Origin of the sequence: Pseudidiomarina aestuarii (assembly GCF_048263735.1) — a bacterium.
Classification (GTDB): Bacteria; Pseudomonadota; Gammaproteobacteria; order Enterobacterales; family Alteromonadaceae; genus Pseudidiomarina; species Pseudidiomarina aestuarii_B.
On sequence record NZ_JBLXDX010000002.1, the window covers coordinates 115,343 to 227,863 of the forward strand.

The 112,521-nt window shown below is 47.9% G+C and carries 117 protein-coding genes, 1 tRNA gene and 1 pseudogene (2 of these 119 only partly in view); 46 read left to right on the plus strand and 73 right to left on the minus strand.

The features are described 5' to 3' along the window. Nucleotides 1-484, minus strand: the 5' portion of a protein-coding gene (locus ACN0S4_RS05215; protein ID WP_417656658.1) for a Nif3-like dinuclear metal center hexameric protein. It extends 275 nt beyond the left edge of the window; 484 of the gene's 759 nt are visible here — the first part of the coding sequence; the start codon lies at nucleotides 482-484; its stop codon lies beyond the left edge, outside the window. A gap of 142 nt (nucleotides 485-626) precedes the next feature. Between ACN0S4_RS05215 and ACN0S4_RS05220 the strand changes: the two genes are divergently transcribed. Continuing rightward, on the plus strand, nucleotides 627-1,049 hold the full coding sequence (locus ACN0S4_RS05220) for a hypothetical protein (RefSeq protein ID WP_417656659.1): 423 nt from the start codon (nucleotides 627-629) through the stop codon (nucleotides 1,047-1,049). Between the two features lie 76 nt (nucleotides 1,050-1,125). On the opposite strand, the gene ACN0S4_RS05225 is transcribed toward ACN0S4_RS05220, so the two are convergent. Genes ACN0S4_RS05225 through ACN0S4_RS05270 form a run of 10 tightly spaced genes read right to left on the minus strand, consistent with a single transcriptional unit; the run spans nucleotide 1,126 to nucleotide 9,664 of the window. Then, nucleotides 1,126-1,650: a DUF3833 domain-containing protein gene (locus ACN0S4_RS05225; protein ID WP_417656660.1), complete on the minus strand. Its 525-nt coding sequence runs from the start codon at nucleotides 1,648-1,650 to the stop codon at nucleotides 1,126-1,128. Next, the gene (locus tag ACN0S4_RS05230) at nucleotides 1,647-2,183 is read right to left on the minus strand and encodes a chalcone isomerase family protein (RefSeq protein ID WP_417656661.1); all 537 of its coding nucleotides are present in this window, start codon (nucleotides 2,181-2,183) and stop codon (nucleotides 1,647-1,649) included. Before ACN0S4_RS05230 ends, ACN0S4_RS05225 begins: the two co-directional genes overlap by 4 nt. Further along, complete coding sequence (locus ACN0S4_RS05235) at nucleotides 2,161-2,730, minus strand: DUF2878 domain-containing protein (RefSeq protein WP_417656662.1); 570 nt, start codon at nucleotides 2,728-2,730, stop codon at nucleotides 2,161-2,163. Before ACN0S4_RS05235 ends, ACN0S4_RS05230 begins: the two co-directional genes overlap by 23 nt. Nucleotides 2,731-2,732: 2 nt before the next feature. After that, complete coding sequence (locus ACN0S4_RS05240) at nucleotides 2,733-3,971, minus strand: class I SAM-dependent methyltransferase (RefSeq protein WP_417656663.1); 1,239 nt, start codon at nucleotides 3,969-3,971, stop codon at nucleotides 2,733-2,735. Nucleotides 3,972-3,986: 15 nt separating this feature from the next. Further along, entirely contained in the window at nucleotides 3,987-4,739 is a 753-nt protein-coding gene (locus ACN0S4_RS05245; RefSeq protein WP_417656664.1) for a DUF1365 domain-containing protein, read from the minus strand. Beyond that, nucleotides 4,739-6,064 (minus strand): NAD(P)/FAD-dependent oxidoreductase, encoded by a 1,326-nt coding sequence (locus ACN0S4_RS05250; RefSeq protein WP_417656665.1) that lies wholly within the window; start codon nucleotides 6,062-6,064, stop codon nucleotides 4,739-4,741. Before ACN0S4_RS05250 ends, ACN0S4_RS05245 begins: the two co-directional genes overlap by 1 nt. 15 nt (nucleotides 6,065-6,079) lie before the next feature. Continuing rightward, the gene (locus ACN0S4_RS05255) at nucleotides 6,080-6,796 is read right to left on the minus strand and encodes an SDR family NAD(P)-dependent oxidoreductase (protein WP_417656666.1); all 717 of its coding nucleotides are present in this window, start codon (nucleotides 6,794-6,796) and stop codon (nucleotides 6,080-6,082) included. Nucleotides 6,797-6,804: 8 nt separating this feature from the next. Beyond that, the gene (locus ACN0S4_RS05260) at nucleotides 6,805-7,257 is read right to left on the minus strand and encodes a nuclear transport factor 2 family protein (protein ID WP_417656667.1); all 453 of its coding nucleotides are present in this window, start codon (nucleotides 7,255-7,257) and stop codon (nucleotides 6,805-6,807) included. A gap of 53 nt (nucleotides 7,258-7,310) precedes the next feature. Further along, nucleotides 7,311-8,726 carry a cryptochrome/photolyase family protein gene (locus ACN0S4_RS05265; RefSeq protein ID WP_417656668.1) on the minus strand — a complete coding sequence of 472 codons (1,416 nt, stop codon included), beginning with the start codon at nucleotides 8,724-8,726 and terminating at the stop codon, nucleotides 7,311-7,313. Further along, nucleotides 8,726-9,664 (minus strand): YbgA family protein, encoded by a 939-nt coding sequence (locus tag ACN0S4_RS05270; protein WP_417656669.1) that lies wholly within the window; start codon nucleotides 9,662-9,664, stop codon nucleotides 8,726-8,728. Before ACN0S4_RS05270 ends, ACN0S4_RS05265 begins: the two co-directional genes overlap by 1 nt. A gap of 225 nt (nucleotides 9,665-9,889) precedes the next feature. Between ACN0S4_RS05270 and ACN0S4_RS05275 the strand changes: the two genes are divergently transcribed. The 4 genes from ACN0S4_RS05275 to ACN0S4_RS05290 all read left to right on the plus strand — a co-directional run bounded on the left by ACN0S4_RS05275 (nucleotide 9,890) and on the right by ACN0S4_RS05290 (nucleotide 14,171). Then, the gene (locus tag ACN0S4_RS05275; protein WP_417656670.1) at nucleotides 9,890-10,489 is read left to right on the plus strand and encodes an LON peptidase substrate-binding domain-containing protein; all 600 of its coding nucleotides are present in this window, start codon (nucleotides 9,890-9,892) and stop codon (nucleotides 10,487-10,489) included. An 84-nt stretch (nucleotides 10,490-10,573) separates the two neighbouring features. Further along, nucleotides 10,574-11,194: a sigma-70 family RNA polymerase sigma factor gene (locus ACN0S4_RS05280; RefSeq protein ID WP_417656671.1), complete on the plus strand. Its 621-nt coding sequence runs from the start codon at nucleotides 10,574-10,576 to the stop codon at nucleotides 11,192-11,194. After that, nucleotides 11,187-11,858: a ChrR family anti-sigma-E factor gene (locus ACN0S4_RS05285; RefSeq protein WP_417656672.1), complete on the plus strand. Its 672-nt coding sequence runs from the start codon at nucleotides 11,187-11,189 to the stop codon at nucleotides 11,856-11,858. The genes ACN0S4_RS05280 and ACN0S4_RS05285 overlap by 8 nt, the downstream gene beginning before the upstream one ends. Before the next feature lie 153 nt (nucleotides 11,859-12,011). Further along, nucleotides 12,012-14,171 carry a S46 family peptidase gene (locus tag ACN0S4_RS05290; RefSeq protein ID WP_417656673.1) on the plus strand — a complete coding sequence of 720 codons (2,160 nt, stop codon included), beginning with the start codon at nucleotides 12,012-12,014 and terminating at the stop codon, nucleotides 14,169-14,171. A gap of 44 nt (nucleotides 14,172-14,215) precedes the next feature. Here the strand turns inward: ACN0S4_RS05290 and ACN0S4_RS05295 are convergent, their stop codons facing one another. The 7 genes from ACN0S4_RS05295 to thrS all read right to left on the minus strand — a co-directional run bounded on the left by ACN0S4_RS05295 (nucleotide 14,216) and on the right by thrS (nucleotide 21,134). Continuing rightward, nucleotides 14,216-14,509 (minus strand): integration host factor subunit alpha, encoded by a 294-nt coding sequence (locus ACN0S4_RS05295; RefSeq protein WP_417656674.1) that lies wholly within the window; start codon nucleotides 14,507-14,509, stop codon nucleotides 14,216-14,218. 5 nt (nucleotides 14,510-14,514) lie between these two features. Continuing rightward, entirely contained in the window at nucleotides 14,515-16,902 is a 2,388-nt protein-coding gene (gene pheT, locus ACN0S4_RS05300) for a phenylalanine--tRNA ligase subunit beta (protein WP_417656675.1), read from the minus strand. Between the two features lie 14 nt (nucleotides 16,903-16,916). Beyond that, the gene (pheS, locus tag ACN0S4_RS05305) at nucleotides 16,917-17,897 is read right to left on the minus strand and encodes a phenylalanine--tRNA ligase subunit alpha (protein ID WP_417656676.1); all 981 of its coding nucleotides are present in this window, start codon (nucleotides 17,895-17,897) and stop codon (nucleotides 16,917-16,919) included. A 104-nt stretch (nucleotides 17,898-18,001) separates the two neighbouring features. Continuing rightward, nucleotides 18,002-18,355, minus strand: coding sequence for a 50S ribosomal protein L20 (gene rplT / locus ACN0S4_RS05310; RefSeq protein WP_169929688.1), 354 nt, complete (start codon nucleotides 18,353-18,355; stop codon nucleotides 18,002-18,004). A gap of 17 nt (nucleotides 18,356-18,372) precedes the next feature. Continuing rightward, entirely contained in the window at nucleotides 18,373-18,570 is a 198-nt protein-coding gene (rpmI, locus tag ACN0S4_RS05315; protein ID WP_169929687.1) for a 50S ribosomal protein L35, read from the minus strand. Nucleotides 18,571-18,655: 85 nt separating this feature from the next. Then, entirely contained in the window at nucleotides 18,656-19,198 is a 543-nt protein-coding gene (infC, locus tag ACN0S4_RS05320; RefSeq protein WP_417656997.1) for a translation initiation factor IF-3, read from the minus strand. Between the two features lie 19 nt (nucleotides 19,199-19,217). Beyond that, complete coding sequence (gene thrS, locus ACN0S4_RS05325; RefSeq protein WP_417656677.1) at nucleotides 19,218-21,134, minus strand: threonine--tRNA ligase; 1,917 nt, start codon at nucleotides 21,132-21,134, stop codon at nucleotides 19,218-19,220. Nucleotides 21,135-21,277: 143 nt separating this feature from the next. Between thrS and ACN0S4_RS05330 the strand changes: the two genes are divergently transcribed. Continuing rightward, a complete protein-coding gene (locus tag ACN0S4_RS05330; protein ID WP_417656678.1) occupies nucleotides 21,278-22,183 on the plus strand; it encodes a DMT family transporter in 906 nt (301 codons plus the stop codon). Between the two features lie 104 nt (nucleotides 22,184-22,287). Continuing rightward, nucleotides 22,288-22,479 carry a CPXCG motif-containing cysteine-rich protein gene (locus tag ACN0S4_RS05335; protein ID WP_169929684.1) on the plus strand — a complete coding sequence of 64 codons (192 nt, stop codon included), beginning with the start codon at nucleotides 22,288-22,290 and terminating at the stop codon, nucleotides 22,477-22,479. Between the two features lie 90 nt (nucleotides 22,480-22,569). On the opposite strand, the gene ACN0S4_RS05340 is transcribed toward ACN0S4_RS05335, so the two are convergent. Continuing rightward, entirely contained in the window at nucleotides 22,570-23,178 is a 609-nt protein-coding gene (locus tag ACN0S4_RS05340) for a riboflavin synthase subunit alpha (RefSeq protein ID WP_417656679.1), read from the minus strand. Nucleotides 23,179-23,209: 31 nt separating this feature from the next. Between ACN0S4_RS05340 and ACN0S4_RS05345 the strand changes: the two genes are divergently transcribed. The 4 genes from ACN0S4_RS05345 to ACN0S4_RS05360 all read left to right on the plus strand — a co-directional run bounded on the left by ACN0S4_RS05345 (nucleotide 23,210) and on the right by ACN0S4_RS05360 (nucleotide 26,832). Beyond that, nucleotides 23,210-24,265 (plus strand): DUF3080 family protein, encoded by a 1,056-nt coding sequence (locus ACN0S4_RS05345; RefSeq protein WP_417656680.1) that lies wholly within the window; start codon nucleotides 23,210-23,212, stop codon nucleotides 24,263-24,265. 101 nt (nucleotides 24,266-24,366) lie between these two features. Then, nucleotides 24,367-24,750 (plus strand): DUF6746 family protein, encoded by a 384-nt coding sequence (locus ACN0S4_RS05350; protein WP_417656681.1) that lies wholly within the window; start codon nucleotides 24,367-24,369, stop codon nucleotides 24,748-24,750. Between the two features lie 12 nt (nucleotides 24,751-24,762). Continuing rightward, on the plus strand, nucleotides 24,763-25,620 hold the full coding sequence (locus tag ACN0S4_RS05355) for an AAA family ATPase (protein WP_417656682.1): 858 nt from the start codon (nucleotides 24,763-24,765) through the stop codon (nucleotides 25,618-25,620). A 12-nt stretch (nucleotides 25,621-25,632) separates the two neighbouring features. Continuing rightward, nucleotides 25,633-26,832, plus strand: coding sequence for a vWA domain-containing protein (locus tag ACN0S4_RS05360; RefSeq protein ID WP_417656683.1), 1,200 nt, complete (start codon nucleotides 25,633-25,635; stop codon nucleotides 26,830-26,832). Here ACN0S4_RS05360 and ACN0S4_RS05365 read toward each other — a convergent pair. Continuing rightward, entirely contained in the window at nucleotides 26,759-27,232 is a 474-nt protein-coding gene (locus tag ACN0S4_RS05365; protein WP_417656684.1) for an Rrf2 family transcriptional regulator, read from the minus strand. The genes ACN0S4_RS05360 and ACN0S4_RS05365 overlap by 74 nt on opposite strands. 74 nt (nucleotides 27,233-27,306) lie before the next feature. On the opposite strand from ACN0S4_RS05365, the gene ACN0S4_RS05370 reads away from it, so the two are divergent. The 3 genes from ACN0S4_RS05370 (at nucleotide 27,307) to ACN0S4_RS05380 (ending at nucleotide 29,375) form a co-directional block, all read left to right on the plus strand. After that, nucleotides 27,307-27,528 (plus strand): hypothetical protein, encoded by a 222-nt coding sequence (locus ACN0S4_RS05370; RefSeq protein WP_417656685.1) that lies wholly within the window; start codon nucleotides 27,307-27,309, stop codon nucleotides 27,526-27,528. 88 nt (nucleotides 27,529-27,616) lie between these two features. Further along, nucleotides 27,617-29,173, plus strand: a complete 1,557-nt coding sequence (locus ACN0S4_RS05375) for an AbgT family transporter (RefSeq protein ID WP_417656686.1) — start codon at nucleotides 27,617-27,619, stop codon at nucleotides 29,171-29,173. Between the two features lie 125 nt (nucleotides 29,174-29,298). Continuing rightward, a tRNA-Val gene (locus tag ACN0S4_RS05380) sits at nucleotides 29,299-29,375 on the plus strand. Between the two features lie 81 nt (nucleotides 29,376-29,456). Here the strand turns inward: ACN0S4_RS05380 and ACN0S4_RS05385 are convergent. The 16 genes and pseudogenes from ACN0S4_RS05385 to ACN0S4_RS05460 form a co-directional block, all read right to left on the minus strand. Beyond that, complete coding sequence (locus ACN0S4_RS05385) at nucleotides 29,457-30,314, minus strand: hypothetical protein (protein ID WP_417656687.1); 858 nt, start codon at nucleotides 30,312-30,314, stop codon at nucleotides 29,457-29,459. A 52-nt stretch (nucleotides 30,315-30,366) separates the two neighbouring features. Continuing rightward, nucleotides 30,367-30,522, minus strand: a pseudogene (locus ACN0S4_RS05390) (integrase core domain-containing protein); the annotation flags it as partial. 175 nt (nucleotides 30,523-30,697) lie between these two features. Next, nucleotides 30,698-30,868, minus strand: a complete 171-nt coding sequence (locus tag ACN0S4_RS05395) for a hypothetical protein (RefSeq protein WP_417656688.1) — start codon at nucleotides 30,866-30,868, stop codon at nucleotides 30,698-30,700. Nucleotides 30,869-30,956: 88 nt separating this feature from the next. After that, entirely contained in the window at nucleotides 30,957-31,688 is a 732-nt protein-coding gene (locus tag ACN0S4_RS05400) for a M48 family metallopeptidase (RefSeq protein WP_417656689.1), read from the minus strand. A gap of 2 nt (nucleotides 31,689-31,690) precedes the next feature. After that, nucleotides 31,691-34,972, minus strand: coding sequence for a type I restriction endonuclease subunit R (locus tag ACN0S4_RS05405; protein WP_417656690.1), 3,282 nt, complete (start codon nucleotides 34,970-34,972; stop codon nucleotides 31,691-31,693). A 32-nt stretch (nucleotides 34,973-35,004) separates the two neighbouring features. After that, nucleotides 35,005-35,877, minus strand: coding sequence for a GIY-YIG nuclease family protein (locus ACN0S4_RS05410; protein WP_417656691.1), 873 nt, complete (start codon nucleotides 35,875-35,877; stop codon nucleotides 35,005-35,007). Then, nucleotides 35,874-37,094: a restriction endonuclease subunit S gene (locus ACN0S4_RS05415; RefSeq protein ID WP_417656692.1), complete on the minus strand. Its 1,221-nt coding sequence runs from the start codon at nucleotides 37,092-37,094 to the stop codon at nucleotides 35,874-35,876. Before ACN0S4_RS05415 ends, ACN0S4_RS05410 begins: the two co-directional genes overlap by 4 nt. Further along, entirely contained in the window at nucleotides 37,084-38,622 is a 1,539-nt protein-coding gene (locus ACN0S4_RS05420; protein ID WP_417656693.1) for a type I restriction-modification system subunit M, read from the minus strand. Before ACN0S4_RS05420 ends, ACN0S4_RS05415 begins: the two co-directional genes overlap by 11 nt. A gap of 684 nt (nucleotides 38,623-39,306) precedes the next feature. Next, nucleotides 39,307-41,718: a hypothetical protein gene (locus tag ACN0S4_RS05425; RefSeq protein ID WP_417656694.1), complete on the minus strand. Its 2,412-nt coding sequence runs from the start codon at nucleotides 41,716-41,718 to the stop codon at nucleotides 39,307-39,309. Between the two features lie 147 nt (nucleotides 41,719-41,865). Further along, nucleotides 41,866-42,468 carry a zf-TFIIB domain-containing protein gene (locus tag ACN0S4_RS05430; RefSeq protein ID WP_417656695.1) on the minus strand — a complete coding sequence of 201 codons (603 nt, stop codon included), beginning with the start codon at nucleotides 42,466-42,468 and terminating at the stop codon, nucleotides 41,866-41,868. Between the two features lie 321 nt (nucleotides 42,469-42,789). Beyond that, the gene (locus ACN0S4_RS05435) at nucleotides 42,790-43,257 is read right to left on the minus strand and encodes a spore coat U domain-containing protein (protein WP_417656696.1); all 468 of its coding nucleotides are present in this window, start codon (nucleotides 43,255-43,257) and stop codon (nucleotides 42,790-42,792) included. Beyond that, nucleotides 43,254-45,599, minus strand: a complete 2,346-nt coding sequence (locus ACN0S4_RS05440) for a fimbria/pilus outer membrane usher protein (protein WP_417656697.1) — start codon at nucleotides 45,597-45,599, stop codon at nucleotides 43,254-43,256. The genes ACN0S4_RS05435 and ACN0S4_RS05440 overlap by 4 nt, the downstream gene beginning before the upstream one ends. Continuing rightward, nucleotides 45,586-45,726, minus strand: coding sequence for a hypothetical protein (locus tag ACN0S4_RS05445; RefSeq protein ID WP_417656698.1), 141 nt, complete (start codon nucleotides 45,724-45,726; stop codon nucleotides 45,586-45,588). Before ACN0S4_RS05445 ends, ACN0S4_RS05440 begins: the two co-directional genes overlap by 14 nt. Nucleotides 45,727-45,771: 45 nt before the next feature. After that, entirely contained in the window at nucleotides 45,772-46,122 is a 351-nt protein-coding gene (locus ACN0S4_RS05450; protein WP_417656699.1) for a fimbria/pilus periplasmic chaperone, read from the minus strand. After that, the gene (locus ACN0S4_RS05455; RefSeq protein ID WP_417656700.1) at nucleotides 46,106-46,303 is read right to left on the minus strand and encodes a hypothetical protein; all 198 of its coding nucleotides are present in this window, start codon (nucleotides 46,301-46,303) and stop codon (nucleotides 46,106-46,108) included. The genes ACN0S4_RS05450 and ACN0S4_RS05455 overlap by 17 nt, the downstream gene beginning before the upstream one ends. Before the next feature lie 119 nt (nucleotides 46,304-46,422). Then, nucleotides 46,423-46,701: a peptidylprolyl isomerase gene (locus ACN0S4_RS05460; RefSeq protein ID WP_417656701.1), complete on the minus strand. Its 279-nt coding sequence runs from the start codon at nucleotides 46,699-46,701 to the stop codon at nucleotides 46,423-46,425. Nucleotides 46,702-46,827: 126 nt separating this feature from the next. Here ACN0S4_RS05460 and dbpA point away from each other — a divergent pair, with 126 nt between their 5' ends. From dbpA to ACN0S4_RS05485, 5 genes are all read left to right on the plus strand, one after another. Beyond that, nucleotides 46,828-48,219: an ATP-dependent RNA helicase DbpA gene (gene dbpA, locus ACN0S4_RS05465; protein ID WP_417656702.1), complete on the plus strand. Its 1,392-nt coding sequence runs from the start codon at nucleotides 46,828-46,830 to the stop codon at nucleotides 48,217-48,219. A gap of 112 nt (nucleotides 48,220-48,331) precedes the next feature. Beyond that, complete coding sequence (locus ACN0S4_RS05470) at nucleotides 48,332-49,627, plus strand: flavin-containing monooxygenase (protein WP_417656703.1); 1,296 nt, start codon at nucleotides 48,332-48,334, stop codon at nucleotides 49,625-49,627. Continuing rightward, nucleotides 49,628-50,527, plus strand: a complete 900-nt coding sequence (locus ACN0S4_RS05475) for a bile acid:sodium symporter family protein (RefSeq protein WP_417656704.1) — start codon at nucleotides 49,628-49,630, stop codon at nucleotides 50,525-50,527. Continuing rightward, a complete protein-coding gene (locus ACN0S4_RS05480) occupies nucleotides 50,524-51,459 on the plus strand; it encodes an SDR family oxidoreductase (RefSeq protein WP_417656705.1) in 936 nt (311 codons plus the stop codon). The genes ACN0S4_RS05475 and ACN0S4_RS05480 overlap by 4 nt, the downstream gene beginning before the upstream one ends. Further along, nucleotides 51,456-52,256: an SDR family NAD(P)-dependent oxidoreductase gene (locus tag ACN0S4_RS05485; RefSeq protein ID WP_417656706.1), complete on the plus strand. Its 801-nt coding sequence runs from the start codon at nucleotides 51,456-51,458 to the stop codon at nucleotides 52,254-52,256. Before ACN0S4_RS05480 ends, ACN0S4_RS05485 begins: the two co-directional genes overlap by 4 nt. On the opposite strand, the gene ACN0S4_RS05490 is transcribed toward ACN0S4_RS05485, so the two are convergent. Next, nucleotides 52,253-52,699 (minus strand): nucleoside deaminase, encoded by a 447-nt coding sequence (locus ACN0S4_RS05490; RefSeq protein WP_417656707.1) that lies wholly within the window; start codon nucleotides 52,697-52,699, stop codon nucleotides 52,253-52,255. The genes ACN0S4_RS05485 and ACN0S4_RS05490 overlap by 4 nt on opposite strands. A gap of 108 nt (nucleotides 52,700-52,807) precedes the next feature. Here ACN0S4_RS05490 and ACN0S4_RS05495 point away from each other — a divergent pair, with 108 nt between their 5' ends. The 4 genes from ACN0S4_RS05495 to ACN0S4_RS05510 all read left to right on the plus strand — a co-directional run bounded on the left by ACN0S4_RS05495 (nucleotide 52,808) and on the right by ACN0S4_RS05510 (nucleotide 57,146). Beyond that, nucleotides 52,808-54,292: a protein adenylyltransferase SelO gene (locus ACN0S4_RS05495; RefSeq protein ID WP_417656708.1), complete on the plus strand. Its 1,485-nt coding sequence runs from the start codon at nucleotides 52,808-52,810 to the stop codon at nucleotides 54,290-54,292. Nucleotides 54,293-54,509: 217 nt separating this feature from the next. Continuing rightward, complete coding sequence (locus ACN0S4_RS05500; RefSeq protein ID WP_169929664.1) at nucleotides 54,510-54,719, plus strand: cold-shock protein; 210 nt, start codon at nucleotides 54,510-54,512, stop codon at nucleotides 54,717-54,719. A 138-nt stretch (nucleotides 54,720-54,857) separates the two neighbouring features. Continuing rightward, the gene (locus ACN0S4_RS05505) at nucleotides 54,858-55,859 is read left to right on the plus strand and encodes a LacI family DNA-binding transcriptional regulator (RefSeq protein ID WP_417656709.1); all 1,002 of its coding nucleotides are present in this window, start codon (nucleotides 54,858-54,860) and stop codon (nucleotides 55,857-55,859) included. Nucleotides 55,860-55,886: 27 nt separating this feature from the next. Next, nucleotides 55,887-57,146, plus strand: coding sequence for a DUF418 domain-containing protein (locus ACN0S4_RS05510; RefSeq protein ID WP_417656710.1), 1,260 nt, complete (start codon nucleotides 55,887-55,889; stop codon nucleotides 57,144-57,146). On the opposite strand, the gene rluF is transcribed toward ACN0S4_RS05510, so the two are convergent. The 8 genes from rluF to ACN0S4_RS05550 form a co-directional block, all read right to left on the minus strand. After that, nucleotides 57,143-58,063, minus strand: coding sequence for a 23S rRNA pseudouridine(2604) synthase RluF (gene rluF / locus ACN0S4_RS05515; RefSeq protein WP_417656711.1), 921 nt, complete (start codon nucleotides 58,061-58,063; stop codon nucleotides 57,143-57,145). The genes ACN0S4_RS05510 and rluF overlap by 4 nt on opposite strands. Before the next feature lies 1 nt (nucleotide 58,064). Then, nucleotides 58,065-59,249, minus strand: coding sequence for a 2-methylaconitate cis-trans isomerase PrpF (prpF, locus tag ACN0S4_RS05520; RefSeq protein ID WP_417656712.1), 1,185 nt, complete (start codon nucleotides 59,247-59,249; stop codon nucleotides 58,065-58,067). Between the two features lies 1 nt (nucleotide 59,250). Next, the gene (acnD, locus tag ACN0S4_RS05525) at nucleotides 59,251-61,848 is read right to left on the minus strand and encodes a Fe/S-dependent 2-methylisocitrate dehydratase AcnD (protein WP_417656713.1); all 2,598 of its coding nucleotides are present in this window, start codon (nucleotides 61,846-61,848) and stop codon (nucleotides 59,251-59,253) included. 38 nt (nucleotides 61,849-61,886) lie between these two features. Then, complete coding sequence (gene prpC, locus ACN0S4_RS05530) at nucleotides 61,887-63,011, minus strand: bifunctional 2-methylcitrate synthase/citrate synthase (RefSeq protein ID WP_417656714.1); 1,125 nt, start codon at nucleotides 63,009-63,011, stop codon at nucleotides 61,887-61,889. A gap of 124 nt (nucleotides 63,012-63,135) precedes the next feature. Next, nucleotides 63,136-64,014, minus strand: a complete 879-nt coding sequence (gene prpB, locus ACN0S4_RS05535; protein ID WP_417656715.1) for a methylisocitrate lyase — start codon at nucleotides 64,012-64,014, stop codon at nucleotides 63,136-63,138. Nucleotide 64,015: 1 nt separating this feature from the next. Next, on the minus strand, nucleotides 64,016-64,711 hold the full coding sequence (locus tag ACN0S4_RS05540; protein ID WP_417656716.1) for a GntR family transcriptional regulator: 696 nt from the start codon (nucleotides 64,709-64,711) through the stop codon (nucleotides 64,016-64,018). 149 nt (nucleotides 64,712-64,860) lie between these two features. Beyond that, complete coding sequence (locus tag ACN0S4_RS05545) at nucleotides 64,861-65,712, minus strand: universal stress protein (RefSeq protein ID WP_417656717.1); 852 nt, start codon at nucleotides 65,710-65,712, stop codon at nucleotides 64,861-64,863. 14 nt (nucleotides 65,713-65,726) lie between these two features. After that, a complete protein-coding gene (locus tag ACN0S4_RS05550; RefSeq protein ID WP_417656718.1) occupies nucleotides 65,727-67,217 on the minus strand; it encodes a SulP family inorganic anion transporter in 1,491 nt (496 codons plus the stop codon). A gap of 314 nt (nucleotides 67,218-67,531) precedes the next feature. Between ACN0S4_RS05550 and ACN0S4_RS05555 the strand changes: the two genes are divergently transcribed. Next, nucleotides 67,532-67,906 carry a YchJ family protein gene (locus ACN0S4_RS05555; protein ID WP_417656719.1) on the plus strand — a complete coding sequence of 125 codons (375 nt, stop codon included), beginning with the start codon at nucleotides 67,532-67,534 and terminating at the stop codon, nucleotides 67,904-67,906. On the opposite strand, the gene ACN0S4_RS05560 is transcribed toward ACN0S4_RS05555, so the two are convergent. The 4 genes from ACN0S4_RS05560 to ACN0S4_RS05575 all read right to left on the minus strand — a co-directional run bounded on the left by ACN0S4_RS05560 (nucleotide 67,903) and on the right by ACN0S4_RS05575 (nucleotide 71,268). Continuing rightward, nucleotides 67,903-68,781, minus strand: a complete 879-nt coding sequence (locus tag ACN0S4_RS05560; protein ID WP_417656720.1) for a mechanosensitive ion channel domain-containing protein — start codon at nucleotides 68,779-68,781, stop codon at nucleotides 67,903-67,905. The two genes, ACN0S4_RS05555 and ACN0S4_RS05560, sit on opposite strands and share 4 nt — an antisense overlap. Nucleotides 68,782-68,863: 82 nt before the next feature. After that, the gene (locus ACN0S4_RS05565; protein ID WP_417656721.1) at nucleotides 68,864-70,069 is read right to left on the minus strand and encodes a GGDEF domain-containing protein; all 1,206 of its coding nucleotides are present in this window, start codon (nucleotides 70,067-70,069) and stop codon (nucleotides 68,864-68,866) included. A gap of 9 nt (nucleotides 70,070-70,078) precedes the next feature. Next, complete coding sequence (locus ACN0S4_RS05570) at nucleotides 70,079-70,660, minus strand: TetR/AcrR family transcriptional regulator (RefSeq protein ID WP_417656722.1); 582 nt, start codon at nucleotides 70,658-70,660, stop codon at nucleotides 70,079-70,081. Nucleotides 70,661-70,761: 101 nt separating this feature from the next. Next, entirely contained in the window at nucleotides 70,762-71,268 is a 507-nt protein-coding gene (locus ACN0S4_RS05575) for a fasciclin domain-containing protein (RefSeq protein ID WP_417656723.1), read from the minus strand. 188 nt (nucleotides 71,269-71,456) lie between these two features. On the opposite strand from ACN0S4_RS05575, the gene ACN0S4_RS05580 reads away from it, so the two are divergent. The 3 genes from ACN0S4_RS05580 (at nucleotide 71,457) to ACN0S4_RS05590 (ending at nucleotide 76,084) form a co-directional block, all read left to right on the plus strand. Beyond that, a complete protein-coding gene (locus tag ACN0S4_RS05580) occupies nucleotides 71,457-72,044 on the plus strand; it encodes a YceI family protein (RefSeq protein ID WP_417656724.1) in 588 nt (195 codons plus the stop codon). A gap of 5 nt (nucleotides 72,045-72,049) precedes the next feature. After that, the gene (locus tag ACN0S4_RS05585; RefSeq protein WP_417656725.1) at nucleotides 72,050-72,499 is read left to right on the plus strand and encodes a GNAT family N-acetyltransferase; all 450 of its coding nucleotides are present in this window, start codon (nucleotides 72,050-72,052) and stop codon (nucleotides 72,497-72,499) included. 69 nt (nucleotides 72,500-72,568) lie between these two features. Then, nucleotides 72,569-76,084, plus strand: a complete 3,516-nt coding sequence (locus tag ACN0S4_RS05590; RefSeq protein ID WP_417656726.1) for an EAL domain-containing protein — start codon at nucleotides 72,569-72,571, stop codon at nucleotides 76,082-76,084. Here the strand turns inward: ACN0S4_RS05590 and ACN0S4_RS05595 are convergent. Further along, a complete protein-coding gene (locus tag ACN0S4_RS05595; RefSeq protein WP_417656727.1) occupies nucleotides 76,074-78,110 on the minus strand; it encodes a BCCT family transporter in 2,037 nt (678 codons plus the stop codon). The genes ACN0S4_RS05590 and ACN0S4_RS05595 overlap by 11 nt on opposite strands. A gap of 113 nt (nucleotides 78,111-78,223) precedes the next feature. On the opposite strand from ACN0S4_RS05595, the gene ACN0S4_RS05600 reads away from it, so the two are divergent. Further along, entirely contained in the window at nucleotides 78,224-79,615 is a 1,392-nt protein-coding gene (locus tag ACN0S4_RS05600; protein WP_417656728.1) for an SLC13 family permease, read from the plus strand. Nucleotides 79,616-79,619: 4 nt separating this feature from the next. Here ACN0S4_RS05600 and ACN0S4_RS05605 read toward each other — a convergent pair whose 3' ends face one another. The 5 genes from ACN0S4_RS05605 to ACN0S4_RS05625 are packed head-to-tail and all read right to left on the minus strand — an operon-like array spanning nucleotide 79,620 to nucleotide 84,857. After that, entirely contained in the window at nucleotides 79,620-80,975 is a 1,356-nt protein-coding gene (locus ACN0S4_RS05605) for an MBL fold metallo-hydrolase RNA specificity domain-containing protein (RefSeq protein ID WP_417656729.1), read from the minus strand. An 11-nt stretch (nucleotides 80,976-80,986) separates the two neighbouring features. Continuing rightward, entirely contained in the window at nucleotides 80,987-82,462 is a 1,476-nt protein-coding gene (locus ACN0S4_RS05610; protein WP_417656730.1) for a phospholipase D family protein, read from the minus strand. Next, nucleotides 82,455-82,682 carry a hypothetical protein gene (locus ACN0S4_RS05615; protein ID WP_417656731.1) on the minus strand — a complete coding sequence of 76 codons (228 nt, stop codon included), beginning with the start codon at nucleotides 82,680-82,682 and terminating at the stop codon, nucleotides 82,455-82,457. The genes ACN0S4_RS05610 and ACN0S4_RS05615 overlap by 8 nt, the downstream gene beginning before the upstream one ends. Then, on the minus strand, nucleotides 82,654-83,757 hold the full coding sequence (gene hemH / locus ACN0S4_RS05620) for a ferrochelatase (protein ID WP_417656732.1): 1,104 nt from the start codon (nucleotides 83,755-83,757) through the stop codon (nucleotides 82,654-82,656). Before hemH ends, ACN0S4_RS05615 begins: the two co-directional genes overlap by 29 nt. 32 nt (nucleotides 83,758-83,789) lie before the next feature. Beyond that, entirely contained in the window at nucleotides 83,790-84,857 is a 1,068-nt protein-coding gene (locus tag ACN0S4_RS05625; protein ID WP_417656733.1) for an alpha/beta hydrolase, read from the minus strand. Nucleotides 84,858-85,033: 176 nt separating this feature from the next. Between ACN0S4_RS05625 and xthA the strand changes: the two genes are divergently transcribed. Next, on the plus strand, nucleotides 85,034-85,843 hold the full coding sequence (gene xthA / locus ACN0S4_RS05630) for an exodeoxyribonuclease III (protein WP_417656734.1): 810 nt from the start codon (nucleotides 85,034-85,036) through the stop codon (nucleotides 85,841-85,843). Between the two features lie 14 nt (nucleotides 85,844-85,857). Here xthA and yfbV read toward each other — a convergent pair whose 3' ends face one another. Then, nucleotides 85,858-86,259 (minus strand): terminus macrodomain insulation protein YfbV, encoded by a 402-nt coding sequence (gene yfbV / locus ACN0S4_RS05635; RefSeq protein ID WP_417656735.1) that lies wholly within the window; start codon nucleotides 86,257-86,259, stop codon nucleotides 85,858-85,860. Nucleotides 86,260-86,495: 236 nt separating this feature from the next. Here yfbV and ACN0S4_RS05640 point away from each other — a divergent pair, with 236 nt between their 5' ends. Genes ACN0S4_RS05640 through ACN0S4_RS05655 form a run of 4 tightly spaced genes read left to right on the plus strand, consistent with a single transcriptional unit; the run spans nucleotide 86,496 to nucleotide 88,844 of the window. Beyond that, a complete protein-coding gene (locus tag ACN0S4_RS05640) occupies nucleotides 86,496-86,879 on the plus strand; it encodes a Spx/MgsR family RNA polymerase-binding regulatory protein (protein ID WP_417656736.1) in 384 nt (127 codons plus the stop codon). Next, nucleotides 86,876-88,003 carry a succinyl-diaminopimelate desuccinylase gene (gene dapE / locus ACN0S4_RS05645; protein ID WP_417656737.1) on the plus strand — a complete coding sequence of 376 codons (1,128 nt, stop codon included), beginning with the start codon at nucleotides 86,876-86,878 and terminating at the stop codon, nucleotides 88,001-88,003. Before ACN0S4_RS05640 ends, dapE begins: the two co-directional genes overlap by 4 nt. Next, a complete protein-coding gene (locus ACN0S4_RS05650) occupies nucleotides 87,997-88,731 on the plus strand; it encodes a M15 family metallopeptidase (protein WP_417656738.1) in 735 nt (244 codons plus the stop codon). Before dapE ends, ACN0S4_RS05650 begins: the two co-directional genes overlap by 7 nt. Then, entirely contained in the window at nucleotides 88,719-88,844 is a 126-nt protein-coding gene (locus tag ACN0S4_RS05655) for a DUF2897 family protein (RefSeq protein ID WP_417656739.1), read from the plus strand. Before ACN0S4_RS05650 ends, ACN0S4_RS05655 begins: the two co-directional genes overlap by 13 nt. Before the next feature lie 41 nt (nucleotides 88,845-88,885). Here the strand turns inward: ACN0S4_RS05655 and purC are convergent, their stop codons facing one another. From purC to dapA, 3 genes are read right to left on the minus strand one after another with little or no spacing between them, the layout of a single operon-like run. Beyond that, on the minus strand, nucleotides 88,886-89,599 hold the full coding sequence (purC, locus tag ACN0S4_RS05660; protein ID WP_417656740.1) for a phosphoribosylaminoimidazolesuccinocarboxamide synthase: 714 nt from the start codon (nucleotides 89,597-89,599) through the stop codon (nucleotides 88,886-88,888). Nucleotides 89,600-89,626: 27 nt separating this feature from the next. Next, a complete protein-coding gene (gene bamC / locus ACN0S4_RS05665; RefSeq protein WP_417656741.1) occupies nucleotides 89,627-90,694 on the minus strand; it encodes an outer membrane protein assembly factor BamC in 1,068 nt (355 codons plus the stop codon). Between the two features lie 13 nt (nucleotides 90,695-90,707). Further along, nucleotides 90,708-91,583 (minus strand): 4-hydroxy-tetrahydrodipicolinate synthase, encoded by an 876-nt coding sequence (dapA, locus tag ACN0S4_RS05670; RefSeq protein ID WP_417656742.1) that lies wholly within the window; start codon nucleotides 91,581-91,583, stop codon nucleotides 90,708-90,710. A gap of 153 nt (nucleotides 91,584-91,736) precedes the next feature. Between dapA and bcp the strand changes: the two genes are divergently transcribed. After that, nucleotides 91,737-92,201, plus strand: a complete 465-nt coding sequence (bcp, locus tag ACN0S4_RS05675) for a thioredoxin-dependent thiol peroxidase (RefSeq protein ID WP_417656743.1) — start codon at nucleotides 91,737-91,739, stop codon at nucleotides 92,199-92,201. 22 nt (nucleotides 92,202-92,223) lie between these two features. Here the strand turns inward: bcp and ACN0S4_RS05680 are convergent, their stop codons facing one another. Continuing rightward, nucleotides 92,224-93,303 (minus strand): AI-2E family transporter, encoded by a 1,080-nt coding sequence (locus ACN0S4_RS05680; protein ID WP_417656998.1) that lies wholly within the window; start codon nucleotides 93,301-93,303, stop codon nucleotides 92,224-92,226. Between the two features lie 102 nt (nucleotides 93,304-93,405). Here ACN0S4_RS05680 and ACN0S4_RS05685 point away from each other — a divergent pair, with 102 nt between their 5' ends. Then, nucleotides 93,406-94,845: a M48 family metalloprotease gene (locus tag ACN0S4_RS05685; RefSeq protein WP_417656744.1), complete on the plus strand. Its 1,440-nt coding sequence runs from the start codon at nucleotides 93,406-93,408 to the stop codon at nucleotides 94,843-94,845. Here ACN0S4_RS05685 and ACN0S4_RS05690 read toward each other — a convergent pair. Continuing rightward, complete coding sequence (locus ACN0S4_RS05690) at nucleotides 94,842-95,309, minus strand: TlpA family protein disulfide reductase (RefSeq protein ID WP_417656745.1); 468 nt, start codon at nucleotides 95,307-95,309, stop codon at nucleotides 94,842-94,844. The genes ACN0S4_RS05685 and ACN0S4_RS05690 overlap by 4 nt on opposite strands. A 48-nt stretch (nucleotides 95,310-95,357) precedes the next feature. Here ACN0S4_RS05690 and arsC point away from each other — a divergent pair, with 48 nt between their 5' ends. From arsC to ACN0S4_RS05705, 3 genes are read left to right on the plus strand one after another with little or no spacing between them, the layout of a single operon-like run. Next, nucleotides 95,358-95,711, plus strand: coding sequence for an arsenate reductase (glutaredoxin) (arsC, locus tag ACN0S4_RS05695; RefSeq protein ID WP_417656746.1), 354 nt, complete (start codon nucleotides 95,358-95,360; stop codon nucleotides 95,709-95,711). Between the two features lie 5 nt (nucleotides 95,712-95,716). Beyond that, a complete protein-coding gene (gene wrbA / locus ACN0S4_RS05700; RefSeq protein WP_417656747.1) occupies nucleotides 95,717-96,295 on the plus strand; it encodes an NAD(P)H:quinone oxidoreductase in 579 nt (192 codons plus the stop codon). Between the two features lie 20 nt (nucleotides 96,296-96,315). After that, a complete protein-coding gene (locus ACN0S4_RS05705; protein WP_417656748.1) occupies nucleotides 96,316-96,702 on the plus strand; it encodes a DUF2069 domain-containing protein in 387 nt (128 codons plus the stop codon). Nucleotide 96,703: 1 nt separating this feature from the next. Here ACN0S4_RS05705 and hda read toward each other — a convergent pair whose 3' ends face one another. Continuing rightward, nucleotides 96,704-97,393: a DnaA regulatory inactivator Hda gene (gene hda / locus ACN0S4_RS05710; RefSeq protein ID WP_417656749.1), complete on the minus strand. Its 690-nt coding sequence runs from the start codon at nucleotides 97,391-97,393 to the stop codon at nucleotides 96,704-96,706. Further along, on the minus strand, nucleotides 97,393-98,409 hold the full coding sequence (locus ACN0S4_RS05715) for a DUF2066 domain-containing protein (protein WP_417656750.1): 1,017 nt from the start codon (nucleotides 98,407-98,409) through the stop codon (nucleotides 97,393-97,395). Before ACN0S4_RS05715 ends, hda begins: the two co-directional genes overlap by 1 nt. Before the next feature lie 237 nt (nucleotides 98,410-98,646). Between ACN0S4_RS05715 and ACN0S4_RS05720 the strand changes: the two genes are divergently transcribed. Then, nucleotides 98,647-99,915: an MFS transporter gene (locus ACN0S4_RS05720; RefSeq protein WP_417656751.1), complete on the plus strand. Its 1,269-nt coding sequence runs from the start codon at nucleotides 98,647-98,649 to the stop codon at nucleotides 99,913-99,915. A 10-nt stretch (nucleotides 99,916-99,925) separates the two neighbouring features. Here ACN0S4_RS05720 and pgm read toward each other — a convergent pair whose 3' ends face one another. Both pgm and seqA read right to left on the minus strand, forming a co-directional pair. Then, on the minus strand, nucleotides 99,926-101,566 hold the full coding sequence (gene pgm, locus ACN0S4_RS05725; RefSeq protein WP_417656752.1) for a phosphoglucomutase (alpha-D-glucose-1,6-bisphosphate-dependent): 1,641 nt from the start codon (nucleotides 101,564-101,566) through the stop codon (nucleotides 99,926-99,928). Next, nucleotides 101,566-102,078 carry a replication initiation negative regulator SeqA gene (seqA, locus tag ACN0S4_RS05730; RefSeq protein ID WP_417656753.1) on the minus strand — a complete coding sequence of 171 codons (513 nt, stop codon included), beginning with the start codon at nucleotides 102,076-102,078 and terminating at the stop codon, nucleotides 101,566-101,568. Before seqA ends, pgm begins: the two co-directional genes overlap by 1 nt. Before the next feature lie 102 nt (nucleotides 102,079-102,180). Here seqA and ACN0S4_RS05735 point away from each other — a divergent pair, with 102 nt between their 5' ends. From ACN0S4_RS05735 to fur, 4 genes are all read left to right on the plus strand, one after another. Beyond that, a complete protein-coding gene (locus ACN0S4_RS05735) occupies nucleotides 102,181-102,966 on the plus strand; it encodes an alpha/beta fold hydrolase (protein ID WP_417656754.1) in 786 nt (261 codons plus the stop codon). 70 nt (nucleotides 102,967-103,036) lie between these two features. Next, nucleotides 103,037-103,252 carry a DUF2788 domain-containing protein gene (locus ACN0S4_RS05740; RefSeq protein ID WP_417656755.1) on the plus strand — a complete coding sequence of 72 codons (216 nt, stop codon included), beginning with the start codon at nucleotides 103,037-103,039 and terminating at the stop codon, nucleotides 103,250-103,252. 78 nt (nucleotides 103,253-103,330) lie between these two features. Then, a complete protein-coding gene (gene fldA / locus ACN0S4_RS05745) occupies nucleotides 103,331-103,855 on the plus strand; it encodes a flavodoxin FldA (RefSeq protein ID WP_169929607.1) in 525 nt (174 codons plus the stop codon). Nucleotides 103,856-103,900: 45 nt separating this feature from the next. Beyond that, nucleotides 103,901-104,347 carry a ferric iron uptake transcriptional regulator gene (gene fur / locus ACN0S4_RS05750; RefSeq protein ID WP_417656756.1) on the plus strand — a complete coding sequence of 149 codons (447 nt, stop codon included), beginning with the start codon at nucleotides 103,901-103,903 and terminating at the stop codon, nucleotides 104,345-104,347. Here the strand turns inward: fur and ACN0S4_RS05755 are convergent. After that, nucleotides 104,344-104,592, minus strand: a complete 249-nt coding sequence (locus ACN0S4_RS05755; RefSeq protein WP_417656757.1) for a DUF2007 domain-containing protein — start codon at nucleotides 104,590-104,592, stop codon at nucleotides 104,344-104,346. The genes fur and ACN0S4_RS05755 overlap by 4 nt on opposite strands. 98 nt (nucleotides 104,593-104,690) lie before the next feature. Between ACN0S4_RS05755 and ACN0S4_RS05760 the strand changes: the two genes are divergently transcribed. Beyond that, nucleotides 104,691-105,974, plus strand: coding sequence for a DEAD/DEAH box helicase (locus tag ACN0S4_RS05760; protein WP_417656758.1), 1,284 nt, complete (start codon nucleotides 104,691-104,693; stop codon nucleotides 105,972-105,974). A gap of 21 nt (nucleotides 105,975-105,995) precedes the next feature. On the opposite strand, the gene glnS is transcribed toward ACN0S4_RS05760, so the two are convergent. The 7 genes from glnS to ACN0S4_RS05795 form a co-directional block, all read right to left on the minus strand. Continuing rightward, the gene (glnS, locus tag ACN0S4_RS05765; RefSeq protein WP_417656759.1) at nucleotides 105,996-107,663 is read right to left on the minus strand and encodes a glutamine--tRNA ligase; all 1,668 of its coding nucleotides are present in this window, start codon (nucleotides 107,661-107,663) and stop codon (nucleotides 105,996-105,998) included. 124 nt (nucleotides 107,664-107,787) lie between these two features. Next, complete coding sequence (locus ACN0S4_RS05770) at nucleotides 107,788-108,741, minus strand: biotin-dependent carboxyltransferase family protein (RefSeq protein WP_417656760.1); 954 nt, start codon at nucleotides 108,739-108,741, stop codon at nucleotides 107,788-107,790. Then, entirely contained in the window at nucleotides 108,734-109,411 is a 678-nt protein-coding gene (locus tag ACN0S4_RS05775) for a 5-oxoprolinase subunit B family protein (protein WP_417656761.1), read from the minus strand. Before ACN0S4_RS05775 ends, ACN0S4_RS05770 begins: the two co-directional genes overlap by 8 nt. 17 nt (nucleotides 109,412-109,428) lie before the next feature. Next, the gene (locus tag ACN0S4_RS05780) at nucleotides 109,429-110,190 is read right to left on the minus strand and encodes a 5-oxoprolinase subunit PxpA (protein WP_417656762.1); all 762 of its coding nucleotides are present in this window, start codon (nucleotides 110,188-110,190) and stop codon (nucleotides 109,429-109,431) included. 6 nt (nucleotides 110,191-110,196) lie between these two features. Beyond that, on the minus strand, nucleotides 110,197-110,625 hold the full coding sequence (locus ACN0S4_RS05785) for a hypothetical protein (RefSeq protein ID WP_417656763.1): 429 nt from the start codon (nucleotides 110,623-110,625) through the stop codon (nucleotides 110,197-110,199). 25 nt (nucleotides 110,626-110,650) lie between these two features. Further along, nucleotides 110,651-110,935: a hypothetical protein gene (locus tag ACN0S4_RS05790; protein ID WP_417656764.1), complete on the minus strand. Its 285-nt coding sequence runs from the start codon at nucleotides 110,933-110,935 to the stop codon at nucleotides 110,651-110,653. Further along, entirely contained in the window at nucleotides 110,925-111,104 is a 180-nt protein-coding gene (locus ACN0S4_RS05795; protein ID WP_417656765.1) for a hypothetical protein, read from the minus strand. The genes ACN0S4_RS05790 and ACN0S4_RS05795 overlap by 11 nt, the downstream gene beginning before the upstream one ends. 161 nt (nucleotides 111,105-111,265) lie before the next feature. Between ACN0S4_RS05795 and ACN0S4_RS05800 the strand changes: the two genes are divergently transcribed. Beyond that, entirely contained in the window at nucleotides 111,266-112,207 is a 942-nt protein-coding gene (locus tag ACN0S4_RS05800; protein ID WP_417656766.1) for a pirin family protein, read from the plus strand. Beyond that, on the plus strand, nucleotides 112,204-112,521 hold the 5' portion of the coding sequence (locus tag ACN0S4_RS05805; protein WP_417656767.1) for a hypothetical protein. It continues 150 nt past the right edge of the window; the window shows 318 of its 468 coding nt (coding positions 1-318); it begins with the start codon at nucleotides 112,204-112,206; the stop codon falls past the right edge of the window. The genes ACN0S4_RS05800 and ACN0S4_RS05805 overlap by 4 nt, the downstream gene beginning before the upstream one ends.

Sequence of the window (112,521 nt, forward strand, 5' to 3'; positions counted from 1 at the left end):
AGGTCAATGTTCGTCCAAGCACACTTTCAATATGTTGAGCAAAAGTCACGCTACTGTGGTTACCCGGTATGTCACCCATCATCATGACACCCTGCGGATTTGCACTCGCGACAATACGCGGCTCTAAAATCCCCAGTTTTTCTGCTAACTGAATGTTATTTCCCACCCGCGGATGAATATCTAACGGCAAATGATAGGCAAATAAATTGAGGTCATGCTGAAGCAATAATTGTAACCGGCGTTTCTTCATTCCCACTATTTCGCTACGCTCATTTTTCCAAAAATATCCGTGGTGAACCAATATCGCGTCAGCATTTCTGCTGATTGCTGCTTCAATTAACGCTTGGTTTGCTGTGACTCCAGTCACAATGGTTTGAATAGCACTTCGTCCCTCGACTTGCAGACCATTGGGACAATAATCTTGAACCGAGTCGACCTGAAAGAAATCAGCTAAATAGCTGTTTAGTTGTTGGCGCTCTAGCATGGGTATTGCTCCTTCTAAGCTCGTATTTATTTCACTTCAACGAGGTCGTTGGACAAGCTCCGTAAAAAACGGTATAAAAATGAAGCGAACTGTTCATTTATAAAATTTCATCTTTAAAAAGGTAATCCATAGGATATATTGCATGAGCAAACTTGATAAAGACAAAGTTCTTGCTGATTTTACTGAAGCTTATCAGCAAGCCCACGGTAAACAACCGAAAATTGAAGCAAGTGGTGGTTGGTATAGCGTGGACGGTGGCAAAAACATGCGCCTAGCACAATTGGCTGAGCAAGTGGATGAGCTAAAAGGCGGTGCGAAAAAAGCGACTAAAGCAGCGGCTAAGAAGCCTGCTAAAGATGCCGCAAAACCTGCTGCCAAAGCTGCTCCTGCGAAGAAAGCTGCAGCTGCGAAGGCTCCGGCTAAAAAAGCTGCTCCAGCTAAAAAGGCCGCAGCGAAAAAATCTGCTTCCGGCAAATCGGGTGGTTTGACGGCAAAAGAATTGTGGAAGAAGAAACTCGAAGAAGACGCCACATTGTCGCGTCTACCTCGTGGCTATGACAGCTAGGTCATCCACGAACTTCTAACAAAACAAAGCCCCATTTATTTGGGGCTTTTTTCTACACGCAGTACAACTGAAGTGATTAACGTTTACCAATATAGAGAGTCAATTCACCCACCGGTAAACCATATTTGTACATTTTAGTGCGGTTAATCATATTGTCCGCGTCAACGAGATACATCCAATCATCAAGCGTAACTGAAAACGGTTCACCGTCCATTTCAATCACCAAAACATATTCCCAAGTCAACACGTTACCAACCGTCTTCCCTTTAGCAACACCTTCTACATCACTGGCGCGACCTTCATATTCATTCGGCCCAGTCTTCGTGAGATACCAAATACGTTCTTGCTCCCGCCCATCAGTATAATAGAACTGCTCGTCAAGCACGCCTTCGTTACCTTCCCAAGTGCCAACCATCTCCACTCGGAACCGTTGAATGACTTCACCACTGTAATCTTGAACAACACCATAAGCCACTAATTCACCGTTAAAGAACTCTTCTAATTTGAGTTCTGGGGTTTCGCCACGATAATCTTCAATACTCGAAGAACAGGCTGCTAATACCAAAATAAATGCCGCAATAATGCTAAATTTCTTTGTCATGATCCTGCTCCTATTAATTCATTCCGCTCGTCTTTAAAGCGAGAATTTTCATCGAGCCAAATAGCTAAAAAGTCATCTGTAAACGTAGCCGACTGTATTGTTCCTAATTGCCCATCTGCCGAATGAAATTGAGCGAATCCATCGGCGTCCTCAATCATCATCAAACAAGTACCTTTTTTCACGTCAGGCCACATTTGATTCAGTTCTTGAAGCCAAGTCTGATGGTTCTCGGTAATCTCGATTCCCAATCGTTCCCACTCTTCCTGAGTACTCTCAACGAGTTCTGACGCTTTAATTTCACGCAAGTAAGTTAAGCGAAGAGCGCGCTGGTCATAACTGTCGTAATTGCCGCTATCGGTGCGCAATTGCGCATCGTAAACATCCCAAAACAATACCGACAGCCGAGTTTCGCCAACCACTTCTAAATTTTCAAACTGGTCATTCACGCAGGCGGCTTGAGCAGAAAACGTTACCGAGCTCAAACCGATAACACTTGCAGCAATAAACCAACTAAGCCGTTTTTGTCTCTTCATGGGACTCTCCTTGACGCTTCATGAGATAAGCGAAGATCAGCATATAGATACACCATAAGACCCCATAAAGGGCCCAAAGTTGCCACTCAGGACCATGCAAAGTGGCGGCGTCTAAACGAATACCTATGGCATAGGTCAGTGGTCCCGAGGCGATTCCAAAGAAGCCAGCCAACCAATAGCGACCCGCTAACCAATCCAGTGTATTCATCAGCATGGCCACAAAGCCGAACCAAAGGAGCACTAGCCACCACGGGAACGGCCCCTCGGTAAAGCTGATAATGCCCGACAGGATAACTGTGCCTTCAAGTCCTAAGCCAAGTACGAGTAGCAACGCATACAAATAAAATGAGCGCTTACCTATTAACGCCCCACCTTTCCAAGCTAAACCAATTTGAGCAACGACCAGCAAAGCTGTAACAAGTAACCAGTCACCCCGCCCAATTACCGCTGCAAACCAAACTGCATCAAACAGAAACAGTCCGGCTAGCCGGCGCATATTCTGCCAGGAGAAAGTCTTCTTCAATTGAGCTTTGCTAGCAATCGACATATTTAGCGACACATGGGCTTGGTGGCCACCAGTTGCACGGCAGACACCGCACGTTCACGAAATCCACCTTCACAATAGGCTAAATAGTAGTTCCACAACCGACCAAAGCGGTCATCATAACCAGCAGACTTCAGTTCCGGATGCTTGGTATTAAACTGTACGCGCCAGTCTTTCAGTGTTCGCGCATAGTCAAAACCAATATCATCAATATGACGCATGACCATGTCGGTGTGTTTGGTGAACATCTCCGACATCATCGTAATGGATGGTAAAAAGCCGCCCGGGAAGATGTATTTCTGAATAAAATCGACCGAATTTGCGTATGACTTCATTCGCTGGTCAGCAATGGTAATTGCCTGCAAAGCCATCTTACCCTCTGGCTTCAGCAACCGGCTACAGGTTTTGAAGAACGTTGGCATGTAGGAGCGCCCCACGGCTTCGATCATCTCAACGGATACCAACTTGTCGTACGTACCCGTCAGATCACGATAATCTTGCTTCAGCAGGGTGACTTGCTCAGTCAAACCTTCTTGTACTAACAAATCGCGAACGTAGTCATGCTGTTCGGTCGAAATTGTCGTCGTGGTCACACGACAACCGTAATTCTTGGCTGCAAAAACAGCCAAACCACCCCAACCCGTGCCGATTTCAATGAGATGATCATCCGCAGTAAGTTCGAGCGAGTCACACAACCGTTTAAGCTTATGTTCTTGAGCCTCTGCCAGTGTCGACTGAGCACTTGGATACACGGCACTGGAATACTGCAACCGTGGGTCGAGAAATGCCTGATACAAATCATTGCCCAGGTCATAATGCGCTGAGATGTTCTCTTTGGCTTGTTGCTTACTATTACTGCGGCGCCAATGCTGGAACTTCTGAAATGGCAGCAATAACCAACTGAATTTGGCTTCAAGCTCATCCAGTGCACGTAGGTTACGCGCAAACACCTGAATCACAGCAGTTAAGTCGGGGGTTTCCCAGGCTTGGTCAATAAATAGTTCGGCCGCGCCAATACTGCCCTTCAGCAACATCCGACGGTAGAACGAGAAATGAAGTACGTTGACCTCGGCAACGAGCGGACTCGCTGTATCGCCAAAATCACCCAATAGTGTGCCATGCTCTTTGATTACGAATCGGCCCTGCCGAATACGACTCAGTAAATTTAAGACGAGTTTTCGAGCCATCCGGTCGAAGCTTGATTCTTGTTGTTGCTCTGCAAGCACAGTTTCACCCTTGTACATAACGCTTCCTGTGTATTAACTCGCTGGGTGGTCGTAAATTGGTGTGCGTTTGAGCCACAGCTTTAACGCTTGCCAATAAATCGCCGCCACAGTCGTTACTGTGTTGATTGGATATCTAAGAAATACGGAACGAATTGCTCTTGGGTTCAATTCGACTCGTTGAAATGCCAAACTGGCACGAAAATGTTTCTTTTCGCGCACTGCATCTAATTGAATCAGGGAACGCGCTTCAGCTTGATTCAACGGTGGCTTAATACGCCATTGATAGGTCATTTCTAACGGATTAAACGGCGACACATGAAATGCCTTTGGATGCTCAACACGCGTGGTTTCAGTAGCTGCATCAGCCATATCAATCGCATAATAATGACGTTCATTCCACGGAGTATTACTGACCTCGGCAAGCATATAACTGTAATGGCCTGCTTCATCCTCAACGAAATAGCAGTTGATAGGACTGAAATAGAGTCCCCAAGTTCTTAAGTTGCCGAGAAAAAACACTCGCCCAGTCACTGTATTTCCAGTCAGTTCAGTCAGCTTTTGGCGAACGCATGTCGCCAAGTCTCCCACCGAGCCACGTAAATAATCGGCCCGACGAAACCACAATGGCGCGAACCCTTGTGTTGACAACAAACGACTACATTGATGCAAGGTGTCTAACTCATCTAAAGCGAGCCACCATTGCGTGGTCGAGTAGTGAAATTGGTGTTCCGTCGGCCGGTATCGACGGTGAAAGACCTGACCTTTCTGTAAGGCGCTGCTTAACATCAGGTTTTGGTTCCAGACTTCGGTTCCAAACCTGCACTGGTGTCTAAATCAGTGCGCCAATCCGATCCCAACATACGAGCCACGTCCACGGCACTACGAACGCCATCTTCATGGAAGCCGTTGTACCAATAAGCACCCGTAAAATAGGTCTGGCGATGCCCATTGATTTCCTGACGACGTTGGCGAGCAGCCATCGAAGCAACGCTATAAACCGGGTGCGAATAGGCGTAACGACCGATAATTTTGTCCGGTTGAATAGCGGCGGTATTGTTCAACGTTACACAAAACGTGTGTGGTGACTCGATCCCCTGCAGGATGTTCATATTATAAGTGACCGAGCTTGGCCGTGTCCGCGCCTGCTCACCATGGTGCAGTAGATAGTTCCAGCTTGCCCAAGCTCGCTGAGCTCGCGGTAATAAGCGGGTATCGGTGTGCAATACAACATCGTTCATCTGATACGGAATGTTAGTGAGAACATCACGTTCAGCCGCATCCGGATCTGCCAGCAAATCTAAAGCTTCATCACTATGACAAGCAAAAATGACCGCATCAAAAGTTTCTGGTTGACGATCAACAAATTCGATCAAAACCGAGTCTTGCTCTTGATCGCGGCGTTGAACGCGTGAAATCTTGCTGTTTAAACGAATCTGGTCTGCGAATCCAGTGGTTAACTTTGGAATATACGCACTGGAACCACCCACTATCGTTGCCCACTGTGGTCGATCTGAGATATTCAATAACCCATGATTGTTGAAGAAGCGCAAAAAGAACCCAAACGGAAACTGCTCTGCTTCTTGCAAACTGGCGGACCAAATAGCCGCAACCATAGGCAGCAAATAATAATCTGAAACATCTTGAGATAAATTCTGCTCAGCAATGAATTCACCCAACGTGACCGTATCTAGAGCATCGCCGCCCTTTTCATACGCTAGTTTTGCAGCTTTGTTAAACCGGACGATACCCGACAACAGGCGATAAAAAGACGGTTTGAACAAGTTACTGCGTTGAGCAAACAACGTATTCAGATTATGTCCGTTGTATTCGAGACCACTCAGTGGGTCGCGAACACTAAAGCTCATTTCGGTGTCACGCCACTCTACTCCGATTTCCCGCATCAAGGCTCGAAAATACGGATACGTTCTATCATTGAAGACAATAAACCCCGTATCGACGGCGTAAGGCTGACCAGCTTTTTCTAAATCGATGGTGTGGGTATGTCCACCAATGTAATCATTCTTCTCAAAAACAGTTACATCATGCTTGCGGTGTAGTAACCACGCGCTCGTTAATCCGGCTATTCCCGAACCAATAATTGCTATCTTCATTGCGCTCTTTCCGCCTTAGGCAATCCGTTTTGATACTGCAACTTGCCAGCTTTGTGGCAATCTGGAAAGTATTTTAAGAAACCAACCGAACACTCTCGGGAAGGTTATGTCTGTTCGATTCGCTTCGATTCCCTGCCGAATCGCCTTGGATGCAAATTCTACGCTCACACGCATCGGCATTTCGAAGTCATTAGCGTCGGTCATGGGTGTTTCAACAAAACCAGGGGACACAGTTTGCACCCGAATTCCCTTGTCTGCTAGGTCGACTTGCAGACTCCGTGCTATGTATTGCATCGCGGCTTTGGAACTGCCGTAGGCTTCTGCTCTGGTAAATGGGAGTAAGCGTGCCGTGCTGCCGACAAAGACTAACTTGGCACCCCGCCGAAGATTCGGTAACAATGCCTCGACACAGCGCAAAGTACCGAAGATATTCACCTCGTAGACACGCTCGAACATAGCCGTCGAGAACGTATCGATGTCGACATATTCACATACACCTGCCGATAAAATGACAACGTCCAAGTCTAAGTATGTCTTCAACACGTTTTGTGTGGCTTCGACATCGGTCACATCCAACTGTTGGCCGGCTATGTTCTCTGGGTATTGAGCAACCAGTGCGGCTAAGGACTCTTGATTGCGTCCACAGGCTACCACGTGGTGCCCAGCGGCCGCATAATCTAAAGCAACCTGCTTACCGATACCTGAGGTTGCTCCAGTGATTAGAATATTCATAGTGTCCCCTAGTCCTTCAGCACTAATCGTTGTTTCACTTTGTCGATGACAAAGCCGAGTATCGCAATATGTTCATAGAGCATGGCACCGAGGTCATAATAATCTTGTTGCTTGCGAATCTTGTCGTCCCGTATGTGCAATTCACTCACTCCAGGTACAACAATCTCTCGTCCTTTCGCTAGCTTCGGGTGGATGAGGCGCATTTGCCACGTCAAGAACTGTACCTCGTTGTCACCGCGCTGCTCATCAAAGGCGAAATGACATTGAGAAACACCGCCCATGGTATGCTTGAAATACGCTTTCAGATCGTCAAGGCCATTGGTTTGATGAATGGGATCAATGAAGGTGACGTCCTCTGTGTAGATGTCACCTAACTTATCTAAACTACTTTCCGCGAATTCATCATAGAATTGTCGTAGCTTTTCGATGATAGGTGCGGCGTCTTTATTATTTGAACTCATAATCGCCTCCTTTATGTTGCATCAACATGTTGCATCAACGGTTACGTACTGAATCAGAGTGCTTTGAATGCACTCAAAAATGCTTCTCGAGCTTCACTATGGTCGACCATAGGTTTAGGGTAATCTTCATTGCCACTTGCTTGTAACCATAGCAGGGGTGCATGAATCTGCTTGGTTGGACACTTTGCTAGCTCTGGTATCCACTTACGAATGTAAGATCCATCAGGATCAACTTTTTCGCTCTGACGGGTGGGATTAAACACGCGAAAATACGGTACCGCGTCGGTTCCTGTTGAGGCACTCCACTGCCACCCACCGTTGTTGGCTGGAAAGCTGCCATCAATTAAGTTTTGCATGAAGTATTTCTCACCTTTGCGCCAATCAATACGCAGGTCTTTCACCAAAAAGTTAGCGACAATCATACGTACCCGATTATGCATCCAGCCTTCACGTTTCAGTTGGCGCATGCCAGCATCCACAATGGGAAACCCAGTTTGTCCGTCACACCAGCGCTGAAAATCATCGTCCGCGTCACGCCACGGAAAGGCATCGGTGTGTTGCTGAAACGCTTTGCCATAACTCAACCGAGGAATATGACACATCAAGTGCTGATAGAACTCACGCCATGCCAGTTCGGTAAGCCAAGTATCAGCACCCTGCTCTAGACCGTACGGGAACTCTGGACTTAATTTTTGAAGCGCACGCGCCGCTGTGACAGGTCCCAGACAACCTAACTCCCAATAGGGTGATAGCCGAGAGGTCGTATCAAGTGCTGGGAAATCACGCTCCGCATCATAATCTTGGACATGTTCCTCGACATATCGTTGCAATGCACGTCGGCAATTTTCTTCACCCACAACCCATGCAGAAGAATCTCGGCGTGGCGCAGGACAGGTCGGCATGGGTTCTAGAGGCAATGGCTGCGCGATACGATTCCAACTTTTCAGAGGCGCGATGCCTGTGAGCGCCAAATGCTCGCGCCAAGCGCGATTGAATGGTGTGAATTTTTGATAGACATTCCCTTGCTGCGTCTTCACAACCGGTGGCACGAGCAATAAGCCGTGATGTAATTGCAGACTGCACTGATTATCGGCGAGCCATTTGCTCACCGCTCTATCCCGTCGTTGCTCATGCACTGGGTATTCGGCGTTGGCATGCAATTGACTCAGCTGATGGCGTTGACAAAACTGATGGACCACCTTGGGCGCAGCACGCCAGTCATCAGCTATTTCAATATCGAGAAGAATGCCGAACTCAGCGAGTTCCTGACGAAATTGCTCAAGGTGACGCCACAATAAATCGATTTTGATAGGCGCCCAATCATGCAATTCCCACTGTTTCGGACATGCAATATACAATGCATGCACAACAGCTTCAGAATCGTTTGCTCGTGAACTTTCAAGTGCAGCCGTAACAGCCGGATTATCCAACCGCCGTAAGTCGCCTCGAAACCAAATACCTGTTTTCATCAGAGCGCATACCTTAATTTTAAGTCGTTGGGATAAGGGTCAATATATCGCTGTCTCGCCAAATAATCGTTTGGATATTCGCGTAAATAATGACGGATGAGCGTCAGTGGAGCCAACAAGGGTTGTTCACCGTGCCGGTATGCCAGGATCAAGTCGCTTAATTCTTGTTTCTGATCGGCTGATAACTGCGATTTGAAATAGCCTTGGATGTGTTGCAACACATTGGTGTGATTGGCGCGCGATGCGGGCTTACTTAAAGCAGTCATAACCTGCTCAATATAAGCATTTGCGATGTCATCTGTGATTATTTGGCAGTCGGCAACAAAACGTCCCAGAGTACGATATAACGCTTGATCATGAGCCAACAACAGGAGCTTTAAATCGGTGTGAAAGTTGACCAAAGCTGCTTTATCCAATTTCGCTATAACGTGTTGCCAAGCCGCATAGACAAATACGCGTAACACAAAATTTTCACGCAAATGGGCGTCATTTAGTCTGCCGTCTTCCTCAATTGGCAGCGCCGGATGTAATTCGCGCAATCGGCGGACAAAAATCCCCTCACCCTCTTTGCGTGAATACCCTGTCTCAGGGTTATACAATTTGACTCGTTCCATACCACAACTCGGTGACTTAGCGCACAACACATAACCACTGAGTTGACGTAAATGGGGTTGTGCTCGGTCAGCAAACTCTCGCAGTGCGGTGGTCACATCAGCACCGGTTTTGGGAATGACGGCGCGCACCTCTTCACCATGTTGCTCCAATCGAATGGTGGGTCGAGGAACGGGTAGACCTATACCAACCTCAGGACAGAGCTTGATAAATTCGACATGTCGACTCAATTCGTCGGCGCAAAACGCTGACTTTTTGTGACCGCCGTCGTAACGAACTAAATCACCGAGCAAACACGCACTGATCCCAACTTTGATTGCAGCCATATCATTCCTTGCTAACTGACCGTGACTTTCAACTTCAACAAATTTATACAGGTGGTTGTACCGCACCTTTTAATCGCTTTTAGCTTACGCAAAAATACCCGAAAAGTTCAGCTTTTCATTGAACCAAAGCCATTAAATTCGCGTAAGCTGGACAGTAAGTAACCAATTCGTTTAAACAGCTGCTGTATGAGTAGCTGCAACGCAGTACGAGTAGAGGCGTCAACTATGAGTCACGAACCCATGCAGGTTCCACTGTTTCCACTATCTGCGCACGTGCTGCCAGGCGGGCGCTTGCGCCTGCGAATTTTTGAAAGTCGATATCTGCGGATGGTAAAGGAAGCTTGCTCAACCCAGCCCACCGGCTACATCGGCATGTGTATGTTTAACGACGCCGGTAGCGTAGAACAAAATACGCACATTCATCCAATAGGCACATTGGCTCGGGTGATTGACTTCGAGACGCTCCCCGACGGACTGCTAGGTATTACCGTTGAAGGCGAGCAATGCTTCAAGCTAAACGAAGTAACAACGGCGGCAGATGGATTACGCATTGGAACCGTGGAAGCTCAAGACGCTTGGCCGACAATGCCCTTAAATAATGACGACGCACTGCTGGCAGAACAACTCGAGAAAGTGTACGAGAGTTATCCAGAACTCGAGGGCAGTAAGTGTCCCCAACAAATGCAACAGGCGGATTGGATTTGCATGCGCTGGCTAGAATTACTACCCATTTGCGCGAGTACTAAACAAGAACTTTTACAACAGAATGATTGTACGGCAGCATTGAGTTTTTTACGCCAATTGGTTCAAGAAAGTGACCAATAAACTTTTTTTTAAGCTATAGTGATCAAAGTTAGACAAGAAGGCGTAATAGACTTTACTTGAGGAAAATATCAGCAGGTATAGACTATGCAGTCAGTGATTGAATCACCCACAAAACGGAAACCTATGTCCTCTGCGCAGCCAGATAGTGCTGAATACGCTGCTGAGCTTCTTTCTCGCATTGCAGCATCCAGAAGTCGTCAAGCTTTTGCTGAATTGTTTAAGCATTTTGCTCCAAAGCTTCAAGCCTATGCTACCCGTCAGTTTGGCAACGAACAGACGGCCATGGACCTTGTGCAAGAAACAATGACGAACGTCTGGCACAAGGCACATTTATTTAAGCCGGATCGTGGCTCTGCTGCGACCTGGATTTTTACGATCGCAAGAAACATTCGTTTTGATTTCTTACGGAAAAATAAACATCGGCAATATGATTTAAGCGCCGACGATTTGTGGCCGGTATTAGCTGAGACCAATGAATCGCTAGATGACGACTATGCATTAGATGATGACCTGCTCTTGCAGCAGCTCGCTGTATATTGCGAAAGTCTCCCAATCGCCCAAAAAGAGGTGGTTGAACTCATTTATATCGAGGGCAAGTCGCAGCAAGAAGTCGCTGACGCACTCGACATCCCGTTGGGTACAGTGAAGTCTCGTACTCGGCTTGCGCTTCAAAAACTGAAAGAGTTGATTAAGACTGATGATTAAATCACATCCTCACGAACAATTATTGGTGCAGTATGCGACAGGTGAATTGAACCCTGCCATGCTTGTGATGATTGGTACGCACGTTGATATGTGTCCACAGTGTCAGCAGCACGTTGCTGACATTGAAGAACAGGTCGCGTTGAAGGTGCTCGGTGAACGGGTATCTGACGCTGCGTTACCGAATACCGTGGTTGACTCGATGCTCGAGTCGATTATGAACTCTCCTGCTCCCATCCAAGTTCGAGCAGAGGCAGCACGCGATTATATTTCGCTAGAAGGCAAGCGTTTTGCGCTGCCAGCGACGCTAGCACGCAACGAGCATCGCATCGGTCAGTGGCACCACATGGTGAGCAAGTTGTGGCGTGCGCCAGTAGATATTGGCAACGGCGAGATGTTGAATCTGATTTATATGGCGGATGGTGCACAAGTGCCAGAGCACACGCACAAAGGCCGTGAAGCAACGTTAGTGATTAACGGTGTGTTCAATGATGAATTCAACGAATATCGTGACGGTGACTTTATCTTGCTAGATGAGCACCATAAGCATACGCCGCAAACGCAAGGTGAAGATTGCTTAACGTTGGCAACACTCGATGCCCCAATGCACTTTACAACGGGTATCAGTCGTCTGTTGAATCCATTCAGCAGTCTGTTTTTCCGTTAGACGGTTTACATATAAAACAAATGCCGACTCCGCAGCAATGTTGAGTCGGCATTTTTGTTTCCGTATGTTTCGAGACCTGTGCTTTTGCTTTTCACACCCCACGCAAATCGCTATAGTCGAAAGGTATTTACTAACCATCCAGAGATAATAACTATGATGAAACGAACGCTTATAGCACTGGCGATTGTCAGTGCCACTGCTAGTGCCAATGAAGGCATGTGGATGCCTCAGCAATTGCCTGAAATTGCCGCCGAATTAAAAGCTACAGGACTTGAACTTGATCCGAGTGATTTAACCAAACTCACTGAATTTCCGATGGGTGCGATTGTCAGTCTCGGTGGCTGCTCTGCGTCATTTGTATCACCGCAAGGTTTGGTAGCGACCAATCACCACTGTGTTTATAACAGTATTGCGCACAACTCAACGCCCGAGAATGATCTCCTTTCGAATGGCTTTCTTGCCGACACCATTGGTGAAGAGCTACCCGCTGCTCCTGGCAGTCGTATTTATGTCACGAAAGAAGTAACCCAAGTCACTGAGCAAATTATCGATAACGACACTGCTCAGTTGAATGGTAAAGCACGCTTAGATGCCATTGAAGCGAATCAAAAGCGATTAGTCGCCGAGTGTGAAGCTGATGCGGGACACCGTTGTCGCGTTGCGGGTTATTACGGCAGCCTGGAATATTTCCTAATCAAGCAATTAGAAATTAAAGACGTGCGTTTAGTTCACGCTCCAGCTGAAGGCGTTGGTAAATTTGGCGGTGACACGGATAACTGGATGTGGCCGCGCCATACAGGCGATTACAGCTTTCTGCGCGCTTATGTAAGCCCAGAAGGTGAATCGGCCGAATATCACGAAGACAACGTACCTTATGCACCTGACTTTCACTTGGAGCTCGCTTCAAGTCCGTTAAACGAAGGTGACTTTGTTATGGCGCTCGGATATCCAGGCAGCACCAATCGCCATCGCTTGCCGTCTGAAGTGGAATCAACCTTTGAATGGAGTTACCCGAAAACGGTTGAGAATTTCACTACGCAGTTAGCCATTATTGACTCCGTAACCGCAACCAATAAAGATGCGGAACTGAAATACGCGAGCCGTGTTGCAGGTTTGAACAATTACCTGAAAAACCGTCAGGGTATGCTCGACAGTTATGGTGAAGGCGAAATGCTTGAGCGCAAGCGCGCAGAACACGCCGAGTTGACTGATTGGGTCATGAGCTCGGAATCCAATCGCGAAGCTTACGCTGATGATCTCGAAGCCATCGAATCGTTGCTGGCGGAGTCACAAGCACAGAGTCGCGAAGACTATTATTTGAACAACGCTAGTCCGCGTCTTCTCGGTGTGGCCCGAGCGTTATACCGTCTTGCCGAAGAGCAGCAAAAACCAGATAGTGACCGAGATCTTGGCTACCAAGAACGTGATCTACCACGTTTTGAGGCCTTCTTGCGTGGTATGGAGCGCAACTTCGACGTTGAAGTCGAAAAAGCACTCGATTTTCATAATCTCAGTGCTTACGCTAACCTTCCAGAAGCAGAGCGGAATGCTGATTTTGACCAGCAAATGGGTATCAGCAACAACATGAGTGACGCGGATATTCGTAATCTCATCGACAGCTGGTATGCCAATACCACACTGCTCGATCTTGAAGCTCGGTTAGAACTCCTGAAGCAATCGCCCGCACAAATGGCGGATACCGACGATGCATTTGTCCGCGCTGCCGTAGGACTCTACGCATTCGATCGGGAACGCGAAGCGGAACGTGAAGAACGTGGTGGTAAAATTCAGCAAGCCTATGCCAGCTACATGCGCGCCAAAATCGCCTATATGAATAGCCAGGGCGAAGCCGTTTATCCGGATGCAAACAGCACATTACGCGTTACCTTTGGAACCGTCGAAGGCCGTGGTCATGGTACCTATGATGGTACGGCTTGGACTGCGTTTACGACGTTGCGTGGCATCACCGAGAAAGCTACGGGCGAAGGCGAGTTCAACGCCCCGGCCAATCAATTAGCTGCTATCGATGCGAAAGATTATGGCGATTACTATGTCGAGTCGCTTGATTCAGTACCTGTGAACTTCTTGGCAACACTAGACATTACTGGCGGGAATTCAGGTTCTGCAGTACTCAATGGTAAAGGAGAGTTTGTTGGGTTGGCTTTTGACGGCACGCTCGACTCGATTATTTCAGATTGGGATTTCAATCTAGATAATACCCGCTCCATCCAAGTCGATTGGCGCTTCATGCTGTGGCAAATGAAGCACGTTGATAAAGCGGATAACTTACTCGAGGAACTTGGCGTCGAGTAACCTCGACGCCTTACTTCTTATCACGCGTTGAAAACGAGAGAGGATTATTCAGGTTTAGCGCTGCTGACGCGTTGTTTCAACTTTTGGCCTGGCCGAAAGGTTACAACACGACGTGCTGAAATGGGTATGTCTTCTCCAGTTTTTGGGTTACGGCCAGGACGTTCGTTCTTGGTCCGTAGCTCAAAATTTCCAAAACCAGACAGTTTCACCGGTTCACCATTTTCTAACGAATGCCGAATGGCTTCAAAAAAATGCTCGACCAATTCTTTTGCATCACGTTTGTTGATACCGTACTTGTCGAACAAACGCTCGGCCATTTCTGCCTTTGTTAGCGCCATAATGCTCACTCCCGTAGGGTTGCCCCAAACTCAGCTGTCAACATCTCCACCACAGTTTTGATTGTGGTATTGATCTCTTGTTCTTCGAGGGTGCGCTCTGGGTGCTGTAATGTCAATGACAACGCAAGGCTGCGATGCCCTTCTGCGACCCCAGGCCCCTGATAAACATCAAATAAGTTTAGGCCAACTAAATGATTTACGCCAATATTTTCAATGGCCGCAATCACTTCGCCTGCCGCAATCGATTGCTTCAATACCACAGCGATATCGCGTCGAATCGACGGGAATTTAGAAACACCGACCGCCTGTGGTAAACGTCGTTCAGTTACCGCCGCTAACTCAAGCTCAAATACGTAGGTACGACCATTCAGTCCGAGCTTCTTCTCGAACTGAGGATGAATAGCCCCTACCCAACCAATGCGCTTTTCAGCAGCAAAAATAGCCGCCGATTGACCTGGGTGCAGCGCAGGGTGATGGTCTTCAACAAAACGGCAAGCTCCTTCAATCCCTCGATTCGCCAATAGTGCTTCAACATCACCCTTGATGTCATAAAAATCGACGGCACGCTCACCTTCACTCCAATGTTCCGCAGCCGCTTTTCCTGCGCGAATACCGGCAACCATGGCTTGCTGACGCACACCATTTTCTGCCTGCAGATCCGGCACGAAACGAAGACCCGTTTCACAGAATGCCAAGACCGGTTGCTGACGCTTTTGGTTATGAGTAACCGCGCCAATCAGGCCTGGCCATAAACTCACACGCATCGACGACATATCTAATGAAATTGGGTATGGCAGTGTTAAAGCTGCAATATCATCAAACAGCATCGCTTGATGCTTAGGGTCAACAAAACTATAGGTGATCGCTTCTTGATAACCACGGTCAATCAACAGACGCTTAACGCTATCAGCGCTACTGCGACGTTCTTGGCGCGGAATCATGCGCAATTGCGCCGCTGGTGCTGATGCTTGAATACGGTGATAACCGTAAATTCGCGCCACTTCTTCAATCAGGTCTTCTTCAATACTGATATCGAACCGGAAGGTCGGCACGGTGACGTCCCAACCAGCGTCCGAAGTAACTACCTTGAAGCCAAGTCGCTCAAGAATTTCAGTGACTTCCTCGGCAGCGATGGCAATGCCGAGCACTTTCTGTAATCGTGCCGCACGCAAAGTGACTTGTGCTGGCTTGGGCAGTTGATCGGGAGCAACGGCTTCGACAATAGGACCCGGCTCACCACCACAAATTTCAATCAATAGTGCAGTTGCTCGCTCCATTGCGTCGCGCTGTAATTCAGGATCAACACCGCGCTCATATCGATGCGAGGCATCTGTATGCAATCCAAAACGACGGGCACGCCCTGCTATGGCATTCGGGCTAAAGAAGGCAGACTCTAGAAAAATATCTTGTGATGTTTCGCTCACTCCGCTGTCTTCACCACCGAAAATCCCAGCCATTGCAAGCGCTTTGCTCTCATCAGCAATCACTAAAACATCGTCTTGAAGGGTGACTTCTTGGCCGTCTAACAAGGTCAACTTCTCACCTTGCGTTGCCATTCGAACATGAACAGCACCATCAATTTTTGCCAAATCAAAGGCATGCATTGGATGCCCCAGCTCTAACAAAATGTAGTTCGTCACATCGACCACGGCATCAATACTGCGCACACCACTGCGACGCAACCGCTCTTGCAACCACAGCGGTGATGGCGCTTTGACATTAATCCCGCGCACTACTCGACCTAAATAACGTGGACACGCTGCAGGAGCGTCCAAGAAGACCGCTCGTTCGTCATCAATGGCTGGCTTCACCGCTTCAATAGTCGGTTCAGTGACGGGTAATCGGTTGAGTACGCCGACTTCACGGGCGATACCGCGAACGCCCAAACAATCGGCACGGTTTGGCGTTAAATCTACATCTAGGGTGACATCGTCTAAGCCTAAGTAGTCGCGATAGTCTTGGCCAAGCGGTGCATCTGCCGGAAGTTCAAGAATACCATCATGGTCGTCGCTCAAACCCAGTTCTGACGCTGAGCACAGCATGCCATTCGATGGTTGCCCACGTAACTTTGCTTTCTTAATTTTGAAGTCACCCGGTAGCACGGCGCCGACCGTTGCCACGGCAACTTTGAGGCCTGCGCGACAATTAGGCGCACCACATACGATCGTTTGCAATTCATCGGTACCAACATTCACCTCGGTTACTTGCAGCTTATCGGCATCTGGATGCTGCCAACAATTCACCACTTCGCCGACCACTACACCGGTAAAATGCTCTGCAACCGGCTCGATACCGTCAACTTCTAATCCTGCCATGCTGAGTTGTTCAGATAACTCTAAGCTCGACAATGTTGGGTTCACCCAGGTCCGTAACCACTGTTCACTGAATTTCATTTGCTCACCTGGTCTTAATTAAATTGTTTTAAGAAGCGGACGTCATTCTCAAAGAATGCGCGTAAATCATTCACGCCATAACGCAGCATCGTGAGGCGTTCGACTCCCATGCCAAATGCAAAACCGGTATATTTTTCGCTATCAATACCGACGGCTTGAAGAACACTCGGGTGAACCATGCCACAACCTAACACTTCTAACCATTGACCATCTTTACGGCGTACATCCACTTCCGCGGACGGCTCAGTAAACGGGAAATAAGATGGACGGAAACGCACTTCTAAGGACTCTTCAAAGAAATTCACGAGGAAGTCTTCTAAGATCCCTTTCAATTGGGTGAAGCTCACATCGGTGTCGATCATTAACCCTTCGACTTGATGGAACATCGGCGTGTGCGTCTGATCATAGTCATTGCGATACACGCGCCCAGGCGAAATGATCCGTAGCGGCGGTTGTTCTTTTTCCATGGTACGAATTTGTACACCTGAAGTCTGTGTACGTAGCATCGTATTCGCATCGAAGTAGAACGTATCGTGATCAGCGCGAGCCGGATGATTCGCTGGAATATTTAACGCATCAAAATTGTGAAAGGCGTCTTCGACTTCAGGTCCCTCTACCACACGAAAGCCAAGGTCACCGAAAAACGCTTCAATACGCTGAATGGTTTTGGTCACTGGATGAAAACCACCGACCTGACTGCGACGTCCAGGCAAACTGACATCGATGCGCTCTGCTGCTAATTTTGCGTTGAGTTCAGCTAGTTTTAGCTCGTCATTCCGCGCATTAATCAAACCCTGCACTTGTTGCTTGGCTTGGTTGATGGCTTGACCGGCAGCAGGACGTTCCTCTGCACTGAGTGCGCCTAGGCTTTTGAGCTGCTCAGTTAAGCGCCCTTTTTTACCCAAATAGTCGACCCGAACTTGATCCAGTGCTTGCGGCGAATCGGCAGCCGCTACAGCAGCTTCTGCAGCTGCTACGATGTCATTTAACTCCATGACGTTCCTCAGTGGTGGTCCATAGCTTACAAAGTCGCCTATGATAACGAAAATGCACAAAAAAAGGGAGCATCTCTGCTCCCTTTTTCACAACCTATACCCGCTTACAGAGAGCTTTTTGCTTTCTCTACCAACGCAGCAAAACCATTTTGGTCGTGCACAGCGATGTCAGCTAGGATTTTACGATCGATTTCTACAGATGCTTTTTTCAAGCCATTGATAAAGCGGCTGTATGACAAACCGTTTTGACGCGCTGCAGCGTTGATACGAACAATCCACAATTGACGGAATTGACGTTTCTTCGCACGGCGGTCGCGGTATGCGTACTGACCTGCTTTGATAACAGCTTGCTTCGCGACGCGATAAACGCGACTACGAGCACCATAATAACCTTTCGCCTGCTTCAGGACTTTCTTGTGACGCGCGCGCGCTGTCACACCACGTTTTACTCGTGCCATTTTTTAAATCTCCTTCCTTAAGCGTACGGTAACATACGAGCGACAAGTGGAACGTCAGCTACATGTACCATGCTTTTTGCACGGAGATGACGCTTACGCTTTGAGCTCTTCTTAGTCAGGATGTGGCGCAAGTGTGATTGCTTGCATTTAAAGCCGCCTGAAGCGGTTTTCTTAAAGCGCTTGGATGCGCCTTTATTGGATTTCATTTTCGGCATGAAAATTACTCCGCATTGTTAATAAAAGTGTAACAGGGTGAGTTTGGTTATTGGTTACAACAACCGCCCTACTTGCAAACCACAGTTACTTCTTAACAGGGGCCAGCACCATAATCATCTGGCGACCCTCAGCACGTCTTGGGAACGATTCGACGGTCGAGATTTCCTGTAAATCGTCTTTAATACGATTTAACAAATCAATCCCGAGGTCTTGGTGTGCCATTTCCCGGCCACGGAAACGGATAGTGACTTTAGTTTTGTCACCTCCCTCCAGAAAGCGAGTCAGGTTGCGTAGTTTTACCTGATAATCGCCTTCATCAGTTCCAGGACGGAATTTAACTTCCTTCACCTGGATCTGCTTCTGGTTTTTCTTCTGCTCTTTCTGGTTCTTTGCTTTCTCGTAGAGGAACTTGCCATAATCCATCAAACGACAGACAGGTGGTTCAGCGTTCGGGCTGATCTCCACCAAATCAACACCAGCTTCTTCTGCCAATGTAAGAGCTTCTTGAATACTTACGACACCAATCTGTTCGGCTTCAACGCCAATCAAACGTACTTCGTTGACGCGAATTTCTTCATTAATCCGATTTTTGTCACTAGCTTTCTGAGTTCTTTTTCCGCCTTTAATGGGTTATTCCTCCAACAAGTTAACTAATCTTGCGTGTATTTACATCGTCTGTGAGTAGCTCAATAAACTCGTTGAGCCCTTTCACACCGTGGTCTTCGCCACGACGAGTACGTACCGCAACCGCTTGGTTCTCGACTTCTTTGTCGCCGACAACCAATAAATATGGAACACGTTTTAATGTGTGCTCGCGGATTTTAAAGCCTATTTTCTCATTTCTCAAGTCAGCTGTTGCTCTAAAGCCCAGTTTTGTCAGTTCTTTCACGATATTTTTGGCGTAATCCGCCTGATTATCGGTAATATTCATGACAACGACTTGGTTTGGCGCCAGCCACGTTGGGAAATAACCCGCATACTCTTCAATGAGAATACCCATGAAGCGCTCGAGAGACCCTAAAATCGCGCGGTGAATCATCACCGGCACGTGTCTTTCGTTGTTCTCGCCAACATAGGTCGCACCTAATCGGCCAGGCAACGCAAAATCGAGCTGTACTGTACCACATTGCCATGCCCGACCGATACAGTCGTGCAAGGTAAATTCGATTTTAGGGCCGTAAAACGCCCCTTCTCCGGGCAAATACTCAAAATCGATGCCATTATTCTTCAAAGCTTGAGCTAAAGCGGCCTCAGAGCGGTCCCACGTGGCATCGTCACCCAATCGTTTTTCAGGACGAGTCGACAGTTTCACAACAATGTCGTTAAAACCGAATGTTTTGTAGGTTTCATAGACCATTTTGATACAGCCGCTGACTTCTTCCTGTATTTGATCTTCGGTACAGAAGATATGAGCATCGTCTTGCGTGAAGCCACGGACCCGCATCAAACCATGCAAAGCACCTGACGGCTCATTTCGATGACAACAACCGAACTCAGCCATACGCAACGGTAAATCACGGTAGGATTTCAAACCTTGGTTAAAGATTTGGACGTGACCCGGGCAGTTCATCGGCTTCACTGCGTATTCGCGGTTTTCTGAAGAAGTGGTAAACATCAATTCAGAAAACTTCTCCCAGTGGCCAGAACGTTCCCACAAGACGCGATCCATCATTAATGGACCTTTCACCTCTTGGTAACGGTACTCACGCAGTTTCTGCCGAACATAGCGCTCCAACTCAAGGAAAATGGTCCAGCCGTTGTTGTGCCAGAACACCATTCCCGGCGCTTCTTCTTGCCAATGGAACAAGTCTTGGGTTTTACCGATCTTGCGATGGTCACGCTTCTCAGCTTCTTCCAGACGTTGTAAGTACGCTTTTAACTGTTTCTTGTCAGTCCACGCGGTGCCATAAATGCGTTGCAGCATTTTGTTGTCAGAATCACCGCGCCAATAGGCACCAGCAACCTTCATAATTTTGAAATGCTGACAAAACCGCATGTTAGGAACATGAGGGCCGCGGCACATATCAATGTATTCTTCATGATGATACAGACCAGGGCGATCATCCTGACTGATATCATCATCTAAAATTTCAACTTTGTAGGACTCATGTCGTTGCACGAAGGTTTCGCGCGCTTCCTGCCAGCTGACCTTCTTCTTCACGACTTCATATTCAGTCTTGGCCAGTTCTTGCATGCGTTGTTCAATGGCATTCAAGTCGTCTTGCGTTAACGATTTGTCGAGATCAACGTCATAGTAAAAACCGTTATCGATAACCGGGCCAATCGCCATTTTCACATTAGGAAACAGCTGCTTGATGGCGTGTCCTAACAAATGCGCGCAGGAGTGACGAATAATATGCAGTCCATCGTCGTCTTTCGGCGTAATGATATGAAGTGTTGAGTCACTGGTGATCAGGTCACTTGCATCCGCAAGCTCACCATTAATACGACCAGCAACGGTGGCTTTTGCCAAACCTGGGCCGATATCTTGGGCGACTTCTAAAATGGAGACTGGGTTTTCATATGCGCGTTGACTACCGTCGGGAAGCGTTACTACAGGCATGACTTTATCCTTTAACAGTGGTGGCACCTACCAAGTGTCACTTGTGATTTTTAAAGCGAGTTTGAGTTCTCACGAATTAGCCCGCAACTATATCGCAGCCTGCGCATTGCTGCAATCCGAAATGGCCGCTAGAATAGCGCGCCATGGAAGCCTATATCGGTCATTTGGCCGCACTCACCGCCGCACTATTTTGGGCCATCGCCACGCTGCTATACAACCAAGCGGGTAGTTACCTGAACGCGGCACAATTGAACCTGGTCAAAGGTGTCGTCGCGTGTCCGTTATTATTCATCGCAGCATGGTTAACCGGTCAACTCCTGAGCTTTGATGGTAGCACTGCAGCATGGCTGTTACTGGCTAGCGGGGTGATCGGCATTACCATTGGCGATACCCTGTATTTCACTGCCCTACGCCGCCTTGGCCCCTGGCACACCATGCTACTAGAGTACTTAGCACCGCCCTTTGCGGCACTGATTGCTTGGTGGTTTTTGAATGAAGGAATGGCCGCTGTCGAAATTATTGCTGCGTTGGTGATTATCGGCGGCATCGTCATTGTGCTCTCTGAACGACAACCAGCCACAGTTACGAAAGTTCAGTTGAGCCGGTCTGGCCTCGCAGCTGGTGTTGGCGCGGCATTGTGTCAAGCCATCGGCTTAGTCATGGCGTTTCATGCGCTGACTGCTTTCGATATGAATCCATTGAACGCTGCATTACTGCGTATTTTTGCCGGAACCGTGGCATTAACAATCGCTTTATTAGTACTCAAACCAAGCCTCATTAGTTCCACTCGTTCGGCATTGCGCCACACGTCCATTCCTTGGTTAGTTACAGCCATTGTACTAGGTACATTCATTGCTATTTGGTTGCAACAGACCGCCATTGCTTATGTGCACCCAGGCGTGGCGCAAACCTTGTTGGCAACCGCGCCGTTATGGCTGATACCCATTCAATGGTTTCTACCAGCAGAACACGGTCGGCGCCGACTTTCGTTGCGCGCAATAGCGGGCGCATTACTTGCTGTTTGCGGAATTGCACTACTCTTCAATTAGTTAACTTTGTTAGCTTGATTACGGCAGGAAAATATCCAGTCCACGTACCATACTCACCAGTGAAAGCTCTCAATAGCAAGGAGTTTAACTGAGGAGTACCTGTCATGAATGCTGAGAAATTACGTGATGCATCGGTTCATTGCCCCATGTGCGGACATGCCGTGCATGTAATGCTCGACCCGAGTCAGGGCGACCAAGACTATCAGGACGAATGTCGCGCCTGTGGGCATGATATTCATCTGCATCTGGAGGTCGATGAACTGCACGATCAACTCCGCCTCCGGGTGGAGGAATAACGAGAGATGGTGAATAGTGAACGGTAAATAGTGAATAGCAACCACCAGACTCGATCTTTGGTTTTCTATTACCTGTTCACTATTAACTTTTCACTGTCTATTGGCGAGGGTTCGTTCTACCGTGTCGACGATGGTGATCGTTTGTTGATCCAGTTCTAGATTTAGGCGTGTACCTACTTCAACGTCAGCTAAGTTGGTTAACCGCAGTGTTTCCGGAATTAGGTGCAGCGAGAAACGATTGTCTTTGACCTGACCAATAGTCAGACTAGCGCCGTTGACGCTGATAAAGCCCTTGGCAAAAATGTAGCGATTAAAGTCTTCTGGAAACTCAATCCACATCGCCCAGTTATCATCGCTGATATCGAGTTGTGCAACCGTGCCGACACCGTGTATGTGACCAGACACATGATGCCCGCCTATTTCATCACCGACTTTCAGTGACCGTTCAAAATTCACTAAACTACCCACGCGCAATTCACCCAGATTGGTTAAGCGCAAGGTTTCGTCAATCACATCGAAATTGACCGTTGTTTCGGTAAAGTGAACCACCGTGAGACAACAGCCGTTTATGGCTATACTGGCACCGAGCTGAACGTTGACCAGAAACTGAGGCTCAACTTGCAAGCACAACTGGACGAATTCGCCGCGCCGAGTTAGTTCTTTAACGGTTGCTTGTGTTTGGACAATACCTGTAAACATAAACCCATTCCGTGAACGATGTGAGAGGCCGATGATTGTAACCAGAACCACTCGATTTGGCTATGCAATCGGCCTACTTATACTGCTTTCCAGCCTCACTCTCAGCGGCTGCAGTGATGCGCCGCCAGCACTTAAAGTCTTAGTCGACTATCGCGAGCGAGTTGCCACACCACAAGATTTGCCGCTACCAGAGTTGCAGTTACCTGCTGTAAATCGACCGCCAGAACTCCGCGAACTGCGTGTTGAAGTCCCGGAAGTCACCGTCTCGCTATTAGACTCGTTGCGGCTAGATACGTGTGCTGCAGGTGCCAGTATCGTGCAACGGAACTCGGCTCTGGGTCGTTTAGAAACGGGTCTTCGACGTTATCACGGTGATTTAGAAATTATTGACCAATTGAATGACTGTTTGACTCACTTGGATAATCCCGATTCTGAGCTCGGACAACGGTTGCAGCAAGCACTCGAAGCTAAACGAGAGACGCTCCCCCTACTCAAGCAACGAGCCATCGCTTCAGATGACGCATTACGGCACGCCCTAACCCCTGCTAATCAAAGTAGCGCTGACCTCTCGAATGAATCTTTGGCTGAGAGTTTAGATGCCTTTCAAGTGCTCTTGAGTTTGCTTCAGTATACCGAGAAGTCCGAGCAATCACTCATCAGTGCTGAGCGCCTTGAACAAGCTCTTGAAACGTTAGAACAAAGCGATGCACTCGGTTTATTGTGGCGCAATCAGCACGAATGGATCCATGGGCTTGAGCAAAGTCACTCGTTAGTCGTCGGCTCAGGCGAGCGCGCAGGTTGTATGAGTGCAGGCACTCCGCAGCGTGCCCAGGTACTCCGAACCGTCTTTAGCAAATATTTTGCCGCTGAAGTGCAAGCACAAGTCGCACTCCTGACCGGACATGCGTATCGCGTCAATCCGTTACTCACAGAGCTTCAAAAACACAGCAACCAAACGCTATTGGTTGATTATCTTACCGAGTTACAAGACCTATCCATCGAGTTGACTGCTGCAATCAGAACGCACGCAGAACATTGGCAACAATTCTTTCGTGACTGTGACTTCCAACCGGGCTCACAATCGTGATACTCTAATGCGAATGATTCTCAATACCTGTAAACGAAAAAGCGTTGTTCGTTGATCGTACGCTTCGCTGTTCGTTGTTCGATTAACCCCTGATGGAGATTATGATGAAATTCTTACCTGTTGTACTGGCTTTAACGTTACTTCCTGTGTCTATTGCGTTTGCCGATGAGAAACGTCCTGATCATTTCGAAGGTGAGCCATCGCCTACGCTTGATGCAGCGTTAGAAAACCTCAGTGTCTATAACGCTAAACTGCAAGCCATTTTAAACAAGGCAGAATTGACAGCTACTGACATGGCGGAAGTCCATCAACTCACCTACACCATTGAAGTCGCGTTAGAACGTTTAGATGATGAAGTTGACATGATGCAGGAGCAAGTTGAAACGGTCCATGTCAGTTCTGAGCGGATGGAATTTGATCAAGTACAAGAAACGGGCACCAACTACCTCGAAAATATTGCTAAGATTGCTCCACCGAAGCAGTAACAGAGACACGTTATGACACGCCAATCGTTTAGCAGTACCGCCACTTATATTGTGGCGGACGATCTTAGTTTAGCCGTAAATGCCGCGGTGACATTGGAAAAGCCGCTGTTGCTAAAAGGTGAACCGGGTACCGGTAAAACTCGTCTTGCCGAAGAACTTGCAGCCAGTCTCAATGCTCCCCTGTTACGGTGGCAGATTAAGTCGACCACCAAGGCTCAACAAGGTCTATACGAGTATGATGCAGTGTCGCGCCTGCGCGATAGTCAGTTAGGTAGCGATAAAGTTCACGACATTAGCAATTACATCAAGCCCGGTAAGTTATGGCAGGCATTTACTGCTGAACAGCGGCCGGTGCTGCTCATTGATGAAATCGACAAAGCCGATATTGAATTCCCAAATGACTTGTTGCATGAACTCGATCAGATGGAATTTCACGTCTACGAGACTGGCGAACAAATCGTTGCTCAGCAACGCCCAATTGTCATCATTACCTCCAATAATGAGAAAGAGTTGCCCGATGCCTTTTTGCGCCGGTGCTTTTTTCATTACATCAAGTTCCCCGATGCCGATACCCTGCGCGATATCGTTCAAGTGCATTACCCAGATATCCAAAAGCAGCTATTGAGCACTGCGCTCGAGGTGTTCTTTGATGTGCGGCAAATGCCCAACGTTAAGAAGAAGCCCTCGACCTCTGAATTAATTGACTGGTTGAAGCTCTTATTAGCGGAAAAAATCACTCCGCAACAACTGCAAGAGACCAAACAAAAAGGCGGCCTCATGCCTCTGTTCGGCGCGTTATTGAAGAATGAGCAAGATGTTCAACTGGTCGAGAAACTGGCCTTCATGGCGCGGCGCCGTGATGGCTCGTAACAAAGCCCACTTATGCTAGTCGAATTCTTTCTCTGTTTACGCAAACATGGCGTTCCGACCAGTCTGACGGAACTCCTTGATTTGGTAAACGCTATGGAGCGCCAATTGGTATTCGCCGATGTTGAGGCGTTTTACCATCTGGCGCGCTTGATCATGGTGAAAGATGAAACCCATTATGATCGGTTCGACCGCGCTTGCGCGGAGTATTTTGAAGGTGTCGAACAAATTGATATTGCGTCTAGCATTCCCGCCGAATGGCTTGAACGCAGTATGCAAAAGCATCTGAACGATGAGGATACAGCGAAACTTAAAGCTTTAGGCGGACTTGATGAATTGCTCAAAGCATTTCGCGAACGTCTACAAGAACAGCAAAAGCGACATGCTGGTGGCAACAAATGGATTGGTACCGGCGGAACCTCACCTTTCGGTGCCTACGGCTATCACCCAGAAGGAATTCGGATTGGTCAGGACGGAAGTAATGCGCGACGTGCGGTCAAGGTTTGGGATAAACGTGAATTCAAAGACTTGGATACCGACGAAAAGCTCAATAATCGCTCCATTCAACTGGCGTTGCGGCGGCTCAGAAAGTTTGCTCGGACTGGGGCGGTCGAAGAATTAGATTTGGACGAAACCATTCGAGCAACTTCAAAAAAAGCTGGGTTACTTGATTTGCAGTGGCAGCCCGAACGCCATAATGCCATGAAAGTGTTAATTCTCTTTGACGTTGGCGGCTCGATGGACGATCACATCTTTGCCTGCCAACAACTCTTTGCCGCGGCTCGCAATGAGTTTAAACACCTCGAGTTCTACTATTTTCATAACTGCGTGTATGAATCTGTTTGGAAGCAGAATCATCGCCGCCACACCGAGAAGCTCTCAACACTCGATCTTATTCATCGCTTTGGTCGCGACTACAAGCTGATTTTCGTCGGTGATGCCACCATGGGACCTTACGAAATCGCTTACCCAGGCGGCAGTGTTGAACATTGGAATGAGGAACCGGGCGAAGTATGGATGCGACGTTTACTGAGCCACTTTACCAATGCCGTCTGGCTCAATCCCCAGTTACGCGAACACTGGCATTGGCATCACTCCATTGACATGCTACACGAGATCATGGGCGGCCGCATGTACCCTCTCACTGTTGCGGGTTTGACCGAGGCGATTGCTGCGCTGTTAAAAAAATCTGCCACAACGGCTGTGGTTGAGTAACCAAGTCGCTCAGGGTGTATTTTGCTAGGTGTTGGTAAAAAATTTCTTTCCCCGCGGCAATAATGTGTTTGAGTTCACAAGCGGGTGTCGCTACACAATATGGACTGCTGCATTCGACCCAAGACTCATCGCCTTCCAACGAGCGTATGACAAAGTCGATACGAATGTTTTCTGGTTGCTGGGCCAGCACAAACCCGCCAAATTTGCCGCGTTTCGTCTCAATGAGTCCCAATTTACCAAGATGGTGCACAACTTTATTCACATGGTTTGCGGACAAATCGAAAGTTTCGCAAATCGTTTTTATCGTCGTTAAAGACTGAACGTCCTCTTCACACGCGCGCTGCGCAGCCAAATACATCAATATCCGCAGACCATAATCCGTATATTTTTTGATTTGCATCAGTACTCCCCTTGATCTTTTTATAAGATACATTAATAATGCATATTATTAAACATGCATTGAGGATGTATTTTATGAGCGCAAGAACGATGCTAACCACAGCAAACTTTGCCATGTTAATCACACTGACTTTATTTACGATTGTAGCCTATCTTGCGTGGGGCCTAGAAGCTCACTTCCCACTTATGATTGTTGCAGTTCTGCATCTTTCACAGATAGTTCTTGCAGGCTTATTTAAGCTCTCATATGTATTCCGGTTAATAGCCCAAAGTCGATTAGGCGAGCAACTCCGCTAAATAGCTCAACCATACGTGACACCTCTATTTGAATTAGCTAGTATCGGTTTCTTAACAAGAAAAACGATAATTCACAAGGAACATTACGGTGTCACAAGAACCCTCCTCTGCTGCTGAGAACGGCGGTTTTATTGCATTTGTTGAACGTGTTGGTCGACGAATTCCAGATCCTGTCATCATCTTCATTTACTTTTTAATCGGCGCGTTGATATTAACCTGGGCAATTGGTGGCCTTACCTTTACAACCTATGGTGGCGATGGTCAGCCGATTAATTATGAAATTCGAAATATGTTGGCCGCGGAAAATGTCGTGTGGCTCTTTGATAACGCGCTACTAGCCAATTGGTTGGGTTTTGGTGGTGGTGTACTTGGCGTTATTTTGATTGTGATGCTCGGTGTCGGTGTCGCCGAACACTCTGGATTATTCGCGGCTATTCTGAAGAAAGTTTCACGCGGACTCCCCATTAAGTGGTTACCCTTGTTCCTCGTTTTCATCGGTATTATGAGTTCTATCGCTACCGATGCAGGTTATCTAATCCTCATTCCTTTAGCTGGATTGCTTTATGCCGGACTAAATAAAAACCCACTGATTGGCATGGCGGCGGCATTTGCAGGAGTTTCAGCCGGATTTAGCGCAAACTTGATTCCAGCCACGCCTATTGATGTGATCATTGGCGTGAATGCCAAAGTTTTCGCCGAAGCCCAAAATATTCCGTTTGTGAATGCTGCGGGCGAAGCGCTGACTCCCGCCACAATGAATTACTATTTTATCCTCGTTTCTACCTTTGTACTGGGTATTGTGGGTGCTTGGGTTACCCTGAAGTTTGTGCAGCCACGCCTCGAACAAAAGCCGTTTACCGTGCCTGACGAACTCAAAATCACCGACTTTGACGTCACACCAGAAGAAAAGAAAGGCTTACGCGCAGCTGGTATCGGTTTGATCCTTGCTCTGCTTGCCATTTATGGGCTTGCTGCAGGACCACTTGCACCTTACACCACCGCAGAGGGCACAACGGTAACGCCATATCTAAATAATGTGATTTTGCTCATCACCTTTGTCTTTATCGTGATCGGTATCGCATTCGGTGTGGCGAGTGGCAAATTTAAGGGCTTGCCTGATGTTGTCCGAGCGATGGTCAAACAGATGGATACCATGGGCTATATTTTGGTGCTGACGTTCTTTTGCTACAACTTTTTGGGTGTGCTCAGTCACAGCGGGTTGGGCGCCTATATCACCTATCTCGGTGCCACTTTGCTGACGAATCTCGGCCTACAGTCTTATCCTGTGTTGTTATTGCTGGGCTTTATTGTCGTTACCGCGCTGATCAATCTCTTTGTAGGTGGCTTAACTTCGAAGTGGATGTTACTGGGCCCTATCTTTATTCCAATGCTGTACTTAGTGAATAGCGAAATGACACCAGATTTAGTTGCGGCGGCATTCCGATTAGCAGATTCATCGACCAACATCATCACGCCGATGATGAGCTATGCGGGCATTATTCTTGCCTTTATGCGCAAGTACAATCCGCAGCTCACCTTTGGGGAAATGATTGCCATGATGCTGCCCTATTCTTTGGCATTTATGGTGGTATGGAGTGCGTTGCTCGTCGCGTTCTTTACACTGGGTATTCCACTGGGCTTTTGATGAACGCATAGACTGTGCACATTTCAAGCAAACAAACGGGTGTAGGTGAAAAAGCACTTGCACCCGTAACCTCAAATGACTAATATAGCGCCCGTTCGCATCTGCGAACATCTGCTTTAAAATGTGCGTCCGTAGCTCAGTTGGTTAGAGCACTACCTTGACATGGTAGGGGTCGGTAGTTCGAGTCTACTCGGACGCACCACTTTCTCTTACCTTAAAACCCTGTTCTTAAAAGTATTTTATAAGATACCAGCACATTTTAAGCATTGCCATAGTTCTTAAGTTATTGTTTTTGCTCTACAATAAAGTACCCCCCGATTGGCGCTACTGGATCATAGTGATCAAAGTATCTCGCATGTAAATAATAAGTTCCATCTTCAGGAAACGTGAATTCGGCAACTCGTGAGCAAGAATAATCTTCTTCATTCAGCGAAAATCCATACGCTCGACCTGATCGCGTTGCGCTAAATCCCCGATACATGGTTGGGCACCAAGCCTCTAATCTTTCACCGATAGAGTCATCTAAGTAACTGGTCATTACAATGGTTTGAGATTTATTGCCTTCGATAGCATAAAAATTGTAAAAAGATTCTCTGGATATTGCGTGCCGTTCATTGAGTTTCACTAACGTTGGCGTCGACGGCTTGCTGCCCTTCCCGGTATATGCTCCTGCTATCCGCTGATTAGTTTTCACAATATCTGCATATGCATAACCTGAATGTCCGTCAGGAAAGTCAAAGTGTACTGTGATGCTTTCAGCCGCTTCAGCCGTGTAAGCCAAACTATAGCCACAGGCGTTTGCTTTACCGTCAATATTGATGCCTAAGTCAGCATTAGATGAAGCATATACACATTGCTCAAGCCAACGTCCAGAGAGAGGCAAATCAAGAACAGAATAAATGTATAGTCTATCGCCCATATCCAGATTAATTTTGAAGTAGTTATTTACGCTATCAGTAGCAATTTTGTTTTTGATAGAAAGGCTCAAATCGGCAGGCGTCCCGCGAGTTCCACCTTCAACAATTTCTTCAGGTGGGGTCGGTTGCGAGGAACCAACTGAGTTATCAATTACTGACTCGGAGCTACTACCTCCACAGCCCGCCAATAAAAGTACTATTGTCAATGATATTATATTTTTCATGTAAAAATCCTTTTGTAATCCCCCCATTTTAAGCGGCAGTTATTCTTAGAAACTAATGAACCGCTCGCGTTAATTGTTTGGGAGGAATGTCTCCAATGGCCGTCTTCGACCTTTCCTTCTCGTAAAGAAAAAGCCACTTTGTGGCAACTTCTTTTGCCTGTTCGACGCTTTGGAATATATGCAAATCGAGCCATTCATACCAAACCGTTCGATTAAATCGTTAGCTACAAGCGTTCTGTTTCAATTTACCAATCTGAATATAAAGCATTGGTATATGACATAAAGCCCATTGACCACACCTGGTTCACAACTGTCGACACGCTCAATTGCGAAAAGCACAGCCAAACCCTTTTAGGTTGTAGGCTTTTTGGAGCCACAATGAGTTAGTTTGTGCTTGGACAGATGCTACCAAAACTGATTTCCTTAACCTCGCCATCACTATATTTGCAATAGCGTTTGTTATTTTCAGTCCACTCTTCCATCAACACGCCAGCGTAACAAGCAGTTGATAATGTGGTGCATACTAGTATCATAAGCGATGCTAATTTTTTCATTATGGCTTCCTTATATTATTTTTTAACGGCGAAATTACAGTCCTACACAACAGACCGAAATATCGCAACCCGCCGTCACTTTGTTTATTCAACTAAAAACCTTCCCAGCCATAGCATCCAGTCGGTGTTTTATCTTTCCCCAGTTCGGCATCACCTGCCCCATTAAACGGTAGAATCGTTCACTATGATTATGTTCGGCAATATGACATAGCTCATGCAATATCACGTAGTCAATGCAATCGCGTGGGGCTTTTACTAGCAGTGGGTTAAGCGTGATGCGACCGTTTGGCGAACAACTGCCCCATTGCGTTTGCATGGTAAGAACGCGTAGCGGTGGTCGCTCGTCCACCCATAAAGCTTGCTCGAGAACAGCGTCTAAGCGTTTATGAAACACTTCTTTAGCGCGAGCTTTGTACCATTCTTCAAGGGCTAAACGCACGCGCTCTGGCTCTTGAGCACGTACGCTGACCAACAACTGCCCTCGCAGTAGTTTGACGCTACGTGGTGCCGTAGCATCCACGGCAACCTTCAACAGGTATTGCTTGCCGAGGTAATAATGACTTTCGCCGCTAACATACTTGCGCCGTGTAATGTGTGCCTGCTGCTCTTTAAAGTCGCGCAATTGCTCGTAAATCCAGCGCCCGCGTTTACGCGCTGCTGCCAGCACTTCTTTGTCAGAAGCACTAGCGGGTGCGGCCACTTGAACCGTGCAGTCAGGCTTTACCCTAATCGTAACTTTATTCGCTACACTTTTGCTGTCGCCGCGACTAAAGGGAATCCACTCGTCACCGTAGTAAAATCCTTGAATGGCAACGTTCATGGTTAAGCGTCCAACCGGCCAACACGAACAATCTGCACCACCGACTCGACAATGCGCTTCGCTTGGTCGATGCCTCCGCCTAAACCTTTGCACTCAGCAAAAATCATTGGCAGTAATTTTTTACGAATATCAGCTTCAATGTTTTGTGGGTTAATCGAGTTCTCGGCAACCGCCTGGCTCACCACGTCGTCCACGTCAAACGCCAACTTCACCCATTTCTCTTGGGTTTTCTCGTCTAACAGCGCAAAAGCCTCAGGCAAGTTTTGTTTAAACACCCCGTAATAGCCTTGGGCGTGTTTGTTGGTATCAAAAGCATCAGGTAGCTCGTCTAAATGGCGCGCTTTTACCTGCTCTTCAAACTCATAAAACATCATGTATTGCTTCAGCGGGTGGTCAAACAGCTTCTCGGCTTCTTCAATGGCTTGGCGCAACAGCTTTGAAAACGCTTCTTGCGCATAGGGGTCATCACGCAACTCTTGCTCAATCATGCGAGTAACGCGGGTGCGAATAATATCGGTTTCGTTGCGAGTTTTGTCTTCACTCCACTCTTCAGGCTGTTGTTTCTGGCCCATTTTACCCACTTCATAAACACCCTCAGCATCGCGCACATCGACGCCAACGACGTGTTTGTCGAGCAGCTTTTTCACATCGGCCGCGTAGCTATCGTAACTCACACGTTCGCCCGACTCTTGCTGCACCACTTGGCGCAAGCTCGATAACTGCCTCACGGTTTCTTTATACAAAGCACGGTCTTTGTCGGCAAAGCTTTTATCGTCAAAGAACGTCTTCGATTGCAACGCAACTTTTAAGCAACTGGCAAACTCAGTCAGGGCTTCGTAGAAGTCTTCGCGGCGTTTAAGGTTTACATCAACAAACTCACTGCCACGTTCCTCTAAACGTGGGATCAGCACATGCTTCAGCGCTTCTGTGTCAGATTTATTCTTCACGCCATCGAATATCGCCCACAACTGCCTATACAGCTGCGGTAGGCGCTTATATTCAGTGCTCATCTGCTGATAGAGCCCTTCAATGTCGTTAATGTCATACCCGCCTTGGGTGCGCGAGGCTAGGTCTTGATAGTCTTTGATAGTGGTATCAAGCTCGGCAAGAATGCCACGGTAATCAATCAGCAAACCAAATTTTTTGTCGGGATGTAAGCGGTTCACCCGGGCAATGGCCTGAATCAAATTATGGCCTTTTAGTGGCTTGTCGATATAGAGCACGGCGTTGCGCGGCTCGTCAAAGCCGGTTAATAATTTGTCGACGACAATTAAAAGCTTTAACTTCGGGTCATTCTCAAAACGCTGAATCAAATGCTGGGTATAGTTTTTCTCGTCACCGCCACCAACGTTCTCCTTCCACCATTTGCTCACTTCGGGCATGCTGGCTTCGTCCACCGAGGTATTGCCTTCGCGGGTGTCAGGCGAGCTCATCACCACGGCCGATTCGAACAGACCTATTTCGTCTAGAAAGCGCTTGTATTTAATGGCTGAGGCTTTGCTGTCACAGCACAGCTGGCCTTTGAGCGTATCGCCGATGTTCTTATCAAAATGGTGTGCAATGTCGTAGGCAATAAGACGGATACGGTCATCAGCACCGTAAACTTGCCCGCGTTTGGCGAACTTCTTCTTTAAGTCCGTTTTTTGCTCATCGCTTAGGCCTTCGGTAATGCGGTCAAACCATGCATCAATGGCGCGCTCGTTCACATCCAAATCAGGCACGCGCTCTTCGTACAACAGCGGCGTCACGGTTCTATCTTCAACCGCACGTTGCATGGTGTAAGCATGCACAATCGGTCCGAACTTATTGGTTGTTTTGTCGTCTTTCAGTAAAGGCGTTCCAGTAAATGCCACAAAAGCAGCTTTCGGCAATGCCTGCTCCATTCGAATGCTGTTTTCGCCGCCCTGGCTGCGGTGCCCTTCGTCTATCAGCACAATAATATCCGGGCTTGGGTTGTAGCATTCTTTGAGCTTGGTCGCGGAATTAAACTTTTGAATGAGCGTGAACACAATACGTTCATTACCACCGCCTATTTGCTGAGCTAAGCGCTTACCTGAGGTAGCCATGGCCGATTCGCGGTCTTTCTTGGTTGCTAACTCGCCGCCAGAAGCAAAGGTTTTGGCCAATTGGTCTTCTAAATCAACGCGGTCGGTCACCACAACAACGCGGCACTGCTTAAGGGCGTCATTGAGAATAAGTGTTTTAGATAAAAACACCATGGTGAATGACTTGCCGGAGCCGGTAGTGTGCCAAATCACTCCTCCTTCACGGCTGCCATCGCTACGGCGCTTTTGAATGCGCTCAATTAAACGTTTAATGCCAAATACTTGCTGGTAACGCCCAACAATTTTGCCGATTTTCTTATCAAAAATGGTGAAGTAACGCACCATATCAAACAAGCGCTCGCGCGATAGCAGGCTGATCAACAGGCGGTCTTGGCCGCTTAGCATTAAGTCACCACCGGCTAGCAGGTTGTGGTACCAAGCTAAGTCACGTGGATGGCGGTGGGCGAACAACGCATTGATGTCATCGCTCGAGCGCTTTTTATTTTTAAGCGTCAGCATTTCGGCATCGTTAATGTCTTCTTCACGCCATGCGGCCCAAAACTTTTCAGGGGTTTCGACGGTGCCGTAGCGCCCTTCACTGCCGTTAATCGACAACAACAGCTGTGTATAGGCAAATAAATGCGGAATTTCATCAGGGCGCTGGTTGCGCAAGCTCTGTGAGATGCCCTCAAGAACCGTTGGGCCTTTTTGTGCATTACCATCCGGGCGCTTGGCCTCAATCACCACTAGCGGCAAGCCATTCACAAAACAAACAATATCAGGGCGGCGTGAGTCCAAGCCGTTAGCTCGAGTCACCGAATACTCTTCGGTAAAGTGGAACTCGTTGTTATTAAGGTTGTGCCAGTCAATAAGCTGAATGGTTGGCGAGACTTTTTTGCCGTTAACAAACTCGGTTACCGGCATGCCGTACAGCAGGTGGTTATAAATTTTCTCATTGGCGTGGCGTAAGCCTTCATTAAGTGCTGGCGAGCATAGCTGCGAGATAATATTGTCAACGGAGTTGTTCGATAACGGATGGCTTTCGCCGGCAAACACGAACGTGCGATTCGAAAGCACTTTGCGTAACACTTCGCGCAACACCACTTGATCTTGCTTATCACCGCGCAGCGCCAACGCACCAGCCGGAGCTAGAAACGTCCACCCCAAGTTGGCCAACAGTGTCATGGCGGGAATTTTGGCTGCGTATTCTTCCTGAAACTTGGGCGTGTATTGTTCCATCACTGAACTCCAATGAATAAACTCTTTAACAGTTAGTCTTTAATAATTTCAGTATCTCGACCAACATAATCATCAAGCGTTTGGCCCGATGCAGTTTTCCACTCGCGCCATCCATTGGTAGCTCCAAGCACCAGTAGACACGAAGCGCCACTAGGTGAGTTGAATAGATAGTCTTTAGTAAACACTACCCTATCAGCATCTTTGTGCAAAATGCCTTTCTCAACCATTTCATCACGCTGGCTTATTAATCGTGGTTGTGTCGTTTTTCGAATTGGCACATAAGGCGCTGATGAGCCTTTTAGCATCACCATCCCTTCATTGGTGTAATAAGCCTTACCATCAACACCACCGCGCGTGCAGAAAAACATTTCTTTGGTGTCGCCTTCAGTTGGGTCCACCAAGGCCTCAAAAATGGGATAGCCTAGCGTAGCGAGCAGCAATGAACCAACGCGATGAACTTCATCACAGTCAGCTTTCAACGGGATTGGCGTGTGCGGCTTCTGCCCTCCATTACCGTTAACGAGTTCGTATCGAGCGCATTGCTTTGCTTTTTCGATACTAAGCGACTCAAGATACAGCGCATGGGTTTGCGTTAAGTTATTGGTTAACGAAATAAGAACCAAAGCACGCTCCCAATCTTTCTTTTCGTTCTTTAAATGCTGCCCCAACCGATGGCCGACATCGCCCGACTGCCCAATATAGACTTCGTCTTGATTCTCGCGCCCCACAAGGAAATACAACCCAACCTGGTGCGCTTCTGGCATTTTTAAAAATTCAGCTATTTGGTTGCGCGGCACTTCAATCACACGAACAATGGACGTGGTGATTTCAGCCACACGAATTCCTGACGGGTCGCCACTGGGCAAAAAGATTTGAATAGTTCTGGGCTGCTTTTCAAAACTCATGCGGCCTCCTCGTCAACTTTAACGCGGCGCTTGCCTGTTAACAGTTGCTGCATTAGGGCTTTCTTTTCTTGTTTTAGGGCTTCGAGTTTTTGCTGTATCGCTGCTATGTGATTTTCGGCTGTAACAAGCACATTAGCAATCCTATGCTGTTCTTGGTAACTTGGGTACTGAATATTAGTGGCTCTCAAATCGCTTACGCTTATATTCAACTGTGCTGCACCAGCTGCTTTATCGATTATTAACTTCTGAATTTTATCGGATAGGAATAAGTACGATACGAATAGCTGAACCGAACATTCTTTTGCCAATATTCGACCCACGCGTTGATTTAGATAGCAGGGAATATCATTTTCTTTTACCCAGCCATAGTTACTCAAGCTACCAGACATTCCAAAAATGAAATCGCCTGCTCGTAACTTGAATTTATCTAGCCCTCCAGTTGCTTCTACAACAACTTTCGCTGCACCAGAAATATCAATGCCACCAGATCTGAAGTCACTCATGCGGATGACCGGGACACCGCACACCGATTCTGTAAAATCATTGCTCTTAAATGCATAACCCGAATCAATTATCGCAATATCACTAAGTTTTCCATTGTTCCACTCTCCACTAAACCGCACGCCATTCTCATCAAGCAAACGCTTTTTGCCAATGAGTAGTTGTTGCATGAGTGCTTTTTTCTGCTGCTGGCTATTGGCAAGCAGTTGCTCAGTGATGTTGATGGCCTTATCCCACGTAGAGAGAATTTGGGCGATTTTCTTTTGTTCAGGTAGTGCGGGGTAAAACACTGGAATGCTTTCACAGTTAGCTTTATTTAAATATGGAATAGTTGTCTTTGAGGCAATACTTTCCATATATGATTTTTGTGTTTCGAGCCAATATGCAAGGTACTCGTTATAAATCTGCTTTGAACAGATGAACGCATGTAATTGCTGATTCAGAACAATCGGTTCGCTTGTTATAGCTATTAGCCCCAGTTCACCAACAGCAGCCATCACAACAGCTCCAGCTGGGACCAACTTTCCTCCCGCTTCTTTTAAGGCCTGCTCAGATACATAATTAACTTGATGGTGAGACGGAATATAGCGCCCTTTTATCTCAGGGGTAGTTACCCAAGGAATATTACCGTCAAATGTCTTCGGTTTATTTCGCCCTGGGACAATAGAGTCACATAACTCCCCTACAGGTTGCTTTTTCCACCCTTCAGGCACCATAACCCAACTCCTTCAGATACTTCGCCATCTGGTCTTCTAGTTCATCAAGTTCAGCTTTAAGCTTCATGCGCTCAGAACGCACAGCCATGAGGTCAATTTCTTCCTCTTCCTCAAAGGTATCAACGTAGCGCGGAATGTTGAGGTTGTAGTCGTTTTCTTGAATCTCTTCGAGGGTTGCGAGGTATGCGTATTTGTCCACGCTTTCACGTTCGCGATAAACATCGACAATCTTCTGAATGTTGTCGTCGCTCAGTTGGTTTTGGTTTTTACCAGATTTGAATTCGCGTGATGCATCAATAAACAACACGCGCTCGTTATCTTTGTTTTTCTTAAACACCAAAATAGCGGCAGGTATACCGGTGCCGTAAAACAGTTTTTCAGGTAATCCAATCACGGCATCAAGCAAGTTCTCGTCAATAAGCTGTTTACGTATTTTTCCTTCCGACGAGCCACGGAATAACACGCCGTGCGGTACGACAACGCCCATGCGCCCACCGAGCTTTGATGATGAGCCTGGTTTTAGCGTTTCGATCATATGCAATATAAACGCGTAATCGCCTTTGGTTTTGGGTGGAAGGCCACGGCGGAAGCGCCCAAACTTGTCGTTGGCGGCGTCGTCATAACCCCATTTATCAAGGCTAAATGGCGGGTTGGCGGTCACGATATCAAACAGCATGAGGTCGCCGTTTTTATCGAGTAATTTGGGGTTACGAATGGTATCGCCCCACTCTATTTTGTGGTTGTCTTCGCCGTGCAAAAACATGTTCATTTTGGCCAGTGACCACGTTGAGCCTATGGCTTCTTGGCCATAGAGTGCGTACTGCTTGCTGCCATGGTTGGCAACGACTTTGCGGCCACATTTCATGAGCAATGAGCCGGAGCCACAGGCTGGGTCGCAGATGCTATCACCCGGTTGTGGGTCGAGCAGTTCGGCCATAAGGTCGGATACTTCAGGTGGTGTATAGAACTCACCGGCTTTTTGTCCGCCGCTGGCAGCAAAGTTTTTAATGAGGTATTCGTAGGCGTTACCGATAACATCCAGTGAGCCCACGCGACTTGGCTTGAGGTTTAGCTCTGGCTTGGCAAACTCTTCAAGCAAATGACGCAGTATGTCGTTCTTTTGTTTTTCTTCGCCAAGTTTGTCGGTGTTAAAGCTGATGTCTTGGAACACGCTTTTACCGGCGTCTTTGAGTTTAGTGCCGTTGGCTTCTTCAATAGCATGTAAGGCTTGGTCAATGCGCTCGCCGTTGCCGGGTTCGTAGCGGCGTTCATATAAGGCGTAAAAACTGGCGTCACGTGGTAACACGAAGCGTTCGTTTTTCATCAGTTCTTCAATAAGCTCTGGCACGTCGCCGTGTGACGTCTGATATTGGTCGTAATGGTCTTGCCAGACATCCGAGATGTACTTTAAGAACAGCGTGGTTAGGATAAAGTCTTTATAGGTATCGGCACTGACGGTGCCACGAAACGTATCACATGCGTTCCATAACGCTTTGTTAATAGTGTCTTGTGAAATTGGCGAATTCATTGGGTATCCCTACGCGTATAAGTAACTCAAAATAGCATAATGACTGCTGTGTGCGACGGAATGTGTCGCGTGTTTATTTTTGTTAGATTTTTGGTGTAGCTATCTTAGCGTGTGGGTGAGGAGAACGCACGTTTTGAAATATGGATTCGACTTTGGTCTGCTATGTGCCATTAGCGGATCTTGAGCATTTCTTCTGTAGGCTCTATATAGAGTTGTTTAACGTCGAGTAAACTAGTATTGATGCAGAAAGTAGCGATCCAGTTCAAGTAATATCTGCTCAGCGCCTACGCTTCCCTGACTGATAAGTGTGCGAACAGCTTCAGAAACACTTGCAAATTTTAGCTTATGTTGTGACACACAGTAGGAGCCAAAATTATATTTCTGATCATTACCATAGCTCTTAAGTAGACCAAAATAAAAGTCTTTATCGTGATCAAAATCCAATATGCGATTGAGCCGTTTCGTCAAAATTTCGATGTCTAAAATTTGCTGTTCACTGTGAATAATTTTATTAGCAGCGTTTTTATCAGTTGAATATCGACATCTTTATAAACCACCTCTGGATCAGCATAATGTTGATCCCCGATTTAAACCAGTTTACCCGCTGCGAATTATTTTTTCGATATCAGCCTTTGAAATTTGTTTACCAGAACGGTTTACTTTTTCCTCAATAACCTGCATTTGCTAAATAATTGAAAAGTCTACATCGAGACTTACTATATCAGCGCCGGATGTACCGCTGAAAAAAATGCCCTTACGTTCACCATAAGCGCGAGCGATATGGCGTACTTCAAAATAATCGAGGTTCAAATTTCGTTTGTTATAGAAATCAGCCACGAGATGAAGAGTATTACGACCATTGGCCTTCGCGGTCCAGAGCACAGCAGCTAAATCTGCTAGCACCTTATTAATATCTTCATCGATAAGCTCTAGGTAGTTTGAATGACGATACTCTCCGCGACCTGATTGATAAATATAGCCAGCATTCTGGGCTGTGGTAATAGATTGATTGAGACGATCTTCCGGTAATTCTTTTTGCGATATTCCTTTCTCATTTACTCTTTTGTGGATTTGCTGCCAACATGCACCGGCCGGAATCTCTAGAAGTGTGTTCGCAATAGCAATAGCTTGGGGGAGGTCAACGGGCGACACGAAATCCCCGTATTTTATAAGCTTTTTCTGCTCGATACCGCGAAAAATAACGTTATCAGCTACCGCGCCGCCATAACCTTTTTCTTCGATTAAAAAATCGGTTAGCTCCGAAATTAAAGCGGGTGATTTGTTATATGCCCAGAATTTTTTAACTAAAAGAATTGGAATTTCCGGCGAAAGCACGTCTCTAAGTTCTACCTGTTGTTTGTTACAAGTAGCAGCAAGAAAATCAAAAAACGCGAGCTCACTACTAAATGATTCTCTTAGCTGAGGCATCAAGGTACTTTTTAACAAACTCAGATGTTCCTGAACGGTAAACCATAATCGCGAAGGAGATAGACTGCACCTGCTTACCCAGTTTTTAAGTATTCTTGACTCTAATTGCCTCACACGCTCGCGCGTGATTGCACCTGAAGGTAACGAACTTCCAATTTCTTCTAAGGTCAGGTGAGGTGCTTTATATCCCAGACGATGATTCCATATATAACGATCACGCGAGGTCAAGGCTTCTGTATAAGTTTCTAACCGGTGTATAAGTGTTCTTTCTGCATGCTCAAGATCAAGCGAATCTGAATTGAATTTAGCACCCCCTGCTGCTTGTTTCTCATTCGTTGTGGTCCTTTCTGCTAGCACGTCGCCGTGAGCAATACGTTCAATTAGATTAATTAGGAAATCACGTTTTAACTTACCAAATCCGTGTAGCCCTTCCATTGACCGGATGTTCAGAGCAAGCAACTCTCTGACACTGGCTGAATCACCCAAAATAGACTTAGCGTAATCTAGGTGTCGCTGCTCTTTTTCATTTAGTATCAAGCTGTCAACTGATGCGTTAAAAAATTCATCACTATGATGAAAATTTTCATTTTTTTCTAAGCTTTCAGTAGCTTGATAATCATCATCAGAGTCGAGCTTCCTGTATTCTGGTAAAGTAGGCCACTCTTCAAGGAGCTGCTTAAGTACGGTTAACTTTTTAGCACTAATACTTCCCAGCAACAGTAACTCACCGTCAGTCATGCAATCTAACTGCTCAAAGGTTATTTCTGGCCCTAAGTTCCGGATAAGCGCATTCTGTAGCGCAATATATTTTGGCTCAACGATTAATTCGTTTAAATAATTGGAACTCTTCCCGAGTTGTTTTGCTCGTTTTTTTGATTGCGTAAATTCCTCCCACCACAGCAACATTTCTCTGAATCGGCGAAGTTTTCGAAGGCCAAAGCTACCCAGATCAAGTAACTGCCCTTCATCCATATCCCGAAGCTCTTCATACGTGACCCGTTCACCAAAAATTTTGAAAAGATAATTCTTTAAAGTTTCATATCTCGGGTCCCCGGGGGTGTCAGCCAAAAGATTTTGTTCATCATTAGTCTCATAAGGTTTGTTATTATCCGCTTCGGCTAATGGCTTTTCGGAGGTTACTGGCTCTTCTTCGACTTCGGGCTCTTCCACCAATAAGGATATATTTCTTACTTCAGTCGGCGTTAAACCTAATAAGCCTTCCCACCAATCCATCATTTCGAAAAAAGCAGCTAGATTTTCGCTGCCAAAATCGGGGATGCCCGCCAAATCTCCTTCAGAAAGATCGCGTACCTGCTTATAGGTAAGATAGTCGTCGAACGTCTTCGTAAGAATATTTCTGATGCCCTGATAGCGGTTATTAAACGGTAAATCAGACATATAGCTATATGGAGCTACCGCCTCAGAGTCAACGCTATCGGTGGTTATCACCTTTTCCCACCATTCAACCAGGCGCCGCAGCTTTAGTAATTTTGCGTTATCAAAACCCGGCAATTCAAACAAACTATCCGATAGTTTGCTCATCGCAGAAAGCTCTGTGAAGGTAATTGAGTCTCCGAGATGCTCAGCTAAATATCCTTTAATGGTTCTAAAACTAAGATCGTCTGGCAGATCCTTTAGCCGCGCTTCCGCTACCATCCTTTTTTCCATTATTTGTAACCTCAGCTAACTCCAAGTGTCTTATAAACTGCATCCACAGGATCCGAATAAAAACTGATCTGGAACTTTGAAAGTAGGTAGGCGTAGGAAAAATGTGTGTTCTTTGGCAATCCTTCCTGGCGCCGCTAAAAACGTGACCTAAGTTGATCTATCCCACTGTTCAAGAACCCAGAGACCTAACTCATGGACACTCCATTCGTCATGTTCATTACAGTGGATATAGTCCCATAAGGTTACCGATAAAATATTTTTTAAATCAGCGGCGGGGATTTTTAAAATAGGTTCTGCGGCTTCAAGGCGGCTATTCGGGTTATCCTTAAAGTAACGAAGGATTTTGATATCTGTCGGTTCTAGTTGTTCAACTCCGTCCTTAGCCAGCTCATCGAGCCCCATCATTTTTACACGTCTATTTTTTGATAATAGGTGTCTGTGCGCTCTATCCCGTGCGCTGTTCTGCAAACGCTTTGCTGCACGCGTCTGCATTTCTTCTCTCAGAACCGTCATTTCTTCTCTACGAGCGTTCATTTCTTCTTTTCGTTTTTCTGCCTCTGCAATTCGTTTCGCTCTCTCCGAGCTTATTTGATCATTGCTATGAGAGTGTAAGGATGACGCGCTCTCAATAAGTTTCTCCAGCTCATGGCTAACTAACCACCCCCCTCGACAACCTGAACAGTAGTCAATTTCGGTTCCCTCGCGGCCGATTCGCATTAATTTTTCTGTAATACATACTGGACACTTCATTTAACACAGTTCCTAATCTACTCTCGGATAATCATAGGTTACATTTTTTTCACTTATTTTCAAAATCATTTAGCCAACGTGTAGGTAAGCGAAATATTCGCTGACTAAGTGAGAGTGGCCTGGAGGATGTACGCGATTTTAGCAGTATATGTTTATTCTAAAAAACAGGAGTATTTATTGCAGCTTGATATGGTAGGGGTCGGTAGTTCGAGTCTACTCGGACGCACCACTTTCTTGAACTCACAAACTATTTGATTTGCTAAGCCATCGCCTGATAGAGCGCATTGGAACCCTGTCTACAGCCACTAGCAATAACTGACGTCAGTAGTTCACAATAATGCTGATGGTATCAGTGTAGGTACCTACCTGGTTACCGCGACTGGAGCTGAGCGGAATTCGCCCGTAAATCGTATGGACATAATTTTGTCCATCTACTGGGTTGGCTGCAGTCACCACGTTATTGTTTCCGGAGCTATCATCACCCCAAACCTGTTGATACGCTGCATCGAGGTAAAGATTGTACTCGAGTGTCTGAGTACCGAAAATCATACTACGCAGACTATAGCTACCATTTCCCGCTGATAGAGCAATGGAGTAGCCGACAACATCGGTACAGTTCACCGTAATATTGCCGGTGCTATCCACAAAATCGAGCGTCAGTGGACTAAAGCTGCCAAAGTTTACCCCAGATGCGCTTACTTGACAGCTCGCAGCCTGTGCGGCCGCTGTCATCACTAAACCAGTTAGAGCCAACAGCAGACCACTTGCCCATCTCAATATTGCCTTCATGGTTGTTCTCCACAGGTAACAGGTCCGATTCGCGGCTCACTCGGTCCAGCGGGATCTAACGAAAGAACCAGTCCGCACGCCCCACCCTGCCATTGCCCCGATAAGAGATTGCGATCCGTTAGATCCATGAGATACGCCTCTCCACGTTTGCCAACTATGAAACTGGTCGCACCGAGCGCTACCGTCACACGCGCGCCAGCCGGCACCACTGTGCCATCGAGCTGGTGTAGGATCACCAGAGCATTGCGTGAACGATACACCGGGAAGTCAACCAGTAGTCCACTGCGAGCAAACGGCACAGCAACCTCTCGGACGCTCTGAATCTCAATATCAAAAGGTAGCTCTATCGGATCAATGGTGAGTTGGTTTGCTTGGTACGGCAATAGATCGGGCACCAAAGCCATACCCCTAGCATTCGTATTTGCGATCAGCTGATTACTTCGGTAGATGGGTATATTTTCAATGTTATCGATCTTAACCACGGCAAAACTGCCGGCACCGATCGTACGAGTAGCGAAAGTGTGCCCGCCCAACCAGCCGATGGAGCCACTTGCACCCAGACGAAGGGCTGGGTTATTGATCGTATCGGTGGCTTCCGCTCTGAAGCTACCAAAGTTGGTGTTTCGACTGAGGTCTCCGCGCCAATATTGATTAGGATCATCACTGACGGCTAAGCGCCAACCCGAGCCGGGACCGCCCGGCGGTGACTGGCTCACCTCTGCTCGATTGATAGTATTTCGGTTGCTACCCATGCGAGTGCTAGTGCTAGCGGAACGCTGCTTACCGAGTGAGAAATTGAGCGTAATACCGGCGCTCCAACCCTGATCAGAGCTGAGATCTTTACTGGCATAGCTACTAAGATATATACCCTCTGCCAGCGTCAGCCCCAGGTTTACCGTCAAGAGTTCGAGCCGACTATTGTCCCAAGACTTCTGAGCCGTGTAATTGATAGCTGTCGAAACAGTTCCCGTCAGCAATGTGCCAAAGCTTGCACTAAGGCGTTCACGTGGTCTAATTTCGTTCGGAACTGCTGCAAACTGAACGAAATTACGGTCGAAATACTCCCAACGCAAAGATCCGTTGCTGCCTGAAGTGCGACGTTCCATACCAAGCAGATAATGGTTCCCCTGAGATTGATCAGTGCGAGCTGTTGCTACTGCAGCTTCAACCGTGGCAAAGGTACCAAGCAATGCTACGAAATCGAATCCGATAGCTTGACGATGAGCCTGCGCCTCAAAGTGAACCTCTCCTGTTAGGACCGACGTCAACCCGTAGCGTCTGGTCCCAGCAACAAAACCATTGTCATAGTCATAATTATTGCTTCGCAAACCGTAGTTTTCACGCAAGACCCCTGCCTCTACAGAAAAATCGGACAGACCTTTGGCTAACATACGAGGTGAAAAATAATAAGCTTGGTTAATAATACTTTCACGCCCGAGAAGGTCTCGAACAATCAAATTGATTTCGCCTGACCCGCTGATCACAGGTACGTTGGTCAGCTCGAACGGACCGGGGTTAACCTGCTCAGTTTTTCTGAGTTGATTGTTGATCAAAATATCGATAGTCGAAGGCAACGCTGCCGACCCAGAAAGACTAGGCATGGGCATAGAAATGAATCCGGGTCTTAGAGAAAAGTCGCGGGCCCAGCGGATGCCAGCATAGCGTGCTGGCCGACTCCAGGCACCGCCATCGCTCACCGTATCTCCTAACACTAAGGTTTCCATAGGGCCTGGAAGGTCTTTACGCCAGTAGCTTTGTGTCCGTACAACCTGATTGTGATTCCGGTCACCGGTGTTTAAAAGGCCAGATACTAAGGAGCCTTGGTTGCTGAAGGCTACGCCTTCAAGTAAAAGACTGTGACTTTCATAGCCGTGGTCGCCACTACTGATGCTCGAATCATAGTCGAGATAGAAACCCCGCTGAACCTTGTCTGGCAATGAAACTGGCACCTGTAGCTGGTCTAATGAACTCGCTGAAAAAGCGGATGCCGGTGCTAAAATGGTTAGGGTCATCTGTCCATGATCAAGCATGTATGTCAGGCCCTCGACCGATTCTAACGCGTAGCCGTATTGGTTATCCGGCAGCAAGAGAGGCTCGTCTTTCGGTAATTTCAAATGAGCTACATCCCATACTTCTTTAGCAAGAGCAACCCGACCGTCTGCCGTTTGCTCTGCGCGGACGACACTCGGTAGCTGTTGATGATTAATGGTGACATTGAGCAACAGGGTTTCAGTCCGCCCAAGGTCAGTGCTAGGCGCTCGTGCTAATACAATTGGGCTAAGCAGCCCGATTGCTAACATACAAGAAAAATAGAACCGTCGACGAAGTTCAATAAAGCTCATGAGAGACCGAACCTGTGGGTAGACGGTCAGGATACGGCAATTCGAAGTTCATTTGCCCAACTGAGGTTTCGGCTGTAATGGTTAATCGCCCGGCAGACGGTGGTGGTGATGCGAATGTCCATTGCATCCACGAACCAGCTAGAATACGGTTGCCTGCCGCTAAATTATCGTGCTAATTGCTGCCATTCACCATCAGGCTGTGTACCTGAATATACTTATCACCATCGTTGTTCAACCGGAGACAATTCAATGAAACAGATTCTAGACATTTTTCTAGTTGCAGTTTCGGACCCATTGTTACTGTTCCGGCAATAAATACCGGTAGACGATGCGAGAATACAAAATTAACCGCATCAACCTCATTCTTGTACTCAGTCGCGCTGATATCATCGAATACCAGTCGATATGCACGTTCCACCGTGGCGACTGTTGGACGTCTTTGTGTAACCCGAAATATCTGGACGCCCCGTGGCGCTATCTGTGCAATGACCGGAGCAACCAGTAGATCAGTACTCTCCGCCAAGTGGTCTTCGCCATTGCTGTTTACTAGGATTGGCTTGCTGCTTCACCTGAGTTTGTTGCGGGCGGGCAGAATCAGCATTTTTCTGCTTGTCGGGCATACCAATCGTTTTGCCTTGAGCAGTTTTGCCGCTATGGTTTTCGTTAATATGAGAACCGTCTGGACGTTTATCTTGTGTTTTCATAACTACCTCTGTCTTAATCAGCCGACACTAAAATGTGTTGGTTGTAGACAGAGTCTGCAGGATTATTGTGGGGAATTCGGTACGGTAACGCACATAGGATGTTTAGCTTTGGTAAAGTTCTAGCTCCTCGAAAGAGTTTTGATAAGATGCCAGCCAAATTTGGTTTTTACTGGACCATGTACTTCTAAGGTAGGTTTACTAAAGACAACTTTATCGAACGCGGGAACCATTTGGCCACGACCAAACTCACCGAGATCACCGCCCTTTTTCGCTGATGGACACAAGGAATGTTTGCGCGCTAGATCGCCAAACTTTGCACCTTTTGCTAATTGCTGTTTTAGCTGTTCTGCTTCGGTTTGGGTTTTGACTAAAATATGTAAAGCGTGTGCGCGAGCCATGAGCTCTCCTTGATTCTGGAAGGACTACTGAAGTCTACACAAACCATCCGTCCCAACCAATATCTCTGGTACAATGCGCGAAACTAAATGTAGCCCATACAAAGCCACCAATAAGTGATCTTAAGCATGTCTGATTCAAACGCTAATCCACGCAACTTCACCGAATTGAAGCTCTCGCCAGCCTTGTTAACAAGCTTGAGTGAAGCTGGATTTCAGCATATGACCGAGGTACAAGCGTTGAGCTTACCGGTTATTTTAGCGGGCGAGGATGTACTCGTTCAGGCAGAGACAGGCTCCGGTAAAACGGCAGCTTTCGCGCTCGGGATTCTGGCAAAGCTCAATGTCGGAGTCTTCGCACCGCAAGCGTTGGTGTTGTGCCCCACCCGCGAATTGGCTGAGCAAGTCGCAGACGCTATTCGAACACTCGCAAAGTCAATGGCGAACGTGAAAGTGCTAACGCTGTGCGGTGGTGTGCCGGCACGCAATCAAATAGCTTCACTTGAACACGGAGCTCATGTACTCGTGGGTACGCCGGGGCGAGTGCTCGATCATGCGAATCAGCAGCGTATCCAATTCGATCAGATAGCAACGTTGGTTTTAGACGAAGCCGACCGCATGCTGGAAATGGGCTTTCAAGACGAAATCAACGCTCTGATTGCGGCAACACCAGCGTCACGTCAAAGTTTACTATTCAGCGCCACCTATCCAAATAAAATTGAACAGTTGACGGCTCGTGTCAGCAAAAACGCGCAGTCCATTCAAGTTGGCTCAGCACAGACCGCGCCGAAAATCACTCAGCGCTTCTATGATTTGGCAGATACCACCGCAGCTCAGGCAGTAAACCAATTACTCCTCGATCAGCAACCGAGCAACTCTATGGTGTTTTGTAACACCAAAGCGGAAACCCAGAGTATTGCGGATAAACTGCACGCCAAAGGTCATAGTGTCCTGGCGTTGCATGGTGACTTAGAGCAAAAAGATCGCGATCAAACCATGGTGCAGTTCACCAATGGAAGTGCTCGCGTTTTAGTGGCAACCGACGTTGCTGCTCGCGGCCTTGATATCGCTGAACTTGATTTGGTCATTAGCGTACATATGGCTCATGACACCGACACTCACACGCATCGAATTGGTCGTACCGGACGAGCAGGTGCTGAGGGGCTTGCGGTTACGCTCATTGGTCCCCAAGACGATTACAAATTACGTTTACTCGAAGATACCTTTGCTGAGCCAATTAAACTACAGCCCCTGCCGAATCCAGCAACCGGCCGCACGCCGCTGCAAGCAGAACTCGTAACGTTACAACTCAGTGGTGGCAAGAAAGACAAGTTGCGCCCGGGTGATATTGTCGGCGCCCTTACCCGCGACAACAAATTGACCATGGCCGACATCGGTAAAATCAAAGTACAAAGCCAGTGGGCTTTCGTCGCCGTCAAAAAATCTGCTGCTAAACACGCCTTGGCACTAATCAATAACGACAAAATCAAGGGCAAACGCTTCCGCGCCCGTGCGTTGTAGCACTGCTGCGGTATTCGCCGCTTCATTCTGTTAATACCAGTTTGAAAACTAATGCCATCGTCAGCGGTGATTGTTATTATCGAAGCAGAATTGGCTTGATGAGTAGGTCGTTATGAATCCATGTGTGGTGATTGGCGCGGGTCCAATGGGGCTCTGTACAGTGCGTCGACTGAAGGAACAGAACCTTGCTGTGATTGGGCTGGAAGCGCATGCTGATGTCGGTGGCTTGTGGGATATCGATAGTCCAACCAGCACTATGTATGACTCGGCACATTTGATCTCGTCGAAGCGTATGACCGAATTCAATGATTTCCCGATGGCAGATCATGTCGCGACCTACCCTAAACACGATGAGTTGAAAGTCTATTTTCAAGATTACGCGCGACATTTTGGACTCTATGAGCACTATCGTTTTAACAGCACTGTCGAGAAAATTGAACCTGAATGTGATCAGTGGCGGGTTCACTACCGTCAGCATGGCGAACTGCAGACCCAATTAGCGAGTGCGGTGTTGCTCGCTAACGGTACATTGCACCACCCGAATCGACTGCAACTCGAGGGTAGCTTCAACGGCGAGATGATGCATAGCTGTGATTACCGCAGTGCCGATATTTTCGCTGGTAAACGAGTCTTGATTATTGGGTGCGGTAATAGTGGCTGCGATATTGCAGTTGATGCCGTACACCGCGCCAAAAGCGTCGATATGGTTGTCCGGCGGGGCTACTATTTCCTGCCTAAGTTTGTTGCAGGCCGTCCGATTGATACACTCGGCGGCAAGATCAAGCTTCCCACGCGACTGAAACAAACCATAGATGGGCTCTTGGTCCGATTGCTGTCGGGTAAACCTAGTCGTTACGGCTTACCTGACCCTGACTATCGGATGTACGAGTCACACCCGGTCATCAACACCCTGTTCTTACATCATATCGGTCATGGTGACATTAAAGTTCGCCCAGCTATTGAGCAACTCACGGACAGCGGTGCAACGTTCACGGATGGCACCAGCGGTGAATATGACCTTATTTTGCAAGCGACCGGCTATAAACTGCACTATCCATTTATCGATGCAAAGCACCTGAATTGGAACGGTCATGCCCCGCAGCTGTATCTGAATATCTTCAATCCTCAACATCCAAATCTCTTTGTTATGGGCATGGTGGAAGCAGCGGGTTTAGGCTGGCAAGGACGTGATGACCAAGCGCAGTTGGTTGCTGCGGTGATTCGTCAGCAACGGGATAACCCAGAACAAGCGGATGCCTTCTTTCAACGAGCACAAGCTCATGCACAGCAGCGTATTGACGGCGGCATGCATTATCTTGAACTCGAACGCATGGCCTATTACGTGCACAAAGACACTTATCTCAAGGCGCTAGCTCACGAGATGAAGCGCGTAGGTCACGAGGCATAAATGTCCGCCACGTCATTGGTTATCTTGAATGCAGTGCTCGCGCTGATGATGTTTGGCATTGCGCTAAGTCTAAAGGCCGAGGATTTTAAACGCGTTGCACAAAAGCCCAAAGGTCCTTTGGTTGGATTAGTCGCGCAATTTGTCCTGTTGCCAGCGTTAACGTTTGTCGCTATTAGTTTGATTTCGATGCCTGCAGAAATTGCTCTCGGCTTACTCTTAGTCAGTTGTTGTCCTGGCGGTAGTTTCTCCAATTTGATGACTTACTTAGCCAATGGCAACACAGCCATGTCGGTCAGTATGACTGGTATCGCTAGCCTCTTAGCATCCGTATTAACACCGCTGAATTTCATGTTCTACGCCAGTATGAATGCACACACTGATGCGCTGTTAAAAACCATTGATGTCTCCACCTGGGATATGCTCGCTATTGTGGTTTTAGTGTTAGCAATTCCTCTTACAATCGGACTCATTTGCGGCCGTCGGTTCCCTACTTTTGCCGCCAAAACAGAACAGTTTTTTCGCGTCATATCACTGACCGCGTTGCTGGGATTCGTTGCCATAGCACTCATACTGAACTGGGATCAGTTTATTGCCGGGGCCAGCATTTATTTGCTGTTCGTTGTTGCGCACAACGCTTTAGCGTTAACCTTGGGTTGGGCTTCAGCGCGTACATTGGGCCTACCGAAAGCAGACCGTCGTGCGGTGAGTCTCGAAGTAGGTTTGCAGAACTCCGGGCTCGGATTAGGCATTATCTTCACCTATTTTGCTGCACAAACAGACATGGCGATTATTGCTGCGGCTTGGGGAATTTGGCATCTCATTTCAGGTCTCAGTTTAACGTTTTTCTGGCAATGGCTGGATAGACGACAACTGAACTCTGCAGGGACAGTAGCGAAATGACTATGAATATCCTGATTACTGGCAGTGAAGGCTACATCGGGCAAGCCTGCATCGCGCGTTTACTCCCGCATCACCACGTCGTCGGCATCGATATTCGGCCTCCGACCAAGCAGGCCTATCCCTATTTTCAGGAAGATATCCGCTCTCCGGCACTGGCCGCGATCGTACAACAACATGAGATTACCCACGTGGTGCACTTAGCCAGCGTGATGCAAGCCAGTGATGATCGTCAACGTGATTACGATATTGATGTGAATGGCACACAGAATGTGGTCGAGGCCTGTCTGCAAGCCCATGTGCACCATTTAACGGTCACGAGCAGTGGCGCAGCGTACGGTTATCATGCCAATAACCCTAAATGGTTAAGCGAATCGGATCCTCTGCGTGGCAATAAAAGCTTTGCGTACAGCTATCACAAGCGCTTGATTGAGGAGATGCTGGCCGATTACCGACTCGAACAACCGCAGTTAAAGCAGTTGGTGCTGCGCCCTGGAACTATTCTTGGCGCCACTACGAATAATCAGATCACGGACTTATTTGCCAAACGGCGCTTATTGGCTATCAAGGGCTCTGAGTCGCCATTTGTGTTTATCTGGGATCAAGATGTCGTCAACATCATTCACGACGGCGTGATAGCCAGTAAAGAAGGTCAATTTAATCTCGCCGGTGATGGTGCGATGACCATCAGTGATATTGCGGAAACACTGAACAAACCTTTGCTCACACTGCCCCCGTGGCTGCTCAAGTCTGCCTTGCGATTGGGGCACAAAGTCGGCCTTACCCAATATAGCGCCGAGCAAATTGATTTCCTGCGCTACCGTCCAGTACTGGCGAATCAGGCTTTGAAGGAGGTATTTGGTTACACACCCCAAAAAACGTCGCGTGAAGTTTTTGCCTTTTTCGTCGAGCATAATCCAGAGTACCGCGCATGAAGTCAGCTCCAGCGAAACCTATTGCAGTAATAACAGGTGCAGCCTCTGGTATTGGGCTAGCGCTCGCGCACCAGCTGCGCGCTCATTACCTGCTGCTGTTGGTGGATGTGAACGCTACCGCGTTGCAGCACCAATTCAATGACTGGGATGATGCCAAAGTCTATGCCATTGACTTAACGAACAGCGCCGCTGTTGCTGCGTGGTTGACTTCCCAACTGAATGAATTAGATGGGTTAGATTTGCTGGTTAACAACGCAGGGATTACCCATCGCTCGTTGGCTACTGCCACGCAAATGGACGTTATCGAGCGAGTCATGGCTGTCGATTACTTTGCGCCTGTGCAACTGTCTCAAGGATTGCTCCCGCTATTGCAGAAACGTAGCGGTAAAATCGTCAACATGGGGTCGATGGCAGGTTGGATGCCGGTTCTTGGCCGAGCGGGTTACTGCGCAGCAAAGTCAGCGTTATCTCAATACTTTGAAACGTTACGTGCAGAGCTTGCCGATACTGGCGTTACTCTATTAATGGTCTATCCAAGTTTTATCGATACCCCGATCGAAAACCATGCCCTCGATGGGCAAGGTTCTATCGCACAGCACCCACGTTCTATGGTTGGTAAAATGCGTAGTACCGAGTGGATGGCGCAACGTATTGTGCGTGCTATTCGCAACAATCGGCAACGTTTATTCCCCGATCGATTTACCTATTTCGCAAGTCTATTTTACCGCATCGCGCCGAGTTTATATTTACGGCTCATGCGCCGGCGCTTACGCAGTGAGCTGGACCACAATCATTAAACACCGATATCCTCGTTCCATAATTCTGGGCGGGTTGCGATAAAGTCTTTCATCAGTTGAATACACTCCGCATCTTGCCTGACTTCAACTTCAATTCCGGCATCACGTAAACGCTGTTCGGCGCCCATAAACGTCTGGTTTTCACCAACGATAACTTTGCGGATTCCGTATAGCTCTATCGCACCGGAGCACATGCAACACGGCGACAATGTAGTGTAAATGACACTATCCCGATACACCTGAGCACTCTGGCGTCCGGCATTTTCGAGAGCATCCATTTCCCCATGCAAAATGGGACTGCCCTGCTGGACTCGACGGTTGTGTCCCCGGCCGATAATCTCATCACGATAGACCAATACCGATCCAATCGGAATTCCACCTTCGGCTAAACCTTCTTTTGCCTCGGCAATAGCTGCCTGCATAAACTTATCGACTTCACTCATGTTGTTCCTCAACTGATAATATCCATACGTTATTTAAGCACAGTTCACGTCAAGTTGGTTGTCCTGTTACAATCAAAGCTCACTCTCCGCAACCCGATGGCAATACGCATGCAGATTGAGCACAGCTATGCAGATACCTTTGCAGCGAATACTGAAGCTGAGTTGGTTGTACCTAGCCAGCCCGCAAAAGCTCGTGATCCGCAATGGCTAGCGTTTAACGCAGACTTAGCAACACAGCTGGGAATTCCAGAATCACTGCATGCCACGCAGGCAGGCTTGGACTTGTACAGCGGAGCGAAATTGCCGGACTGGGCTCAGCCCGTTGCTTTAGGCTATGCGGGACATCAATTTGCAAACTTTGTGCCTCGCCTGGGCGATGGTCGAGCACTCCTACTGGCTGAACTTGTGACTGCTGATCAGCAGCGTTTCGATATGCAACTCAAGGGTTCAGGTACAACGCCTTTTTCGCGCGGCGGTGATGGTAAAGCACCACTAGGTCCGGTGATGCGTGAGTTCCTCGTTAGCGAAGCTATGTATGCGCTTGGCGTGCCAACCACCCGTGCTTTAGCAGCGGTCGCTACCGGTGATTGGGTTCAACGCGACGAGGCACAGCCGGGAGCCATCATTACCCGTATTGCTAAAAGCCATTTGCGTATTGGAACTGCACAATTTGTCGCACAACAAATAGCACAGGGAGCTGATGAGTCCTTACGACAAGCCTTTGCCGACTATGTAATTCAGCGCCACTACGCGTTATCAAACGACCGCAACCCCCCGTATCGCGCCTTGCTCCGGCAAATTATTGACCAACAAGCGCACACCGTGGCGCATTGGATGAGTTTGGGTTTTGTGCATGGTGTTATGAATACAGACAATATGACGCTGAGTGGCGAGACTATCGACTACGGTCCCTGTGCGTTTATGGAAAACTACGACCCCAATGCGGTCTTCAGCGCAATCGACCGAGCGGGCCGCTATGCATACAAAAATCAACCCGGCATTGCACTATGGAATTTGGCGCGACTCGCTGAAGCATGGCTACCTTTACTAGCGAAAACCGGAGAATCTCAGGAACAGCTGATTGAATCAGTTACCGAACTGGTGCATGAATTCCCGATTCGCTATGAAGCCTACTACGATCAAAAAATGGCTCTCAAACTTGGGTTGAGAACGCCTTCTAAGGACACTCAAGCCGTAGTCCGCGATTGGCTCGGTATTCTGAATACTAATCAACTAGACTTCACGCTGTCGTTTCGCCGATTAGCTGACGTCCTTGAAATTCAAGATAGTCGTTTTAATCACCTCAATGAATGGAACGACTGGTATCAAAGCTGGCAACAGTTGCTCTCTCGGCAACAAGACTCTGCAACCAGTGTTGTAACTCGTATGCGTCAGCATAATCCTGCTGTCATTCCGCGAAATCATTGGGTGGAGGCGGCTATTCAAGAAACCCTCCGTAGCGGCGAACTCAAAATCTTTAATGAGCTCGCTCAAGTGTTACGTACGCCTTATGATTTTCCGTCCAAGTTATCTCGCTACGCCGAACCCGCCGCGCCTGAACAACGGGTAACCCGAACCTTTTGTGGAACCTAGAGAATAAGATACCTGCTAAATAAAGTTTGACTTCACTGTGAATGAGCGTACAGTGGGCGGCGTTGGTTAAGAAACAGCAAGTTAAATCTCCTCTACGTCGCATTACTAGCAGTAAATCTTCGTCCTGTAGCTTTAAATTTCCATTTTTTTACCCGCATGATCCCGTTCATGGCATTGGCTATGGCGGAAAATTTTTCAAAGAATACAGGATATTATTATGTCTACTACAGTAACTGGCGTTGTAAAGTGGTTTAACGAAGCAAAAGGTTTTGGTTTTATCGAGCAACAAGGTGGCGCAGACGTATTTGCTCACTTTAGCGCGATTGCTAGCAGCGGGTTCAAAACCTTAGCTGAAGGTCAACGCGTATCGTTCTCAATCACTCAAGGTCCTAAAGGCCCACAAGCTGAGAACATCGTCGCTCTGTAATTCGCACTCTCTTCGGAGAAACCAAACGAATTCAAAACGATGAAAAAGGCCGTGCATTGCACGGCCTTTTTTTATGTTTAAAGCGAGTGATAAAATCGCACAGGATCTAGCGCAGTAACACATTCAATCAAGGAACGCATGGCCACCATTTACGAAGTCTCAAAATTAGCGGGTGTATCGCTTGCTACCGTATCTCGAGTCATTAACAGTAATGCTCCGGTACGCGAGGCTACGCGTAAGAAGGTAGAGGCTGCTATGGCGGAACTCGGTTATCGTCCAAATTCCGTAGCGCAATCGCTCGCATCGTCCCGCTCAAATAGTATTGGCATTTTAGTGTCCGAGTTGAATGGTCCCTTCTACGGAGTTCTCTTGAGCCGCATTGAGGCCGAGTTTAGAGCTGCTGGCAAGCATGTCATCATCGCTGCTGGACACAGTAATGAATCATTGGAGCGCGAAAGCATCGAATTCCTTCGTAGCCGCAACTGTGATGCCTTGATTCTGCATGTTGAAGCCGTGTCTGACGACTACCTCATTGAATTATCAGGCAAAGGCTGTGCCTTCGTTTTAATTAACCGTTATGTCGAAGATCTAGCAGACCGCTGTATTACGCTGAATAATCATTATGGTGGTTACTTGGCTACCCGTCATATGCTTGAGTTAGGTCATCGCGATATTGCCTATGTCTCTGGCCCCATGTGGAAGCATGATGCCCAAGAGCGCTATAACGGACATCTAGAAGCACTGGCTGAATTTGGCGTAAAGATGAATCCAGCTTTGGTCTATGAAGGTGATTTTCAGGAGACTGGCGGCGAACAAGCGCTTGCTCACTTTCTGCAGCACAACCTTAAATTTACCGCGTTAGTCTGCGCCAACGATGAAATGGCCTCCGGTGCGATCACATCAGCACATGACTTAAAGATAAAGATCCCCGAGCAATTGTCAGTCATTGGTTTTGACAATGTTAACTTTGCCCACTATATCTATCCGAAGTTGACGACTATTGATTACCCCATCGGCGATATCGGTCAAATGGCCGCCCGCTGGGTCATTAAAAATGTGTATCAACAACCGAATACAGCAATACAGGAAGTTTTTGAACCGCGCGTTGTACAGCGGGATTCTACTCACGCTTGTGGTTAATATAGCCACAGCAAACGAGGACAGTTTATGACAACGCTCACACACCCCGTCCGCGGCAACGAACGGGTGCAAACGCTGGATATTATCCGCGGCTTCGCTCTTTTCGGTATTCTAATGATGAATATCGAATACTTTCAAAAACCTTTGATGGCCATGATGCTTGGTATTGATACCAGCTTAAGTGGGCTCGACTTTGGTGTCGCTTTATTCGTCTTTACCTTTATTCAGGGTAAGTTTTACACCATGTTCTCACTGCTGTTTGGTATGGGTTTCGTCATTTTCCTCGACCGTGCCATGCAAAAAGTCGAACATCCTAAACGACTCTTCTTTAAACGCTTATTTGTCCTCAGCTTGTTCGGTGCTGCGCATCTATTCTTTATCTGGGGTGGCGACATTCTTCTGAGTTACGCCATTTGCGGTGTATTTCTGTTGTTGTTTGCCAAAACGAAACCGTCAAGACTCTGGAAATGGGGCGTCTTCTTTATCATCCTGCCCATTTTGTTGGCGTGGTTACTTGCGTTTGGTATTCAAGCTGCAATGTCTGATCCCGCTCAAGCCGCTGAACTGGCTGCCGAATTCGAAGCGAATGAAGCATCAATGCGAGCAGATATTGTTAAAGGCGCAGCCATTTACGCAACTGGCTCATTCTGGGAAATTGTGCAGTGGCGTGCATACGAGGCTAGCTTTATTTACTTAGGTGGCGGTTTAATCTTCTTCCTGCCAACGTTGTTGGGTACCTTTCTGATTGGTGCGTCATTTGCGCGAGCCGGTATTTTTACATCGGCTTCTGAGCATTTTAGCGCTTATCGTCGCATGGCTATTTTGGGATTGGTGATTGGTATTCCGACGGCGATCTATTTTGGCTTATTCGCACGCAATATGAATATGATGATGCCGACCGTCTTTGGCGCACAGATGATGACCATCCAAACCATCGCCAATCTGGCACTGTGTTTAGCTTATATGAGTATCATTGCGCTGGTGGTGCGCAGAGCAGAAGGTCGTAATCAGAAACATTGGCTACACAACCTCGCTCCTGCTGGGCGCATGGCGTTGACCAACTACCTCACCCACTCGATTGTCTTTACCACCGTGTTCTACGGCTATGCCTTCGGCATGTATGGGGAGATTGGACGCGCAGCGGCAACTGGCTTCGCGATTCTGCTTTATTTGGCACAAATTCCGTTTAGTCGCTGGTGGATTGAACGTTTCCACTTTGGCCCTGCTGAGTGGCTATGGCGCACCCTAACCTATGGTAAACGCCAACCCTTCAAACGCAGTGCTTAGGAGCGGCCTTTCTTTGGACGAGAGTTTGGACGAGAGTTTGAATGAGAGCTTGGACGAGAACGAGAACCTCGAGAATTAGCTGGCTTAGCGCCCTTGTGAGACGGCTTGCCAGCTGATTTTGGGTTCGCTTTTTGTCCTTGCGGTGGCCGTGCTTTATTCGCAGGTTTGCGCCGTTGTTGGCCAGCTGGTGCTTCCGATGAAGAATGGGCAATCGATTGCATCAGTTCGCTCAGTTCCGCTTCGGTCAAGTCACGCCAATGGCCAACAGGCAAGCCGCTCAAGCGAATATTCATAATTCGTACCCGCTCAAGTTTGCGCACATCGTATCCGAAATACTCACACATCCGTCGGATTTGTCGATTTAACCCTTCAATCAAGGTGATACGGAACACATTGTGTTTCACCTGTGAGATTTTACAACGCTTAGTACGTGTACCCAGTATTGGTACTCCGTTCGCCATCCCCTGCAGAAAATCTTGGGTGATGGGTTTATCCACCGTTACCACGTATTCTTTTTCGTGTTGATTCCCTGCCCGCAGAATCTTATTCACTAAGTCGCCATTACTCGTTAAGAAAATAAGACCTTGTGAATCTTTGTCGAGTCGACCAATTGGGAAAATACGCGTTTTGTGTCCAACAAAATCTTGAATATTGTCGCGTTCCGCTGAATCCGTCGTACTTACAATCCCGACCGGCTTATTCAACGCAATAAAGACGAACTTCTCTTTGTTCTGAGGCTTGATGAGCCGACCGTTGACTTTCACCGTGTCGCCCGGCCCCACTTTATCCCCCACAACGGCCTTGCGACCGTTGAGGGTGACCATACCTTGCTCGATCAGTCGATCGGTTTCACGGCGCGAGCATAATCCGCTCTCGCTAATAAACTTATTGAGACGAACCGATTCACGTTCTTGCATATCAGTCCTGCGGCACTCGCACCCAACCTTCCATTAATACCCGCGCAGAGCGGCTCATAATGGCTTTGGTGACGGTCCACTGGCCATTGACTTGTTTAGCTACGGCGCCAACACGCAAAGTACCAGACGGATGCCCAAACACGACCGCTTCCCGATCACCACCACCGGCAGCAAGGTTCACGACCGTACCAGGAACCGCAGCTGCGGTGCCTATTGCGACAGCGGCAGTGCCCATCATGGCATGGTGTAACTTACCCATCGACATAGCGCGAACCAGCACATCAATATCACTCGCTTTCACTGGTTTACCGCTCGATGAGACATAATCGGCTGGCGGCGCTACAAACGCGATCTTGGGCGTATGTTGACGTGAGGCTGCTTCTTCGATGTCATTAATCAAGCCCATTTTAAGTGCACCATAGGCTCGTAATGCTTCAAACTTCAGTAATGCTTCCGCATCTTCATTGATTGCACCTTGCAATTCCGTACCGGTGTAACCAATATCAGCAGCATTCACAAAGATGGTCGGAATGCCGGCGTTAATAAAAGTAGCTTGAATAGTGCCGAAATTGGGTACTTCGAAACTGTCGACCACATTCCCGGTTGGGAACATCGCGCCGCCCTCACCATCTTCATCGGACGCCGGATCCATAAACTCAATTTGTACTTCAGCCGCCGGAAACGTTACGCCATCGAGCTCAAAATCACCGGTTTCTTGTACGGCGCCATTGGTGATAGGCACATGCGCAACAATAGTCTTCTGAATATTGGCCTGCCAAATTCGCACTACCGCAGTACCATTTTCAGGGATGCGCGAAGCATCCACTAAGCCATTGGTAATAGCGAATGAACCTACGGCAGCGGTTAAATTGCCACAGTTACCACTCCAATCAATAAAAGGCTTATCAATGGAAACTTGTCCAAATAAGTAGTCGACGTCATGGTTGGCTTTGTCGCTACGCGACAAAATGACCGTTTTACTCGTGCTCGAAGTCGCGCCGCCCATGCCGTCTGTGTGTTTGGCATAAGGATCTGGACTGCCAATCACTCGCAACAGTAACCGATCACGCTCTACGCCCGGTTTTTGAGCGAACGCAGGTAAGTCATCAAGCTTGAAAAAAACACCTTTTGAAGTCCCGCCACGCATGTACGTGGCGGGGATCTTTAATTGTGGTGCAAACGCCATATTAACGCGCCTCACTTTCTAAAAAGTCTTGAGCGAATCGCTGCAAAATACCACCTGCCGAATAGACCGAAACTTCTTCAGCAGTATCGAGACGGCATTTCACCGGCACCTGATCAACATCACCATTTTGACGATGAATCACTAAGGTCATGGTTGCACCTGGCTCAATAGTCCCCTCGACATCAAAAGTCTCGGTCCCATCAATCTGCAAGGTCTTACGCGTTGTACCGGCTTCAAACTCCAGCGGTAACGCTCCCATTCCCAATAAATTGGTGCGGTGGATACGCTCAAAGCCTTCAGCAACAATACATTCCACGCCAGCTAAGCGAACACCCTTAGCGGCCCAGTCACGAGACGATCCCTGACCATAGTCAGCACCAGCGATGATAATCAATGGCTGTTTACGTTCCATGTAGGTTTCAATCGCTTCCCACATGCGCATGACCTTGCCGTCTGGCTCTACTCGTGCGAGCGAACCTTGAATGACTTCGCCCTGCTCGTTCTTCACCATTTCGTTAAAGACTTTCGGGTTTGCCAAAGTCGCGCGTTGTGCGGTTAGATGATCGCCACGGTGTGTTGCGTAACTATTGAAGTCTTCTTCAGGTAATCCCATTTTGGCCAAATATTCACCGGCAGCACTATCAGCCAGAATGGCATTCGATGGTGATAAATGGTCCGTAGTGATGTTGTCACCAAGGACTGCCAGCGGCCGTAAGCCCTTCAATTGATTCGCCGCAACCATATCGCCTTCCCAATAAGGAGGACGACGGATGTAGGTACTCGTTTCGCGCCACTCGTAGAGTGGGTTGTTCTTTTCGCCATAGTCCACATTTAGAGTGAACATGGGGTCATACACTTCGCGATACTGCTCAGGCTTCACTGCTTGCTTCACAATCGCATCAATTTCTTCGTCACTTGGCCAAATATCTTTCAGCGTGACAGGGTTGCCATCATGGTCATAGCCCAGGATATCTTTCTCAATATCGAACCGAATGGTGCCCGCAATAGCGTATGCAACCACCAACGGTGGCGACGCTAGAAACGCTTGTTTCGCATACGGATGAATACGGCCATCAAAGTTTCGGTTGCCAGACAACACAGCAACTGAGAATAAATCGCGTTCGATGATTTCTTCCTGAATTTTTGGATCCAGTGCACCGCTCATGCCATTACAGGTAGTACACGCAAAACCCACGACACCGAACCCAAGGTCTTCGAGTTCAGGCAATAAATTGGCGTCTTCCAGATACATTTTGACCGTCTTCGAACCCGGTGCGAGTGACGTTTTCACCCACGGCTTACGAGTTAACCCCAAACGATTTGCATTGCGAGCAATCAGACCCGAAGCGATCATGTTGCGCGGATTACTGGTGTTGGTACAGCTTGTGATAGCGGCAATAATCACAGCACCATCAGGCATTTTGCCGTCTTCTGGCTGTTCCCAGGCTGCCGCAATACCGCGTGAGCCTAACTCGGACGTCGGCAACATTGCATGTGGATTCGACGGACCGGCCATGGTCATGGTCACTTTGGACAAATCAAAGCGTAAAATACGTTCATATTTCGCTTTCTTCATGCCATCAGCCCACAACCCCGTGTGCTTGGCGTAGGTCTCGACCAATGCCACTTGTTTGTCATCACGCCCGGTGAGCTTCAGATAATCAATCGTTTGATTATCGATATAGAACATCGCAGCGGTAGCACCGTATTCAGGCGTCATATTCGAAATCGTGGCACGGTCACCCACCGACAAAGCGTCTGCACCTTCACCAAAGAATTCCAGATAAGCACCAACCACTCGCTCTTTGCGCAAGAAATGAGTAATTGCCAACACTAAGTCAGTACCGGTAATGCCAGGCTGTAACTTACCGGTCAGTTCAACCCCGGTAATCTCTGGTAGCCGCATGTAGGATGCCCGACCCAACATAACACTTTCAGCTTCTAAACCGCCCACACCAACCGAAATAACACCTAAAGCATCAACCATCGGAGTGTGACTATCCGTGCCGACGCAGGTATCAGGGAACGCCACATTGTCGCGTACCTGCACCACTGGAGACATCTTCTCCAGATTAATTTGGTGCATGATGCCATTGCCTGGTGGAATCACATCGACGTTCTTAAATGCGGTTTTAGTCCAATTAATAAAGTGGAAACGATCATCGTTACGACGGTCTTCTATCGCACGGTTTTTCTCAAACGAATCTTTCTCGAAACCTGCATGTTCAACCGCCAACGAGTGATCGACAATCAACTGTGTCGGTACGACTGGATTGACTTTAGCTGGGTCACCGCCCTGTTCCGCAATGGCATCACGCAATCCGGCCAAATCAACCAACGCAGTTTGACCAAGAATGTCATGACAAACCACGCGAGCTGGATACCAAGGGAAATCCAAATCATTTTTGCGCTCAACAATCTGGCTCAAACAGGCTGTTAGATCATCAGGATTACACCTGCGTACCAGCTGTTCAGCCAGTACCTTCGATGTGTAGGGCAACTCATCATAAGCGCCCGGTTTTATGGCCTCTACCGCAGCTCTCGTATCATAATACTGGAGCGTTGTGCCCGGTAGCGGCTTGCGAAATTCACTATTCATATGCCACCTCCATCATGTTGCAAGTGAAGGCAAATCGCTTAACGATTTGCCACTGCAGGTACTTGGCGAGGTGCTGGCCCAATGTAATCAGCACTAGGGCGAATGATCCGGTTATTCGCGCGTTGCTCTTTGACATGCGCGGTCCAACCCGTCACTCGTGACATCACGAAAATTGGCGTAAATAATTTGGTCGGAATGCCCATGTAGTGATACGCCGAGGCATGGAAGAAGTCGGCATTTGGGAATAATTTCTTTTCCCGCCACATAACGTCTTCACAACGCACAGACACATCATACAAACGGCTATCACCAAACTCTTGTGCCAGTTTTTCAGACCAGCCTTTGATAATATCGTTACGTGGATCAAACTCACGATAAACGGCGTGACCAAAGCCCATGATCTTCTCTTTGCGCTCCAACATGCCCATCAACGTGCGCTCAGCTTCGTCTGCATCTTTCATGTCACGAATCAAATCCATAGCGGCTTCATTCGCACCACCGTGCAGAGGTCCGCGCAATGAACCAATAGCACCGGTTACACAAGAGAATAAATCCGACAATGTCGAAGCACACACGCGCGCAGTAAAGGTCGACGCATTAAACTCATGCTCTGCATACAAGATCAACGATGTATTCATGACATCGGTATGCAATTTTGACGGCTTCTTGTCATGCAGCAGATGCAGGAAATGTGCACCAATGGAGTCGTCATCGGTCTCTGTTTCAATGCGCACGTTATCGTGGGTAAAACGATACCAATACAACAAAATACTTGGGAATGCGGCCAACAGCCGTTCAATTTTGGCATCCGCTTGGCTGAAGTCTTCCTCTGGCTCAATATTGCCAAGGAATGAACAACCGGTTCGCATCACGTCCATTGGATGTGCATCAGCAGGAATACGCTCTAGCACGTCTTTTAGAGCCTGTGGCAGGCCACGTAACGTCTTCAGACGAGCTTTGTAAGCGTCTAGCTCGGCTTGCTTCGGTAGCTCACCGTTGGCTAACAGATAGGCGACCTCTTCAAAGCTCACCTTCTCGGCCAGTTCTTTGATGTCATAACCATAATAGGTTAAACCTGAACCACTCTTACCAACTGTGCATAATGCTGTTTCGCCAGCAACCTGTCCGCGCAACCCAGCGCCACTTAATTTCTTATCAACCATAATTCCCTCTCTAAAATCTGATAATAGTTAATGGTGAATAGTGAACTGAAAAAAATTGTCAGTCATATCCAACCAATCTATTCATGCTTTAATCTGTGTCTGTTCACTGTTACCTATTCACCGTTCACTTTTTGAACAGTGAGTCGAGTTTTTCTTCGAATGCGTGATAGTTCAGGAAGTCGTATAGCTCTGAGCGAGTCTGCATGCTATCGACCACTGCTTTCTGATCACCGTTCTCCAGAATGCTTTCGTACACGTTCAATGCTGCTTTGTTCATCGCGCGGAAGGCGCTCAATGGATACAGCACCATACCGACACCTACGTCAGCAAGTTCTGCTTTATTAAACAATGGCGTTTGACCGAATTCAGTAATGTTCGCCAACACGGGTACATTCAATGCTTTGGTGAATGCTTCGTATTGTTCGAGCGTGTGCACTGCTTCCGCGAAAATAGCGTCGGCGCCGGCATCCACACAGGCCTGCGCGCGCGCGATGGCCGCATCCAGACCTTGTTGCTGCAACGCATCGGTACGAGCCATGATAAAAAACTGCTCATCCGTACGGGCGTCGACAGCGGCTTTCACGCGATCCACCATTTCCTCTTGCGTCACGATCTCTTTGTTCGGACGGTGACCACAACGTTTCTGCGCAACTTGATCTTCAATATGGAAACCTGCAGCGCCTGCACGCGTCATTTCTTTGACAGTTCTCGCAATATTGAAGGCACCGCCCCAACCAGTGTCAGCGTCAACTAGCAGCGGCACTGATGTTGCGGCTGTGATTCTGCGGATATCCTCACACACATCATTTAATGACGTCATACCCAGATCAGGCAAGCCGAATGATGCGTTCGCAACCCCAGCACCCGATAAATACAAAGCTTGATGGCCAACACGTTCAGCCATCATGGCCGTGTAGGCATTAATGGTTCCAACAATTTGTAGCGGCTGATTCGCGGCAATAGCTTGTCGAAATCGTGCACCCGCACTCGTTACTTGCGTCATGTTACTTCCCTACTTGTTGCAGTTGTAGTTCGATATTTCGACGCGACGCACTTATATGACGACGCATCAGTAAATCGGCTAGTTCGCCATCGCGATTGGCAATGGCAGCTAAAATGGCTTTATGTTCGTCGAATGCCCGTGAAACGCGAGGACCATTCATGCCCAATTGGACGCGGTACATTCGGACTAAAAAATAGAGCTCATCACACAGCATATTGATGAGATAAGGATTGTTTGATCCTAAGATGACACGGTAATGAAAATCGAGATCACCCGCTTCTTGATAATAACTTTCACCTTCACGTACACGTTGCGACGTTAGATGTTGATCGAGTAACTGTTGCAGAGCGCGAATTTCTTGCTCTGGCATTTGCTCTGCGGCGAGCCGACAGGCTAAGCCCTCGAGTTCTTCACGGATTTGATACAACGCAATCAAACCGGCAGTCGACAAGTGTACCACACGCGCACCTGTGTTCGGTGTTCGCTCAACTAAATGACATCGTTCTAGACGTGCCAACGCCTCGCGCAATGGCGCGCGACTGACTTGAAAGCGTCGCGCGAGTTCGGGTTCACTCATTTTACTGCCTGCGGGAATCTCGCCCTCAACAATCGCCCGCTGCATTTCAACGAGTAGACGATCAGCGGCGGTAACCGGCTTGGTCAGTAACGGAGAGAGTTGGTTTGCAGTCGCTGTCATCAAAGTTCCTTGAGCGTCGTCACTACAATGCGTCGTAATGTCGACAAGATAAATCAAACGGAATAGACAAGAGCGCTAATTTTAGGAGGAAATCTTGGGATGATCAAGAGCGATCACCCCAAATTGTCGACAATATTTGACGGAATACCTTATCGCAGCACAAGCACTGGGCGTGTACTTGTTTGTAGCATCGCCGTGGTTGTACTGCCCACCAGGAATTGACGCAAACGGGAGTGACCATAGGCTCCCATCACCAAAACATCAATATCCTGCTCAGTTTGATAGCCGTGCAGCGTGGGCTCCACTTCACCCGCGCGCAAAGCGGTCACCACCTCATGTCCGTGACTGTTCAACAACTTCTCAGCCCACGTCAATTTCTCTCGATTGTCGACAGTATCAGCATCGACCATCACGACATGAACAGGCATACCTTTGAACAAAGGACTTTGCGCCACCATTTGCACGCCCTTCTGAGTCGTCGCACTGCCATCGTACGCAATCATTGCACTACGCGGTTTTTTATAGGCATCTGGAGTGAGCAACAGCGGTCGATGAGCAGTCCGAATGACCGTTTCGACATGACTACCAATCAGCTGTGGGTTGGTACTACTATCTTCCCCATGCAAGCCCAACACGACCAGTCGAGTATCACTCTCAAGATCTTGAAGCGATTCATTCAAGTCGCCATGACGTTGACGCATTTGTACGGTTGCAACACCGTCCTCCAGCGCTCGCGCTTTGGCGCTCTCGAGCATGCCATGACCTTGTTGGAGAGCAAGCTTGGCTCGCTGCTCATCCAAAGCCGCCAATTCATCCAATAACTGTTCACGGCTGCCTAAGCCAATATTACCGCTCAAATCAGTCGCGGCGGGATAACGCTTGTCATCCAACACGTGGAGAAGCAGTAATGGCGCATTAAGCTGCATGGCAGCCCAAGCCGAATAATCACAAACGGCAACGGTAGTGGCTGAACCATCAATACAAGCAATCACTTGACTCATGTTCTTTCTCCTTATTAGTGGCCGCTCATGATGCGGTCTGCCGCATCGGGCTTATCGTGAACACCAAAACGGTCGACAATAGTGGCACTCGCCTCATTTAGACCGCGCACTTCAACTTCAGCGCCTTCTCGACGGAACTTGATCACAACCTTATCAAGTGCGGCTACCGCAGTGATATCCCAAAAATGTGCACGAGTTAAATCAATCATGACCTTATCCACGGCCTCTTTAAAATCAAAGGCTTCGACAAATTTGTCGGCAGAACTAAAGAAAACCTGTCCGATAACATCGTATTGACGCTCGGTTCCATCGTCATTGATATGTGATGAGATATGCATGAAATGACCAATTTTATTGGCGAAGAACATAGCAGCGAGCAATACTCCAACGCCGACACCAAGTGCCAAATTGTGGGTGGCAACTACGACAACAACCGTACTCACCATCACGATGTTGGTCGATAACGGATGCTTCTTCAGATTGCGAATAGAATCCCAACTAAAGGTCCCAATCGAGACCATAATCATGACTGCAACGAGTGCTGCCATCGGAATTTGCTTCAACCAATCATCGACCACCAGAATAAGGATAATCAGGAATAAGCCGGCACAGAATGTTGATAGTCGTGTCCGGCCACCTGATTTCACATTAATCACCGATTGACCAATCATCGCACAACCTGCCATACCACCCAGCAAACCAGCGCCAATATTGGCGATACCTTGACCTTTACACTCTTGATTCTTGTCGCTTGTAGTATCCGTTAGATCGTCAACAATGGTTGCGGTCATCATGGATTCGAGTAAACCTACTGCCGCCAAAGCCGCAGAATACGGGAAGATGATCATCAAGGTGTCGAGCGTTAGTGGAACATCAGGCCATAAAAATATAGGTAGTGTGTCGGGTAGTTCACCCATGTCGCCGACAGTACGTATATCAATACCAAACCAGATGGCGACGATAGTTAACCCGACAATACAGATGAGCGGTGATGGTAATAGCTTGCCGATAAGGGGAATATACGGAAAGAGATAGATAATCCCGAGACCTGCCGCTGTCATGGCATAAACATGCCAAGTGACATTCGTGAGCTCTGGTAATTGAGCCATGAAGATCAAAATCGCTAAAGCATTGACGAAACCAGTAACCACTGAACGAGACACGAATCGCATCAAACTACCGAGTTTCAGGTAGCCCGCAAAAATTTGAAGAACACCCGTCAACAACGTTGCAGCAAGCAAGTATTCGAGACCATGTTCGCGCACCAAGGTCACCATGAGCAATGCCATAGCTCCTGTAGCGGCGGAAATCATGCCTGGTCGGCCCCCCACAAACGCAATAATCATTGCGATACAAAACGAGGCATAGAGCCCTACTTTCGGATCGACGCCTGCGATAATCGAAAATGCGATGGCCTCTGGAATGAGAGCCAGAGCAACAACCATTCCGGCGAGTAGATCGCCACGGATATTCGAAAACCATTGGTTTTGAATTGTTTTCAACATTGTCTAATCACTTCTACGAATGAATATAAAATTAAAGATAGTCAGTACTGGGCTTTCTTACACAACGGCGCACACAATCGCGCACAAGCAATCACACGTCGGGGCGACATGCTAATTAGATGGGGAACAACTAGGGTGGCGTGAGTTGAAACATTGCATCTCTCTACATAAGAAGGCGCGCATCCTACCGCAATCTGGCAGACGGTTCAAATCAAAGCGCACGGTATAAAAAGTATACGGCAGAAATTTTTTGGTTTACATTCAAAATCGCTAGTAACGTTTTATCAGTCTCACATCATGGAGATACGGATATCATGACTATTCAAGACCCTTGCCCATGCGGCAGTGAACTCGAATACGAGGACTGTTGTGGTAAATATCATAATGGTGCCGTAGCGCCAACTGTGGAAGCGCTCATGCGCTCCCGCTACAGCGCCTTCGCACTCGATGATGCGGACTATCTGTTTCAAACATGGCATCCCAAAATGCGTCGGCATGACTTTGAATTAGATGACAATCCGGAATGGGTGCAGTTACAGATCATCTCTGCACAAGAGCAAGATGACCATGGCACCGTTCATTTTCGGGCATTTTACCGCGAAGGTCGAGCCATCGACATGCTTGAGGAAGAATCTGAATTCGAGCGTATCGACGGCCGTTGGTACTATGTAGATGGCAAAATTCGCTAACTGTTCTCACTATTGCCTATCGGTTTCTTCGTAGCGCTTAAATCATGTTGCGTAAACACATCCGTCAAAATTTGCTGCTCAATGAAGCTGCGTTGCGTTTGTTTAGCCGGGAAGCGAACAATTAAATGCACCTCCCCAGCTGTCGGTACTTGTAAGGTCACGCGCGGATCGACAGATGGAATTTCAAAACCACTGTGATCACTCATTCGACGCATGTATTTACGCGCTTGCTCAAGATAAGGCGAACAATGCTTCTGTGCGGCCTCTAACAAAACTTGTTGCGCGAGTTGCCAATTTTCCTCTCGTTTAAACGGCACCGTAAATACATGCAACACATAATCATGGGTATAGCTCTCATTCACGACCGGTTCAGACACAAAGAGCGCGTTCGGCACGACAATCATTCTGCCGGTGCGTTGATGTGTGAGCTTACCCGGACCAACTTCTAGTATCGTTGTAGCTAATAAATTCTGGTCAATCACATCCCCACGAAAATCTTTGATTTGAATCCGATCACCAATGGTGAACGAGCGTGCCCCCGACTTAATAAGCGAACCGGTTAAACACAAGATCAGCTCTTTCGTTGCCACCACAAAAGCGACCGCAATCGCCACAATTGAGAGTGCCAAGGTTCGCAGTTCATGAGCCCAAATCATCACCAGCCCAAGAATCATAAGCAATAGCAAACCATTGCGAATTTGGGTCAACCAACGGCGCCGCATTTCGCTCGACTGCACACTACGCCGAATGAAACGCCACAGCATCGCACGTAAAATAATAACGACGAGAATGAGCACAGCTGAGCTGATCAGCATGCCAAGATAAGGCGCGGGAACGGTGATGTTCTGGAGTAATTTATTAAAAAAGTCTGCCATGACCTACTATCAAATCAGTTCGGTGAGAATAGTAGCAACTCTAGCACAGTGCCGCGATCGGAAAGAATAGCGACACTAGCATTTATTCACTTGCGGCGGCCAATTCACTTGGATTTGAGAATCGCCACCCATAAACTGAATCACGGCCATTTGCCTTAGCCTCATAAAGTGCATCATCCGCTTGCATCATTAACCCATCGAACTCATGACTGCAGTTGGAATCAGTAACACCGGCGCTAAAGGTAATACGAATACGTTTGCCACGATGAACGAATTCATGATTGGTCAGTTGATGCTGCAAACTTTCCAATTTTTCTTTCGCCTGAGCCATTGATGCATTGGGCAGTATCAATGCGAACTCTTCGCCACCGATCCGCGCAAAAATGTCGATATCTCGACATTGTTTCTGCATGAACTGACCGAACTCCGTTAATATCCAGTCACCGGTTTGATGACCATGCATATCGTTAATTTGTTTGAAATGGTCGAGGTCAATCATGGCTAACGCAAATGAACTTTGCCCTCGTTCAAAGCGGGAAATTTCGAGCTTTAACTCGGTGTCGAAATGACGTCGATTGAATAATCCTGTTAAGGGGTCGCGAATGGTTAAATCAGCCATCAGTCGGTCCGACTGCTCTTTTAATAGCAGAATGAAGCCAATCCCATTCAGCAACAACAACACATAATTCCATAAGAACATCAGTTCATTGGTGAGCACCGGCGTGACAAAATTATGCCCGTCAATAATCACGGCATACCAAGCTCGAATGGCAGAAATAACGAAGTTCATGAAATTCACGGCTATCAGAATAGCCACGTACGCCGACCGATGGGTTTGTACGGTACTCCAACGAAACAGCACATACGCGGCACCAGCTGACATGACACCAAAGGATACTGCCGCTGTGGCAGCCCAATATTGACCCTGCCAAGGGCCTTCGAAAAAACTACCCGCAAGAAACACTAAGGAAGCGACAGTACCCAAGTATAGCGGGATTAAATAGGGGCGTTGATGTTTGGTGTAGACCTGATATGCGGCAAACTCGAGGGCAAAGCCAAAAATTAAAAAGAGATTAAAACCAATTCGTATGGGCGTATTGTCGAGCGTAAAAGCAACTAACACACCAAATGCGCCGACCGCTTTCAACGACTGCGCTAAAGTCCAGACTCGCACAGCTCGTTTCGATGTCACCGGTGACTCATGCAACATCAATAAAATGGCAAGCATTAAGTAGCCAAGTATCAGCAACACTAACAAGGTCATAATATCTAAACGGAATTCAACCATAGTGATTCCCTACTTGGCTAACGCTATTGCTAATTCATCGATTAAAGTTGCACTATTGGGCGCATCATTCACTGCAATCGCAACCAATAAACCATTGTATACCGTACTCAGTATTTCTGCGCGAGCTCGAATTTGACGGGGGCTTAGAAATAGCTTCCGAGCATGGTAATAAATTTGCAGAAAATCAACGAGGGCCGCCTTGATTTGTTGTCGTTGCTGTTTAAATTGCTCCTGAAGTTCTAAATCAACCGACGCTTCACTGGCAATCGATAACATCATAATTCCCAGTTGCTGGGCATGAGCTTGCTGGATATCCCCAAAAAACAGACGAATAAGCTTTTTGAGGTCAGCTCGTACATCATTGGACCGGATTCTTGCCGTAACAGCTTCACTGTCGGCTTGCGCGAGCGCCGCCAAAATAGCCTCTTTACTGGGAAAGTAGTGATAAACCGCACCCGAACTCAGTTTAGCCTCGGCGAGTACATCGCGCATGGTTGCGTGATAATAACCTCTCTTTGAGAAACAGCGAGCTGCTGCATCAAGAATGTGCTGTTTTCGTTTGGTTAATTCTTCGGCGGCTAGTTTGGGCATGCGTTCACCTTGGTCAAAATATACTCAAGAGTAGAACGAATGTTCGATTTTTCAAGAAAAAAGCCCACAAAAATGTGGGCTTTTCAGGCAATCAGTATAAATTACTGGATTGACGGCGGTAAAATGACCGTATCAATCACGTGAATTACACCATTGCTTGCTTTGATGTCTGCTTTGATGACGTTAGCGCCACCGACGGTTACACCATCAGTTGCGTCTACGGCCACTTCTTCACCTTGCACTGTTGCTACTGATAATTCTTTACCAGCGATGTCTGAGCTCATGACTTTTGAACCCAACACATGGTAAGTTAAGACAGCTTGCAGCTGCGCTTTGTTCTCTGGCTTGAGCAGGTTTTCAACTGTTCCTTCTGGAAGCTTTGCAAACGCATCATTGGTTGGCGCGAATACGGTGAAAGGCCCTTCACCTTGTAAAGTTTCGACAAGGCCAGCTGCTTGCACTGCAGTAACCAAAGTTGAGAATTGTGCATCACCGCTAGCGATAGTTACAATGTCATCAGCTTTTTTACCGTGATTGTGAGCAAAGGCTGATGTAGCGATGAAACCCGCTAGCAACGCCGTAGCGACTACTTTAATTGAACGTAACATCGTAAATCTCCTCGTTGTGAAAAATAACTAAGCTATTTGCCTAGCTCGGTAAGGAATACGCCGAATCATCACAACAAGTTTAATTTGGTGTGCTAATTATTTGTAAAGATGCAACTAACATAGCAAATGTGATCATCAATAGAGTTGATACCGTATTGCTAATAGTGAATGAAAACAGGAGGTTTAGTATGAAAAAACTAATGGTAACAGCAAGTTTAAGCGCACTTTTAAGTATGGGTATTGCAACCGCGCACGCTGACACCTGGCGCATCAATGCGGACAGCTCGGTCTTAAATTTTGTTTCAGTGAAAAACGAAACTGTTGCAGAAACACATCGTTTTACTGATTTGAGTGGTGCCGTAACTGATGGCAAATTAGAAGTGTCCATTCCGGTGGCGTCAATTGATACGCAAATTCCAATTCGGAACGAACGCATGTTGAAGCATATCTTTAACAGTGAAGAGTATTCGACCATCACCGTCACCAGTGACCTCGATATGCCGTCAGTAGATGCAATCCCGGCAGGCTCTACCCTCCCTCTGACTGTTGACCTTGACGTGTTTTTGGCAGGAACTACCGGTAAGGTTGAAGCTAATCTTCAAGTCACTCGATTGGACGCCGATGAACTGCTTGTGACTACCACCTCACCCGTTTTGATTAGCGCGAATACATTCAAGTTCAGTGACGGTGTCGAGCAGTTACGAACCATTGCAGGACTAAATTCAATTGATTTGGTCGTGCCAGTCACCTTCTCGGTGCAATTGACACTTGATTAATCACAATGACCAATATTCGATTCGTGCAGAGAGATGATATCGAAGCCATTACGGCTATCGAATTAGAGCAATACGGAGCTGACGGTTACCCGTCAGCTTTTTTTTATCAAGCGTTGTCTCAGTGGCCGCGGTGGTTTTGGTGTGCAGAAGATAACAATCAAATCTTTGGCTATTTGCTCGCTGCACCGGGTGACAATGAATCAGAGTTGTGGTTGATGTCATTGTTGGTTGCACCATCTGCACGAGGGCTCAGTCTCGGTAAACATTTAGTTACATCTTTTCAGAGTCACTGTAGAGGCGTTCAATCCATTCATAAAGTGCATTTATCCGTTGCTCCCAATAATAAATCGGCACTACAACTCTATCTTAATCATGGCTTTCAATTAATCGCCGCTAAGTCCGACTATTTAGGACCCGGTGAAGATCGTTTGTTGCTCACGTGGACACTTCGATAATTTGCATTGACGCTGTTAGCCCTTTGATTCTATAGTCAAATTACTTTCATAAAAAAATAACAATTAAACATGCTAATTCAACGTATTAACCCGCACGTTGTTACAGCCAGTCTATTCGCATCCATCAGCGCCACATTCGTTATTGGTCTGATTGGGCTTGCCATGAATTGGTGGACTCAGCCCGAAACGGCCTTTGAGCGAGTGATCTCCACAACTTCCGGTGTCGTTGCACTTACAGTGAGTGTCGCTTTAGCAGCAATCGTCCTTAAATGGCGTAAGGTGCAACTGGTTGCTGCAGTGTTAGTTTGTTTATTAGCGCTGCACAGCTTATTAGTCACATTGTCAATCAACCATATTTTCTTCTTGGGTTGGTTGTCTCGAATGGATGCCTACTTCTACCCACCAGTTGCTATCCTTTTTATTGTTCTCGGTTCCTGCCTTGCGATGTCGCCTGAACATCGGTTGCAGCGACTATGGCAACGAGTTCTATCACTTCTCATGCTCGCGGTCGCTGGTATATTTTTAGTGCTGCACATTATCCCCAACGGCTTCATGGTATTGGGCCCTCACCCAGCAGTAACAAGTATTGCAGGGCTTGTGATATTTCTCGTCAGCATTTCGCTGTTGTTGGTGTCGATAATTCCGACCAAGTTGATCGCGTTCCCCAGCCCGAAAGCCATGTTGTTAGGTTTTATTGCTGTATTTCTAACCTGCGGAACTTGGTACTACCTGAGCTACGAAAATATTCGCTCCGTTCAAGTTCACGCCCAGACTGATCTCAATAAGATTGCTCATGCAAGACAGCAAATGGTCGCAGTAAATATCCAATTAATGGAGCGTATGACAGAACGCTGGCAAGCAAATAACATCAACATGCTTGATGATACGCAAAAGAATGATATAGATGCTTATCTGCGCGATATACCGCACTTACTCAACCTAAGTTTGTTAGACCAGGATCGGCAACGTCGCTGGCATCAGGGGAAAGAAAGGACTAACACTATCAGTGTCCATTTTGGGTCTCCAGAAGTTCAAAATTGGTTGAATCAGCCTCATCCAGTTACTGAACTTTTTATTCCAGAATCAACCTTTCGCGGCTCATCGACACCACTTGCGTATATGATTTTGCCGATAGACTACAGTGACCAATCCACTGGATATCTATTAGCCATGTTCGATTTTAATCGACTATTAAATCCAGATACTCGGATGCTGCCTGAGTCGCTAAAGATTTATATTCAACTGTCGACCAATGTCGTGACTAGCTTCGACGAATCCAAGCCATACCACAGAAATGAGCTACGCCTAGCGGAAACGAATATGACACTGCCGCAAGGTCCTTCTCTACTTCTTTTTGCATCGTTATATAGTTTCGATGACCTCGTGGCCAATGCAAATCTGCGAATAGTAATTGCGTTTTTAGGGCTCACATTCAGTTTGCTATTTATGCTGATGTACGAACAAAACCGCCAATTACAACTTCATAGCGGGCGTTTGCAGCATATCCAAAGACGTTTACGCACCCAGAGGCATGCACTTAAGACCAGTGAACAACGCTATCGTAGTTTGTTTGAGCAGAATCCCGATGCAGTTTTTTCACTCGATCCTGAAGGTAATTTCATTGCGGTTAATCAATCGGTAGAAGAACTCCTAGATACACCAGCAGAAACTATTATCGGTGTGCACTTTAGACAATTTGTCGAAGATGATGACCTAGAACGTATTGTTGGCATCTTTACAGATGTTTTGTCTGGTCGTTCGCATCGCTATGAGGCACGTTGTCGAGACATACATGGAACTCATCTGGATTTAGACATTATTAACCTACCTATTGTTGTCGATGGTGAAGTCAAAGGCACCTATGGTATCGCGAAGAACATCACTCAGCGCAAACAACAAGATGAACGGCTGCAATTATTGCAACGCAGCGTTGATCATAGTGTCAACGGTATTGTGATTGCCGATGCAGTTCAAAATGACTTTCCAATCGTTTACGTCAACAAAGCCTTTGAGCGGATGACTGGCTATCAAGCAATCGATGTAATCGGCCGGAATTGTCGGTTCTTGCAGGGTTCAGAAACCAGCCCCGAAGCTGTGCAAGCATTACGACATGCTATTTCACGACAAGAAGAAGTTCGGGTCCAATTAATCAATTATCGCAAGTCTGGTGAGCGATTCTGGAACGAGCTTTTCCTTTCACCTGTTCGCAATGAACAGAACATTGTGACCCACTACATTGGCGTGCAACACGACGTATCTCAGCAAGTAGCCAATAAAGAAAGGTTAGCCTACAACGCCTCACGCGATGGGTTAACTGGTCTCGCTAATCGAAATACGCTAGAGACCGCCATCGCCGAACTAGTGAAGCAACACCGTTCAGATCTTGATGAAAATATTCTAGCGACACTCTTTATCGATCTGGATGGTTTTAAACCAATAAACGACACCCTCGGATTGGAAGTCGGCGATGCGATCTTAATTGAAGTAGCACGCCGGTTACAGAGAACCTTTTGTCATCAAGAAGTCATCTCTAGGTTCGGTGGTGACGAATACGTGGTGGTCATTAGCCACCTTCAAAAAATCACAGAGTTAACCGAATTAGTATTTGAGGCTTTAACCAGCATCGGCGAACCCTACGATGTCACCGCTGGGCAAAAGATATACTTAACAGCTAGCATTGGTGTTGCGCTCTATGAACCGGATGTGAAGTATCCACTGGAGCTAATTCAACGTGCCGATATTGCGATGACCCGAGCCAAACAATACGGCCACAACCACTTTCAGTTTTATTCCGCGGCAACTAGTGCGCGTTTCCAAGCCGATGTCGTGCTGCGCAGTCAGTTCCAGCAAGCCTTAGATAACGAAGAGCTCGATCTCCACTACCAACCTATTTATCAACTTGAAACAGGCAAAGTTGTTGGTGTGGAAGCCTTAATGCGCTGGCAACTAGCAGACGGTAAAAATGTATCACCAGCAGATTTTATTCCGTTAGCGGAAACTACTGGTCAAATTATACCAGCAAGCGAATGGGCGTTAGATCGTGCTTGTCGCGACAGTAAACGATTACAAGAGTTTGGTGATTTAACGGTTTCAGTAAACGTTTCAGCACTGCAGTTTCACCGTGCCGAGTTCCTAGACTACATCATGGAAACACTTCATCGCCATGAGCTTTCAGCACAGGCTATTGAATTAGAGCTGACTGAAAGTGTTCTGATGGACAATACTGATTATGCAATAGCATTGCTACGCAAACTTCGCCAAAGCGGCCTGCAGATAGCTTTGGATGATTTTGGTACTGGCTTTTCTGGGCTCAGCTACCTAAAACAACTGCCGGTCACAAAATTGAAAGTAGACCAAGCCTTTACTCAGGGGATCCACTCACACGAAAGCGACGAAGCTATTACACGCGGGATTATCGCGATGGCTAAACAACTAGGTATCACTACGGTTGCCGAAGGAATTGAAAACGCCGAGCAACAACAAACATTGTTGGAGCTCGGCGCCGAGCTAGGCCAGGGCTATTATTTCGCGCGCCCTATGCCTTTTGACCAATTAGTCGAATTTCTCAAGTCGGCTAGTCGTTAGCCGACTTGAGTTCATCATCATGCTTACTCAAGTCCCACGGTAAACTGTTGGGAGATATATGCATGAAGTGAAGATAATTTTCGAACTGATTGATCACATCATTAATAATATCACTGCTTTCGTATCCATACAGGTCATAGGCTTGCCCGCCCTGTCTTAAGAACACCTCAGCACGATAATAGCTATCATCATTGCGGGGGTTAACCGTAAATTGTGGACGTTGATACTCACGCAATCGTACTTCGTAAAAGAAATCCGCTCCTTCCGAGTTCTTTAACGTCAGAATCGCTCGACCGTTTTCATCTTCGTAATTGACTTGTGGTTGCCACTCGGTATCCTTCATTTCTGTAGCTACGTCGCCCAGACAATTGATGACGCGGTTCTTGATGAAACTCTCTACCTCTCCTTTATCGGGAAACTCAATAATTCCAGCTAAACGCTTTTTCCAGTAGGACGGACCGGCGTCAATACCTCGACGATGTGTCCTCATCGCGCTTTTCAAACTCGAATACTGATGTCCTTCAATCACTAACGCTCGCCACATGCCTATGGCTGCAATTAAGATAATCACAGCAAAAGGCAAAGCGCTGGCTATGGATGCGGTTTGCAATGCACCCAACCCACCAGCAAGTAACAGTACAGCGGCAACTAAACCTTCTGAGCTTGCCCAAAACACCCGCTGCCAAACAGGCGTATTCGGATTCCCGCCCGAGGCCAAGGAATCAATAACCAAAGAGCCTGAGTCTGACGATGTTACAAAGAACGTCACAATCAGAACGACCGTTAAAAAAGACAAAATATTGGTCAGCGGCAGTTGTTCATACAATTTGAATAAGGCAATGGCTTCATTGTTTTGAACCTCACCGATGAGTGCGGTATACCCATCATTCATGATCATATGCAGCGCGGTATCACCAAACACCGCAAACCAGAAGAAAGTGAAGAACGTCGGCACTAACATCACGCCCAGAACAAACTGACGAATAGTTCGACCGCGACTGATTTTCGCAATGAAGAGACCCACAAATGGTGCCCAGGCAATCGTCCAGCCAAAGATAAATAGTGTCCAGTTGCCAATCCAATCACTGCGCGTGTAAGCCTGGAGATTGAAAGTACGTTCAACAATGTTGCTCAAATAGGAGCCAGTATTTTGTAAATAGGTTTCAAGAATATGAACGGTCGGACCGGCTATAAATACGAATGTCAGAATAATCAGTACCAATGCCATGTTCACAAAAGACAATCGCTTGACGCCCTTGTCCAAACCAGCCACCACGGAAACAATTGCCAATAAAGTAATGACGACAATGGCAATCAATTGAACGGCGGTACCAACTGGAATAGCTGGCCATAAATAATTAAGTCCAGCGTTGATTTGAATCACCGACAAACCCAATGTTGTGGCGATACCGAACATAGTGCCGAGAATGGCAAAAGTGTCGACCGCATGCCCCATCGGACCATGGATTTTCTCACCAATGAGTGGATATAGAGTCGAGCGCATGGATAGCGGTAAGCCATGACGAAAACTAAAATAAGCTAAAACTAAGCCGACTAACCCGTAAATAGCCCAAATATGAAAACCCCAGTGGAAATAGGCTATTTGCATAGCTTGTTTAGCAGCATCAACGGTTTCAGCTGCACCGACCGGCGGACTTGCGTAATGCAGCACAGGTTCTGCCACACCGAAGAACAATAAAGCGATACCGTAACCAGCCGAGAATAACATCGCAAACCACGCAGGAAAGCTATATTCCGGGTCAGCATGATCGGGTCCCAACTTTATTCGGCCCCACTTCGATAACGCGATAATGACGATAAATACTAAGAAAATAGCAACCGCAAGCATGTAGAACCAACCAAAATCAGCGGTTATCCACGCCAGCACATCACTAAAGAGTTCACCCGCACGCTCGGGATTGGATAGCGTACCAATGACAAATAATGCGATAACCACAACGGCAGGTACAAAGACAGGGATGAGAATTGCAGAGTGCCACTTAGGTTTCGACTCAACTTCAGCCATGTTGTTCTCCTTTTAGGTTTTCATAACCCTAGGCATAAATGCTTGAATTTTCAAACCACAAGAGTGATTCTAACGCAAAGTCATCGGCACATAAGTCGAATTTGGAGTAGCCAGTGGCACTAGAATCAAGAGCAGCGTTATGGTCATTACAGCGACTTGCAGGCCCTATAGCGGCAGGAATAAGTTTCCTGCTCGCCTACATCCTTGCAGAGTTTCCTTTTGCCGCAGCGTGGACGTTAGCGACTACAGTTTGGGTTGCTTGGTGGTGGATCAACGAGACGGTACCCCTTCCGGTCACCGCCCTACTGCCATTTGTTTTGCTCCCGCTGGGTTCGATTATTTCCGTTAATGAGGCATCCGCTGCCCTCGGCAACCCGATAATTGTGCTCTTCATGGGTGCTTTTATGCTCGCTAAAGCGGTAGAAATGAGTGGTGTACACCGTCGTATTGCACTTGCCATGGTGCGAACTATCGGTGGTACTGATGGCAAACGTATGGTTTTTGCTTTCATGCTTGCCACAGCATTTATTTCTATGTGGATTTCCAACACGGCCGCCGTATTAGCACTTTTACCGGTGGCCCTAGCTTTAGCCGATTGCAGCAACGATAAACCCTTTCAACTTGCGCTTCTGCTCGGTCTGGCTTATTCGGCTTCGGTTGGCGGTATCGCCACCTTGGTCGGCACACCGCCGAATCTTATTTTTGCATCCGTTTATGAAACCTATACGGGTACTCCGTTTGGGTTCACTCGCTGGTTAACCATCGGATTACCTTTGGTCATCGTGAGTATCCCCATCATGGCTTGGTGGCTTACTCGCAACATTACTCAGCAGGTCGAACTCACACTAACCAGCGAGGGGTCGATGCGCTCATCGGAATACCGCGTGCTGACCGTGTTTGGAACCGTCATTATTCTGTGGATTACTCGTACGGCTCCGTTCGGTGGTTGGTCCGACTGGTTTGAATTAACAATGGTTGGCGATGCCACAATCGCATTACTTGGCGTTCTAGCGCTTTTTGCATGGCATGACCAAGACCGCGCACCATTATTGACTTGGGAGGCTGCCAGCAGCATACCTTGGGGTATTTTATTGTTGTTTGCGGGTGGTATTGCTCTTGCTCAAGGCTTCATTCAAAGTGGCTTGAGTGATTTGTTAGGCCAGGCCATCGCGAATTTACAAGCACTACCGACGTGGTTGCTGATTCTCATCATTGCTGTTGGAGTCTCATTTTTAACCGAAGTAACGTCCAATACAGCTACAGCAACTTTACTGATGCCGGTTATGGCCGCTACGGCTATTGCACTCCAACTGCCGCTTGAATTGCTGATGATTCCAGCAGCCATTGCTTGCAGTTGTGCTTTTTGTTTACCTGTCGCGACACCTCCGAACTCCATCGTGTTCGCGTCGAATCAATTGACGGTTCGCGAAATGGCTCGCGAGGGTATGGCTTTGAATCTTATATTAGCGGTCATAACAACCATTATTGTCATGCTGTTCGTCTAAAGGTTCACCAATGCTCAACACCCATATAAGGTGCTATGGTAAGGTCAAATGGAGTCTTCTGCTTCAGGTAATCCGAAAGTGACTCTAGTGCATCAGGCTCGCCGTGGACCAGTTGTATTTTCGTTCCAGGACGTAGCTGACTCGCAGCCAACCAATCACCAATTTCGACAAAGTCCGCGTGCCCGGATAACCCCTCAAGCTGACGCAGTTTGGCGCGTACTTCAATCCAGTCGCCATGCACCTTAATTCGCTCCGCTCCTTGGAGCATTTTTGCGCCGCGGGTGCCGCCAGCCTGATGTCCAGAGAACAACACTGTAGCGCGATGGTCACTCAGCCAACGCTTAAAATGGTGTAAGATACGTCCACCTGTCGCCATACCACTACCGGCAATAATAATGTGCGGACCATGTTGATTGGCAATCGCCTTGGACTCGTCAACGCTGTGACAGTAGGTCACCTGACTCTCTGCTGCATCACACTGTGCCGCCGACAATCGATGATACTCATGATGCCGTTGATAAATTGATGATGCCCGAATGGCCATCGGGCTATCTAAAAATATCGGCAACTTAGGAATTCGTCCTTGCGCCATGAGTTCAGTCAACATGTGCTGCAACAGTTGAGCCCTGCCGACCGCGAAGCTTGGTATCATTAATACACCGCCCGCCTGCGCTGTCTCTAAAACCACTGCTTGCAATTGCTCCCAAGCATCCTCTACAGCATGACGTTTATTGCCATAGGTAGCCTCCAGCAATAAATAGTCGACTTCAGGGAGTGGTCTGGGTTCTTTCATCAGAATATCGTCAGGCCGCCCCACATCACCACTAAATCCAATGCGCTTCCCTTCAGCAGTTACTATCACGCTCGCCGCGCCAAGAATATGGCCGACTGGCTGCAGTACGACGCCAATATCACCAATTTGAAACGATTGATCAAACGCCACCGGCTCTAGCAATTCGAGTGCCGCCTTTGCCGTCGTTTCATCGTATAGTGGCTCAGGGTTTGCATGTTTACTTAACCCATGTTTTTTATAGAATTTTGCGTCTTCCTCTTGAATACGTCCACTATCGGGCCACAAGATGCCGCACAAGTCTGCGGTAGCCTGATGGGTATAGATGCGGCCCCGAAATCCATGCTTGTAGAGCACGGGAATGAAGCCCGAATGATCGAGATGCGCATGGGTCAGTACGATGCCATCAACATCCTGAATTCCCAATGGTAGCGGTTGCCAATTGCGTTGCCGGAGCCACTTATAGCCTTGGAATAAACCGCAATCTACCAAGATTCGCGTCGATGCCGTTTCCAGCAGGTATTTCGAGCCCGTAACCGTCTCCGCACCGCCTAAATAAACTAATCGCATTCGCGTATTCCTTAAAGCAACCAATCAATGGGTAACCAACTCAATACCACCGAACTCAGCCGCCGCCAAATAGAGGCACCAGGTTCACGAGTATGGGTTATCGTGCTATCACCAAGAAACTCCAACCATTCTAGTCGCTTTCCATTTAATTTGAGTTCGTAAGCATACCGAGCTACTTCCTCATGAAAACGTTGATGAATTCGCTCAGCCAACGAAGGACTGTGAATGACAACACCCAACTCCGTATTCAATTGCATGGAACGCGGGTCAAAATTAAAGGAACCGATAAACACGCGAACCTTATCAACCGTGAAGGTTTTCGCATGCAGACTCGACGCCGCCTGACCAATTCGCTCTTTACCTTTGAGCCTTTCCCGCCGCTCTTTTCTTCGCGCGCGTGGCGACAGAATAGTCTGGCGCTGTAATTCAAACAATCGAATACCAGCCTTAAGTAAGCCTTTGCGCCACTTTGCATAACCTGCGTGGACAATAGCAACGTCGGTTGCCTCCAACGAGTTGGTAAGAATGGTCATCTCTACGCCAGCCTGCGCTAACTTTTGCAATTCTACGAAGCCGGCTAGAGTCGGAACAAAATAAGGAGAAACCAGTGTCAGTTGACGTTTGGGAATACCAATCGCGCTTTGTAACTGGTTTGACAACAATTCACGTCCATGCACCTGCCCCAGTCCTTTGGCCGGATCATCACTAACTACATCAACTTGCGCCCAAGTAAACTCAATACGGCGATGCATCAGATCATGCAATAACGGTAATCGCTGAATCGCTTGGACATATTTTTGTGCGGCTGGATCCTGTTCTACAATTTGCGCTCTCTTCGACAGTTCATCCAAATGTTCGGGCTTACGCAAGGTAAATAACTTACGCACCGATATGGTAGCCGGACTCTGCCAATAATCCTCAAATTCCTCATGGATTTGCTGCACTGCCTGACCAACCATGAGTGCATCCAAATCTGCAAATAAGAGTGCATCAGCTGCACCAAAGTACTCATCACCGATGTTACGTCCACCACTAATCAACACACTGCCATCGGCAATAAACGCTTTATTGTGCATACGCCGATTGGCGCGATTGAAATTGGTCAGATAGTTGAGCGCGCGCGGCCAGCGAATACGGAGCGGATTAAATAACCGAACCTGAATGTTGGGGTGACTCTCCAAACCAATCAGAAGAGGATCCATTCCGGCCGTATTGTGATCATCCAATAGCAGCCGCACACGAACCCCACGTTCAGCCGCAGCATGGATTGCTTCAAAGAGCAGAGTCCCAGTTCGATCGTGGCGCCAAATATAATATTGAATGTCGAGAGTATGCTGGGCTTGTTGGGCCAACAACATGCGTGCCGCAAAGGCATCCTGCCCATCATCCAGTAAATAGATTCCAGTTTCATCAGGATGGGCTTGAGAAGCGGCTCGCGCAGCCGCTTGTAATGAACGTTCCAAGTCTGAAGCGACTGGTTTAATCATGACTTGTTGGAGTATTCGCCTGTTCTCGTGCGGCTAAATCGGCATCACCTTCGCCAGGTTCTTGTGGAACGATAGCGCCTTTACACAGACGACATTCACCATTTTCGGCAGCAGCAGACATTTCAACATAGCGCAGTTTATGTTGAGCTCGATGCCGATTCGCCGATACCGCATAAGTGCGGTCTCGTGCGTTATTTGGATCGTCCTTTTCTTTGGTCATGCTCCGTCTCCATAGCACTGGCTAATGCGTGACGCTGGTCTTCATTATGATCAAGATGCCAGTCTTGAAGATTACTTTCAATCAATTGCACTAAAACGTCAATATGTTCAGGCGTCGCGTTGAGGGCTGGAATATAGCTGTACTCTTTCCCACCGGCTTCCATGAAGTACTCACGGTTTTCTTCACCAATTTCTTCAATGGTCTCTAAACAATCCGATGAAAAACCCGGACACACCACATGAATCGAATGAATTCCTTTTTCAGGCAAGTGCTTCAGTGTCTCGTCGGTATAAGGCTGTAACCATTCCTCACGACCAAAGCGCGATTGAAATGTGGTCATATAGTCATCTTTTTCCAATCCCAAATATTCAGCAATCAAACGAGATGTCTTGTGACACTCGCAATGATACGGGTCACCTTTCAGAAGATATTTGAGTGGTACTCCGTGATACGACAAGATGAGCTTTTGTGGCTTACCATGCTCGTCCCAATGGCGCTGGATACTGGTTGCTACCGCTTTAATATAGGCAGGATTGTCGTGGTAATGATTGATAAAACGAAACTCTGGTAACCAGCGACGTTGCGTAAAATCATGTGCAATGGCATCGAATGTTGATCCAGTCGTTGCTGCTGAGTAATGTGGATACAAAGGCAACACCACTAACTTACGCGCACCCTGGTCAAACAAGGATTGTAATCCTTTAGAGATGGACGGGTTGCCATACCGCATCGCAAATTCGACCACCACGTCGTCGCCGTACTTACGCTCTAACGCAGTTCGAATACCTGCAGCTTGATCAGCAGTGTGATACAGCAGCGGTGAACCCCGCTCGGTCCACACGGTGCGATATGCGGCAGCGGAACGCCGCGGTCGGATCCGCAAAATGATCAAATTCAAAATAAGCCACCAGAGTAATCGAGGGACTTCGACGACTCGAGGATCGGACAAAAACTGTCTTAAATAGGTGCGCAAAGCTGATGTCGTTGGTGCGTCTGGAGTTCCTAAATTCGTGACTAGCACGCCAATTTTATCGCGTTGATGGTGAGTAAATTTGGGACTACCTTGGTACGCCATTATTGTTCCTTAAACATCAGTGAATACATGGACTACAGCCACAATTTCGTTTTTTCCCGAATGGCATCGGTTGCAATCCATTCGTGCAATTGCTCAGCCATTCGTCGCCCTTGCTCAACCGCTTTCGTCCAATAGTCAAAACGCGTTTGCGCATCCAACTTGGCAAAATCGGTACGGTCTGGAATTTTGCCATAGGGCAGTGACTCAATAAATTCGCGACTCGGCGTCATAAAGATCACATTGGGCCAGTGTTTTCCTGTGGTTCGCCGCCATGTTAAGCGCTTATCAAACCAGCCTGGCACCACTTCACGATGAAAATGCGGATACAGCACCAGGCCGTCCACTGCACTCAAATCAACGTCAAAATGATAATCCGTAATACCACCGTCACGATACATGCCCGGCGGTGCTCCAGGAATATCTTCAACACCGGCAATCACCATTGGAATGGAGCCCGTCGCCAACAACGCCATTTTAAAATTATCCGGACTCAATGGTACATACGACGTAGGCATATCCTGCCAACCGCGACTAAAGGCAGCAGTAGACTGCGGATGATGAAAGATGACTCGCTCATAAAACCGTCCAAGCCAGCGACGGTTCACGGTGTTTGCTGCAGCGGAACCGAGTAGACCAAGTAATTGACGACGTCCTTCGACCGCGGTCAAACCGTTGCATCGTGCGACAATCATATGGTGACGGAATCGATCTTGTTGCAGGATAGCGTCAACTTGTGCATCCGGCACATACTCATGCAGGAGCCTGCGTGCTTCATCAGTAATTTCTTTTACATCCGGCTTTTCGCTGTATGTTTGCGAACTGTATAACCGAACGAATAAGTCACTGGCGGCAACTGGATCCAACTGCCCCAAACTGGCAAATCGCCAGGCACCAGCAGAGGTTCCTAGCAAGTCTAACGGTTGTTGCCGATTCGCAAAAAAATCACCAAACAAATACCGATCAAGCCCTTGTAAAATAAACCACTTGGGGCCGCCAGACGCTCCCATCAGCAGTTCAATAGAGTTGGGCCGAAGTCCCTCTTCCTGAATCCGTTCATAGGCTTGCCGCCCTGCTCTAATTTCAAGCCAATCGCTTGCCATGCTCTCATCCCGCGGTTATTGCACGTACTGCTTTGTCTGGTATGGGTCGAGTATACTGAAATAGAATCGGATTAGCAGCCTCTTCAACCGCTTGAATGGCGATCTTGAGAGTCGCACCCCTGCCGTCTATTTGTTATGCTTAAGCATCCTTAAATTCGTATCAATTTGAGCATCAAATGAAAGTAATCTCATTTAACATCAATGGTATTCGCGCACGACTGCATCAACTGCAAGCGCTCATCGACAAACATCAACCGGATATTATTGGGCTGCAAGAAATCAAAGTACACGATGATCAATTCCCATTAGCGGATGTTGAAGCGATGGGCTACCACGTGTTGCATTTCGGTCAAAAAGGTCATTACGGCGTGGCTCTGCTCAGCAAAAAGCCTTTGCTCAATCCGCAATATGGCTTCCCAACCGATGATGCCGATGCTCAGCGACGCATGATCATGGGTGATTATGTCACTGACAATGGCGATACAGTGCGCGTTTTGAATGGCTATTTCCCGCAAGGCGAAAGTCGCGACCACCCGACCAAGTTTCCGGCGAAAGAGAAGTTCTACGCTGACCTGATGAACTATGTCGAAAACTATCTCAAACCAACGGAACAAGTCATTGTTATGGGCGATGTGAACATCTCTCACCAAGACTGTGATATCGGCATTGGTGAAGACAATGCGAAACGTTGGCTGCGAACGGGTAAATGTTCATTCCTTCCAGAGGAACGCGAATGGTTGAATCGTCTACTTGCTTGGGGATTAACGGATACCTACCGGCAGTTTGTTGCCGAGCCGAAAGAGGAATATAGCTGGTTTGATTATCGCTCACGAGGCTTTGACGACAATCGCGGACTCCGCATCGATTTGATACTTGCGACTGAAACGTTAGCAGTAAAATGTATCGATAGCGGTATTGATTACGAATTACGCGGTATTGAAAAGCCTTCTGACCACGCACCGGTTTGGTCAACGTTCAGCGCCTAATCGACAGCAATTAACTAATGTTGGTCAGGCGGCAGCTCATCGAGAGCGCGCTTGACCATTTTCGCCAAGTCTAAATAGCACGGCTCCGGCTTCGGTTGTAACTGGAGCTTACGCGTTAAATCGGTGTACCAAGCCCGCAATTGTGGCGTCAGCGCTGAGCGTGCACGCCAACCAAGCCAATACCAGCCCTGTAACGGCAGAGAGAGCAAAAACAACGATGTTACTATGGCTTGCGGCAACAGTTCCTGCCCTTGTAATTGCCACTGCACCATAAAATTGATCACGGCAAGAGCCGGCATCCAGCGTGTTGCCATGTGCACGGCCGGAATGACCGTAGATTCGGTAAACGCTGCAACCACAGCATGTCGTGGCCAAATTTTGGCGTAGTGTTGCCCATCTTTAAAGGTTCGAAACATCACAAATAATTCACCAATATTTACTTGACAGATGCACAATTGAACAAGCTGAACACTTCTCAATCAACTCCAATATATACATAAATTTCAATAGGTTAATACACTTAAACCAGCTAACCCACAGAGTTATCCACATAAACTGTGGAGAATTCACAGTGGTTTTGTCACAATGCAGGAGTGCCTCTATTTGAGGCTTCACTTTATCACAACCAATTCACGACACGAGCATTAGTCTAATGGCAGTTAACACCTCTCAACCGATACTGTATGGAATACCTAATTGTGACACGGTGAAAAAGGCCGAACGTTGGCTGAACCAACAAGGTATCGCTTACAGCTTTCATGATATTCGAACGCAACCACTTAGCGCCGAGCAATGGCAGGCACTGGTCACTTTGGTTGGGCCCGAAACCATTATCAACAAGCGCAGCACGAGCTGGCGTGGGTTAAGCGAGTCGGAACAGCAACTTGCCTCTGTCGAGGCTGTGGTCAGCTTGCTGCAACAATATCCAACACTAATGAAACGTCCTTTAGTGACGCCTACTGCTCCAACGAAGCCGAATACATTCGTGATTGGCTTTAAAGAGGCCGCTTGGGCGCAGGAGTTTCAAACCGCATGAGTGATGTGATTCAACTCGCTCGCGAACTTATTCAACGGCCCTCCATAACACCAGCCGATGAAGGCTGTCAGGAGCTGATCGGTGATCGGCTCAACACTGCCGGCTTTGAACTCGAGTCGATGGTATTTGCCGATACGACGAATTTATGGGCCCGCAGAGGTTCGCAGGAGCCGGTGTTTTGCTTCGCTGGCCATACTGATGTGGTACCAGTCGGTGATGAACATGCCTGGCGATATCCACCTTTTGCAGCTGAATTGGCTGATGGCTACCTCCATGGTCGTGGTGCTGCCGATATGAAAGGTAGTCTCGCCGCTATGGTTGTCGCCACAGAAAATTTTGTACGAAAGTTCCCAAACCATAAAGGTAGTATCGCGTTTCTCATCACCAGTGATGAAGAAGGCCCATTTATTAACGGCACTCCCAAAGTTATCGAGACCCTAGAAGCACGCCATGAGAAAATCACGTGGGCTTTAGTCGGTGAACCGTCCAGTACTGCTGAACTTGGAGACTCGGTGAAAAATGGCCGTCGCGGCAGTCTCAGTGGTGAGCTGAGTGTACGCGGTATTCAAGGCCATGTGGCCTACCCTCATCTAGCAAAAAACCCGGTACACTCTGCAATGCCCGCGCTCAGCGTGCTAGCAGGTGCACATTGGGACGATGGAAATAGCTTCTTCCCGCCCACCAGTTTTCAAATCAGTAACATCCATGCTGGCACAGGCGCTGGCAATGTCATCCCTGGCACACTGAAGGCTAGTTTTAACTTTCGTTTTAGTACCGAAGTAACAGCACCCGAATTACAGCAACGTGTCATTGATATTCTCGATGCGCATCAACTGGATTACGCTATCGACTGGAAGTTAAACGGCGAACCGTTCATTACCGGCTCGGGTGAACTGCTCGAAGCAACGCAAACGGCCATTTATGAGGTGACGGGGCGCCGCACAGAGCTATCTACGGCGGGAGGAACATCGGATGGTCGTTTTATTGCACCCACTGGTGCACAAGTCATTGAGCTGGGTCCTGTGAACGCAACCATACACAAAGTTGATGAATGCGTCCGTGCTACCGACCTTGAAGAATTGGCGTTAGTCTACGAGCGGATCTTGGAGCATTTGCTATGTTAAGCACTAGGCAACTGACTGGTCTTGAAGATACGCATGTTGTTACGGTTACAGAAAACGAACCGAATCCACGTTTGCAACCGGCTGTAGTGACAGCGTGGCAGGCAATGCAGCAAGCAGCTGCGAATTCAGGCGTATCGTTAGCCATTGCCTCAGGATTTCGAGACTATGCTCGTCAGTTAGCCATTTGGAATCGCAAATATCGGGGCGAGGCTCCACTCTACAATGATCGCGGCGACCGATTAGACTCGAGTCAAATGAATTGTGGTGAAAAGCTAGAAGCCATTCTGACGTGGTCGGCCCTTCCGGGTGCGAGTCGTCACCACTGGGGCACCGACTTTGATGTGTATGACCCGCGCCCTTTTGCGCAACCTGACCATCCACCTTTAGAACTTACAGTGAAGGAATATAGCGAGGGTGGACCTTGTTTCAGCGCGTATCAATGGTTAATCCATCATGCCCGAGATTTTGGCTTTTTCTTTCCTTACGCTCGCTATCTCGGTGGTGTCGCCAGCGAACCTTGGCACCTCAGCTATGCGCCGTTAGCACTGGATTATCTACCACAATTAACCACCGAGACATTAAAAGAAGCTATGACTTCGGCACAACTACTGGGTCTTGAAATGGAAGGTTATGACTACGTATTGGAACGACTCGATGACATTAAAGAGCGTTACATTGATGCAATTTGCCAGCCTGATGGTACAGGAGCTGACGTATGGTTTGGCTAATATTAGCACTGGTATTTGGTGTAGTGATTGGCAATATTATGCTGCTTAAACACACCGCACATATGAAAATGCCGTCACTTAAGCAACGGCATCCGGAAGACAAAGACGACTAACAAACATCGCTCTTCTATTCACTGTTCACTGTTCACTAGTTTTACAGTTTTACCCCTATTCGGGCGGCGACCTCTTCGTAGGCCTCAACCACACCACCTAAGCCTTGACGAAAACGATCTTTGTCTAGCTTCTTACGGGTTTCTTTGTCCCACAAGCGGCAACCATCAGGGCTAAATTCATCGCCGAGAACAATAGTGCCATCGGCGTCGACGCCAAACTCAAGTTTGAAGTCCACCAGCATCATGCCACCCGCATCGAACAATTTGCTCAATACATCATTCACTTGCAACGTCAGTGCTTTCATTTGAGCGAGCTGATCTGCTGTCGCCCAACCAAACGAAACTACGTGAGAATCGTTAATCATTGGATCGTGTAGCGCATCATTTTTTAGGAATAGTTCGAAGGTCGGTGGATTCAGCGTTTGGCCCTCAGTCACACCTAAACGGCGCACTAATGAACCTGCAGCGAAGTTCCGAACCACACACTCCACGGGAATCATGGTCAACTTTTTGACTAAGGTTTCCGTGTCGCTCAGTACTTGATCAAGTTGCGTAGGAATACCAGCGGCTTCCAGTTTGGCCATAATAAAATTATTAAATTTATTATTGACCATACCTTTGCGATCCAGCTGCTCAACCTTCTCCCCATCGAATGCGGAGGTGTCATTGCGGAATTGCAATATTAAGCGTTCCGGATTGTCGGTCGTAAAAACAGTTTTAGCTTTTCCCCGATACAATTCACTACGTTTTTCCATGAGCAACTTAATCTCCAAGCAGACGATTTACAGGCTATTTTGACGGCGTAACGTGGCAGCAACAGGCGCGTAGATTCGATTCACGTCGGCAGCTGACAACGGCTCATCATTATAGTGGAAAGTTACCGTGGTTGTCTCATTATCTCCGGTCACTCGCACCATATAATCGCCATCAGCGATATCTAACTTGCCTTCTACTTCATCACGCCAGAATGCCAAGCTCGACATCCCTTTCGCACCCTTCGAATACTCAGTAAAGTACTGGCCAGTCGATTGGTTTAAGTCATCAATACTAAACCCTAATTCAGGCAGCGATTGACCCATTAATGCCCATACCGTATCAAAATCAGCCTCAACAACAATGGCTGGGAAACCATCACCATTAAATCCTGCGGTAGCATTTATTTCTTGGTTAGCTCGATTAAAGATTCTATTTTCTTGCTGTGCGATCGCAATTTCGTTAACAATGTCGTTCAACAACATCGCTGCTGCATTGCGATCCGCTATCATAGATGGCTGTCGACCTGCTCCATCACCTGATTCAACGCTTTCGATGACAGTGACTTCAATTGCAGTCGTGCGACCATGATCAGGGGTTTCCTGAGTGATTTCAAACTGCCGCTCAGTTACAAGCGTTAATTCATCTTCTGAAACTTCACGCTCATTTCGTACAGAACCGGTTACTATGCGTTGCTCCGATTCGGCATTGATCACAGGAATACCTCGTTGATTCAATGCTTTAGTAACACCTTCCCACACGAAAGAAGACAAATTCGACATATCTTCCAGTTCGTCAAAATAAATACGAACACGTCGTTCTGATTCATCAATTCGACTACCTGCCGCCGTTGGACGGACCAATACTGGGGCCTGGATATTCACTTGAGGACCCACTGGTAAATTGCCGTCAACTTCTGGCACTTCAAAACGATTACTGGGTGCAGGTAAACCTTTATTTGGAGCCGGTTTTAGCCCGTTCGTTAACTGCGCCTCGGTATATTTAAAACCACCGTCAGCTTGTTCTTGTGGCGTGAAACTACAGCCACTCGCAACGACAACGCTCAGGCAAGTTACAATACGTACATACTCTTTCATTACGACTCCGCGATTATAAAATTCCGGCTTGTTTTAATGTGTCTTCGATGTGCTGTTGCTCTGGAAGTTCCGGCGGCGTCATCGGTAATCGGTAATTTGGTTGCATTTTTCCCATCAATGACAGCGCCCATTTCACAGGAATTGGATTGGCTTGCACGAACATAGCCTCATGCAAAGCTCCTAGCTCTGCGTCTAATGCTGTTGCAATAGCCTGTTCACCTGCACGAGCTGCGTCAACCATCGCTTTCATTTTTCGCGGCGCAACATTCGCGGTCACACTGATCACACCTTGGCCGCCTCGTAACATAAATTCGCAGCCAGTCGGGTCATCACCGCTCAATAAAATAAAATCAGGCCCACACAAGGTTCGCAGTTGTTCGACTCGGCTCAAATCACCGGTCGCTTCTTTAATCCCAACAATATTCGGAATACTTGCCAGTTCAGCAACAAAATCAGGCGTCACGTCAGCAGCAGTGCGACCCGGAACATTGTATAGCAGTTGAGGTTTGTCACTGGCTTCAGCGCAAGCTTTGTAGTGTTCAATAAGACCGCGCAATGAAGGTTTGTTGTAATAGGGATTGACGTTGAGGAAACCAGCTAACGGTAAATGATTCATTTTCTCGGTCAGATACACGGCTTCCGCAGTGGCATTCGAACCGTTTCCTGCAATAACTGCAATACGTCCCGCTGCCAATTCAGTTATTGCACTTACAACTTGGACATGCTCTTGGTGACTCATAGTTGCCGACTCACCAGTCGTCCCCATGGCCACTATTGCGTCGGTTCCCTCAGCCACATGCCAATCTACCAGCTCTTGAAGCTGCGTGTAATCGACATTGCCTTTATCCGTAAACGGCGTCACGAGCGCAACAATACTGCCTGTTAACATGCTTTCCCCCATCTCCCAATAAGTCCACAATGGTACTTTTACCGTACTCTAAACACAAGGGGCAAACCCGCAGAGTTACTTGGCTTTGCAAGCGGTTTACAGATTCTCTATGATCGACGCATTGAATTGACCTAAGTTTGGATAGGAGTTGTTATGAAATTGCTCGAAGCGGGCGCAAAAGCGCCACATTTTGAATTACCGAATGCAGATAATGAAAACGTTGCTTTGGCTGACTTACTGAAACAAGGACGCGTTTTGGTTTACTTCTATCCGAAAGCAATGACACCCGGTTGTACCGTTCAGGCGCAACAGCTTCGCGACCACGCGCGGGCGTTCGCTGAACATGGTGTACAAATTGTCGGCATAAGTCCCGATGAACCTAAGCGCTTAGCAAAATTTACCGAGCGCGATAACCTCAACTTCACCCTACTCGGTGATGTTGATCACAGCGTTGCGGATGCTTTTGGTGTGTGGGGCCCGAAGAAGTTTATGGGCAAAGAATACGATGGCATTCATCGGATTAGTTTTCTGATTAATCAAGATGGCACCGTGGCTGAAGTCTTTGATAAATTCAAAACGAAAGACCATCACGAAGTGGTGCTCGCAGCGCTTGCCTAAGCCACTACTGAGCAGGGTGGCACTAGTCACCACCCTGCGCAGTCGTCGATTCGGTTTTGTCGCTCGATAAGGCCGTCAGCACCGCCTTCACAAGGCTGGCTAATGGTATCGCGAAAAACACGCCCCAAAAGCCGAAGAAACCACCGAAAATCAATACCGCCGCAATAATATAGACCGGGTGTAGACTCACCGCTTCACTAAAGAGCAGTGGCACCAGCAAGTTACCGTCTAACGCCTGAATGACGAGATAAGCAATCATCACATAGGCAAACATCGCACTCCAGCCGAACTGGAAAAGCGCCACTAGGAATACCGGTAGAGTGACGACGGCAGCACCAATATAGGGGATTAATACGGATAAACCGACTAAGACCGCGAGCAAAGCTGCATAACGCAAGTCAAATGCAGCGAAAGCAATGTAGGTCACTACACCCACAATCACGACTTCTATCGCTTTACCGCGAATGTAATTCATGATCTGCAAGTGCATTTCACCGCTTACCTGCGCGATCAGCCGACGATTGTATGGTAATACGCTGCTTAAATGACGCAGTAATTGGTGTTTATCTTTCAGCATAAAGAATATCAACAACGGCACAACGATGAGATAAATCAGCAACGCCATGACCCCGATCAAGCGGTTCAACGATTGTCCGAGGAGAGTCTCGCCAAATAATAACGCTCGATTCGTCGTCGTTTCGACAAACTCAGCGATTTGCTGTTCGCTGATATAGCCAGGGAAGAGCTCTGGCAGTCGATTGAGTAACAACTTAGCTTGGACAAACATTTGTGGTAATTCACCCAGTAACGCCACCGATTGCTGCCAAATAACCGGCATCAAAAACAGAATCAATGCGACATTCAAGGCGATAAAAGCTGCAAATACGGTGGAGACGGCTGTCAATCTCGGCATCCCCGCTTTCTGCAGACGTAAAACAGGCCAGTCGAGTAAGTAGGCTAATGAAATGGCAACCAGAATGGGGGCTAAGATACCACTGAACAAAATAATCAGTAGAAACGTAATAACGAGTAACAGAAATAAAGTGACCGCATCGGGGTCAGAAAATTTTCGCTGATACCAGTTCTTGATATATTCCCACATGGCGCCAGAACTCCGTTGTACATGGCAGATGGATGTGCACATAATAGGGAACCTTTGACCAGAACGCTACTCATAAGAAGACCAATTCGGAATGGTTCGGGCATGCAGTACACCTCACTAAAAACTTTCATTGGCGCAGTGCTACTGGCAATTACCTTTGCCGCTGTCGCAACTCCACAGAACCGTCTACCGGACATCGGTACAGCAGGTTCTAGCGTGGTGACCGTTGATCGCGAACAAGCTATCGGCGATATGTACATGCGCCAAGTCCGCGCAACCGCCCCACTCGTCAATGACCCAGTGCTTGATGAATATTTGCGAGACTTGGGCTTGAAGCTCGTACGTGAATCGAATGACGTACGATTTCCGTTTACATTCTTCTGGGTGAATCAAAACGACATTAATGCGTTTGCTTTCTTCGGCGGCTATGTGGGTATGAATACTGGGCTGATGGTAGAAACACGAACCGAGTCAGAACTAGCTTCCGTTATTGGCCACGAGATTGCTCATATTACCCAACGTCACCTAGCCCGTAATATGGAAAATATGCAGCAGGGTTCTGCCACCTCTGTCGGTGCTATGATCGGTGCCATTTTACTGGGAATGGTGAGCCCCGACCTAGGTATGGCCGCATTATCGGGAGCCATCGGCGGGTTGCAGCAAATGCAAATCAACTACACTCGCCTCTTTGAACAGGAAGCGGATAGAATCGGTCTCAATGTATTAACTCGCGCCGGCTTTGACCCGCAAGGGGCACCGAATTTTTTCGGTCGCTTAGCTGAAAAATATCGCTACTCGAGTCGCCCACCAGAAATGCTATTGACGCATCCTTTGAGCGAATCACGAATAGCCGATACGCGCCAGCGCGCCGACCAACTGCCCAGTCCATTAAATCGTGATGAAAGTAATTACTGGCTGGCAAAATATCGAATTCAGGCACGTCACATAAAGAACATGTCCGCGAACGCCTTTACCACTCAGTTAAACCATACCAACAGCGAAATCGCCAATGCGGCGCGCTATGGGCTCGCTATTGTGCAATTGGATAACAACGAGCCTGAATCTGCGGAAAGAACCTTAGCCCCCCTGCTTGCAGCACAGCCCATGAATACCTTTTATCTCGATGTACAAACCGACATTCTGCTGGCACAGAAGCGCTACGATGAAGCACTCGCTTTGCTTGAAAAAGCCTACATGCGGATGCCAAACGAACAAACGATCACGATGAACTTCGCTAATGCTGCACTCACCGCAGACAAAACTGATTTAGCGATTCAATTACTCCGTGAATATTTACGGCGCGATCCGGACAACGTAACGGCAATCGATTTACTCGCGAACGCTTATCAACGGGTCGGCGATTCTAGCGGCATGTATGAGCAACGTGCCTATCTTTATGCGCTCTATGGCAACTTTGATGAAGCCATCAACAATTTGCACAATGCGCACAAACAAAACAGCACGGAACTCGAGCGGCGTCGTCTTCAAGCTCGAGTCGAACAACTGATGGCGAAGAAGCGTGAATTAGAGGCAATGCGCTAATCGAGTTCGGTGACGCGCTTCAGACTGTCAATAGTTTGCTCACCCAGTAATGGTCCTTTCACCTCACCCGCTGGCGTCACAATATATGTTGCGGGCAGCATTTGCGGCTGCGCAAAAGGAAGATTCGGAAAAGGCTCGTTCTGAATGAGCGGGAACTCAATACCTTGCTCGGTTCGTAAAGTTGCTAGTGCTTCATTATTCAAGCCGTCAAAACTCACACCGAAGAGTCGAACGGAATCACCATATTGATGATGAAACTCATTCAATTCGGGTAACTCGCGTAAACAGGGAGCACACCATTCGGCAAAATAGTTTACGACAACATATCGGCCTTCAAGTTGATCCCATTGTTGCGGTCCGACGGTATCTGTATGAAAGTCGGCAGCGGGGCTACAACCCATTAACCAGAGACAAGTCGCCGCGGTAATCCAAATTCGAAAGCCGCGTACAAATCGACATTGCATAGTGAATCCCTTAAGCTACATAAATGATGTTAGATAGGAATCAATAGCATGACCGAAGTCACGATTTATCACAACCCACGCTGCTCGAAAAGTCGACAAACCTTGCAGTTGTTGCAAGAGCAAGGATACGAACCTCAAGTGATTGAATATATGAAACAACACTTCGAACCCGATGCCATCAAAACACTGTTAAGCCAACTTGGGTTTGTGTCTGCTCGAGAGCTGATGCGCTCAAAAGAAGACGAGTTTAAAGCACTCAACCTCGCCAATGAGAACGACGAGGATAAACTTATTCAAGCAATGATTGAACACCCGCGTTTGATCGAACGGCCCATTGTTGTGGTTGGTGATCAAGCTCGACTCGGACGACCACCCGAAGCTGTTTTAGAGCTGGTACAGTAACACCTATGAGCAGTCGTATACTGATTCTTTACTACAGCCGCACCGGTGCCACTCAGCAACTGGCTGATGCCATAGCTCAGGGTGTAGAAAAAGCCGGTGCGGAAGCGGTTCTACGAACAGTTGAAGCACCGGGCGAACCGAAAAGTAGCCGCGACCTTACTGTTGATGTCGATGATCTCAGTACTTGTGATGGCCTCATATTGGGCAGTCCAACACGGTTCGGGCACATGGCGGCAGCACTACAACAATTTTGGGAACGGACATCGACTGAATGGTTGCGAGGCGTGCTGGTTGATAAGCCGGCGGCCGTATTTACTTCGAGTTCGAGTATGCACGGGGGGCAGGAATCTACCCTACTCTCGCTAGCAGTTCCCTTGCTGCATCACGGTATGATTCTGTGTGGGATTCCCTACACCGAACCAGGCCTGCAACAGACATCTGGAGGTGGTTCTCCTTATGGCGCCAGCCATGTCGAGCACGCCGATAAAGAGGGAGCAGGCATCAGCACAGTCGAACGTGACTTAGCTGTTGCTTTGGGTACTCGAGTTGCACGTATCGCCTTGCAACTTCAATCACGTTCTTGATAATGCGAGATTCAGCACACATGCCTAACAAAATTCAACTTTTTCGAACGTTAGCAGTCAGCAACTTCTTTGGTTTACTTGGCTTAATGCTCGTTTGGCAACTCATCTGTAATGCCGGCAGTGACACCAGTGTTTGGTTTCGCTTAGGCCTTTGGGTTCTACCACTGCTGTTTCCGCTGCCAGGACTATTGCGCGGTAAGCCATACACGTTTGCGTGGGCCAACTTCATTCTGATGTGGTATTTCTTGCACGGTTTTACCATGCTTTATATCGAGCCGAGTCAACGTGGACTCGCTGTCGTTGAAATTCTCTTCACTACGGCAGCTTTTATTGGTTGTACAGCATATGCTCGATTACAGGGTCGTGCTTTAGGTTTGGGATTACCGAAATTAAAAGACCAACAATAACTTAGATATCGAGCACTTGTTTGACGAAAGGTATTGTTAGTCGTCGTTGTGCGGCCATCGAGGCGCGATCCAGTTGCGCCAAGGTCGCCATCAATTCGGCCATATCACGACCCAATCGTTGCACCATAAATAAAGCTGTTTCATCACGTAACTGCAATCCCAAAGCTGCAGCACGCTGCCGCAGAGCTTTTGCCTTGTCAGCGTCTTGCAGCGCTTTGATTTGGACCGCAATACCCCACTGTAAGCGCGATTGCGTATCGGGAATCGCAGCCGGCAGCTGAGTTGGCGACATGGCGGCGGTGACGAGTAATCGTGTTTGCCCGCGGTCTTGAATGCGATTGAAAAGCGCGAAAAGTTCAAAGCACCAATCATGCTGATCAATTACAGCATCAAGGTCATCAATACACACCAGTGAAAATTGCTCAAGCCCACGTAAAATTGATGCTTCAACTTGTTGTTCCAGCAGGTCGCGCAGGGGCACATACATGGCGGTCGTATTGATATGAAGCTGCGCGCACATTGCATGCAATAAGTGGCTTTTACCGACACCATGCGCACCCCAGAGGTAAACAAATGGCTCGGCACTCTCTCGCAACAATGCTAAGACTTCTTTATTTTCACCCGTTACATAAGTGGCGAACGTGTGTGCATCGGGAAGTTGCATCGCTAGCGGGAGTTGCTGAAGATTCATTAATCCTCAATCCATCTGTACAGTGGCATCATTGGCGTCCCATCAAGCGACTCTTCAGCGCCATCTTGATTCACTGGACGCAACGATTTACTTAAATCGATTGCCTGCATTATTCTAGCGGGAGCAGTTTGTAACAGTAATTCAAATTCCCCCCGATATTGCTGATAGCCGACCAATTGTGCCGCTTGAACCGCTGGTAAACTCAGCAGCAGTTGCTCGACCTGAATTGCTTTTTCAAGGGAATCCACACCATCAACGGCAAGCCGCCAGCGGTTCGTTTGTTCAATACTCGAGTCGATTCGATAACGTTGCGCCAGCTCCTGAGTGAGCGCCGCAATAATTAATTCACCCATCTCATCACGATCGTCACTAAACACTTCACCGCGCCATTTGAGCTCACCCAAATCTAACGACCAATCAGCTTGCCAGCGCCCTTTCTGTAGGGTTGGGTCCGCTTGGTAGACGCGCGCAACAACAATACCATCAGGCAGATAACGCGCACTCGCAAATTGGATTCGATCATTAAACCGCGCCCACACATCGACCACTTCAACAGTCATAGTATCGTTCAAATCCAAAAGCGGTAGACGAATGGGTAAACCACGCTCTTGCGCAGCATTGCGTAACTGTTGTGTCAAAATGGACTCGTCCGAACTACCAATTAATTCACGTTGGAGCTGTTCATTTTCACTCACCAGCCAAACTAGAATCAAAGGGCGTAAATTACTCCAGACACCAGAGCCTGACTGTTGCAATAAGCGATTGATTTTCTGCGCGTCGAATTGCACCCAGAGTACGAGTTGTTCGTCTTGTTGGTAGCCGTATTGAACCACATAATCTCGCACGTTTTTGAGAGCAGTGCGCACAGCGTCGTGTTCCAACGCTTGCGTGTCACCCGAAACCTTTAGCAGAGTTCCCTTCAGGGCTGTTTGCAAGGCGTCGGTGCGCTCATTCGCGTTTTGTGTGGCGACAGGGATACGCTGTTGGTAGAGCTGCGTGAGCTCAATGGCTGCCATGCTGGAACTACTCCATAGCAACAACAACGCTATCAGGAGGGTCGTTAAGCAGTTTTTTAAATGCATCATGCTGTGCTTCAGTATCCGTAGTGGCAAGCTTTCTACGCTCATCATAAACAGCCCCAACTGCATGGGCAAGTAACAAGCTGTGGATAACCACCTATTGCATTTAAGAAATGGTTAAAGCGTGCTACCATTTTACCTCATTGCCATTCACGATTCATTGGGACCGACACCATGCTGAGACAACAGCTACGTGCAATCAGTTCTTTGCTGACAAGTATTACTCTGATTGGCATTTGTGTCGGCATGACGAGTACCCTACTCAGTCTGCGCGCCACCATAGAAAATTTCGGTACCCTAACTACCGGCATCATCATGTCGGCCTACTTTATTGGCTTCCTCTTTGGCACCACTCGCGCTCCGAAAGATATTCGGCGCGTTGGTTACGTTCGGGCCTTTGGCGGGCTAGCAGCGCTTGCTGCCGCATCCATTCTTATTCAAGCCATCTGGATCGATCCCACGGTTTGGTTCATCATGCGCTTCCTCACTGGTTTCGCGATTTCGGCTATTTTCGTGATCGTCGAGTCTTGGCTGAACACCATGGCGGATAATAAGAACCGCGGCACTTTGCTGTCAGTTTATTTAGTGCTGATTTATGGTGGTTTGGTGGTCGGTCAACTCGTGCTTGGCGTGGCTGACCCATCAGGTTTTGTCGCATTCGCTTTGGTTGCGCTATTAATAAACTTAGCGTTGATACCTATTTTAATTAGCGTTTCTGTTGAGCCCACCACGCATGAACCGCGCAAAGTGCCCATCTGGGGACTGTTTAAGTTAGTTCCGCTTGGCATTGTGAACGCATTTATCATGCAGGCGTGTTACGCCATGTTCTACGGTATCGGGCCTATGTATGCGACCTACATTGGTCTCAGTATTCCCCAAGTGTCTCTGTTTATGGCCTCGTTCATTCTCGGTGGAATGCTCTCCCAAGCACCCATTGGTCTGCTTTCTGACCGCTTCGATCGACGCGTCATTATGGCGGGTTGTGCCGGTACAGCAGCCATAATGGCGTTGATCTTATCCCAGCTTGGTTCCGAATTGGTCTGGCTCATTTACCTGAGTGTTGGACTCTTTGGTGCCTGTGCTTTACCTCTGTACTCACTGGGCATGGCGCATACCAATGACTTTCTTGAAAAAGATCAAATGGTCGGCGCAACAGGTGCCATTATCAAGGTGGGCGGCATTGGTTCTATTATCGGAGCGCCAGCGGTCGCCGCACTGATGGAATACGGCGGAGTGAATTACTTCTTTCTATTGATAGTCGTAATGACCAGTGTGGTGTGCGTCTATTCGCTCTATCGTGTGACCAAACGCGCACGGCCGACTGATCAACCGCACAGCAGCTACGCCATGTTATCGCCGGGGCAAACCTCTGATGAGCTACTCACCGCTTTAGCCGAAGAAGATCAAGACACTCAAGACGAACTTGAGCGTCAACAAGCTTAACCATGTCGCTCTACGGCTGTAGCCACTGGCTAACCAGTATTTGCGCTTCGTTCATCAGCACTGATAAATGGTCGTCGCTGACGAAACTCTCGCAATAAATCTTGTAGATAGGCTCGGTACCTGATGGACGCGCTGCAAACCAGCCATTCGCCGTACAGACCTTCACGCCACCTATCGATGCTCCATTTCCTGGGGCTTGGGTCATCACATTAGTGACTGCGTCACCTGCCAAAGTTTGTAATTGCAGCTGTGCCGGTTGAATTGCTTTGAATGCTTGATTCATCGCCGCGCTAGACGGCACGTCTTGGCGCTTATAGTACGCAGTACCGTGCTGCTCACACAGCTGTTGATAATAAACACTTGGATCCTTACCCGTGGTGGCACAAATTTCAGCCGCAAGCAGCGCCATAATGATGCCATCTTTGTCCGTCGACCATGCTTTCCCCGAACGGTCCAAAAAGGTCGCTCCTGCGCTCTCTTCACCTGCAAATGCAGTTGTGCCTGCTTGCAGTTCACGAGCGAACCACTTAAAACCAACCGGCATCTCACGTAATGTCCGCTGATTGGCCGCGACCACACGATCAATCATGGCACTCGAAACCAGTGTTTTACCAATTGCCGTCTCTGCAGCCCAAGAACGATTCTTGCACAGGTAATCAATGGCAACTGCTAAATAGTGATTCGGATTCATCAAGCCTTCGGTGGGCGTGACAATGCCGTGACGGTCATAATCTGGGTCGTTCCCGACCGCGATATCAAACTGATCTTTCAGCGCCACCAGTGACCGCATCGCATAAGGCGAGGAGCAATCCATCCGAATCTTGCCGTCCTTGTCGAGACTCATAAACCGGAATGTGGCATCAACATCAGCCTGCGTAACCGTAATTTCAAGACCATATTGCTCGGCGATCAACGGCCAATAACTGGCGCCAGCGCCACCCATGGCGTCGACGCCAATGGACAACTTCGCATTGGCGATAGCTTGCATATCAATGATGGTATCTAACGCATCCACATAGTCTTGTCGCCAATCCACTTGATGCAGGTGCTTGCTGGCTAATGCCTCGGCGTAACTCACCGCTTCCACACCGAGTAACTCTGCCGATAAAATGGCATTGGCATATTTCTCGATGACTGCGGTTGCATCGGTATCCGCTGGACCGCCGTGCGGAGGGTTGTATTTGAAGCCACCATCCTCAGGCGGATTATGCGATGGGGTAATGACTACACCATCGGCAAGGCCTGTCGTACGTCCTTGGTTGTAGCGAAGAATGGCAAAGCTGATGACAGGTGTCGGGGTGTAACCGTGGTCCACTTGCACATGAACATCAACGCCATTGGCAATAAAGACTTCGAGCGCTGTCATATAAGCGGCTTCAGACAATGCGTGGGTGTCGCGACCAAGCATTAACGGGCCAGTAATGCCCTGCTCTTCGCGATAGCGCACCACTGCTTGGCTGATAGCCAGAATATGCGCTTCGTTAAACGAGTTTTTAAAAGCAGAACCGCGATGTCCAGACGTACCAAAGGACACCAATTGTTCGGGTTGACTGGGGTCAACATCATTGACGAAATAGGCACTTACCAGTTGCGCAATATTAGTTAAGTCGTTCGCTTGTGCGGGCATACCAGCCCGTGTATGTAATCCCATTACAAAAAGTCCCTAATTTTTTCTGCTTCTGACTGCGAGTACCCAAGTTCAAGAGCAACTTGCGTCAACATTGATTTTTTCCGGGTCGTGTTATTGTTGGTCACCACAAAATAAGGAGCATCAGGTATTTGCTTTGGATTGGTGCTGGTACCGCTGGCTTCAAGCGCCTCGGCACTAGTGGCAAAATATTGCCGGTCACGACCGCTGATCTCCAATACTTTCTTGAAAGACTTGCTGTGGCAGCGATGTAACATGCTAAGAATGGTCAGAAAACGTGCAACGACGCTACGTTGTCCCGCCAGGTCAATGCGTGACATGACATCAAATACCTTGCGTTCAGTCGCAGCTTGTTCTGGTTCAGACGTAACCAAACTGGGCTTACCTGTAACTTTATCGGCAGCTTCCAACCCCAGCAAGCGGCGTAGAATTGCAGATGCACTTTCACCGATATGTTGTGTATGCCCGGCTATAAAACGGTATAATTCATCATCAATTTCAATTCGTTTACTCATGATGCTGCAACTTTTTTATCGTCTAAAGGTATCATGCTGATTATTATACCCATCCCATAGCCTGGGTACAGAAAATCAACCCAACACCAGCAGAGGTCCAGTATGACAGCAACAACTTTGCTCAATTATGAGCGTTTTGGGAGCGGAGCTCCGGTCGTTCTCATTCATGGTTTATTCGGTGACTTGGATAACTTAAAGCGCTTAGGCCGCGAACTCGAGAGTAATTTCGAGCTGATTGCCATTGATGTGCGTAATCATGGCGACTCGTTTCATTCCGACACCATGTCTTATGAAGCTATGGCTGATGATCTCGCCACTTTACTCGATGACCTCAACATTGACCGTACCCACATTGTCGGTCACTCCATGGGTGGCAAGGTAGCTATGGAATTTGCGCTGCGCCACCCTCAGCGTGTCATCAGCTTGGTTGCAGCCGATGTTGCACCGGTAGCTTACGACCCAAAACATCGGCATATCCTCGATGCATTGGAACAACTTGATCTCACGCAAGTAGAAAACCGCAAAGATGCGGATAAGTTACTGCAAAAGGCCATCGATACCCATGGCGTGCGCCAGTTTCTGCTGAAAAATCTTAAGCACGCCGATCATGGTTATGAGTGGCGGCTCAACCTACCGGCTCTCGACGATAATTATGCTGCTATCTCTGGGGCCGTTTGTGAAGGCCAATTTGATGGTCCAATCCTGTTCATTAAAGGTGGCGATTCCGATTATTTAAAACCAGAACATGAGTCGGCCATACGTGATCGTTTTACCCAAGTTGACGTAAAGATAATCGAAGGCACAAGCCATTGGTTGCATGCAGAAAAGCCACGTATTTTTAACCGCTTAGTACGGGAGTTTTTGGAGCAACAAAGTCGCGCCGAGTGAGCCTGCGTGTTATAATCGCCAGCTGTATTTGTGAGATAAAGCAATCCAAGCGCACCCATAAGAAAGAGTTATGCTGTCTGAACATTTTGAATTAATTGAAACACTGGGTACGAACTTTGCCATCGCAATTCTATTTGTTCTGATTGGGTTGGCGATTCGCGATGTATTGAAAAAAGCTGAAGTACCCAAGTTCGGACAATGGTTTGTGTGGTTGGTATTGTTTTTAGGCTGTGCAGGCTTTATTGCAAAAGGTATTATTCAAGCCTTCTTTGAATCTGGAATTTAGAATCAGTTTTTTGGGTCCTTGTTCCGAACGAGACAACTCCGAACGAGACAACGTTTAAACGAGAGGTAGTAACCAAACATGGCAAGTGTAGGTATTTTTTTCGGCAGTGACACAGGTAATACCGAAGCAATCGCTCAGATGATCCAGAAAGAACTGGGCAAGAGCTTGATTGATGTATTCGATATTGCCAAATCATCGAAAGAAGACATCGCCAATTTCGACCTCATTCTGTTTGGAATACCGACTTGGTATTACGGTGAAGCGCAGTGCGATTGGGATGACTTCTTCCCAGAGCTTGAAGAAATTGATTTCACGAATAAGCTCGTGGCCATTTTTGGTTGTGGTGACCAAGAAGACTATGCCGAATATTTTCTCGATGCGATGGGTACCCTTCGCGACATCATCGAACCACGTGGAGCTATCATTATTGGGCATTGGCCGACCGCTGGTTATCAATTTGAAGCGTCACGCGCATTAGTCGATGACAGCCACTTCATTGGGCTGGGTATCGATGAAGATAGACAGCCTGAATTGACAAAAGAACGGGTGCAACAGTGGTGTGCACAAATTCGCGAAGAAATGGGACTAGCTGAATTAGCGTAAACCCATTATTCTGATGATCGATAACCTCAACACAGCGAAAGAACAATGAGCAGCAACGGCGAATTACAGTTAAAAAAAGCGGGCCTCAAAGTCACTTCTCCGCGTGTCAAAATTCTGGAAATCTTAAAAAATCCGGATAATCAGCATATTAGCGCTGAAGACGTGTACAAAATCCTGCTAGAAAAGAATGAAGAGATTGGCTTAGCAACCGTATATCGGGTGTTAAATCAGTTTGATGATGCTGGTATTGTCACTCGCCATCATTTTGAGGGTGGCCGCTCTGTATTTGAGCTAAGCGCCAAAGACCACCATGATCACTTAGTGTGCTTAAACTGCGGCCATGTGTTCGAATTTGAAGATGACTTAATTGAGCAACGCCAATTGAAAGTTGCCGCTGAAAACAATATCAAGCTCACCAACCATAGTTTGTATTTGTACGGTGAGTGCAAAAATGTCGGAAGTTGTGAGCACAACGTGAATGGGGACGACTAGTCCTCATCCACATCAATGGTATCGGGCGTGGTGAAGTCACCACGCTCGTAGCTCTCGATAATCTCCCGCGCCTCAACCTCATCATCATCACCAACAAATACATTGGCTATACCCACTGGTGCAATATCACCTACAGCGCCCTGCAAATAGTGGCCACCGGCGTGAGCAGCAATACCCGACTGCTCGAGAAGCCCCACTAACAACTGCGCCTCAATAATTGTATCGGCTCTGTATATCAGTTTCATTATTGTCTTTACTCCATGTCCCATGCCGAACTCTTTTGCTACCAGAGCCCTTCTGCTGTATGCTAGCGCGCTTGCCCTAGAAGAGAAACACAATCTGCATGAGCTTTACCAATCTCGATTTACCTGAAAGTATTTTAAGCGTTCTCAGCGAACAAGGTTACACAGAACCTACCCCCATACAACAACAAGCCATTCCCTCGATTCTTGCTGGCCGTGATGTCATGGCAGCTGCCCAAACGGGCACCGGGAAGACGGCTGGGTTCACGTTACCGTTGCTGACCAAATTAAAAGATGGTCCGCGCGCCCGTAGCAATCACATTCGCGCGCTGATCATTACACCAACCCGCGAGCTCGCAGCACAAGTTGCTGACAGTGTCGCCACTTATGGTCGTAATCTAAAACTATCCTCTGCGGTCGTGTTTGGCGGCGTGGGTATCAACCCGCAAATGATGAAACTGCGCAAAGGCGTTGATATTCTGATTGCGACGCCAGGTCGTTTACTCGACTTGCATCAGCAAAATGCGGTCAAGTTTAATGATGTTGAAGTTTTAGTATTAGATGAAGCCGATCGAATGCTCGATATGGGCTTTATTCATGACATCAAGCGCGTCTTGAAGCTGCTCCCAGCCAAACGCCAAAACCTGTTATTTTCAGCGACATTTTCTGATGACATCCGGGCGTTAGCCAAAGGCTTAGTCAACGATCCTGTTGAAGTATCCGTCGCGCCTGCGAACAGCACCGCCGATAAGGTAGAACAGTCGCTGTATGGCGTCATCCAAGGTCAAAAGACCGCTCTACTCTGTCAGTTATTACGTGATCGTGGCACCCCGCAAGCACTGGTGTTTAGCCGCACGAAGCACGGTGCAAATCGACTGGCTAAGCAGTTAGAAGCTAACGGTTTCCTTGCTGCAGCTATTCATGGCAATAAAAGCCAAGGTGCGCGCACCAAAGCACTCGATGATTTTAAACGCAATCGCATCAATGTACTGGTCGCAACGGATATCGCTGCACGCGGTATCGATATTGATTTGCTACCACTGGTTGTGAATTATGACTTGCCACATGTTGCTGAAGATTATGTGCACCGAATTGGCCGCACAGCACGTGCAGGCGCCAGTGGTCATGCGTTTTCTTTAGTGAGTCCTGAGGAAACCAAGCAGTTGCGTGGCATTGAGAAGTTGATTGGTCAAACAATTGAGCGTTTAGAAGCTCCGGGCTTCGCACCAGTCGATTTGACCAAGCGGTCTCCTGCTGCGACGAAACCGCAGGGGCGTCAACCGTCCAAGCGAACGAGCCGCTCTGCAGCTGGGAAACCTAGTGGCAATCGCTCTGGTCAGCCTGGCCGTCGCTCAACAGCCAAGCCAAACAATCGTCAAAGCTAATACATCGAACGAGGTGACGCGTTAATTCGCGTCACCTTCACTCCATACGTCACGTAAGCCAACCGTCTGGTTAAATACCAGCGCTGTTGAGCTGCTATCCTTGCTATCCGCACAGAAATACCCAATCCGCTCAAACTGGTACGCTTGTTCCGCTTGAATGTGCTGCAAGCTTGGCTCGGCATAACCATGGCGCACCACTAATGACTGTGGGTTCAATGTACTAAAGAAATCGTCCTCAGCACCTGGGTTAGGAACTTGGAATAACCGGTCGTATAAGCGAAACTCTGCTGGTAACGCAGTTGCTGCCGCAACCCAATGAATAACGCCTTTTACTTTACGTCCATCCGCGGGGTCTTTGCCCAAAGTATCTGCATCATAAGTGCAGTAAACTGTGGTTACATTACCCTCGGTATCTTTGTCGCAACGTTCCGCTTTGATCACATACGCATTGCGTAAGCGTACTTCTTTACCGAGCACTAATCGTTTGTACTTTTTATTCGCTTCTTCGCGGAAGTCTTCCGCTTCGATATAGATTTCACGACTAAACGGAAGCTCACGCACGCCCATGCTTTCGTCATTTGGATGATTCGGCGCGGCGATAGTTTCTGACTCACCGTCTGGATAATTTTCAATCACAATTTTAATCGGGTCGATCACAGCCATTGCGCGCGGTGCTTGATGGTTCAACTCGTCGCGAATACAGGCTTCGAGCATACTCATCTCAACTTGGTTATCCATCTTAGTGACACCAATACGATGGCAGAACTCGCGCACTGAACTCGGTGTATAACCACGGCGACGCATACCCGCAATCGTCGGCATCCGTGGATCATCCCAACCACTCACTTTGCCCTCTTCCACCAGCAAATGCAGCTTACGCTTACTCATTACGGTGTATTGCAAATTGAGGCGAGAAAATTCGATTTGTTGTGGGTGACAATCAATGCTGATGTTATCTAACACCCAATCGTACAACCGACGGTTGTCCTGGAATTCGAGCGTACACAACGAGTGAGTGATGCCCTCAATGGCATCCGAGATGCAGTGCGTGAAATCGTACATTGGATACACGCACCACTTGTCACCGGTTTGATGATGATGAACAAAGCGAACGCGATAAATGACTGGATCTCGCAACACCATAAATGGGGATGCCATATCGATTTTAGCGCGCAAGCAGACTTCACCGTCTTTGTATTTGCCGGCAGTCATATCTGCAAAAATCTGCAGATTTTCAGCCACACTGGTGTCTCGATACGGACTATTCACACCCGGCTCTTTCAAGGTGCCGCGCATTTCCCGCATTTTCTCTTGTGAGCTAAAGTCTGCGTAGGCTAGGCCTTTCTCGATAAGCTCCACAGCGTAACCATGCAACTGATCAAAATAATCTGAAGAATACTTTGGCTTACCTTCCCAATCGTACCCCAACCAGCGCACGTCCTCTTGGATCGAGTTAACGAAATCAACCTTTTCTTTCAACGGGTTGGTGTCATCAAACCGCAGATTACAGGTGCCTTGGTAGTCTTCCGCGATGCCGAAATTCAGGACAATCGACTTAGCATGACCAATATGTAAAAAACCATTTGGCTCAGGCGGAAAACGAGTATGCACCTGCTGGTGTTTACCGCTGGCTAAGTCTGCATCAATGATATGCCGGATAAAATTACTACGGGGCGCGTCTGCTGCCATGAATGCGTTAACTCCACATGGGTCGTTGGTTCAAAAAAGATTCGCTATGATCGCAGTTTATTGCCGCACTGGCAAGGGTTTGGGGTGGTACGGGCAAACTTATCAAATGGTGTCTTGGCAAGAACTATGATGAGCCAAAAAACCGTTGGTACTGGCGCCATTCGTTTTGTGCTGCAGTCAATGAAACGAGGTTAAAAACTACTTCAGTACCTGCCGTCGCCTGACCGAGTAGGCAGCGAGAACGCCAGGTTACCGTGCCTATTTTTGGATATCCGCCCAGAGTTTGACGATCGACCAACATGATAATAGGTTGACCATCCGGTGGAATCTGAATGGCGCCCACAGGCAACGGTTCAGAGAGAATTTGGTCATGCTCCCAGCTGAGTGATTGTGGTCCTTGTAAACGCATTCCCATACGGTCTTGGGCTGCGGTGACTTGATAGGTTTGCGAGAAAAACTGCTCGCGAACTTGCTGCGAAAAACGCTCATACTGCCCGGCCGCTACTACGTCAATGATCAGTGGTTTGCTAGCGGATTGCGGTTGCAATAAATCGGTCCGTGGCCGCCGCGGTAACAATGCTGGTGCTGAGATAACAGGAGCAGACACGGCATCACCTGCCAACAAAGAACTACCATCGCCGCGTAAACCACCCAAGCGGTCGCGCTTCACGGTGGCAACGCTACCGAGCACTGCTTCAGCGTGAAATCCGCCACGCACTGCCAAATAGCTTCTCACTCCGTGCGGCGCAGCAGCAATGGTCAAGACATCCCCCGCCTCCACATCGAATACTAGCCAGGTAGGTAACCGGCGACCATTCAGTGCCACCTGCATCGGTGCGCCGCAGACGACCATTTGCGCTCTGCGCAGCACAGTCGCCTCGAAACCACCCAGTGTTATCTCGATTTGTGCGGCATCAACTGGATTATCGAGGAGCTTGTTAGCCCACAAAAACGCATATTCATCGACGGGTCCTCCGGAGGTGATTCCAGAGGCAAGATAACCACTGCGACCGCGATCTTGGAGGGTCGCCAGTAGCCCCGGTTGCTTAATTTCTAAGACTGGAGAAATCTTAGCCATGACCTACTTCTTGTCTGAGTCGGTTGAATGTCTTTAAGTCAATCGCGACAAAACGCACTTTATCGCCAGCCTTCAGTTGCGGAAGCGCCACAACTTGCCCAATCAGATTCCACCCACCCGGAGATTCCGTAGGATAGACAGAAGTCTGTTGATTGGCGATAGCGACGCTCAAAGCCGGAACCTTTTGCCGCGGTGTCTTGAGTCGCGGACAGCGAATGGCTGTCGGAACATCACCTAAATAGGCAAAGCCTGGAGCAAAACCTAACGCATACACATGGTACTGGGGTTGTTGATGCTGAGTGATAACCTCGTCAACCGTTAATCCAGCATGTTGGGCAACACGCTCGAGATCAGGCGCAACCGCGAGGTCATAACACACCTGTATTGAGTGCTCCGTGCCTGAACTGACAGTAGTTTGGGAGTCTTGTTGGTACCAATCCGATGGCGGCTGAATACGAGCCACAAAGGTCGCCTCGTCCACATTCATCGCATCATAGTAAATCAGTAAACTGGCGTAACTCGGCACGACTTCAACAATGCAATCATGATGCTGATCGAGCAGCCAGCCCGCCAAGGCATGCAGTTGCTCGTTACAGTCAATGGATAATGGCGAATTCCCCTGTTCATCCACGAGACTCAACATCACCGCGTTTTCCGCTGCGGTAGACATTTGGATGCGCGTTGACATCACCCTGCCGAGCCCTGAATCCGTTCCAGCGACTGTCGTATGGCCGCTACCGTGGCTACCGCCGCCGGATTATCACCATGCACGCAGAGGGTATCGGCGCGGATCATTAAGGGCTCTCCTTCGACCGTGGTGATCGATTCGCCTCGTGCAAAGCGTTCCGCTTGGGTGATAATTGCCGTTTGGTTATCCAGCACGGCATCCTCATAGTCACGTGACCGCAGCCGACCATCCTCGGTGTAACGACGGTCAGCAAATGCCTCAAACCAAAGTGAAACTTGATAGCGCTTCGCGATATCAGCATAGGGCTGTTGATCGATAGTCGCTAAAGTCATTAGCTTTAGGGGTTCAGGCCGCCAGCGGTTCTCTGCAGCAACAACCGCGACAACCTGTTCAAAGAGCTCTAGATTGGCCTGCATGTCGTTATACAAAGCGCCATGCGGCTTTACATAGTGAAGTACCGCATGTTGTGCCATACACAACCGATCAATACTGCCAATTTGTGCATGCAATACGGCGTTTAACTGTTGATCCGTGAGCACCATAGACTTACGTCCAAAGTTCTCACGATCAGGATAGGAGGGATGGGCACCAATGGTGACACCAAAATGGCGCGCTAACTCAATGGTTGCAGCCATCGTCGGCGCACTGCCTGCATGATAGCCGCAGGCAATATTCGCCAAATCAATATACGGGAATACTTCTTGATCGCTGGCAACCAATGCTAAATTTTGGCTTTCTCCAACATCGCAATTTAACAGCATCTATACTTACTCTTGGGGTGATTTAGCCGACTTTTTATCAGCCTTACCCTTATTATTTTGTGCTTTAGCTGCTGCAAACCGCGCATAGCCATAGACGAATAGATACAGACCTAAACCCATACTCGCCAACTGCAAAGGCGGTAACATCAATCCGGCTATTTGATGCGCGCCGAAAACAGCCGCAGCGCCCGTTAAGCCCATAGTGATTACACAGCCAGCAATATATGTGAGTGGTACTAACCAACTGTCGAAAATACGCACGCCAATTAACGTTACCAAAGCCCCCAGAATCAGACCCCAGGCGACTGGAACTCCCAGTTGATACCAGCCTAGCCCATAATCAATAATAACGGCTGTTAATTGCGCCTGCGTGGCGTTGTAGAACAATAACCCGACCAATCCGGCCAAAATAACTAATCGTAATTGCAGCGACATAGACTGTCCCACCGTCTCTCTTAGATTAATTGAGTAGCCACGCACTCAGCGCTACGACAATAATAATGATAGGTAACCAGAGTATCGGCGATTGCGCCAATGTAATGGGCTTGGTTTCTTCACGTTCCGCATTGGCATCAACCGGCGCACTCGGTTGACGAATCAGCCAGACCGTTCCCGCTATCAATAAACCGACACCAACATTACGCCATACACCAGAATCATCGCCAGCAGGAGTCAATACTGCCAACAAGAGTCCCGCAATAATCAGAGCTATTGCCCCTAAACGTTTTACAATACTACTGTTCATGGTTATTGATTTTTCCTTGTTTAGCGGTTTTACGCCAGTTTATAAAAAAGACCAACCAACCCGCGAACATCAAAACGATGCCGATGATAATGGTCACCCAGTTCTGCTCCCAGACGCCACTTAATAACGCCGCAAAACCGATTGCAACGACAAGTAATGGAATAAGCATACCGATACCCTCGCGTTGAATTTCCTACACATTACCGAATTCGTGGCTACGAAGAAAGTGCCGCAGCGCCCTATTCGACTATTGTCGCGCTCAATGCCATACTAATTCGCAGGAACTTAGGTCAGAACAAAAGATTAGATACCAGATACCGAGAGTCCAGTATGAGCCGAACGCCCGATGACAATACCCCAGAAACGTGTGAATCCGAGCATCGACAACTCGACAGCCGAGTGTTGGTCGCAAAACCACGGCCGTTAACGCCCGCCTTAACTGTCTATCGGATCCTCCCACAGAAACAATTACGCATGGTAGGTCCGTGGTGTTTCCTCGATCATTTTGGTCCAGTTGCTAAAGCAGACTACCAACAATTCGATGTCGCACCACATCCACATATAGGCCTGCAAACCATCACCTGGTTATTCTCGGGGCAATTGGTTCATCAAGATAGTTTAGGGTATGAACAACCCTTGCGCAGTGGGCAATTGAACTTAATGACCAGTGGCGAAGGCATTAGCCATGCCGAAATTGCGGATGCACAGCTCAGTGACCCCTTGCATGGTTTGCAGCTCTGGTCCGCATTGCCACCACTGCACGAACGCACCGAACCGCGTTTTGACCATTATCGGCAAGTACCACAGTTTACCATCGGCGATTGCACTGCAACTTTACTGGTCGGCGAATACCGCCAGCAAGGACAACATTATCAATCGCCTGCACTGACGTTTCATCCTTCGCTGGCGCTGATTATCAGCACTGCCCGAGCCACTGCTACCGACCTTCATCTCCAGGCCGAGTTTGAATATTGCATTTACGTATGTCGCGGTCGATTAGACTGCGCAGGAACTACGGTGCGTCAGCATGAAGTCATTCAGCTCGGTGCGAATCGTTCAGAACTGGCTATTGAACTCAGTGCCGATACCACACTCATGGTATTGGGCGGTGAGGCTTTTGAATTGCCCGTAAAAATGTGGTGGAACTTTGTCAGTAGTGATTTGGAGCGGGTAAAACAAGCGCAGCGCGACTGGAATGACGGGCATCCACGTTTTGGTGAGGTCGCACATTATCAAGGCGAGCGTTTGTTGGCTCCGGAGTATCCGCAATGATTACAGCGTTTGTGAGAATGACACGTCGACTCGGACTCTGGTTTTTGGCCGCAGGTATTACCGTAGCCATTATTTTTATTTCGGTATTTATTTATAAGTACACTGTGTTTGAGCCCGATCCACCGCCTCTAGCCGCATGCGAATCCTTACAAGTGGTGTTGACCGCTAACAATGGTGCCGAAGTACAGTTGCATGAGTGCAAACGCGGAGATGATAGCTGGCAAGGCTATGAGGTTTGGCTTCATGAACCACACAACCAGTATTGGCAACGCTTGCTCACAGCTGAATTAGACGGTTGTATGACCCTTGGCTTG

Bases quoted from the DNA above. Each gene is read 5' to 3' on its own strand.
- pheT (WP_417656675.1), bottom strand. From the start codon at position 16,902: ATGAAATTCAGTGAACAGTGGTTACGGACCTGGGTGAACCCAACATTG.
- ACN0S4_RS05220 (WP_417656659.1), top strand. From the start codon at position 627: ATGAGCAAACTTGATAAAGACAAAGTTCTTGCTGATTTTACTGAAGCT.
- ACN0S4_RS05755 (WP_417656757.1), bottom strand. From the start codon at position 104,592: ATGAAACTGATATACAGAGCCGATACAATTATTGAGGCGCAGTTGTTA.
- hda (WP_417656749.1), bottom strand. From the start codon at position 97,393: ATGAATCTTCAGCAACTCCCGCTAGCGATGCAACTTCCCGATGCACAC.
- ACN0S4_RS05425 (WP_417656694.1), bottom strand. From the start codon at position 41,718: ATGGAAAAAAGGATGGTAGCGGAAGCGCGGCTAAAGGATCTGCCAGAC.
- arsC (WP_417656746.1), top strand. From the start codon at position 95,358: ATGACCGAAGTCACGATTTATCACAACCCACGCTGCTCGAAAAGTCGA.
- ACN0S4_RS05490 (WP_417656707.1), bottom strand. From the start codon at position 52,699: ATGAGTGAAGTCGATAAGTTTATGCAGGCAGCTATTGCCGAGGCAAAA.
- ACN0S4_RS05650 (WP_417656738.1), top strand. From the start codon at position 87,997: ATGTTAAGCACTAGGCAACTGACTGGTCTTGAAGATACGCATGTTGTT.
- ACN0S4_RS05460 (WP_417656701.1), bottom strand. From the start codon at position 46,701: ATGGCTCGCGCACACGCTTTACATATTTTAGTCAAAACCCAAACCGAA.
- prpC (WP_417656714.1), bottom strand. From the start codon at position 63,011: ATGGTTGATAAGAAATTAAGTGGCGCTGGGTTGCGCGGACAGGTTGCT.
- ACN0S4_RS05455 (WP_417656700.1), bottom strand. From the start codon at position 46,303: ATGAAAACACAAGATAAACGTCCAGACGGTTCTCATATTAACGAAAAC.
- ACN0S4_RS05655 (WP_417656739.1), top strand. From the start codon at position 88,719: ATGGTTTGGCTAATATTAGCACTGGTATTTGGTGTAGTGATTGGCAAT.
- ACN0S4_RS05540 (WP_417656716.1), bottom strand. From the start codon at position 64,711: ATGACAGCGACTGCAAACCAACTCTCTCCGTTACTGACCAAGCCGGTT.
- ACN0S4_RS05785 (WP_417656763.1), bottom strand. From the start codon at position 110,625: ATGTCGCTGCAATTACGATTAGTTATTTTGGCCGGATTGGTCGGGTTA.
- ACN0S4_RS05245 (WP_417656664.1), bottom strand. From the start codon at position 4,739: ATGTTAAGCAGCGCCTTACAGAAAGGTCAGGTCTTTCACCGTCGATAC.
- pgm (WP_417656752.1), bottom strand. From the start codon at position 101,566: ATGGGATTACATACACGGGCTGGTATGCCCGCACAAGCGAACGACTTA.
- ACN0S4_RS05265 (WP_417656668.1), bottom strand. From the start codon at position 8,726: ATGAAAACAGGTATTTGGTTTCGAGGCGACTTACGGCGGTTGGATAAT.
- ACN0S4_RS05405 (WP_417656690.1), bottom strand. From the start codon at position 34,972: ATGGAACAATACACGCCCAAGTTTCAGGAAGAATACGCAGCCAAAATT.
- ACN0S4_RS05230 (WP_417656661.1), bottom strand. From the start codon at position 2,183: ATGAAGAGACAAAAACGGCTTAGTTGGTTTATTGCTGCAAGTGTTATC.
- ACN0S4_RS05480 (WP_417656705.1), top strand. From the start codon at position 50,524: ATGACTATGAATATCCTGATTACTGGCAGTGAAGGCTACATCGGGCAA.
- ACN0S4_RS05395 (WP_417656688.1), bottom strand. From the start codon at position 30,868: ATGAAAAAATTAGCATCGCTTATGATACTAGTATGCACCACATTATCA.
- ACN0S4_RS05225 (WP_417656660.1), bottom strand. From the start codon at position 1,650: ATGACAAAGAAATTTAGCATTATTGCGGCATTTATTTTGGTATTAGCA.
- ACN0S4_RS05585 (WP_417656725.1), top strand. From the start codon at position 72,050: ATGACCAATATTCGATTCGTGCAGAGAGATGATATCGAAGCCATTACG.
- xthA (WP_417656734.1), top strand. From the start codon at position 85,034: ATGAAAGTAATCTCATTTAACATCAATGGTATTCGCGCACGACTGCAT.
- ACN0S4_RS05715 (WP_417656750.1), bottom strand. From the start codon at position 98,409: ATGGCAGCCATTGAGCTCACGCAGCTCTACCAACAGCGTATCCCTGTC.
- ACN0S4_RS05500 (WP_169929664.1), top strand. From the start codon at position 54,510: ATGTCTACTACAGTAACTGGCGTTGTAAAGTGGTTTAACGAAGCAAAA.
- ACN0S4_RS05545 (WP_417656717.1), bottom strand. From the start codon at position 65,712: ATGAGTCAAGTGATTGCTTGTATTGATGGTTCAGCCACTACCGTTGCC.
- dapA (WP_417656742.1), bottom strand. From the start codon at position 91,583: ATGTTAACAGGCAGTATTGTTGCGCTCGTGACGCCGTTTACGGATAAA.
- ACN0S4_RS05550 (WP_417656718.1), bottom strand. From the start codon at position 67,217: ATGTTGAAAACAATTCAAAACCAATGGTTTTCGAATATCCGTGGCGAT.
- ACN0S4_RS05260 (WP_417656667.1), bottom strand. From the start codon at position 7,257: ATGAGTTCAAATAATAAAGACGCCGCACCTATCATCGAAAAGCTACGA.
- ACN0S4_RS05685 (WP_417656744.1), top strand. From the start codon at position 93,406: ATGCAGTACACCTCACTAAAAACTTTCATTGGCGCAGTGCTACTGGCA.
- ACN0S4_RS05790 (WP_417656764.1), bottom strand. From the start codon at position 110,935: ATGAACAGTAGTATTGTAAAACGTTTAGGGGCAATAGCTCTGATTATT.
- ACN0S4_RS05705 (WP_417656748.1), top strand. From the start codon at position 96,316: ATGCCTAACAAAATTCAACTTTTTCGAACGTTAGCAGTCAGCAACTTC.
- wrbA (WP_417656747.1), top strand. From the start codon at position 95,717: ATGAGCAGTCGTATACTGATTCTTTACTACAGCCGCACCGGTGCCACT.
- ACN0S4_RS05580 (WP_417656724.1), top strand. From the start codon at position 71,457: ATGAAAAAACTAATGGTAACAGCAAGTTTAAGCGCACTTTTAAGTATG.
- fldA (WP_169929607.1), top strand. From the start codon at position 103,331: ATGGCAAGTGTAGGTATTTTTTTCGGCAGTGACACAGGTAATACCGAA.
- ACN0S4_RS05735 (WP_417656754.1), top strand. From the start codon at position 102,181: ATGACAGCAACAACTTTGCTCAATTATGAGCGTTTTGGGAGCGGAGCT.
- thrS (WP_417656677.1), bottom strand. From the start codon at position 21,134: ATGCCTGTAGTAACGCTTCCCGACGGTAGTCAACGCGCATATGAAAAC.
- prpF (WP_417656712.1), bottom strand. From the start codon at position 59,249: ATGGCGTTTGCACCACAATTAAAGATCCCCGCCACGTACATGCGTGGC.
- dbpA (WP_417656702.1), top strand. From the start codon at position 46,828: ATGTCTGATTCAAACGCTAATCCACGCAACTTCACCGAATTGAAGCTC.
- ACN0S4_RS05345 (WP_417656680.1), top strand. From the start codon at position 23,210: ATGATTGTAACCAGAACCACTCGATTTGGCTATGCAATCGGCCTACTT.
- prpB (WP_417656715.1), bottom strand. From the start codon at position 64,014: ATGACGCAAGTAACGAGTGCGGGTGCACGATTTCGACAAGCTATTGCC.
- yfbV (WP_417656735.1), bottom strand. From the start codon at position 86,259: ATGTTTCGAACCTTTAAAGATGGGCAACACTACGCCAAAATTTGGCCA.
- bamC (WP_417656741.1), bottom strand. From the start codon at position 90,694: ATGAAAGAGTATGTACGTATTGTAACTTGCCTGAGCGTTGTCGTTGCG.
- ACN0S4_RS05690 (WP_417656745.1), bottom strand. From the start codon at position 95,309: ATGCAATGTCGATTTGTACGCGGCTTTCGAATTTGGATTACCGCGGCG.
- ACN0S4_RS05800 (WP_417656766.1), top strand. From the start codon at position 111,266: ATGAGCCGAACGCCCGATGACAATACCCCAGAAACGTGTGAATCCGAG.
- dapE (WP_417656737.1), top strand. From the start codon at position 86,876: ATGAGTGATGTGATTCAACTCGCTCGCGAACTTATTCAACGGCCCTCC.
- ACN0S4_RS05610 (WP_417656730.1), bottom strand. From the start codon at position 82,462: ATGATTAAACCAGTCGCTTCAGACTTGGAACGTTCATTACAAGCGGCT.
- ACN0S4_RS05505 (WP_417656709.1), top strand. From the start codon at position 54,858: ATGGCCACCATTTACGAAGTCTCAAAATTAGCGGGTGTATCGCTTGCT.
- ACN0S4_RS05720 (WP_417656751.1), top strand. From the start codon at position 98,647: ATGCTGAGACAACAGCTACGTGCAATCAGTTCTTTGCTGACAAGTATT.
- rluF (WP_417656711.1), bottom strand. From the start codon at position 58,063: ATGCAAGAACGTGAATCGGTTCGTCTCAATAAGTTTATTAGCGAGAGC.
- ACN0S4_RS05240 (WP_417656663.1), bottom strand. From the start codon at position 3,971: ATGTACAAGGGTGAAACTGTGCTTGCAGAGCAACAACAAGAATCAAGC.
- ACN0S4_RS05565 (WP_417656721.1), bottom strand. From the start codon at position 70,069: ATGGTTGAATTCCGTTTAGATATTATGACCTTGTTAGTGTTGCTGATA.
- ACN0S4_RS05420 (WP_417656693.1), bottom strand. From the start codon at position 38,622: ATGAATTCGCCAATTTCACAAGACACTATTAACAAAGCGTTATGGAAC.
- ACN0S4_RS05615 (WP_417656731.1), bottom strand. From the start codon at position 82,682: ATGACCAAAGAAAAGGACGATCCAAATAACGCACGAGACCGCACTTAT.
- ACN0S4_RS05560 (WP_417656720.1), bottom strand. From the start codon at position 68,781: ATGGCAGACTTTTTTAATAAATTACTCCAGAACATCACCGTTCCCGCG.
- bcp (WP_417656743.1), top strand. From the start codon at position 91,737: ATGAAATTGCTCGAAGCGGGCGCAAAAGCGCCACATTTTGAATTACCG.
- ACN0S4_RS05485 (WP_417656706.1), top strand. From the start codon at position 51,456: ATGAAGTCAGCTCCAGCGAAACCTATTGCAGTAATAACAGGTGCAGCC.
- ACN0S4_RS05340 (WP_417656679.1), bottom strand. From the start codon at position 23,178: ATGTTTACAGGTATTGTCCAAACACAAGCAACCGTTAAAGAACTAACT.
- rpmI (WP_169929687.1), bottom strand. From the start codon at position 18,570: ATGCCGAAAATGAAATCCAATAAAGGCGCATCCAAGCGCTTTAAGAAA.
- ACN0S4_RS05385 (WP_417656687.1), bottom strand. From the start codon at position 30,314: ATGAAAAATATAATATCATTGACAATAGTACTTTTATTGGCGGGCTGT.
- rplT (WP_169929688.1), bottom strand. From the start codon at position 18,355: ATGGCACGAGTAAAACGTGGTGTGACAGCGCGCGCGCGTCACAAGAAA.
- ACN0S4_RS05275 (WP_417656670.1), top strand. From the start codon at position 9,890: ATGAGTCACGAACCCATGCAGGTTCCACTGTTTCCACTATCTGCGCAC.
- ACN0S4_RS05440 (WP_417656697.1), bottom strand. From the start codon at position 45,599: ATGAGCTTTATTGAACTTCGTCGACGGTTCTATTTTTCTTGTATGTTA.
- ACN0S4_RS05555 (WP_417656719.1), top strand. From the start codon at position 67,532: ATGACTATTCAAGACCCTTGCCCATGCGGCAGTGAACTCGAATACGAG.
- ACN0S4_RS05360 (WP_417656683.1), top strand. From the start codon at position 25,633: ATGCTAGTCGAATTCTTTCTCTGTTTACGCAAACATGGCGTTCCGACC.
- glnS (WP_417656759.1), bottom strand. From the start codon at position 107,663: ATGGCAGCAGACGCGCCCCGTAGTAATTTTATCCGGCATATCATTGAT.
- ACN0S4_RS05625 (WP_417656733.1), bottom strand. From the start codon at position 84,857: ATGGCAAGCGATTGGCTTGAAATTAGAGCAGGGCGGCAAGCCTATGAA.
- ACN0S4_RS05445 (WP_417656698.1), bottom strand. From the start codon at position 45,726: ATGCAATGGACATTCGCATCACCACCACCGTCTGCCGGGCGATTAACC.
- ACN0S4_RS05400 (WP_417656689.1), bottom strand. From the start codon at position 31,688: ATGAACGTTGCCATTCAAGGATTTTACTACGGTGACGAGTGGATTCCC.
- ACN0S4_RS05280 (WP_417656671.1), top strand. From the start codon at position 10,574: ATGCAGTCAGTGATTGAATCACCCACAAAACGGAAACCTATGTCCTCT.
- ACN0S4_RS05590 (WP_417656726.1), top strand. From the start codon at position 72,569: ATGCTAATTCAACGTATTAACCCGCACGTTGTTACAGCCAGTCTATTC.
- ACN0S4_RS05370 (WP_417656685.1), top strand. From the start codon at position 27,307: ATGAGCGCAAGAACGATGCTAACCACAGCAAACTTTGCCATGTTAATC.
- ACN0S4_RS05570 (WP_417656722.1), bottom strand. From the start codon at position 70,660: ATGCCCAAACTAGCCGCCGAAGAATTAACCAAACGAAAACAGCACATT.
- ACN0S4_RS05575 (WP_417656723.1), bottom strand. From the start codon at position 71,268: ATGTTACGTTCAATTAAAGTAGTCGCTACGGCGTTGCTAGCGGGTTTC.
- seqA (WP_417656753.1), bottom strand. From the start codon at position 102,078: ATGAGTAAACGAATTGAAATTGATGATGAATTATACCGTTTTATAGCC.
- ACN0S4_RS05680 (WP_417656998.1), bottom strand. From the start codon at position 93,303: ATGTGGGAATATATCAAGAACTGGTATCAGCGAAAATTTTCTGACCCC.
- ACN0S4_RS05330 (WP_417656678.1), top strand. From the start codon at position 21,278: ATGGAAGCCTATATCGGTCATTTGGCCGCACTCACCGCCGCACTATTT.
- ACN0S4_RS05770 (WP_417656760.1), bottom strand. From the start codon at position 108,741: ATGGCTAAGATTTCTCCAGTCTTAGAAATTAAGCAACCGGGGCTACTG.
- ACN0S4_RS05475 (WP_417656704.1), top strand. From the start codon at position 49,628: ATGTCCGCCACGTCATTGGTTATCTTGAATGCAGTGCTCGCGCTGATG.
- ACN0S4_RS05760 (WP_417656758.1), top strand. From the start codon at position 104,691: ATGAGCTTTACCAATCTCGATTTACCTGAAAGTATTTTAAGCGTTCTC.
- purC (WP_417656740.1), bottom strand. From the start codon at position 89,599: ATGGAAAAACGTAGTGAATTGTATCGGGGAAAAGCTAAAACTGTTTTT.
- ACN0S4_RS05250 (WP_417656665.1), bottom strand. From the start codon at position 6,064: ATGAAGATAGCAATTATTGGTTCGGGAATAGCCGGATTAACGAGCGCG.
- ACN0S4_RS05470 (WP_417656703.1), top strand. From the start codon at position 48,332: ATGAATCCATGTGTGGTGATTGGCGCGGGTCCAATGGGGCTCTGTACA.
- ACN0S4_RS05355 (WP_417656682.1), top strand. From the start codon at position 24,763: ATGACACGCCAATCGTTTAGCAGTACCGCCACTTATATTGTGGCGGAC.
- hemH (WP_417656732.1), bottom strand. From the start codon at position 83,757: ATGGCGTACCAAGGTAGTCCCAAATTTACTCACCATCAACGCGATAAA.
- ACN0S4_RS05430 (WP_417656695.1), bottom strand. From the start codon at position 42,468: ATGAAGTGTCCAGTATGTATTACAGAAAAATTAATGCGAATCGGCCGC.
- ACN0S4_RS05595 (WP_417656727.1), bottom strand. From the start codon at position 78,110: ATGGCTGAAGTTGAGTCGAAACCTAAGTGGCACTCTGCAATTCTCATC.
- ACN0S4_RS05795 (WP_417656765.1), bottom strand. From the start codon at position 111,104: ATGCTTATTCCATTACTTGTCGTTGCAATCGGTTTTGCGGCGTTATTA.
- ACN0S4_RS05410 (WP_417656691.1), bottom strand. From the start codon at position 35,877: ATGAGTTTTGAAAAGCAGCCCAGAACTATTCAAATCTTTTTGCCCAGT.
- ACN0S4_RS05270 (WP_417656669.1), bottom strand. From the start codon at position 9,664: ATGGCTGCAATCAAAGTTGGGATCAGTGCGTGTTTGCTCGGTGATTTA.
- ACN0S4_RS05255 (WP_417656666.1), bottom strand. From the start codon at position 6,796: ATGAATATTCTAATCACTGGAGCAACCTCAGGTATCGGTAAGCAGGTT.
- ACN0S4_RS05495 (WP_417656708.1), top strand. From the start codon at position 52,808: ATGCAGATTGAGCACAGCTATGCAGATACCTTTGCAGCGAATACTGAA.
- ACN0S4_RS05780 (WP_417656762.1), bottom strand. From the start codon at position 110,190: ATGCTGTTAAATTGCGATGTTGGAGAAAGCCAAAATTTAGCATTGGTT.
- ACN0S4_RS05235 (WP_417656662.1), bottom strand. From the start codon at position 2,730: ATGTCGATTGCTAGCAAAGCTCAATTGAAGAAGACTTTCTCCTGGCAG.
- ACN0S4_RS05415 (WP_417656692.1), bottom strand. From the start codon at position 37,094: ATGGTGCCTGAAGGGTGGAAAAAGCAACCTGTAGGGGAGTTATGTGAC.
- fur (WP_417656756.1), top strand. From the start codon at position 103,901: ATGAGCAGCAACGGCGAATTACAGTTAAAAAAAGCGGGCCTCAAAGTC.
- ACN0S4_RS05290 (WP_417656673.1), top strand. From the start codon at position 12,012: ATGATGAAACGAACGCTTATAGCACTGGCGATTGTCAGTGCCACTGCT.
- pheS (WP_417656676.1), bottom strand. From the start codon at position 17,897: ATGGAGTTAAATGACATCGTAGCAGCTGCAGAAGCTGCTGTAGCGGCT.
- ACN0S4_RS05605 (WP_417656729.1), bottom strand. From the start codon at position 80,975: ATGCGATTAGTTTATTTAGGCGGTGCGGAGACGGTTACGGGCTCGAAA.
- ACN0S4_RS05365 (WP_417656684.1), bottom strand. From the start codon at position 27,232: ATGCAAATCAAAAAATATACGGATTATGGTCTGCGGATATTGATGTAT.
- ACN0S4_RS05350 (WP_417656681.1), top strand. From the start codon at position 24,367: ATGATGAAATTCTTACCTGTTGTACTGGCTTTAACGTTACTTCCTGTG.
- ACN0S4_RS05740 (WP_417656755.1), top strand. From the start codon at position 103,037: ATGCTGTCTGAACATTTTGAATTAATTGAAACACTGGGTACGAACTTT.
- acnD (WP_417656713.1), bottom strand. From the start codon at position 61,848: ATGAATAGTGAATTTCGCAAGCCGCTACCGGGCACAACGCTCCAGTAT.
- ACN0S4_RS05510 (WP_417656710.1), top strand. From the start codon at position 55,887: ATGACAACGCTCACACACCCCGTCCGCGGCAACGAACGGGTGCAAACG.
- ACN0S4_RS05640 (WP_417656736.1), top strand. From the start codon at position 86,496: ATGGCAGTTAACACCTCTCAACCGATACTGTATGGAATACCTAATTGT.
- ACN0S4_RS05775 (WP_417656761.1), bottom strand. From the start codon at position 109,411: ATGTCTACCGCAGCGGAAAACGCGGTGATGTTGAGTCTCGTGGATGAA.
- ACN0S4_RS05335 (WP_169929684.1), top strand. From the start codon at position 22,288: ATGAATGCTGAGAAATTACGTGATGCATCGGTTCATTGCCCCATGTGC.
- ACN0S4_RS05295 (WP_417656674.1), bottom strand. From the start codon at position 14,509: ATGGCGCTAACAAAGGCAGAAATGGCCGAGCGTTTGTTCGACAAGTAC.
- ACN0S4_RS05285 (WP_417656672.1), top strand. From the start codon at position 11,187: ATGATTAAATCACATCCTCACGAACAATTATTGGTGCAGTATGCGACA.
- ACN0S4_RS05435 (WP_417656696.1), bottom strand. From the start codon at position 43,257: ATGAAGGCAATATTGAGATGGGCAAGTGGTCTGCTGTTGGCTCTAACT.